At 74.3% G+C, this 83,938-nt stretch carries 63 protein-coding genes and 2 tRNA genes (1 of these 65 running past the window's edge); 52 read left to right on the top strand and 13 right to left on the bottom strand.

Translation table 11 applies throughout. The features are described 5' to 3' along the window. From NX801_RS21070 to NX801_RS21105, 7 genes are all read left to right on the top strand, one after another. Positions 1-906, top strand: partial view of a TIGR03960 family B12-binding radical SAM protein gene (locus tag NX801_RS21070; RefSeq protein WP_258789370.1) — the 3' end only. Its footprint begins 1,020 nt before the window's first position; 906 of the gene's 1,926 nt are visible here — the last part of the coding sequence; its start codon lies off the left edge, out of view; the stop codon is at positions 904-906. 493 nt (positions 907-1,399) lie between these two features. Beyond that, complete coding sequence (locus tag NX801_RS21075; RefSeq protein WP_258789371.1) at positions 1,400-2,167, top strand: TIGR03936 family radical SAM-associated protein; 768 nt, start codon at positions 1,400-1,402, stop codon at positions 2,165-2,167. A gap of 210 nt (positions 2,168-2,377) precedes the next feature. Beyond that, complete coding sequence (locus NX801_RS21080) at positions 2,378-6,712, top strand: Rne/Rng family ribonuclease (RefSeq protein WP_258789372.1); 4,335 nt, start codon at positions 2,378-2,380, stop codon at positions 6,710-6,712. Positions 6,713-7,505: 793 nt separating this feature from the next. Further along, positions 7,506-8,621, top strand: a complete 1,116-nt coding sequence (locus tag NX801_RS21090; RefSeq protein ID WP_258789373.1) for a DegT/DnrJ/EryC1/StrS family aminotransferase — start codon at positions 7,506-7,508, stop codon at positions 8,619-8,621. 224 nt (positions 8,622-8,845) lie between these two features. Then, a complete protein-coding gene (locus tag NX801_RS21095) occupies positions 8,846-9,859 on the top strand; it encodes a Gfo/Idh/MocA family protein (protein ID WP_258789374.1) in 1,014 nt (337 codons plus the stop codon). Continuing rightward, positions 9,856-11,481 carry a glycosyltransferase gene (locus NX801_RS21100; RefSeq protein WP_258789375.1) on the top strand — a complete coding sequence of 542 codons (1,626 nt, stop codon included), beginning with the start codon at positions 9,856-9,858 and terminating at the stop codon, positions 11,479-11,481. Before NX801_RS21095 ends, NX801_RS21100 begins: the two co-directional genes overlap by 4 nt. Beyond that, the gene (locus tag NX801_RS21105; protein ID WP_258789376.1) at positions 11,478-12,761 is read left to right on the top strand and encodes a nucleotide sugar dehydrogenase; all 1,284 of its coding nucleotides are present in this window, start codon (positions 11,478-11,480) and stop codon (positions 12,759-12,761) included. The genes NX801_RS21100 and NX801_RS21105 overlap by 4 nt, the downstream gene beginning before the upstream one ends. 106 nt (positions 12,762-12,867) lie before the next feature. On the opposite strand, the gene NX801_RS21110 is transcribed toward NX801_RS21105, so the two are convergent. After that, positions 12,868-14,088: a PLL family lectin gene (locus NX801_RS21110; protein WP_258789377.1), complete on the bottom strand. Its 1,221-nt coding sequence runs from the start codon at positions 14,086-14,088 to the stop codon at positions 12,868-12,870. Positions 14,089-14,500: 412 nt separating this feature from the next. Between NX801_RS21110 and wecB the strand changes: the two genes are divergently transcribed. From wecB to NX801_RS21130, 4 genes are all read left to right on the top strand, one after another. Beyond that, complete coding sequence (wecB, locus tag NX801_RS21115; RefSeq protein WP_258789378.1) at positions 14,501-15,607, top strand: non-hydrolyzing UDP-N-acetylglucosamine 2-epimerase; 1,107 nt, start codon at positions 14,501-14,503, stop codon at positions 15,605-15,607. 290 nt (positions 15,608-15,897) lie between these two features. Continuing rightward, positions 15,898-17,292 carry a glycosyltransferase family 4 protein gene (locus tag NX801_RS21120; RefSeq protein ID WP_258789379.1) on the top strand — a complete coding sequence of 465 codons (1,395 nt, stop codon included), beginning with the start codon at positions 15,898-15,900 and terminating at the stop codon, positions 17,290-17,292. A gap of 9 nt (positions 17,293-17,301) precedes the next feature. Next, positions 17,302-17,853 (top strand): hypothetical protein, encoded by a 552-nt coding sequence (locus NX801_RS21125; RefSeq protein ID WP_258789380.1) that lies wholly within the window; start codon positions 17,302-17,304, stop codon positions 17,851-17,853. 48 nt (positions 17,854-17,901) lie between these two features. Beyond that, a complete protein-coding gene (locus NX801_RS21130) occupies positions 17,902-19,371 on the top strand; it encodes a glycosyltransferase (protein ID WP_258789382.1) in 1,470 nt (489 codons plus the stop codon). Positions 19,372-19,556: 185 nt separating this feature from the next. On the opposite strand, the gene NX801_RS21135 is transcribed toward NX801_RS21130, so the two are convergent. The 4 genes from NX801_RS21135 to NX801_RS21150 all read right to left on the bottom strand — a co-directional run bounded on the left by NX801_RS21135 (position 19,557) and on the right by NX801_RS21150 (position 25,193). After that, entirely contained in the window at positions 19,557-21,800 is a 2,244-nt protein-coding gene (locus tag NX801_RS21135; protein ID WP_258789383.1) for a glycosyltransferase, read from the bottom strand. Between the two features lie 250 nt (positions 21,801-22,050). Further along, positions 22,051-22,653 (bottom strand): acyltransferase, encoded by a 603-nt coding sequence (locus NX801_RS21140; protein WP_258789384.1) that lies wholly within the window; start codon positions 22,651-22,653, stop codon positions 22,051-22,053. 161 nt (positions 22,654-22,814) lie between these two features. Then, a complete protein-coding gene (locus tag NX801_RS21145; protein ID WP_428986190.1) occupies positions 22,815-24,104 on the bottom strand; it encodes a glycosyltransferase family 39 protein in 1,290 nt (429 codons plus the stop codon). Between the two features lie 324 nt (positions 24,105-24,428). Next, a complete protein-coding gene (locus NX801_RS21150; RefSeq protein ID WP_258789386.1) occupies positions 24,429-25,193 on the bottom strand; it encodes a polyprenol monophosphomannose synthase in 765 nt (254 codons plus the stop codon). 467 nt (positions 25,194-25,660) lie between these two features. Here NX801_RS21150 and rplU point away from each other — a divergent pair, with 467 nt between their 5' ends. From rplU to NX801_RS21210, 12 genes are all read left to right on the top strand, one after another. Next, complete coding sequence (gene rplU / locus NX801_RS21155; RefSeq protein ID WP_258789387.1) at positions 25,661-25,981, top strand: 50S ribosomal protein L21; 321 nt, start codon at positions 25,661-25,663, stop codon at positions 25,979-25,981. 14 nt (positions 25,982-25,995) lie between these two features. Further along, a complete protein-coding gene (gene rpmA / locus NX801_RS21160; protein WP_019063244.1) occupies positions 25,996-26,250 on the top strand; it encodes a 50S ribosomal protein L27 in 255 nt (84 codons plus the stop codon). A gap of 189 nt (positions 26,251-26,439) precedes the next feature. Beyond that, positions 26,440-27,876 carry a GTPase ObgE gene (obgE, locus tag NX801_RS21165; protein ID WP_258789388.1) on the top strand — a complete coding sequence of 479 codons (1,437 nt, stop codon included), beginning with the start codon at positions 26,440-26,442 and terminating at the stop codon, positions 27,874-27,876. Positions 27,877-28,361: 485 nt separating this feature from the next. Then, complete coding sequence (locus NX801_RS21170) at positions 28,362-30,488, top strand: glycosyltransferase (RefSeq protein WP_258789389.1); 2,127 nt, start codon at positions 28,362-28,364, stop codon at positions 30,486-30,488. A 170-nt stretch (positions 30,489-30,658) separates the two neighbouring features. Next, positions 30,659-32,158 carry a bifunctional cytidylyltransferase/SDR family oxidoreductase gene (locus tag NX801_RS21175; RefSeq protein ID WP_258789390.1) on the top strand — a complete coding sequence of 500 codons (1,500 nt, stop codon included), beginning with the start codon at positions 30,659-30,661 and terminating at the stop codon, positions 32,156-32,158. Between the two features lie 318 nt (positions 32,159-32,476). After that, positions 32,477-34,612: a hypothetical protein gene (locus NX801_RS21180; protein ID WP_258789391.1), complete on the top strand. Its 2,136-nt coding sequence runs from the start codon at positions 32,477-32,479 to the stop codon at positions 34,610-34,612. 215 nt (positions 34,613-34,827) lie between these two features. Next, entirely contained in the window at positions 34,828-36,102 is a 1,275-nt protein-coding gene (locus NX801_RS21185; RefSeq protein ID WP_258789392.1) for a glycosyltransferase, read from the top strand. Positions 36,103-36,273: 171 nt separating this feature from the next. Continuing rightward, positions 36,274-37,386, top strand: a complete 1,113-nt coding sequence (gene proB, locus NX801_RS21190; RefSeq protein WP_258789432.1) for a glutamate 5-kinase — start codon at positions 36,274-36,276, stop codon at positions 37,384-37,386. Between the two features lie 156 nt (positions 37,387-37,542). Further along, positions 37,543-38,115: a hypothetical protein gene (locus NX801_RS21195; RefSeq protein WP_258789393.1), complete on the top strand. Its 573-nt coding sequence runs from the start codon at positions 37,543-37,545 to the stop codon at positions 38,113-38,115. A gap of 313 nt (positions 38,116-38,428) precedes the next feature. Further along, positions 38,429-39,730 carry a glutamate-5-semialdehyde dehydrogenase gene (locus NX801_RS21200; RefSeq protein ID WP_258789394.1) on the top strand — a complete coding sequence of 434 codons (1,302 nt, stop codon included), beginning with the start codon at positions 38,429-38,431 and terminating at the stop codon, positions 39,728-39,730. A 567-nt stretch (positions 39,731-40,297) separates the two neighbouring features. Beyond that, the gene (locus NX801_RS21205; protein WP_258789395.1) at positions 40,298-40,864 is read left to right on the top strand and encodes an SCO2584 family spore wall biosynthesis protein; all 567 of its coding nucleotides are present in this window, start codon (positions 40,298-40,300) and stop codon (positions 40,862-40,864) included. Between the two features lie 112 nt (positions 40,865-40,976). Further along, positions 40,977-42,059 carry an SCO2583 family membrane protein gene (locus tag NX801_RS21210; RefSeq protein WP_258789396.1) on the top strand — a complete coding sequence of 361 codons (1,083 nt, stop codon included), beginning with the start codon at positions 40,977-40,979 and terminating at the stop codon, positions 42,057-42,059. 161 nt (positions 42,060-42,220) lie between these two features. On the opposite strand, the gene NX801_RS21215 is transcribed toward NX801_RS21210, so the two are convergent. Then, on the bottom strand, positions 42,221-43,330 hold the full coding sequence (locus NX801_RS21215; RefSeq protein WP_258789397.1) for a M48 family metallopeptidase: 1,110 nt from the start codon (positions 43,328-43,330) through the stop codon (positions 42,221-42,223). 244 nt (positions 43,331-43,574) lie between these two features. Here NX801_RS21215 and NX801_RS21220 point away from each other — a divergent pair, with 244 nt between their 5' ends. The 9 genes from NX801_RS21220 (at position 43,575) to NX801_RS21260 (ending at position 49,105) form a co-directional block, all read left to right on the top strand. Beyond that, positions 43,575-43,712: a hypothetical protein gene (locus NX801_RS21220; RefSeq protein ID WP_258789398.1), complete on the top strand. Its 138-nt coding sequence runs from the start codon at positions 43,575-43,577 to the stop codon at positions 43,710-43,712. A 160-nt stretch (positions 43,713-43,872) separates the two neighbouring features. Continuing rightward, a complete protein-coding gene (locus NX801_RS21225; RefSeq protein WP_258789399.1) occupies positions 43,873-44,037 on the top strand; it encodes a hypothetical protein in 165 nt (54 codons plus the stop codon). A gap of 85 nt (positions 44,038-44,122) precedes the next feature. Continuing rightward, positions 44,123-44,743, top strand: a complete 621-nt coding sequence (gene nadD, locus NX801_RS21230; RefSeq protein WP_258789400.1) for a nicotinate-nucleotide adenylyltransferase — start codon at positions 44,123-44,125, stop codon at positions 44,741-44,743. A 19-nt stretch (positions 44,744-44,762) separates the two neighbouring features. Further along, positions 44,763-46,730 carry an LCP family protein gene (locus NX801_RS21235; RefSeq protein ID WP_258789401.1) on the top strand — a complete coding sequence of 656 codons (1,968 nt, stop codon included), beginning with the start codon at positions 44,763-44,765 and terminating at the stop codon, positions 46,728-46,730. A 145-nt stretch (positions 46,731-46,875) separates the two neighbouring features. Continuing rightward, a complete protein-coding gene (rsfS, locus tag NX801_RS21240; protein WP_258789402.1) occupies positions 46,876-47,358 on the top strand; it encodes a ribosome silencing factor in 483 nt (160 codons plus the stop codon). Beyond that, positions 47,355-48,008, top strand: a complete 654-nt coding sequence (locus tag NX801_RS21245) for a histidine phosphatase family protein (protein ID WP_258789433.1) — start codon at positions 47,355-47,357, stop codon at positions 48,006-48,008. Before rsfS ends, NX801_RS21245 begins: the two co-directional genes overlap by 4 nt. 319 nt (positions 48,009-48,327) lie before the next feature. Next, positions 48,328-48,400 (top strand) — tRNA-Ala (locus NX801_RS21250). A gap of 289 nt (positions 48,401-48,689) precedes the next feature. Continuing rightward, on the top strand, positions 48,690-48,869 hold the full coding sequence (locus NX801_RS21255) for a hypothetical protein (RefSeq protein WP_258789403.1): 180 nt from the start codon (positions 48,690-48,692) through the stop codon (positions 48,867-48,869). A gap of 2 nt (positions 48,870-48,871) precedes the next feature. Beyond that, a complete protein-coding gene (locus tag NX801_RS21260; RefSeq protein WP_258789404.1) occupies positions 48,872-49,105 on the top strand; it encodes a hypothetical protein in 234 nt (77 codons plus the stop codon). On the opposite strand, the gene NX801_RS21265 is transcribed toward NX801_RS21260, so the two are convergent. Further along, positions 49,084-50,472, bottom strand: a complete 1,389-nt coding sequence (locus NX801_RS21265) for a glycosyltransferase 87 family protein (protein ID WP_258789405.1) — start codon at positions 50,470-50,472, stop codon at positions 49,084-49,086. The two genes, NX801_RS21260 and NX801_RS21265, sit on opposite strands and share 22 nt — an antisense overlap. 150 nt (positions 50,473-50,622) lie before the next feature. Here NX801_RS21265 and NX801_RS21270 point away from each other — a divergent pair. Beyond that, a tRNA-Ala gene (locus NX801_RS21270) sits at positions 50,623-50,695 on the top strand. 255 nt (positions 50,696-50,950) lie between these two features. Here the strand turns inward: NX801_RS21270 and NX801_RS21275 are convergent. Beyond that, positions 50,951-52,576: an NADH-quinone oxidoreductase subunit NuoF family protein gene (locus tag NX801_RS21275; protein WP_258789406.1), complete on the bottom strand. Its 1,626-nt coding sequence runs from the start codon at positions 52,574-52,576 to the stop codon at positions 50,951-50,953. Further along, a complete protein-coding gene (locus tag NX801_RS21280; protein ID WP_258789407.1) occupies positions 52,573-54,093 on the bottom strand; it encodes a chromosomal replication initiator protein DnaA in 1,521 nt (506 codons plus the stop codon). The genes NX801_RS21275 and NX801_RS21280 overlap by 4 nt, the downstream gene beginning before the upstream one ends. A gap of 722 nt (positions 54,094-54,815) precedes the next feature. Here NX801_RS21280 and leuS point away from each other — a divergent pair. The 6 genes from leuS (at position 54,816) to NX801_RS21310 (ending at position 63,995) form a co-directional block, all read left to right on the top strand. After that, positions 54,816-57,683 carry a leucine--tRNA ligase gene (gene leuS / locus NX801_RS21285; RefSeq protein WP_258789408.1) on the top strand — a complete coding sequence of 956 codons (2,868 nt, stop codon included), beginning with the start codon at positions 54,816-54,818 and terminating at the stop codon, positions 57,681-57,683. Positions 57,684-57,932: 249 nt separating this feature from the next. Then, positions 57,933-58,667: a hypothetical protein gene (locus NX801_RS21290; RefSeq protein WP_258789409.1), complete on the top strand. Its 735-nt coding sequence runs from the start codon at positions 57,933-57,935 to the stop codon at positions 58,665-58,667. Between the two features lie 203 nt (positions 58,668-58,870). Next, positions 58,871-59,716 (top strand): DegV family protein, encoded by an 846-nt coding sequence (locus NX801_RS21295; RefSeq protein WP_258789410.1) that lies wholly within the window; start codon positions 58,871-58,873, stop codon positions 59,714-59,716. Between the two features lie 246 nt (positions 59,717-59,962). Then, positions 59,963-60,217 (top strand): hypothetical protein, encoded by a 255-nt coding sequence (locus NX801_RS21300; RefSeq protein WP_258789411.1) that lies wholly within the window; start codon positions 59,963-59,965, stop codon positions 60,215-60,217. 620 nt (positions 60,218-60,837) lie between these two features. Continuing rightward, the gene (locus NX801_RS21305; protein ID WP_309505869.1) at positions 60,838-61,476 is read left to right on the top strand and encodes a ComEA family DNA-binding protein; all 639 of its coding nucleotides are present in this window, start codon (positions 60,838-60,840) and stop codon (positions 61,474-61,476) included. Further along, the gene (locus NX801_RS21310; protein ID WP_258789413.1) at positions 61,473-63,995 is read left to right on the top strand and encodes a ComEC/Rec2 family competence protein; all 2,523 of its coding nucleotides are present in this window, start codon (positions 61,473-61,475) and stop codon (positions 63,993-63,995) included. Before NX801_RS21305 ends, NX801_RS21310 begins: the two co-directional genes overlap by 4 nt. 20 nt (positions 63,996-64,015) lie before the next feature. Here NX801_RS21310 and NX801_RS21315 read toward each other — a convergent pair whose 3' ends face one another. Beyond that, a complete protein-coding gene (locus NX801_RS21315) occupies positions 64,016-65,002 on the bottom strand; it encodes an aldo/keto reductase (protein ID WP_258789414.1) in 987 nt (328 codons plus the stop codon). 158 nt (positions 65,003-65,160) lie between these two features. Here NX801_RS21315 and NX801_RS21320 point away from each other — a divergent pair, with 158 nt between their 5' ends. Both NX801_RS21320 and holA read left to right on the top strand, forming a co-directional pair. Next, positions 65,161-65,406: a hypothetical protein gene (locus NX801_RS21320; RefSeq protein WP_258789415.1), complete on the top strand. Its 246-nt coding sequence runs from the start codon at positions 65,161-65,163 to the stop codon at positions 65,404-65,406. Positions 65,407-65,653: 247 nt separating this feature from the next. Then, the gene (gene holA / locus NX801_RS21325) at positions 65,654-66,640 is read left to right on the top strand and encodes a DNA polymerase III subunit delta (RefSeq protein ID WP_258789416.1); all 987 of its coding nucleotides are present in this window, start codon (positions 65,654-65,656) and stop codon (positions 66,638-66,640) included. A gap of 273 nt (positions 66,641-66,913) precedes the next feature. Here the strand turns inward: holA and rpsT are convergent, their stop codons facing one another. Beyond that, positions 66,914-67,180: a 30S ribosomal protein S20 gene (gene rpsT, locus NX801_RS21330; protein WP_258789417.1), complete on the bottom strand. Its 267-nt coding sequence runs from the start codon at positions 67,178-67,180 to the stop codon at positions 66,914-66,916. A gap of 237 nt (positions 67,181-67,417) precedes the next feature. On the opposite strand from rpsT, the gene lepA reads away from it, so the two are divergent. The 5 genes from lepA (at position 67,418) to NX801_RS21355 (ending at position 75,832) form a co-directional block, all read left to right on the top strand. Beyond that, the gene (lepA, locus tag NX801_RS21335; protein WP_258789418.1) at positions 67,418-69,286 is read left to right on the top strand and encodes a translation elongation factor 4; all 1,869 of its coding nucleotides are present in this window, start codon (positions 67,418-67,420) and stop codon (positions 69,284-69,286) included. A gap of 405 nt (positions 69,287-69,691) precedes the next feature. Continuing rightward, positions 69,692-71,581, top strand: coding sequence for an AMP-dependent synthetase/ligase (locus NX801_RS21340; RefSeq protein ID WP_258789419.1), 1,890 nt, complete (start codon positions 69,692-69,694; stop codon positions 71,579-71,581). A 335-nt stretch (positions 71,582-71,916) separates the two neighbouring features. After that, positions 71,917-73,845: a SpoIIE family protein phosphatase gene (locus NX801_RS21345; protein WP_428986191.1), complete on the top strand. Its 1,929-nt coding sequence runs from the start codon at positions 71,917-71,919 to the stop codon at positions 73,843-73,845. Positions 73,846-73,980: 135 nt separating this feature from the next. Then, the gene (hemW, locus tag NX801_RS21350; protein WP_258789420.1) at positions 73,981-75,213 is read left to right on the top strand and encodes a radical SAM family heme chaperone HemW; all 1,233 of its coding nucleotides are present in this window, start codon (positions 73,981-73,983) and stop codon (positions 75,211-75,213) included. Between the two features lie 154 nt (positions 75,214-75,367). Next, a complete protein-coding gene (locus NX801_RS21355; RefSeq protein WP_258789421.1) occupies positions 75,368-75,832 on the top strand; it encodes a hypothetical protein in 465 nt (154 codons plus the stop codon). 20 nt (positions 75,833-75,852) lie between these two features. Here the strand turns inward: NX801_RS21355 and NX801_RS21360 are convergent, their stop codons facing one another. Continuing rightward, the gene (locus NX801_RS21360; protein ID WP_258789422.1) at positions 75,853-76,665 is read right to left on the bottom strand and encodes a DUF3097 domain-containing protein; all 813 of its coding nucleotides are present in this window, start codon (positions 76,663-76,665) and stop codon (positions 75,853-75,855) included. 276 nt (positions 76,666-76,941) lie between these two features. Continuing rightward, positions 76,942-77,685 carry an MBL fold metallo-hydrolase gene (locus NX801_RS21365; protein WP_258789423.1) on the bottom strand — a complete coding sequence of 248 codons (744 nt, stop codon included), beginning with the start codon at positions 77,683-77,685 and terminating at the stop codon, positions 76,942-76,944. Between the two features lie 193 nt (positions 77,686-77,878). On the opposite strand from NX801_RS21365, the gene hrcA reads away from it, so the two are divergent. The 6 genes from hrcA to NX801_RS21395 all read left to right on the top strand — a co-directional run bounded on the left by hrcA (position 77,879) and on the right by NX801_RS21395 (position 83,900). Next, a complete protein-coding gene (gene hrcA / locus NX801_RS21370; RefSeq protein WP_258789424.1) occupies positions 77,879-78,895 on the top strand; it encodes a heat-inducible transcriptional repressor HrcA in 1,017 nt (338 codons plus the stop codon). Next, positions 78,896-80,032, top strand: coding sequence for a molecular chaperone DnaJ (dnaJ, locus tag NX801_RS21375; RefSeq protein ID WP_258789425.1), 1,137 nt, complete (start codon positions 78,896-78,898; stop codon positions 80,030-80,032). Positions 80,033-80,391: 359 nt separating this feature from the next. Beyond that, the gene (locus NX801_RS21380; RefSeq protein ID WP_258789426.1) at positions 80,392-81,489 is read left to right on the top strand and encodes a nitronate monooxygenase; all 1,098 of its coding nucleotides are present in this window, start codon (positions 80,392-80,394) and stop codon (positions 81,487-81,489) included. Continuing rightward, positions 81,486-82,217, top strand: a complete 732-nt coding sequence (locus NX801_RS21385; protein ID WP_258789427.1) for a 16S rRNA (uracil(1498)-N(3))-methyltransferase — start codon at positions 81,486-81,488, stop codon at positions 82,215-82,217. The genes NX801_RS21380 and NX801_RS21385 overlap by 4 nt, the downstream gene beginning before the upstream one ends. Before the next feature lie 414 nt (positions 82,218-82,631). Beyond that, positions 82,632-82,991, top strand: a complete 360-nt coding sequence (locus NX801_RS21390; protein ID WP_258789428.1) for a histidine triad nucleotide-binding protein — start codon at positions 82,632-82,634, stop codon at positions 82,989-82,991. 6 nt (positions 82,992-82,997) lie between these two features. Next, the gene (locus NX801_RS21395) at positions 82,998-83,900 is read left to right on the top strand and encodes a ribonuclease Z (protein ID WP_258789429.1); all 903 of its coding nucleotides are present in this window, start codon (positions 82,998-83,000) and stop codon (positions 83,898-83,900) included. The last annotated feature ends 38 nt before the right edge of the window (positions 83,901-83,938 follow it).

An 83,938-nucleotide genomic window follows, 5' to 3' on the forward strand; every position in this document is an offset into this window, starting at 1 on the left:
GACAAGGTCGGCCTCTCGCTGCCGTCCACCCGGGTGGACGCCTTCAACGTCGACCTCGCCAACGAGCTGACCCGCAACGGCCGCCGCTCCGGGCTCACCTTCGCCCCCGAGGGTGGCTCCGAGCGGATGCGCAAGGTCATCAACAAGATGGTGTCGGAGGAGGACCTGATCCGCACCGTCGCCACCGCCTACGGCAACGGCTGGCGCCAGGTGAAGCTGTACTTCATGTGCGGCCTGCCCACCGAGACCGACGACGACGTGCTCCAGATCGCCGACATGGCGATGAACGTCATCCAGAAGGGCCGGGAGGTCTCCGGCTCCAACGACATCCGCTGCACCGTCTCCATCGGCGGGTTCGTGCCCAAGCCGCACACCCCGTTCCAGTGGGCCCCGCAGCTCGGCGCCGAGGGCACCGACGCCCGGCTCGCCAAGCTCCGCGACAAGATCCGCGGCGACAAGAAGTACGGCCGCTCCATCGGCTTCCGCTACCACGACGGCAAGCCCGGCATCGTGGAGGGCCTGCTCTCCCGCGGCGACCGCCGGGTCGGCTCGGTCATCCGCGCCGTCTGGGAGGACGGCGGCCGGTTCGACGGCTGGCGCGAGCACTTCTCGTACGACCGCTGGATGACCTGCGCCGACAAGACGCTGCCCGAGTTCGGCGTGGACGTCGACTGGTACACCACCCGTGAGCGCTTCTACGAGGAGGTCCTGCCCTGGGACCACCTGGACTCCGGTCTGGACAAGGACTGGCTCTGGGAGGACTGGCAGGACTCCCTGGACGAGACCGAGGTCGAGGACTGCCGCTGGACCCCCTGCTTCGACTGCGGAGTGTGCCCGCAGATGAACACCGAGATCCAGATCGGCCCCACCGGCAAGAAGCTGCTGCCGCTGACCGTCGTCACGTAGCCGCGCTCCCGGCCCGCCGGGCGGTGGCGGGCCCGCGCCGCCCGGCGCCGGGGCCCGCCCCCCGCCGGCCGGACCCGCCCGCACCGCCGGTGACCGGCGAGCCGTGCGGAGGCCGTGCGGAGGCCGTACCGGGCTGGGCGGAAGCCGTACGGCGCCGGGTGGAAGGCCGCGCGGGGGCGGTGCGCCGGTCGTGCGGGGCGGTGAGGGGAGAGGTGCCCGGGGGCAGGCAGGGGGCACGGGCCCGGAGTGCGGGGGAGCGGGCCGCGGAGCCGCCCGGAGCACCGGCGCGTAATCTGGGTAGAAGGCAGAACGACCTGATCGCCTCCGGCGCGGCGCCCGCACCCGAGATCTCCCCGTACGCACGGGGGTGAGCCGGGCGGGACCCCCGGGGCCACCGCACTTCGTGGGCGGCGCGCCACCCGCGCCCGCCCCGCACCGAGGAGAAGAACCACTGGGCAAGCGACAGCCCGAAGGCCCGCCGCCCGCACCGGCGGTGCAGCGCATCCGACTGCGCTACACCAAGCGCGGCCGCCTCCGGTTCACCAGCCACCGCGACTTCCAGCGGGCCTTCGAGCGCGCCCTGCGGCGCGCCGAGGTCCCCATGGCGTACTCGGCGGGCTTCACCCCGCACCCCAAGGTCTCGTACGCCAACGCCGCCCCGACCGGGACGGCATCCGAGGCCGAGTACCTGGAGATCGCGCTCACCGACCACCGCGACCCCGAGCGGCTGCGACTGCTGCTCGACGAGTCGATGCCGGCCGGTCTCGACATCACCGACGCCGTGGAGGCCCGGACCTCCGGTCTCGCCGACCGGCTGACCGCCTCCGTCTGGGAGCTGCGGCTCCAGGGCGTGCACCCGGTGGACGCCGGGCGCGCTGCGGCCGCCTTCCTGGCCGCCGGGGCGGTCGAGGTCAGCCGGAAGACCAAGAACGGCATCCGCAGCTTCGACGCCCGGGGAGCCGTGGCCGGCCTCGAAGCCCGGCCCGCGCCGGCTGATGGGCCCGGCCAGGAGCCCTGTGCGATACTGCGGCTGGTTGTTCGGCACGTGACACCTGCCGTGCGACCCGACGACGTCCTGTCCGGCCTCCACGCCGTGGCCGACCTGGCGCCGCCGGTCCCCGCTGCGGTGACCAGGCTGGCGCAGGGGCTCTTCGACGAGGAGACCGGCACGGTGACCGACCCGCTCGCGCCCGACCGCGAGGCAGTCCTGGCCGCCCCACCCATGGCCGCCGGATCCGCCGCCGCGACGGCTGCTCCCTGACCGGAGGCGGAACGGTCCCCGCGACCGGGACCGGTCGTCGCCACGCGGCCCTCGCAGCGGACAAGCCAGCCCGCCGGGTCGCGTACCCACACAGAAGACTTTCGCCAGGCCGTCCGCAGAAGGCGTACGGAACCGGCGAGCCAGACATCAGCTCCTGTGCGGCGCCGCGCCAGACGCGGCGCCCGGGAGCGTGACGGGAGAACCGCCCGCATGCTTGAGCAGAACGACACCGGCACCGCCGGTTCCAGCACCGAAGAGAACAACTCGCCCAGCGACACGCTGCCGCCGCGCCGCCGTCGCCGCGCCGCCTCCCGCCCCGCCGGTCCGCCGGCCGGGGGCGAGGCACCCGCCGCGGAGGCGACCGTGGTCGCGGAGACCGCCGCCCCCGCCGAGACGGCGACCACGGCCGCCCCGGCCGCCGCCGCTGCCGAGGAGCAGGCCGAGCCGGCGGCATCCGCCCGGCCGCGCCGCCGCGCCACCCGCAGGGCCAGCGCCCCGGCCGGTACGCCCGCCGCCGCGCCGGCGGAGGCACCCGCGCCGGCTGCCGAGAACACCGAGGCCGCCGAAGAGACCGAAGAGACCGAGGACACCGAGGAGCAGGTGGCCGCCGAGGCCCCGGCCGCTCCGGTCGCCGCCGCCGAGGAGCCCGCCGCCCCGGCCCGTACCCGTCGCCGGGCGACCCGCAGGGCCAGCGCCCCGGCCGGTACGCCGGCCGCCGCCGCGTCGGTGGAGGCCCCGGCGCCGGCCGCCGAGGAGCCCGCCGAGCCCGCTGCCCCGGCCGCCGCCGAGGAGCCCGCCGAGCCCGCTGCCCCGGCCGCCGCCGAGGAGCCGGCCGAGCCGGTGGCGCCCGCCCGTGGTCGCCGCCGCGCCACCCGCAGGGCCACCGCCCCGGTGACCGCCCCGGAGGTGGCCGAGGAGTCGGTGGAGGCCCCGGCCACCGCCGAGGAGCCCGCCGTCGCGGAGCCGGCCGTGGCCGCCGCCGCCGAGGAGCCCGCCGCCCCGGCCCGTGCGCGTCGCCGGGCCACCCGTAAGGCCAGCACGCCCAGGGCGCAGGAGGAGGAGACGGCCGCCGGGGGCGAGGAGCTGCCCTCCGGCACGGTCGCCCAGATCGCGTCCGACGAGGCCGAGGTGACCGCCGCCGAGGAGGCGGCGACCCGGGGCCGTACCCGCCGCCGGACCGGTGCGCCGCAGTTCACCGCCGAGCCCGAGCAGCGGACGCCCGAGCAGTCCCGGGGCCGCCGGGCCGCCCGCCCGGCCGTGGCGGTGTTCCAGGCCCCGGTCTTCGCGGAGCCGATGTTCCAGACCCCGGAGACCGCTGCCGCCGCCGCTGCCGCCGAGGCGGCCGGGCGCCGGGGTGCGCCGGCCGTCGAGTCCGGCGCGAAGGAGTCCGCCGAGGAGACCCCCGCCGCCCGTACCGCCGAGCAGCCGGAGACCGGCCGCCGGCGCCGTCGCCGCCGGGGCGAGCCCGCCGAGCAGCCGGCGCCCGCCGCCGAGCAGCCGCAGCCGGAGCGGGCCGAGCGGACGGAGCGGGCCGACGAGGCCGAGGAGCCCGAGGAGACCACCCGGGCCGCCGGGGGCGAGGACGCCGAGGAGTCCGAGGACCGGCCGCGCCGCCGCCGTCGCGGTGGCCGCCGCCGTCGCCGGGGTGAGGGCGCGGACGAGGCCGAGCAGGCCGAGGGCGCCGAGCAGGACGAGCGGTCCGTCGGGGACGAGCGTCCCGCCCGGACCGAGCAGGACGAGCGGGCCGAGGCGCCGGAGGACGAGGAGGAGTCCGAGGAGGCCGAGGAGCACGAGGCCGACACGCCCTCCGCCGCCGGGACCAGCAGCTCGCGCCGCCGCCGTCGCCGCCGCCGCCGCGGCGGGGACAGCGGCCCCGAGGAGACCGCGGGCGACGAGGACGGCGTCCGTACCGTCGTCAAGGTCCGCGAGCCGCGTCCGGCCCGGGAGGCCGCCGACGAGGTGCAGTCCATCAAGGGCTCCACCCGGTTGGAGGCGAAGAAGCAGCGCCGCCGGGAGGGCCGCGAGCAGGGCCGCCGCCGGGTGCCGATCATCACCGAGGCCGAGTTCCTGGCCCGCCGGGAGGCCGTCGAGCGGGTGATGGTCGTGCGCCAGCACGGCGAGCGCACCCAGATCGGTGTCCTCGAGGACGACGTGCTGGTCGAGCACTACGTCAACAAGGAGCAGGCCACCTCCTACGTCGGCAACGTCTACCTGGGCAAGGTGCAGAACGTCCTGCCGTCCATGGAGGCCGCCTTCGTCGACATCGGCAAGGGCCGCAACGCCGTGCTCTACGCCGGTGAGGTCAACTTCGAGGCGCTGGGCATGGGCCACGGGCCGCGCCGGATCGAGACCGCGCTGAAGTCCGGCCAGTCGGTGCTGGTGCAGGTCACCAAGGACCCGATCGGCCACAAGGGCGCCCGGCTGACCAGCCAGGTCTCGCTGCCCGGTCGCTATCTGGTGTACGTGCCCGAGGGTTCGATGACCGGGATCAGCCGCAAGCTCCCCGACACCGAGCGGGCCCGGCTGAAGACCATTCTCAAGAAGATCGTCCCCGAGGACGCGGGCGTGATCGTGCGCACCGCCGCCGAGGGCGCCAGCGAGGACGAGCTCCGCAGGGACGTGGAGCGGCTCCAGGCGCAGTGGGAGGACATCCGGAAGAAGGCCAAGAACGGCAACGCCCCGACCCTGCTCTACGGCGAGCCGGACATGACGGTCCGGGTGGTCCGGGACATCTTCAACGAGGACTTCTCCAAGGTCGTCGTCAGCGGTGACGAGGCGTGGGAGACCATCCACGGCTATGTCTCGCACGTCGCCCCCGACCTGGCGGACCGGCTCCAGCGCTGGACCTCCGAGGTGGACGTCTTCGCCACCTACCGGATCGACGAGCAGCTGATGAAGGCGCTGGACCGCAAGGTCTGGCTGCCGTCCGGCGGTTCGCTGGTGATCGACAAGACCGAGGCGATGGTCGTGGTCGACGTCAACACCGGCAAGTTCACCGGCCAGGGCGGCAACCTGGAGGAGACCGTCACCAGGAACAACCTGGAGGCGGCCGAGGAGATCGTCCGCCAGCTGCGCCTGCGCGACCTGGGCGGCATCGTCGTCATCGACTTCATCGACATGGTGCTGGAGTCCAACCGGGACCTGGTGCTGCGGCGGCTGCTGGAGTGCCTGGGCCGGGACCGGACCAAGCACCAGGTGGCCGAGGTCACCTCGCTGGGCCTGGTCCAGATGACCCGGAAGCGGGTCGGCCAGGGGCTGCTGGAGTCGTTCTCGGAGACCTGCGTCCACTGCAACGGGCGCGGTGTCATCGTGCACATGGAGCAGCCGACCGGTGCCGGTGGCGGCGGCAACGGCAAGCGCGCCAAGAAGCGCGGCCGGGGCGGCGACGGCCAGGGTGCCGACCGTCATGAGCACACCGAGCCCGTCACCACGGGCGCGGAGGCGGCGGCCGAGCCCGAGACGGCGGCCGAGGTCGCGGCGGAGCTGGCCGCGCCGGTGTCGCTGGCCGAGTCCGTACCGGAGACCATGACGCCGGACGAGGAGCTGTACTCCAGCGTGGCGGAGGCCGAGGCGGCCGCGACCCGGGGCCGCCGGCGCCGGGCCACCCGCAAGGCGACCGCCCCGGCGGGCGCGCCGAAGCAGGCCGTCGAGGCGGCCGAGACCGCCCCGGAGGTCCGGGAGGCCGCTCCGGAGACCCCGGAGGCCGCTCCGGCCGCCGAGGCCGCCCCGGAGGCTCCGGCCGCCGAGACCGCCGCTCCGGCGGAGGCCCCGGCCGGGCGTACCCGGCGCCGGGCCACCCGTAAGGCGACCGCCCCGGCGGGCGCGCCGAAGCCCGTGGCGGCGGCGGACAGCGCCGAGGCGGCCACCGTGGTGGTGCGCCCCGAGCAGCCGGCCGCCGAGCCGGTCACCGAGCCGGCCGCGTCCGCCGGGCAGCCGGCCGCCGGCGAGGCGCCGGAGGCCGGGGAGGCCCCGGTGGCCGCCCCGCCGCGCGCCCGTCGCCGGGTGGTGCGCAAGGTCACCGCTCCGGCCGGTTCGCCCTCGGGCACCGGTGAGGCCGCCGTCGTGGTGGTCCCCGCCCCCGCCCGTACCGAGGAGCCGTCGGCCGAGGCGGCGGCCCCGCAGCCGGACGCCGGGGCTCCCGAAGCCGCTGAGGCGGCGCCGGTCAAGAAGACGGCGGCCCGGAAGACGGCCGCCAAGAAGACCGCCGCCAAGAAGGCCACCGCCACCAAGACGGCGGCGGCCAAGAAGACGACGGCCAAGAAGACCGCCGCCAAGAAGACCGCGGCGGCGGAGGAGCCGGCGGCGGCCGAGGAGACGGCGGCGGCCGACGAGACGGCGGCGGAGAAGCCGGCGGCGAAGAAGACCACCGCCGCCAGGAAGACCGCCGCCAAGAAGACGGCCACCGCCAAGAAGGCGCCGGCCGCGAAGAAGGCGACCGCCAAGAAGACGGCTGCCAAGACCGCCACCAAGAAGACGGCGGCCAAGAAGACGGCAGCCGCCGAGCAGTCCCCGGCGCCCTCCGTGACCGCGGTCACGGAGGACTGACCCGGACCGGGCGCCGGCGCCCGGAGGTACACCGGTACCGGAACCGGGGCCCCCGGGTCCCGGCCCCGGAACGGAGCGGCCGCCCGTGACACCCGTCACGGGCGGCCGCTCCGTTTCCCGGCATCCGGCCCGGAGCCCGGCCGCGCCGTCCCCGGCCCGTCCCGGGCGGCCCCGCCGGGAACGGCACCCGCCCGTACGGGAACGACAGGGACCTCCCCCGAGCACGACGGCGCCCCCTCCGAGTACGACGGTGCCTCCGAGAATGGCCGAAAAGTGCCGGTCCATCGCCGCCACCGGCCGGAACCGCCCGGAAAATGACCGGAACCCGGCCGGTGAAGGGGTCGGCCGCCCGGGGAAATGCCCGAGAACCCCGGAGGAACGGCCGGAATTCCGCCGCGAACACCCGGCGAACACCCGGTGACCGCCGTCCGGCCGTCCGCCGGCCGTCCACCGGCAGTCGTCCGGCCGCCGACGGAGACGGGCCCCGCCTCCCCGGCTCCACCCGGCGCCGGGCCCGATATCTCGTTTCCGAATCGATCCCTCCGCCTGTGAACTCGGCTGAAATCGGCTGTCGAATCCCTGCTAACCTGACGCCGGTCGCCGCCGTAGGCAGGTCCTGCCCCGAGGACATCGGGCGGTGACCGACCCGGACCGGGACATACCTGTCCAAGCGGTCCTCGGCAGGGCGTCGGCATCGCGTCGCCGGAGGGGAACACGCGGCCTCGCGAGACGTCCGTGGCACTCCTCGATCTCTGCCACCAAGAGCTCTTGCGGTGTTCATAGGAGGACGTCCATGCCGAGCATCAACGAGCAGCCCATCCCCGCTGCCCGTCCGGTCATCGGTGACGAGGAGATCGAGGCGGCCGTACGCGTCATGCGCAGCGGGCGCGTGGTCCAGGGTCCCGAGGTGGCCGCGTTCGAGGAGGGCTTCTCCGCGCTGGTCGACGGCCGCCACTGCGTCGCCGTCAATTCCGGCACCTCCGCCCTGCACCTGCTGCTGCTGGCGCTGAACATCGGCCCCGGCGACGAGGTGATCGTCCCGTCCTTCTCGTTCGCCGCCTCGGCCAACGCGGTCCGGCTGGTCGGCGCGGACGCGGTCTTCGCGGACATCGAGCGGGACAGCTACAACCTGGACCCGGCCGCCGTCGAGGCCGCCATCACCCCGCGCACCGCCGCGATCATGCCGGTCCACCTCTACGGCAACCCGGCCGCGATGGACAAGATCATGGCCATCGCGGACAAGCACAAGCTGGCCGTGGTCGAGGACGCCTGCCAGGCCCACGCGGCCGCGCTGCACGGCACCCCGGTCGGGGCCTTCGGCGCGGGCGGCACCTTCAGCTTCTACCCGACGAAGAACATGCACAGCCTTGAGGGCGGCATGATCTCCACCGGTGACGCCGCTCTCGCCCGCACCCTGCGGCTGCTGCGCAACCAGGGGATGGAGCAGCGGTACGCCAACGAGATCATCGGCGTCAACATGCGGATGACCGACGTCGCCGCCGCCGTCGGCCGGGTGCAGCTCGCCAAGGTGGGCGCCTGGACCGACCAGCGGATCGCCAACGCCGCGTACCTCACCGAGCACATCTCCGCGCCGAACGTGGTGACCCCGGTGCTCGCCGAGGGCGCGCGACACGTCTACCACCAGTACACGATCCGGGTCACCGACGGGGACCGGGACGCCGCGATGGCCAGGCTCACCGAGGCGGGCGTCGGCAACGCCGTGTACTACCCGACCCCCATCCACCGGCTGAAGCCCTACTGGGAGCCGGACCAGAAGGCGGGCCGGAACTGGGACCTCCCGGAGACCGAGAAGGCCGCGGCCGAGGTCGTCTCGCTGCCGGTGCACCCCTCGCTGACCCAGAGCGACCTGGAGCGCATCGTCGCCGCGGTCAACGCCCTCGGCGCCTGACCCGGACTCCGGACCCCGGGGGCCGGTGCCGTACGGCCCCCGGACTCGTACGGCATCCGCACCCCGCGGGTCCCGGGTCCGCCCGGGTCCGCCCCGGATCCGCAGGACCTCCGGGTCCCCAGGACCTCCGGGTCCGCTGGAACCACTGAGATCGCTGACACCACGGAGGCCGTCGTGATCGCCGAGATCGCCCCGGTCGCCGTGACCGTGCTGGGAGTAAACCTGTGACTGACGCTGGACTACGGGCCGGGCTGATCGGCCTCGGCTCCATGGGACGCCACCACGCCCGTGTGCTCGCGGGCCTCGACGGCGTCCGGCTCGTCGGAGTGGTGGACCCGATGGGCGACAAGAACGGCTGGGCGCAGGGCGCCCCCGTGCTGTCGACCGTCGAGGAGCTGATCGCGCTCGGCGTCGACTACGCCGTCGTGGCCTGCCCGACCGCGCTCCACGAGGAGGTCGGCCTCAAGCTGGCCGAGGCCGGGGTCTGCGCGCTCATCGAGAAGCCGGTCGCGGACAGCGTGGCGGGCGCCCGCCGGCTGGTGGACGCCTTCGAGTCGCGCGGTCTGGTGGCCGGCGTGGGCCACATCGAGCGGTGCAACCCGGCGCTGCGCTCGCTCCGGGCCCGGCTGGAGGCCGGCGAGCTGGGCGACGTGTACCAGGTCGTCACCCGCCGCCAGGGGCCGTTCCCGCACCGGATCGCGGACGTCGGCGTGGTCAAGGACCTGGCCACCCACGACATCGACCTGACCGGCTGGGTGACCGGCCGGCAGTACGTCTCGATCGCCGCGCACACCGTCTCCAAGTCGGGCCGCCCGCACGAGGACATGGTCTCCGCCGTCGGCCAGCTCTCCGACGGCACCATGGTCAACCACCTGGTCAACTGGCTGAGCCCGCTCAAGGAGCGGTTCACCTCGGTCACCGGCGAGCGGGGCTGCTTCGTCGCGGACACCCTCACCGCCGACCTGACCTTCTACTCCAACGCCGCCGTGGCCACCGAGTGGGAGGCGCTGCGTGCCTTCCGCGGGGTCGCCGAGGGCGACATGATCCGGTACGCCATCCCCAAGCGCGAGCCGCTGCTCGTGGAGCACGAGCTGTTCCGGGACGCGGTGCTCGGCAAGTCGCAGGACATCTGCACGCTGCGCCAGGGTCTGCGTACGGTGGAGGTGGCCGCGGCCGTCCTCGACTCCGCGGGCCGCGGTGTCACCGTGCGGTTCACCCCGGAGGACGTGGCCAGTTGACCACACCCGATGTCACCGTCGTCGTGGCGGTCTACAACACGATGCCGTACCTCACCGAGTGCCTGAACTCGCTGGTGAGGCAGAGCATCGGACGGGACCGGCTGGAGGTCGTGGCCGTCGACGACGGCTCGACCGACGACAGCGGACGGGAGCTGGACCGCTTCGCGGCGAAGTACCCGGACACGGTGAAGGTGATCCATCAGGCCAACTCCGGCGGCCCGGCGGCTCCCAGCAACCGGGCCCTGGAGCTGGCCACCGGCCGGTACGTCTACTTCATCGGCTCCGACGACCATCTGGGCCGGGAGGCCCTGGAGCGGCTGGTGGCCTGTGCCGACGAGCACGGCTCGGACGTGGTCGTCGGCAAGATGGTGGGCACCAACGGCCGGTACGTCCACCAGGCGCTCTACCGCAAGAGCGACCCGGACGTCAGCCTCTACGAATCGGCGCTGCCCTTCACGCTCGCCAACACCAAGCTGTTCCGCCGGGAACTGGTCGAGAAGCACCACCTGCGCTTCCCCGAGGACCTGCCGGTCGGCTCGGACATGCCGTTCACCATCGAGGCGTGCGTACGGGCCCGCAGGATCTCGGTCCTCGCGGACTACACGTTCTACTACGCGGTGAAGCGCGGCGACTCCAGCAACATCACCTACCGCGCCGACCACCTCTCCCGGCTGCGCTGCACCGAGCGGATCATGCGGCACGCCGCCGGGCTCGTCCCGGCCGGACCGGAGCGCGACGCGCTCTTCAAGCGCCACTTCACCTGGGAGCTGGCCAAGCTGGTCCAGGACGACTTCCCGGACCTGCCCCCGGAGATCCAGACCCAGCTGTGCTCGGGGATCGCCGCGCTGGCCGACGACTACCTCACCGACGGGCTGCGCGACTCCCTGGACGTCCGGCGCCGGGTGCGGATCTGCCTCGCCCAGCGGGGCGCGATCGGTGAACTGGTGCGGGCCATCCGGGACGAGGCGGAGCAGGGCGCCCCGCCGTTCCTGCTGGAGGACGGCCGGGCGTACGCCCGCTACCCCGGCTTCCGGGACGGCCTCGGCCTGCCGGACCGGGTGTTCGAGGTCACCGCCGCCGGGGTGCCCGCCGCGCTCGCCTCCGGCACCTCGCTGGTCTCGGCCGGCTGGGAGCAGGACGGCGACGCCATGGCCGTGGCGGTGGAGGTCCGCCTCCCGGTGGGCGGCGAGACCGACTCGGCGGTGGTGCGGCTGGCGGACCGGGCGATGCCGCGCAGCGCCGACAAGCCGGGTGCCCGCCGGCTGCCCGCCGGACAGGAACTCCCGCCGCCGGTCGGGGAGTTCACCCGGAAGCCGACCGAGGACGGCACGGCGACCCTGCTCTCCGCCCGCATTCCGGTCGAGGCGCGCGGCGTCCGGCGCGGGGTGCGGGTGTACGTGGACGTGGCCGGCGCCGTCTACGAGATCCCGGTGCCGGTGCGCGGCCGGCCGCTGCCGCTCGCCCGGCGCTGGCGCGAGCGGGTGCCGTACCGGATCTCCGCCAACACCAACGCCAAGGGCCGGCTCGTGATCACCACGGCCCCGCTCTGGGCCCCCGCCACCGGCCTGGGCGGCCGACTGCGGGAAACGATGTCCCGTGTGAAGAGGAAGCTGTTCCGATGAATATCTGTGTAGTCGCGCTGGGCAAGATCGGCCTGCCGCTCGCCGTCCAGTTCGCCGCCAAGGGCCACCAGGTCATCGGCGCCGACGTCAACGAGAAGGTCGTGGAGCTGGTCAACGCCGGCACCGAGCCCTTCCCCGGCGAGCACGACCTGGACCGGCTGCTGAAGCAGACCGTCGACGCCGGGCTGCTCTCCGCGACCACCGACACCGCCGCCGCCGTGGCGAAGTCCGAGGCCGTCGTGGTCGTCGTCCCGCTCTTCGTGGACGCCGAGGGCACCCCGGACTTCGGCTGGATGGACGCCGCCACCAAGGCGATCGCCAAGGGCCTCAAGCCGGGCACCCTGGTCTCGTACGAGACCACCCTGCCGGTCGGCACCACCCGCACCCGCTGGGCGCCGATGCTCGCGGAGGGCTCCGGCCTCACCCCGGGCGAGGACTTCCACCTGGTCTTCTCGCCGGAGCGGGTGCTCACCGGCCGGGTCTTCGCCGACCTGCGCCGCTACCCCAAGCTGGTCGGCGGCATCGACGAGGCGTCCACCGCGCGCGGCGTGGCCTTCTACGAGCAGACGCTCGACTTCGACGCCCGGGACGACCTGCCGCGGCCGAACGGCGTCTGGGACCTGGGCACCGCCGAGGCGTCCGAGCTGGCCAAGCTGGCGGAGACCACCTACCGGGACGTCAACATCGGTCTCGCCAACCAGTTCGCCCGGTTCGCGGACAAGAACGGCATCGACGTCAAGAAGGTCATCGAGGCCTGCAACTCGCAGCCGTACAGCCACATCCACCAGCCCGGCATCGCCGTCGGCGGCCACTGCATCCCGATCTACCCGCGGATGTACCTGTGGAACGACCCGGAGGCGACCGTGGTGCGCTCGGCCCGCGAGGCCAACGCCGCCATGCCGGAGTACGCCGTGGACCTGCTGGCCGCCGCCTACGGCGACCTCACCGGCGTCAGCGTCCTGGTGCTGGGCGCCGCCTACCGGGGCGGGGTCAAGGAGACCGCGTTCTCCGGTGTCTTCGGCACGGTCGAGGCGCTGAAGGCGCGCGGCGCGGTGCCGTACGTCTCCGACCCGATGTACACCGCCGAGGAGCTGACGGCGCACGGGCTCGTGCCGCACCAGGGCGAGAAGGTCACCGCCGCCGTGCTCCAGGCCGACCACGCCGAGTACCGCGAGCTGGCCGCCTCCGACCTGCCGGACGTGACGGTGCTGGTGGACGGCCGCCGCACCACCGACCCGGCCCGCTGGCAGGGCGTCCGCCGCGTCGTCATCGGCGGCTGACCCGGGAATCTCCCAGGGCACGACAGGCACCGGCCCCGGACCGCTCAGGGTGGTCCGGGGCCGGTGCTGTCCTGTGTTCTGTGAGGTCCCGCGGGGCAGGGCCGGGTCAGCCGGTGGTGGCGCGCTCCCAGGCGCCGAGGGCGAGACCTGCCTCGGCCTTCTGGCGGGCCACCCAGAGCGCCCCGTCCGTGCCGATCACCGCCATGACCACCCGGTTCCGCCCGTCCAGCGCGAGCGCGGGAGCCCCGGCGCAGGGGGAGCCGGTCGGCGTCCACTCGACGCCCGCCGACTCCTGCTCGGTCGGATAGGCGGCCAGCGCGGGGCGGCCGGTGTCCCGGGCCCGGTGGGCCAGGATCGTGCAGTCGTGGCCGTCCACCGGGGCGCGCAGCACGGCCACCGGGCCGGCGCCAGGGGCCGTCCCCAGCGCCGCCGGCTCGGGCGCCTCCTCGGCAGGATCTCCGGCGGTCCCGGCGTCCACGGTGATCCCGGCGTCCCCGGCCGCGGGCTCCGCCGGGGCGGCCGGCCGCCAGGCCCGTACGGTGGCGTCGGCGCCGTCGTGCCAGAAGTGGGTGAGCCGGCCGTCCCCGGTGGGCTCGGTGGCCGGGGCCTCGGCGGCGGCCGCGAACGGCAGGTCCTCGCACCGGCGGAACGGCACCCTGGACTCCGGCCGCTGCCAGCGCAGCAGCCGCTTGGCGGCGGGCGCCAGCACCTCGGTCCGGCCGTCGGGGGCGACGGCGGCCCGGATCCCCCCGGTTATCCCGTTGCCCTTCAGGTCCACCCACTGGTGCCAGGCGCCGGTCTTCGTCTGGCTGCGGGCGCAGACCCCGCCGCCCGCGTTCCGCACGAAGAGGTGCAGCGCGCCCTCCCGGTCCACCACGGCGGCGGGCACCCCGACCTGCGCGGCGAGCTCCTGGTCGTCCGGGTAGGGGGTGGAGAGCGCCCGCCAGTCGCGCAGCGGCCGGCCGGTCTGGAACTGCACCGCGTAGACCACGTCGCTCACCGGCCGCCCCTCGGCGTCCCGGCTGCGGCGCATGCCGGCCAGGTGCACATAGCCGTCCTCGCCCTGGGCGACGGAGAGGTACGGGAGCAGTCCGGGCGCCGGGAGCAGCACCGGGCCGCTCCAGTGCGGGCCGCCGGGCCGGGTCTCGGTCCAGCGGAGCACCCCGTCGGCGGCGGGGGCGTACGCGGTGAGGCGGCCGTCCCGGCCACGGGTCAGCCAGCCGGTGGTGGTGGGGAGCGCGGGGTCGGAGACCGGAAGCGGAGCCGCCTCCCGGGGGGCGGGACCGGCCCCCTGACGTTTGGTCCTCCGAACGAACGAGACCGCCATGGCTGACCGCCGACCTTCCCTCAACCCACTACCTCACGCTCAAGCGTGCGCGACCCTAGCATCCCCCGTCCGGCGGGCCCCCGGCCACCGCCGCCCACCGACTTGAACGTACGCCGTCAACAGGGGCCGCCTCCGGCGCGGTTGGCGCCCGCGCGGGACCGGGGCGCGGGGCCGGGCGCGGGGGCCCTCCTCGCGGTGTCCGGCCACGGAGTCCGAAGGTGTCCGCCCCCGGGCGCGGTGCTCTCGCGGCACCCGTCGGGCCACCCGTCGCGGCACCCGGGAGAGGGACGGTCGCCCGGTGTGAGACGGTGACCCGGCGCACCTGTGCGCGTCCGCGGATGCGTTGAACCACCACGCATCGCCGCTTCCCGCCGCCTCACGCCCTTGGCCTGAACCCAGAAGAAGAGTGCCCGTGAAAGTCATCAGTATCGTCGGCGCCCGTCCGCAGTTGGTGAAGCTCGCGCCCATCGCGGCGGCGTTCGCCGGGACCGAGCACCAGCACGTCATCGTGCACACCGGACAGCACTACGACGCCGATCTCTCCGACGTCTTCTTCGAGGGTCTGGGCATCCCCGACCCGGACGTCCACCTCGGCGTCGGCTCCGGCAGCCACGGTGTCCAGACCGGCGCGGTGCTCACCGCCCTCGACCCGGTCCTGGAGCGCGAGCGGCCGGACTGGGTGCTGGTCTACGGCGACACCAACTCCACCATCGCCGGTGCCCTCTCCGCGGTGAAGATGCATCTGCCGGTCGCCCACCTGGAGGCCGGGCTGCGCTCCTTCAACCGGCGCATGCCCGAGGAGCACAACCGGGTGCTCACCGACCACAGCGCCGATGTGCTGCTGGCCCCGACCGAGGAGGCCATGCGCCACCTCGCCGACGAGGGGCTGAAGGACCGGGCGGTGCTCGCCGGCGATGTGATGGTCGACATCTGCCTGCGCATCCGGGACGCCGTGCTGGCCGGCGAGCACGCCGCGCCCGCGCTGCCCGAGGGCATCGACCCCGAGCAGCCGTTCCTGCTGGCCACCCTGCACCGGCCGGACAACACCGACGACCCGGAGCGGCTGGCCGCGATCGTCGACGCGCTGGCCGGGCTGCCGCTGCCGGTCGCGCTCCTCGCCCACCCGCGCCTGGTCGCCCGGGCCGCCGAGCACGGGATCGAGCTGGCCAAGGGCTCGGTGCGGGTCGGCCGCCCGCTGCCGTACGCCGGTCTGGTCGCCGCCGTGCTCGCCTCCGCCGGTGTGGTAACCGACTCGGGCGGCCTCCAGAAGGAGGCGTTCCTGCTCAGCCGGATCACCACCACCATCCGCCCGGAGACCGAGTGGGTGGAGACCGTGGACTCCGGCTGGAACGTCCTCGTCCCGGACCCGCACACCCTGCCCGCCGAGGAGTGGGCGGCCACCGTCACCCGCGCCGTGCCCACCGCCGACCCCGGCACCCCGTACGGCGACGGCCGGGCGGCGCGGAACGTCGTCCGGATTCTGGAGGAGTGGCAGGGCGGCGCCCCGGCCGCCCGCTGACCCCCGCCGCCCGCTGACCCCCGCCGGCCGCCGGCCCGGCCACCCGCCGGCCTCGCGCCCGGTGGCCGGGTCCGCCGGCCGCCTTCCGGGGGCCCGGGCGAGTCCGGGGACGCTCCGCGCGGCGCGTCCCCGGACTCGCCCCGGCGAGCCCGGCCGGGGCCGCCCGGCCGGGCCCCCCGCAGGGTGCTCGCCGGGTGCTCGCCGGGTCTCCGCGAGGGGGCCCGGCCCCCGGGCCGGGCCCGCTCCGGTGATAAAATGCCCCGTCCCCCGAACTCTCCGAAGGAAGTCGCATGAAGCAGGCAGCATCCAGGGATGCGGCCGTGGTCACGCCGTGGTATCCGACGCGGGAGCTGCCTTTCCGGGGGTCCTTCGTGCAGGCCATGGTCGACGCCACCGCGCCTGGCTGTGACAGCCTCGTCGTCTACCACTGCGACCCCTGGGTCGCCGCCATGGACGCCGCGACCACCGAGGCCGTCGAGGCCGCCAACGCCCGGCTGATGCCCGGCACGGCCCACCGGGTGCCCACCGTCGGCGGCGCCGAGCTGGTGCACTTCCCGGTGACCACGCCGCGCGGCCAGGACTACGGCGCGCAGGCCCGCAACCACGAGCGCCAGCTCCGCAATCTGCTCGGCGGCAAGCCGATCGACGCCCCCGTGGTGCACGCCCATGTCGGGCTGCCCAGCGGCTGGGCGGCGCTGCGCAACGCCCGTCCGGACGCCCGGGTCTTCGTCACCGAGCACGCCTCCTTCCTGGAGCGGGTCTTCCAGGACCCCGAGGCGCGCGAGCTCTACGACGAACTGCTGGGCGGCGTCACCGGCTTCTTCGCCGTCGGGGACAAGGTCACCGAGGTGCTGGGCCGGACCTTCCCGCACCACGCGGACAAGATCCTCCGCATCCCCAACCCGATCTCCTTCGACCAGCCCCGCCCCGAGCCGGTCACCGCGCTGAACAAGTGGCTGTACCTGGGCGGCATGGTGGAGCTCAAGGGCGTGAACTGGCTGGTCGAGGCGTTCGCCCAGTGCCACGCCGAGGACCCGTCGCTCACCCTCACCATGGTCGGCGAGGGTCCGCTGCGGCGGCCGCTGACCGAGCGGGTCGCGGAGCTGGGCCTGAGCGACGCGGTGAAGCTCCCGGGCTCCATCCCGCACGAGGAGGCGCTCGGCCTGATGCGCGAGCACGACCTCCTCGTCCACCCGAGCCGGTACGAGACCTTCGGCATGACCATCGTCGAGGGCATCGCGGCCGGCATGCCGGTCCTGGTCACCCGCTGCGGCGGCCCCGAGCGGACGCTCGCCGGCATCGAGGACGCGGCCGGTGAGCTGATCGACGTCGAGGAGAACGCCGAGTCGATCAGCGACGGCTTCCGGCGGCTGCGGGACCGGTTCGCCGGCGGCGGGCTCGACCTGGAGCGGGCCCGGGCGAGGCTCTCCGAGCAGTACGGCTACGAGGCCGTCGCCCGGGCGCACTACCGCCTCTGGTTCCCGGACGCCGAGGACACCGAGAACGCCGAGGACACCGGGGACGCTGCCGCCGAGGCCGGTCCCGGTGACACCGCCGCGCCCGGTCCCGGAGGCGCCGCGGCCGGTTCCGGTGGCGCCGCCGCTGCCGGATCCGCGGGCACCGGCACCGCCTCCGCGGGCACCGACGCCTCCGCAGGCTCCCCCGACTCTCCCGACTCCCCGTGATGGAGTGACATGCAGGTCCTGTTCCTGGCCCTTGGCGCCGCGCGCAAGCGGGCCGTGGTCGAAGAGTCCGCGGCGGTCGTCGCGGCCGGCGGCCGGGCGGTCGTCCTGGTCGGCCAGCGGAAGTCCTGGAGCGCCGAGACCTTCGCGCCCGGCGTGGAGCTGGTCACCCTCGCCGAGCTGGAGGACCGGCACCTGCCGCGCCGGGTCGAGCGGGCCGTGCTCTACCGCGCCCCGCGCCGGGTCGCCGGTGCCGTCGGGCGGGGCCGGGTCGCCCCGAAGGCCAAGCGCGCCCTGAAGGCGTACGAGAAGCGGGTCGCCGGCCGGGTCCACCGCCGGGTCTTCCTGCCGCTGCACCGCACGGTGTGGCCGACCGCCGCCGCCCGGATGGTCCGGCGCCACTTCGGCACCGCCGGGCCGGAGCTGATGGTGGTGGCCGACGCCATCTCCACCCAGCAGGCGGTGGCGCTGCTGAGCGCCTGGCGGGCCCGGGGCGCGGCCGCCCCCCGCGTCGCCTACAGCGTCGACTCGATCGTGACCCCGCAGCCCGCGGCCGCTCGCTGACCCCCGGGTCGCTGACGAACCCCCGAGGAAAGTTCCCGAGGAAGACTGATGAAGAACCGTAGCGACCGGCGTCCCCGGGTCCTCTATCTGGCGTTCTACTTTCCGCCGTCCCGCGCCAGCGGCGTCTACCGCGCCCGCGCCACCGCCAACCACCTGGTGGCGAAGGGCTGGGACGTCACCGTGTGCGCGGCACCGCTCGACTTCCTCCACAATGTGATCGGCTCGGTCGACGAGGGCCTCTCCGCCACCGTGGACCCGCGCATCCGGGTGGAGCGCCCCTCGCTCAACCAGTACACCTGGCAGCAGGACCTGCGGGAGTTCAGCTGGCTGCGGCGGAGCTTCCCGCTGATGGCCAAGCGCGCCTACATGTTCAGCCAGACCAAGCTGTTCCCCGAGCGCTACTCCTCCTGGGCCTGGGCCTCGGTGGTCCGCGCGCTGAAGCTGCACGCCACCAAGCGCTTCGACGTGGTCGTCGCCACCGGCAACCCGTTCGCCTCGTTCGCCGGGGCGTGGCTGTTCAACCGGCTGACCGGGGTGCCGTATGTGATGGACTACCGCGACTCCTGGACGCTGGAGATCTTCCACGACGTCCCCGCCTTCCCCGAGGACCACATCGCCTGGGGCTGGGAGAAGCGGATGCTGGACAAGGCCGCCACCTCGGTCTTCGTCAACGAGGCGCTGCGCACCTGGCACGCCGAGCGGTACCCGGAGGCGGCCGACCGGATGATGGTCGTCCCCAACGGCTGGGACGCCGACGTGATGCCGCAGACGACGGCCGACGACGAGCCCGGACAGTCCGGCCAGCCCGAGCAGTCCGCCGAGGCGCCGGTCGTGGCCCCGGAGGCCGTCACGGAGGAGACGTCCGGGGAGGCGGAAGGGGAGCCGGCCGCCGAGGACGGCGCCGGAGCGGACCGGCGGCGCCCGCTGAAGTTCGCGTATCTGGGCACCCTCACCGCCAAGCAGCCGGTGGAGGAGATGGCCGAGGCGTTCAAGATCGCCCGCCGTCACCCCGAGCTGGCCGGCGCGGAGCTCCAGATCCATGGTCACCTGGGCTTCTTCAAGAACAGCCCCGGCCACCTCAAGGCCCGGCTCGGCCTCCAGGACGGCCCGCTCCCGGAGGGCGCCGAGGACACCGGCCTGCGCTACTGCGGCCCGGTCTCCAAGACCGAGGTGGGCACGGTGTACGAGGAGGCCGACGTCCTGGTCTTCCTGGCGGGCGGCGGCAAGTACGTCACCTCCGGCAAGATCTTCGAGTACATGGCCTTCGGGCGCCCCATCGTCTCGGTGCACGCGCCGGGCATCGCCGCCCAGGACGTGCTGGACGGCTATCCGCTCTGGTTCAACGCCGACAGCCTGGACGTGGACGAGCTGGCCGCCTCCATGGTGGCGGCGGGCAAGGCCGCCCGGGACCTCACCCCGGAGCAGCGGAACACCGCCCGCAAGCACGCCGACGCCTACTCCCGGGACGCGGTGCTGGAGCCGTTCGAGCAGCGGCTCCGCGAGATCGTCCAGGGCTGAGCCCCTCTCGCGGGCCCTTCCGTACGGGCCCGGTGCTTCCTCCGGAGCGCCGGGCCCGTACGCGTACGCCCCGCGAGTCCCGCGCCCACGGCGTGCGTACGGCGTGCGTACGGCCGAGGCCCCGGCCGGTGTGATCCGGTCGGGGCCTCGGCCTCGTTGTACGGGGATACGGGTACGCGGGCCGCTCACTCGGCCGCGTAGGTCTCCCGGTCCAGGTGGGTGGTGACCTTCAGGTGCGGGTGGGCCTTGGCCCACTTCCAGCCAGTCACCGTGGAGTTGACGTCGCTGACGAAGACATGGTCCACCCGGTCGAGATTCAGCTCGGGCAGCGCCTGGCGGTTCACCAGCCGGGACAGCAGCTGCGGCCGGACCTCCGTGTACGTGCGGCTCCAGACCTTCTTGTGGAAGGCGTTCGCCACCCGGGTGTGCGCCCGCTGCACCGAGGCCACCGCCAGCTCGGGGCCGATGGCGTCGCGGTTGCGGGCGGCCAGCCGGCGGGCCCGGCGCAGCGCGGCGCGGGGGGCGCGGTAGACGAGGAAGCGCTCGCCGCGCGGGATCTTCAGCTTCTTCTCGGCCATCTCGATGCTGTACACCGGCACGCTCGGCGAGACACCGAGGTTCTCCCACTGGGTGGTGGAGCGCGCGGTGACCAGGATGACCTCGACGCCCTGGCCGACCAGGTGATTGACGAAGTCCACGATGCGGCGCGGCTTGGCGGGCGTCAGGGCGAGCACCACGGCCCGGCCGAGCGGCTCGCCCCGTCGCACCGGCACCACCGGCGCCTCCTCGGCCCCGGTCTCGCCGGACTCCGCGATGCCGGCGTCCGCCGACTCCGCGTCCGCCTCCGCGTCCGGAACCGGCGCGGGCGGGACGGCGCCCTCGTACACCTCGATCAGCCGGCGGGCCACCGCCTCGGAGCCGTACCGCTCCGCCAGCACCTCGCGGGCCCCGGCCGGGTCCAGCGCGCCGGCGGCGTCCCGCAGCTCCCAGTAGGCGTCCGCGATGACCGCCGGGTCGTCGCTGATGTCCATCAGCGCACCGGCCCGGGACTCGATGCCGGCGAGGCTCTCCTCCGGGCCGCCGCTGCGGGTGACCAGCACCGGCAGTCCGGTGGCGACGGCCTCCACGACCGTCATGCCGAAGGTCTCGGCCTTGCTGGCGTGCACCAGCAGATCGTGCTCGCGCATGATCCCGCCGACCTCGTCGGGGGCGACCGGCGGCAGGATCCGTACGCGGTCCTTGAGGCCCAGCTCCCCGGCGCGCGACCGCAGCTGGGACTCGACCGGGCCGTGGCCGACCAGGGTCAGGGACGCCTCCGGCTCCTTCGCCGCCACCAGGGCGAAGGCCTCCAGCAGCTCGGTGACGCCCTTGGGGGCGGCCAGCCGGCCGACGTAGAGCCAGCGCAGCAGCCGGGGCGAGCGCTCGGGGCCGGGGGCGAAGCGCTCGAAGCCGATCACATTGGGGACGACGCCGAGCTTGTGCGCGTACTCGGGGAAGCGCGCCGCCACCTGGTCGCGCAGCCGGGCGCTGACGCAGAGGAAGGCGTCGGCCCGCTCCAGCACCTCGCGGTAGAGCCGGCGGGCGGGCGCCTGGGCGAAGACCTTGTCCAGGAACGACGCGTGCTCGGTGACGATCACCCGGGCGTCCGGACGGGCCAGCCGGGAGGCCAGCACTCCGCCGTAGATGCCGGTGTGCGCGTGCACCACCGGGGCGTCGATCTCACCGCCGGGCAGCGTCCGGCGCAGCGCCTCGGCCTGGGCGGAGACCCAGGGGGCGTAGTTCTTGCGGTGCACCAGCGGCACCGGGACGCGGACCAGGCTGCCCTCGGGTGTGTCGAGCACCGGGGCCAGGCCGCCGCGCTCCTGGAGGCGGCTGCTGGTGACCTTGATGGCGTCGTTGAGCGCGGCCGAGGCGGAGCCGGACCAGTCCTCGGTGTGGAAGACGGTGACCCGCTCGAAGTGCCCGGCCACGGCGGCGGTCGCGGCGCGCACGAACGACCCGGCGTACGGGTTGTTGGGCGACGGGTACCAGGGGGTGATGACGGCCAGGTCCGAGGCGGGGACCGGGGCGCCGGTGGCGGACGGCTCCAGCCGCAGCTCGGTCGCCGGATAGCGGCGCTGGGCGATCCAGGCGATGGGCAGCGCCTGGGCGTCACCGGCGATCAGCAGACCGGCCCCGGCGAACGGCCCGGACTTGTCGGCCACCAGGCGCTTGGCCGCCTGCCAGGGCGAACCGCCCTTGCCGGGGGCGACCCGGGTGACCTCCACGCCGGCCAGCCCGGACAGCTCCGCCAGGGCCTCGGACCACTCGGGGGCGTCCACCACGACCAGGGCGACCCGGGAGCCGGCGCCGGCCAGCTCCCGCACATGCTCGCGTGCCGCCCGCACCCGGTATGTGCCGAGAGCGAGATAGAGCACGTGGCTATTCATCTGGATCCCTTCGCGCATTCACCTGCGAGCCGCGCTCCCCGCGGTGCCCCCGTGGGCACGCCGTACGCGGGCGGGCGCGGCGGTAGTCAGAGTATCGAAGCGACGCCGCCCGCTCCGCACGCGGGGGCGCGGTCTCCCAAGGCCCGTACGGCCCCCGCACGGCCCGGGGACGGCCGGAACCGGCCGTCTCCGCCGGGTCCTGGAACCGGTCGGGCCGGCCCCCGGAACCTGTGCTCCGGACGGGCCCGCCTCAGGCGGCGCGCTCGGTGAGGACGCCGTCCTTCTCGTCGTACCGGGCGCCGCTGCGCGGGCACTCCCAGACGCCCGGCTCGTCCGCCGCCGCCACCAGCCGCTCGCCGGCCCGGCCGACCCAGCCGACCTGCCGCGCGGGCACGCCCACCACGAGGGCGAAGTCCGGTACGTCCCGAGTGACCACGGCGCCCGCCGCCACCATGGCCCAGCGGCCGACCCGGACCGGCGCCACGCAGACCGACCGCGCGCCCAGCGAGGCGCCCTCGGCGACCTTGACGCCCACGGCCTCCCAGTCGCCGCCGCGCTTCTGGTTGCCCTCGGGGTCCACCGAGCGCGGGTTGTGGTCGTTGGTCAGCACCACGGCCGGGCCCACGAACACCCCGTCGCCCAGCTCGGCGGGCTCGTAGACCAGGGCGTAGTTCTGCAGCTTGACGTTGTTCCCGACGCGCACCCCGGTCCCGACATAGGCGCCGCGTCCCACCACGCACCCCTCGCCCAGCGTGGCCCCCTCCCGGATCTGCGCGAGCTCCCACACGCTGCTCCCGGCCCCGATGGTGGCGCTGTCGTCGACCTGGGCGGTGGGCTGGACCCTGTAGTTCACGGTGCTGTCTCTTTTCGGAGTTCGGGAATGCGGGAGTTCGGCTTCGGGACGGCGGGAGTCCGGAGGTTCCCCGGGCGGTGGGGGAGGAGAGCCCGGCCCGCCCGGCGAGCCGCCCTACGCCGGGCGAGCATACGCGGCCGCGGTCCCCGGTCCATGGACGGTCAGGGGGAGTGCGGCCACACCAGCATCAGATAGCCGCCGTACGCGCCGGACACCACCACGGCCGTGCCGAGCAGCGGGTACAAGGTGCTCGGCCGGGCGGCCGCCAGGGCCCGGGCCGCCGGTATCAGCAGCGGAAAGGCGGGCAGCAGAAAACGCGCCTTGGAGTGGAAGTACCCCTCGCCGCCGACCGCGATGAGCAGCAGCACCCCGGCGTAGACGAGCAGCACCGCCGGCTGCCGGTCGCGGCAGCAGAGCGCGAAGAGCAGCAGAGCCGCCACCACCGTGCCCGCGCCGACCAGGGTGTTCAGATTGGTCGGGAGCGTGCGGAAGATGTCCGCGATCCGGTGGAAGGTGAAACTCCCGCCGTCGAAGGTGCTGCCCCACTTCTCCTGCACCTGGAAGTAGCCGCGCCAGTCGCCCGCCCGGTGGCCGACCCAGCCGAACCAGGCGAACCAGCCCAGCGGGGCCACCACCACCGCGACCAGCAGCGGTCCGGTGCGATCGGCCCGCCCGGCCGCCGGGCGACCGCGCCGGCGACCACCACCGCCACCGCCGGGACCAGTGCCGGTGCCGGCGCGCCCCGCCCGGGCCCGGGTGAACAGCGTCCACAGCGCGGCGAGCACCACCGCCGCCACGACGGCGGAGCCGGACGGCCGGGTGAGCCCGGCGAGCGAGGCCAGCACCCCGGCGACGGCCCAGCGGCGGGTGACGGCGGCGTACAGCGCCCAGGCGCAGAGCGCGGTGAACAGCGGCTCGGTGTAGGCCATCGACTCGACCATGGCGTGCGGGGCGATGCCCCACAGCACGGCGGCGATCACTCCCGCGCGCTGCCCGGCGAGCTCCCGTGCCACCGCGTATATCCCCCAGGCGGCGGCGAGCGAGGCGACCACCGCTATCCCCCAGGCGACCGGCCCGGCCGGCAGCGGCAGTACGGCGGAGACCCCGCGTATCAGGGCCGGGTAGAGCGGGAAGAACGCGTATTTGCAGAGCGGCCCCTGCACCGCGCAGGCGTCCGTCATGGGCGCCGCGTAGCCGTACTGCGCGATGTGGACGTAGTAGACGGTGTCGTACTTGGCCGCGAGCAGGGTGCCGAGCCCGGGCCCCCGGTCGGGCAGCCGCAGCGCCACGAAGGCGATCCCCACCAGGCGCACCAGCGCGTACCCGGCCAGCGCCGGCCAGGCCCGGACCACCGGGGCGGTCCACCGGCCGGGCGGGGGCGGCGGGGGCGCCGCGCGCCGGGGCCGTGCGGCGGTGTGCGCGCCGGTCGCCGGGGCCGTCGGGGTGTGCACTCCCGGCATCTCGACTCTCTCTGCTGTTGGGGCGCCCACCGGGCGCGACGCTGCTCACGCGTCACTTCGTCAACCGCAGGAATGGTACAGAAGTGCGAGATGGGAAAGGCGGGGCGAATATGTGCGGTGTTTCTGCTGTGCCTGCCGTGCCTTCTGCGCCTGCCGTGTCTCTTGTTCCTGTCGTTCCGACACGGAGGTTCGGTCACGGACCGACCGGCCGACCGACGGACGGGCCGGGCAGGGCCCCCGTCGGTCCGGGCCATGAGCCGGTCCGGCCCCCGGTGACTCGGGTGGCGGGTGGCGGGCGGGAGGGCAGAGGCGGGCTCAGCGGCGACCGCGCCGCAGCCTCCGGAGCCGTGCGCCGACGCCCCAGGCGGTGACCCGCCAGAGCGCCTCGGCCACGATGGCGCGGCTCATCTTGCTGTCGCCGTGCTCCCGCTCCACGAAGGTGATGGGAACCTCGGCCACCCGGAAGCCCGCCCGCACGGTCCGCCACGCCAGGTCGACCTGGAAGCAGTATCCCTGGGAGGCGACCCGGTCCAGGCCGATGCCCTCCAGGGTCGTCCGCCGGAACGCCCGGTAGCCGCCGGTGACATCGCGGATGGGCACCCCGAGCAGCAGGCGCGAGTAGAGGCTGCCGCCCCGGGACAGCGCCTCACGGGACCTGGGCCAGTTGACGACCCGGCCGCCGGGCACCCAGCGGGACCCCAGCACCAGATCGGCGCCGTCCAGCGCGCCGAGCAGCCGGGGCAGCTCCTCGGGCCGGTGCGAGCCGTCCGCGTCCATCTCGACCAGGACCTCGTAGCCGCGCTCGATCCCCCAGCGGAAGCCCGCCAGATAGGCGGCGCCCAGCCCCTCCTTGCCCTTCCGGTGCAGGACGTGGACGTGATCGTCGGCCGCCGCCAGCTCGTCCGCGATCCGGCCGGTGCCGTCCGGGCTGTTGTCGTCCGCCACCAGGAGGTGGGCCCGGGGCACCGAGGCGCGCACCCGCGACACGACGGCGCCGATGTTCCCGGCCTCGTTGTAGGTGGGCACGATCACCAGCACCGGGCCGGGGCTGCCGGAGTCCGGCCGGTCGTCGTCTGTCACGCTGTCTCGTCCTCGCCGTCGTACCGGCACGCTCGTCGTATCCGGCGCACTCGTCTCGCTCGTCGCACTCGTCGGCGTATCGACACACTCGCACCGTCACGCCGGCACCCGGCCGGTCCGGGGTCACCAGAGCATAAGGGCGGGCCGGAGCGCCCGGGCGGGGGCGTCCTGGGGCCCGGCGCCCCGGGCGCGTACCGGACACCCCCGCGAGGCACCCCCGCGGGGCACGGCCCCCGCCGGCCCCGGAGCCCCGGCCCGCGTCCCGGCCCCGAGTCCCGGTTTGACCGGCCCGGGAGGGGGCCCGTAACCTTGGCCGTCGGCGTGTTTTCGTACGCGCCAGCTCCTGAGCACCTCCCTCCGGGTACGGCCCGGAGAGGCCGCTCGTCCCTTCCGGATCGCCGCGGGCCCCTGGCCCGTGCGGGCGGCTGGCATCAGGGGTTTCCGTTCCGAGCGAGAGAGAGATCCGCGTGTACGCCATCGTGCGCAGCGGTGGTCGCCAGCACAAGGTTGCTGTCGGCGACATCGTTGAGGTTGACAAGCTTTCCACTGCCAAGGTTGGCGACACGGTCGAGCTCTCGACCCTGCTCGTTGTCGACGGCGACTCCGTGACCAGCGACCCGTGGGTGCTGGACGGCATCAAGGTCCAGGCCGAGGTTGTGGACCACCACAAGGGCGCCAAGATCGACATCCTGCGCTACAAGAACAAGACCGGTTACCGCCGCCGTCAGGGTCACCGCCAGCAGTACACGGCGATCAAGGTGACCGAGATCCCCGCGGCTGCGAAGTAAGGGACTGAGGAGACATGGCACACAAGAAGGGCGCATCGTCCACCCGGAACGGTCGCGACTCCAACGCTCAGCGGCTCGGCGTGAAGCGCTTCGGCGGTCAGGTCGTCAACGCCGGTGAGATCCTGGTCCGCCAGCGCGGTACCCACTTCCACCCCGGTTCGGGCGTCGGTCGCGGTGGCGACGACACCCTGTTCGCGCTGAACGCCGGTGCCGTGGAGTTCGGCACCCACCGCGGCCGCAAGGTCGTGAACATCGTCCCGGTCGCCTGACCTCAGGCACCGAGCGGTTTCTTTCGCGGAGGCGGACCTCTCTTCCCGCACGCCGGTGACGGCGGGCGGGAGGCGGGTCCGCCTTTCGCGTGTCAGGCTCAGAGCGCGCGCCGCGGCTCCGGCACCCCGGACCCCGCGCGCCGCGTGGACCACACGCATGATGTACGTACGCACCTGGAGGCACCAGACATGACCACCTTCGTGGACCGCGTCGAGCTGCATGTCGCCGCGGGTAGCGGAGGCCACGGCTGTGCCTCCGTGCACCGGGAGAAGTTCAAGCCGCTCGGCGGCCCGGACGGCGGCAACGGCGGGCGCGGCGGGGACGTGATCCTCGTCGTCGACCAGTCCGTGACGACCCTGCTCGACTACCACCACTCGCCGCACCGCAAGGCGACCAACGGCAAGCCCGGCGAGGGCGGCAACCGCTTCGGCAAGGACGGCCAGGACCTGCTGCTGCCGGTGCCGGACGGCACGGTGGTGCTGGACAAGCGCGGCGAGGTGCTCGCCGACCTGGTCGGCCACGGCACCCGGTACGTCGCCGCCCAGGGCGGGCGTGGCGGCCTCGGCAACGCGGCCCTCGCCTCGGCGCGCCGCAAGGCCCCGGGCTTCGCGCTGCTCGGCGAGCCGGGCGACCTGGATGACATCGTCCTGGAGCTCAAGACCGTCGCGGACGTGGCGCTGGTCGGCTACCCGAGCGCCGGCAAGTCCTCGCTGATCTCCGTGCTCTCGGCCGCCAAGCCCAAGATCGCGGACTATCCCTTCACCACCCTGGTGCCCAACCTGGGCGTGGTCACCGCCGGTTCCACCGTCTACACCGTCGCGGACGTGCCCGGACTGATCCCGGGCGCCAGCCAGGGCCGGGGCCTGGGCCTGGAGTTCCTGCGGCACGTCGAGCGCTGCTCGGTGCTGGTGCACGTGCTGGACACGGCGACCCTGGAGTCCGACCGCGACCCGGTCTCCGACCTCGATGTCATCGAGGAGGAGCTGCGGCAGTACGGCGGCCTGGAGAATCGGCCCCGGATCGTCGTCCTCAACAAGGTGGACATCCCGGACGGCAAGGACCTGGCCGAGATGATCCGCCCGGACCTGGAGGCGCGCGGCTACCGGGTCTTCGAGGTGTCCGCCGTCGCCCACCTGGGCCTCAAGGAATTCTCGTACGCGCTGGCCGACATGGTGGCGAAGGCCCGCGCGGCCCGGCCGGTGGCGGAGGCCACCCGGGTCGTCATCCGCCCCAAGGCGGTGGACGACACCGGCTTCACCGTGGTCCGCGAGGACGACGGCCTCTTCCGGGTGCGCGGCGAGAAGCCCGAGCGCTGGGTGCAGCAGACCGACTTCAACAACGACGAGGCCGTCGGCTACCTGGCCGACCGCCTCAACCGCCTCGGGGTCGAGGACGAGCTGATGAAGGCCGGGGCCCGGGCGGGCGACGGCGTGGCCATCGGCTCCGAGGAGAACGCGGTCGTCTTCGACTGGGAGCCCACCATGGCGGCGGGCGCCGAGATGCTGGGCCGGCGTGGCGAGGACCACCGCCTGGAGGCCCCGCGCCCGGCCGCCCAGCGCCGCCGCGACCGCGACGCCGAGCGGGACGAGGCGCAGCGGGAGTACGACGACTTCGAACCCTTCTAGGGGACCCGCGCCGCCGAAGAGCCGGGGCGCCCTGTCGGATCCGGGCGCCCTGCCGGGGGGCCCGGGTGTGCTGCCGGGCCAGGGTGCCCTCCCGCGTGGCCCGGGTGCCCTGCCGGGCCCGGGTGCCGTTCGCCCGGCGCCCGGGCCCGGCTCCGGGTGGCGGCTCCGGCTCCGGCCCCTGCCGCCGGTGGCCCGGCCCGTCGGCGGGACCCGCCCGGGCGGCCCGTGGCCGTGACCGGGCCGTAGGCTGGCCGCCGGGAGCCGGTGGGGTGCCCGGCCGGAGGCCCGGGGCGTACGCATGCCCCGGGAGGCTCCGGCTCCGGGGGCCTCCGGGCCGCCGTACGGCCGTACCCCGCCCGCCTCCGCAAGCAAGAGCCCGCAGGCAAAAGAACCCGCCGTGCGCACAACCGATCGGACGGGTGCGCCGTCTGACCAGGCGGGGACGGGTCACGAAACGGCCCCGGTACACGCGAAACGGAGCGTTGGTGAAGGTCTCCTTCCTCATCCACACCATCTACGGCATCGGCGGCACCATCCGCACCACGCTGAACCTGGCGGAGGAGCTGGCCGACCGGCACGAGGTGGAGATCGTCTCCGTCTTCCGCCACCGCGACAAGCCGCTCTTCGCCATCGACCCGCGGATCAGTGTCGTCCCGCTGGTGGACACCCGGCCCAAGTCGGCCACCAACGAGAAGAAGCACCCGGACCATCTGCGCGCCGCCGAGTCCTTCCCCCGGCACGAGGCCCGGTACCAGGAGTACAGCGCGCTCACCGACGAGCGGGTGCGCGACCACTACGCGGGCTCCGACGCCGACGTGGTCATCGGCACCCGCCCCGGGCTGACCGCCTATGCGGCGCGGTTCGCCCCGGAGGGAGCCGTGCTCATCGGCCAGGAGCACATGACGCACAACCACCACAAGGAGGAGCTGCGCGCCGAGATGCGCGAGCACCTCGCCCGGCTCGACGCCTTCGTCACCGTCTCCGAGGGGGACGCCGCCGTCTGGCGTGAGCGGTTCCCGCTGCCGGACACCCGGATCCTGGCCGTTCCCAACAGCGTGCCGGAACCGCCGGTCGCGCCCTCCGACGGCAGCGCCAGGCTGGTGGTCGCGGCCGGCCGGCTCTCCGGCGAGAAGCGGTACGACGTGCTGCTCGACGCCTGGGCCAAGGTGGCCGCCGAGCGCCCCGACTGGGAGCTGCGGATCTACGGCTGGGGCACCCAGGGCGACAAGCTCCGCAAGAAGGCGGACCGGCTCGGCCTCTACAACAGCGTCCACTTCATGGGCCCGCACTCGCCCATCGAACCGGAGTGGGCCAAGGGCTCCGTCGCGGTGTCCACCTCCCGCCACGAATCCTTCGGGATGACCCTGGTGGAGGCGATGCGCTGCGGGCTGCCCGTGGTGAGCACCGACTGCGACTACGGGCCCCGGGAGATCCTCAAGGACGGCGAGGACGGGCTGCTGGTGCCGGTGGGCGACGCCGACGCGGTCGCCGGCGCGCTGCTGCGGCTGATCGGTGACGAGGAGCTGCGCCGGGAGATGGCCGCCGCCGCCGTCCGCAACGGCCGCCGGTTCGACCCGGAGACGGTGGCCGCGCGGTACGAGGAGCTGTTCCGCGAGCTGGTCGTGGCCCGGGGGCTGCCGGCCCTCTCCGCGACCGGGGCGAAGCCCGCGCCGGACGCCGGGCCGGCCGGCCGGGAGCGCCCGGTGGCGGACTGCGAGGTCGCCGCCGACGGCGCGCTGACCTTCCGTCTTGTCACCCCGGCGGAGCCGGGCGACGAGCTGCTGTGCGTCCAGGGCGAGGAGGTCCGGGCCTGGCCGTTCGGTCCGGACGGCGCGGTCACGGTCGGCGCGGCGGAGACCTTCGCCGAAGGACTGTGGGAGTGCTTCGTCCGGCCCGCGGCCCCGGACACGACCGGCGCCGATGCCCCGGCCACCGGCGAGCGGCTCCCGGCCACCGGCGAGCGGCTGCGGCTGCGGGCCCGGGTGATCGACGGGCGCGGCGCGCTGCGGGCCCGGGAGCGGGTGGCGCCCGGCCGGGCGGTGCGGCACCCGCTGCCGTACGCCACCCACACCGAGAAGCTGCTCGGCCTGCGGGCCTGGGACCGGCCGGTGCACGCCGAGTGCCGTACCGCCACCGTCGCCGGGCCCCGGCTGACCCTCACCGGTGAACTGCTGGGCGCCGCCCCGGCGACCGCCTCCGGTGACCGGGCCGCCGGTGACCGCCCGGTGCTGCTGGCCCGGCGCCGGGGGGACGGGGACGAGGCGGCCCACCCGGGGGAGTGGACCGGGGACGGCGGCTTCCGCTGCGTCCTCCCGCTCACCGGACTGGTCGGCCGCCGCGGCTCCGACAGCGAGGTCTGGGACCTGCTGCTGCGGTACGCGCCGGACGCCGAGCCGGTCGCGATCGGCAAGCTGCTGGACGACGTGGTGGCGAAGGCCAAGACCCACACGTACCCGGAGCGGCTGCTGCCGCTGGGCCGCTCCTGGGGGCTCGCGGGCCGGGTGGTGCGCAGGGCGCTCGGCCGCGACCGCGCCCGGGCGAAGGTCCGTACCTACTACGTCGCCACCAATGACCTGGTGATCCACGTGGCCACCGAACCCCGCCGGGAGTGAGTGGTTTCCGTCACCCCCCGCCCCGCTCACCATGGCGCCGAGAGCCCTGGCCGCAAGGTGAACACCGGGTGTCCAGCACCCCCGTGGCAGCCGTCACCCGCCTTGCGGGACGGTCACGGAGAGTGCGACCATCAGCCCCGTCCCCCGTCCTCGCAAGGTAGGTCGAACCTGTGTCAGTGCCGCACGAAGCCAAGACCCGTACCACCGCAGTCGTGCTCGCCGGCGGCACCGGACAGCGGGTGGGGCTCGCGATCCCCAAGCAGCTGCTGAAGATCGCGGGCAAGGCCGTCATCGAGCACACGCTGGCCATCTTCGAGCAGGCGGAGTGCGTCGACGACATCATCGTGCTGATGGCGCCGGGGTTCGTGCCCGAGGTGGAGAAGATCGTCACGCGGGCCGGACTGACCAAGGTCACCCGGATCATCGAGGGCGGGGCCACCCGGAACGAGACCACCGAGCGGGCCATCCGCGCGCTGGGCGAGGGGCTCGCGGAGGGCGAGGACCGCAATGTCCTCTTCCATGACGCGGTGCGCCCCCTGCTGTCACAGCGTGTGATCAAGGACTGTGTCGACGCCCTCGACCGCTACCAGGCGGTGGACGTCGCCATCCCCTCCGCCGACACCATCATCGTGACCCGCACCCACGGCGAGGACGGCGAGTTCATCACCGACGTCCCGGACCGCTCCCGGCTGCGCCGCGGCCAGACCCCGCAGGCGTTCAAGCTGTCCACCGTCCGGCGGGCCTACGAGATCGCCGCCGGCGACCCCAACTTCCAGGCGACCGACGACTGTTCGGTGGTGCTCAAGTACCTGCCGGACGTGCCGATCCATGTGGTGCCGGGCGACGAGTACAACATGAAGGTCACCCAGCCGGTGGACGTCTTCATCGCGGACAAGCTCTTCCAGCTCGCCTCCACCACCGCCCCCCGCCAGGCCGACGAGGCCGTCTACCGCGAGCTGCTCGCCGGCCGCACCCTGGTGGTCTTCGGCGGCTCGTACGGCATCGGCGCCGACATCGCGACCCTGGCCGAGCGGTACGGGGCGAAGGTGTACGCGCTGGGCCGCTCCACCACCGGCACCCATGTGGAGAACCCGCAGCACGTGGAGGACGCCCTCGCCACGGCGTACACCGAGACCGGCCGGATCGACTACGTCATCAACACCGCCGGCGTGCTCCGCATCGGAAAGCTCGCGGAGACCGACACCGCGACCATTCAGGAAGCGCTGAACGTCAATTACCTGGCCCCGGTGCAGATCGCGCGTGCCGCCTACAAGTACCTGGTCGAGACCAAGGGGCAGCTGCTCCTCTACACCTCCTCCAGCTACACCCGGGGCCGTGCCGAGTACAGCCTTTACTCGTCCACCAAGGCGGCCATGGTGAATCTCACCCAGGCGCTGGCCGACGAATGGGCCGCCGACGACATCCGGGTCAATTGCGTGAACCCCGAGCGCACCGCGACCCCCATGCGCACCAAGGCGTTCGGCGAGGAGCCGGCCGGCTCGCTGCTCTCCTCCGAGGCCGTCGCCCGGTCCTCGCTGGACGTGCTGCTCTCCGAACTCACCGGCCATGTCGTGGACGTACGGCAGCAGGACCCCACCCGCGCGGCGGGCGAGGCGTCCGGGTTCGAGCAGGCGCTCGCCGCCGTGCTGGACCGCCAGGAAGATGTGTAATACTCACCCAATGTGACTTATTCGGGCCTCTGTTTCGCGTAGCCGCGTATGCAGGGGCCCGAGTTCGTCTCGGATTTCGCGTCCGTCTTTGTCTTTGTTGTCGTATCAGCCCTCGTTCCAGTCTCCGTCCCGGCCGTCTCGGTCCTCTTCTTCGTCTTCGCCTTCGTGAAGGAATCCCCAAGGAATCCTCAAGAAACCCCAAGAAACCCAAGGAGTCTCCGGAAGTCTTCAGGGGCCTTCGGGGAGTCCGGGGAACCTCCCTCACGAGAATGTCGTCCTAGTGCACAACCGGCACCTCCCTTCTGAAGCAGGTTCTACGTGATTTCGACCGCCATCCGTCTGGCCCGTGTGGGCAGCCGGTCGGAGCTGGCCGCGGCAGTCCTCATGGGACTGGGCTATCCGTGCGTCATGCTCGCCGCGCTGATCCCGAACCTCTGGTTCTTCGTGGCCGCCGGTGCCGTGACGTACGCCGCCGACTGGTACCTGCACCAGAAGAAGAGCTACCTGGTCAACCGCCTGAACAAGGTGCGCGTCGGGCTGTCCGTCCGCTTCCTGCTGCGCCAGCTGCTGCTGATCCTGCTGCTCGCCCGGGAGAACCTCGCGGAGGGCCCGGTCTTCTACGCCGCGGTCGCCTGCTTCCTGCTCTTCTACGGCCTCCAGGCCCCGCAGGGCGCGCTGGCCACCCTGATCCGGCTGCGCCGCACCATGCCGGTGATCACCCGCAACGTCGACCTCAACGCCGTACGCATCCCGGACGCGCCGCCGCAGGCGCTGCTGAACCGGTCGGCCGAGAAGATGCTGCACCTGGACCTGCCGGCCGTCGTCGGCGTGGTGATCGCCGCGGGCACCGGACGGGACCTCGCCGCCTTCGTGGGCGTGGGCCTCACCATCGGGCTCGGCCTGCTCTACACCGCCCTGCTGGTGCCGTATCTGCGCCGCAAGCGCCGGGTGCCGGGCGCGTCCGCCGTGCTCAAGGCCGTCGGCACCTGGCTGGGCGAGTACCAGCCGACCACCGCGCTCTACTTCTCCGGCTCCAACGACTCCGCGTACCAGGTCACCATGTGGCTGGAGACGATGGAGCGGGTCGAGGGCCGGCCCGTCATCATCATGCGCGAGCGCTCCCTGGTGAAGAGCCTCCCGCCGACCGCCGTGCCGGTGCTCTGCGTCCCCGGCGGCCAGCACCTGATGGCGATGGACTGGTCCTCGCTCCGGGTGGTGCTCTACGCCGCCAACGTCGGCAAGAACATCCACATGCTGCGGGTGCCCACCGCCAAGCACGTCTTCATCGGCCACGGCGACAGCGACAAGCTGGCCAGCGTCAACCCGTTCTCCAAGGTGTACGACGAGGTCTGGACCGCCGGCCGGGCCGGCCGGGACCGGTACGCGCTGGCCGACGTGGGCGTCCGGGACGAGGACATCGTGGAGGTCGGCCGCCCCCAGCTGTCCCCCATCACCGCCGCCACCGGCACCCCGGGGAACCCGGTGCCCACGGTCCTCTACGCCCCCACGTGGGAGGGCTGGGACAACAACCCGGGCAACACCTCGCTGCTGGCGGCCGGCGAGAACATCGTCAAGCGCCTGCTGACCGCCGAGCCCCCGGTCCGCCTCATCTACAAGCCGCACCCCTTCACCGGCCTGGTCAACAAGAAGGCCAAGGCGGTGGACGAGCGGATCCGCAAGCTGATCGCGGACGCGGCCGCCGCCCGCGCCACCGACCCGCGCTGGGCGAAGGAGGCCGCCGCGGCCCGCGAGGAGCAGGCCGCCGCCGGTGCCACGCTCGCCCGGATCGACGCCCGGCTGGCCGAGCTGGCCTCCCCGGGCCGCAGGGGCGGCGACGAGGCCGAGGAGTCCCGGGTCTCGCTCGCCGACCCGCAGCGCCTCGACGAGATCCAGCGGCTGCACGCCGAGTGGAACGACGCCTACTGGCGCTCCACCGGCTGGTGGCAGCACCAGGTGGTCACCGGCTCGGCGCCCCGGCTCTACGACTGCTTCAACGAGTCCGACGCCATGGTCTCGGACATCTCCAGCGTGGTCTCCGACTTCATCGCCAGCGGCAAGCCGTACGCCGTCACCGACGCGGCCGGCCTGGGCGCCGACGAGTTCCGGCGGCAGAACACCGCCGTCCGCGCGGCCGTCGTCCTCACCAACAGCGCCGCCGAGCTGGACCAGCTGCTCGCCGCCGTCACCGACCCGGCCGCCGACACCCTGGCCACCGAGCGGAAGGCGCTCAAGGAGTATCTGCTCGGTCCCGACCAGCCGACCTCACTGGAGCGGTTCAACGCCGCCGTACGGGACCTCGCCGCCCGTGCCGAGACCCGCAACCAGGGCGTCGCGCAGCGGCTCGCCGGCCAGACCATCGGTGAGCTGGACCAGGAGGACGAGGTGTCCCTGGGCACCGAGCCCGCCAACGGGGCGGTCGCCGAGGCGGAGGCCGGGGCCCAGGCGGTCGGCTGACCCGCACCGGGCGGCCGGTCGGCCCGGCGGTCGGGTGACCCGGGTCCGGGCGGTCGGACGCCGTGGGCCCCGGCGGGCCTGGCAGTAGCCGGGCGGTCACCGGCCGGTCCCGGGCACCCGCGCCGGGCGCGTCCTGCGCTCCACGGCCCCACCGCGGCGGCACCATGGCGGACGAACCCCGTCCGCTTCCGCCGCAGTGGGGCCGTACCGTGCCGATGACCGAGAACCAGCCCGCAGCAGTCCCCGGGACGGCCGACGACTCCGTGGCCCCCGGTCGTCCCGTCCCCGACGTCTCCGTGATCGTCGGCGCCTATGACGCCATGCCGTACCTGGTCAGATGCCTGGAATCGGTGGCGGCGCAGACCATCGGCCCGGACCGGATGGAGCTCATCGCGGTGGACGACGGCTCCACCGACGGCACCGGCGAGCGGCTGGCGGAGTTCGCCGCCCGGGGGGCCGTACCGACCCGGGTGGTACGGCAGGCCAACTCCGGCTCCCCGGGCGGCCCCCGCAACACCGGCCTCGGGCTGGCACGCGGGCGGTACGTCTTCTTCCTGGACGCCGACGACTACCTCGGGGACGAGGCGCTGGAGCGGCTGGTCGCGATGGCGGACCGGGCGGGCACCGACGTGGTGCTCGGCCGCACCGTGGGCGTCAACCGGGGCGCCGCCCGGTCGATGTGGCGGAAGACCACCGAGCGGGCCGACATCTACACCTCGAACGTCAAGTTCACCCTGAGCGCCCAGAAGCTGTTCCGGCGCGAACTGCTGGTCCGGCACCGGATGCGGTTCGACCCGTCGCTGCGGATCGGGGAGGACGCGCTCTTCACCATGGAGGCATATCTGCGGGCCGCCGGGGTCTCGGTCGTGGCCGACTACACCTGCTACTACCTGGTGGGCCGCGCGGACGGCAAGCATGTGACCAGGACCGTCGGCCACCCGGAGCGGATCGCCGCCGCCGGGGCGCTGATGGAGCTGATCGCCGCGCATCTGCCGCCGGGGGAGCGGCGGGACCGGCTGATGGTCCGCCCGTTCACGGTCAACCTGCTGCCGCAGTTCGGCCCGATCGTGCTGCGCCGGCCGGTGGCCGAGCTGCGCCGCAAACTGGAGCTGGCCGCCCCGCTGATGGCCGCCCACTGGACGCCGGGGGTGGCCGCGCTGCTGCGGGTGCCGGAGCGGCTGCCGCTGACCTGCGTGGCGCTGGACCGGCCGGCCGCGCTGCTGGACGTGGTCGCCGCCGGGCGCTCCGCCGAACCACCGCCCCGGGTGCGCAGGGGTGGCCGGGAGTATCTGGCGTACCCGCACTTCGGGGACCCGGCGGCGGGCATCCCGGACGAGGCGTACGAGGTGCTGGACGCGCCCGGCCGGCTGGGGCGGCTCCGCCGCCGGGCCCGCCGCGCAGCGGTCCGGCTGGTCGGGCAGTCCCGGCTGTCCCGGCTGGTCCGGCTGGTCGGGCAGTCCCGGCTGGTCCGGCTGGTCCGGCAGTCCTGACCGACCCGGCTTTCCGGCTGTCCGGTGGGTCCGGCCGGGTGCCCGGAAGGGTCCGCCGACGGGAATCGGCGCGCGCCGGGTCACCCGTTTGACATAGATTCGCCGGGTGACACCGGCCAGCGAACAGGGGTGCGAGGAACAGTGACCGGAGAGACGGCGGCCCGGCAGTACGTGACGGACGCCCGCAGAATCGTCGTCAAGGTCGGCTCGTCGTCCCTGACCACCGCCGCCGGCGGGCTCGACGCCGACCGGGTGGACGCGCTCGTCGACGTCCTGGCGCGGGCGCGCGGCGGGGAGCGGGAGGTCGTCCTGGTCTCCTCCGGCGCCATCGCCGCCGGACTCGCCCCGCTCGGCCTGGACCGGCGCCCCCGGGACCTCGCCCGCCAGCAGGCGGCCGCCAGCGTCGGCCAGGGCCTGCTGGTGGCCCGCTACACCGCCTCCTTCGCCCGGTACGGCGTACGCGTCGGCCAGGTGCTGCTCACCGCCGACGACACCAGCCGCCGGGCGCACTACCGCAACGCCTACCGGACGCTCGACCAGCTGCTCACCATGGGCGCCCTGCCGGTCGTCAACGAGAACGACACGGTCGCCACCGACGAGATCCGGTTCGGTGACAACGACCGGCTCGCCGCGCTCGTCGCCCATCTGGTCCGCGCCGATCTGCTGGTGCTCCTCTCCGACGTGGACGGCCTCTACGACGGCGACCCCAGCCGGCCCGGCACCACCCGGATCGCGGAGGTCCGGGGCCCCGCCGACCTCCGGGGCGTGGAGATCGGCTCGGCCGGCAAGGCGGGCGTCGGCACCGGCGGCATGGTCACCAAGGTGGAGGCCGCCCGGATCGCGGCCGCCGCCGGCGTCCCGGTCGTCCTCACCTCCGCCAGCCGGGCCGCCGACGCCCTCGCCGGCCGGGACACCGGCACCTGCTTCCACCCCACCGGCCGCCGCTCGGCCGGCCGGCTGCTCTGGCTCGCCCACGCCTCGGCGCCGCAGGGTTCGCTGACCCTGGACGACGGGGCCGTACACGCCGTGGTGACCGGCCGGAAGTCCCTGCTGCCCGCCGGTATCCGGTCCGTCGAGGGCGAGTTCGCCGCCGGGGAACCGGTCGAGCTGCGGGACCCGTCGGGGCGGGCCGTGGCGCGCGGACTGGTCAATTTCGACGCCCGGGAGCTGCCGAAGCTGCTGGGACGTTCCACCCATGAGCTGGCCGAGGAGCTGGGACCGGAGTACGAAAGAGAGGTCGTCCACCGGGACGACCTCGTGATCCTGCCGTCCCAGAACGGCTGAAACACCGGCCATCCGCCCGGGACCTTCCCGAAAAACGCCCCGCATACCGCTCGGGACTGGTCAACTTTGTCTGAAGGCAAGCGGGGTGACGGCACAACACGGCACGGCAAACGCAGCAACGCACACGTACCAACGCGTACCAACAGGAGGCCGCCGGTGAGACGAGCGCGGCCGGGGTCAGCACCCCGGGGGACGACCGAACGCGCCCTGACGAGTGTCGGGGCCGGGACCGACTTCGGCGACGCCGAGTTCGCCGAGGGCGACCAGCGCGGCCGGAGCGGTCACGGCCGGTCCGTGGAGCTGGCGGGGCCGGCCAGATCCGCCGAGCGCCCCGGCTTCGGGGGCCAGACGGGCCGGGAGCCGCAGCGGCACGTCCCGGAACGGCCGGTGTCGAAGCTCTGGCACATCACGCTCAGCGTCTCCGGCGCCCGGGCCCCGCTGGCGGACGTACGGCGGGCGCTCGAACAGCTGGCCCATGACCATCCCTTCCTGCTGACCAGCAGATACGCCGAGGACCACGCCGAGATCCGGTACTGGGAGGAGGCCCGCGACCTCCATGACGCCGCCGCCGTCGCGCTGCGGCTCTGGGGCGAGCACCGGCAGACCGCCCAGCTGCCGCCCTGGGAGATCGTCGGCCTGGAGGTCATCGACCGGGAGACGTACCACCTGCGGATCGCGGAGGGCTACGGCCCGCCGCCCGCCGCCCCGGTCGGCGTCCACCCGTACTGACCCGCCCCGGCCGCCCCGCCGGTACGCCCGGTGGACGGCGGCCGGGTCAGGACCCCAGGCTTCCGGGCCCGTACCGGGGCGTCTGTTTCCGGCCTTTCCGGCCGGAAGAGCCGGAGCGGCCGGACCGGCTGGACCGGCCGGAAGGCTTCGGAGCACTCGGAGGTGCTCGGAAGCGCGCAGAAGCACGCGGAAGGACGAGCGAGGACGGGCGAGCACTCGGAGGACTCGCCTCCGGTGTCCGGCGGGCCGGACGGATGTCTCGGAGTCCGGGACACGGGCGGAGCGCCCGCCGCGCGCGCATTACGCTGCGGACATGACCTCGCATCCCGTCTCCCCGTCCGTCACGCCGTACGACGACATGACCCCGGTGACCCGCGCGGCCTACCGGGCCCGCTCGGCCGCCGCCGAGCTCGCGCCGCTCCCGCGCGCGGCGAAGGACGACGCGCTGCTGGCGATCGCGGACGCGCTGGAGGTCCGCACCCAGGAGATCGTCGCCGCCAACGCCGAGGACGTGGCCCGCGCCCGGGAGGCCGGCACCGCCGAGTCGATCGTGGACCGGCTGACCCTCACCCCCGAGCGGGTCCGGGCCATCGCGGCGGACGTCCGGCACGTGGCGGCGCTGCCCGACCCGGTGGGCGAGGTGGTGCGCGGCTCCACGCTGCCCAACGGCATCGATCTGCGTCAGGTCCGCGTCCCGCTCGGTGTCGTCGGGATCATCTACGAGGCCCGGCCCAATGTGACCGTCGACGCGGCGGCGCTCTGCCTGAAGTCCGGCAACGCCGTGCTGCTGCGCGGCTCCTCCTCCGCCTACGCCTCCAACACCGCCCTGGTCCGGGTGGTCCGGGACGCGGTCGGCGGGTCCGGCCTGCCGGCCGACAGCGTCCAGCTGGTGCCGGGCGAGTCCCGCGACTCGGTACGTGAGCTGATGCGCGCCCGGGGCCTGGTCGACGTGCTGATCCCGCGCGGCGGCGCCTCGCTGATCCGCACCGTGGTGGAGGAGTCCACCGTGCCGGTCATCGAGACCGGCACCGGCAACTGCCATGTCTACGTGGACGCCGAGACCGACATCGACATGGCCGTGGAGATCCTGATCAACTCCAAGGCGCAGCGCCCCAGCGTCTGCAACGCCGCCGAGACCCTGCTCGTCCACCAGGACGTGGCCGCCGCCTTCCTGCCCCGGGCCCTGGACGCGCTGGCCGACGCCGGGGTGACCGTGCACGCCGACGAACGGACGCTGGCCCACGCCGGGGACACCCGCGCCACGGTGGTGCCGGCCACCACCGAGGACTGGGAGACCGAGTACCTCTCCTACGACATCGCCGCCGCCGTGGTCGACTCGCTGGACGCAGCCGTGGCGCACATCCGGCTCTGGTCCTCCGGCCACACCGAGGCCATCGTCACCACCTCCCAGGCCGCCGCCCGCCGCTTCACCCGGTTGGTGGACTCCACGACGGTCGCCGTCAACGCCTCCACCCGCTTCACCGACGGCAGCCAGTTCGGCTTCGGCGCCGAGATCGGCATCTCCACCCAGAAGCTCCACGCCCGTGGCCCCATGGGCCTGCCGGAGCTGACATCGACGAAGTACATCGTCACGGGCGACGGCAATATCCGTTAGTTACCGCCCGTCGGGGTGAGTCACCGCCCGTCGGGGTGAGTCACCGCCCGTCGGGGTGCGGCTGGGCCGGGGGCGTGGGGGTTGCTGTCCGGTGGGTGGTGGGATCGTGGTGGGCCGGGACCAGGCGTCGTGCGTCGTGGGCGACCCCGGAGGGCACTGGCTCCGCAGGGCCGGGATCTGGTGCCGTGCGTCGTGGTGAGTCACTGCCCGTCGAGGCTGAGCTGGGCCGGGGGCGTGGGTGGTTGCTGTCCGGTGGGTGGTGGGATCGTGGTGGGCCGGGACCAGGCGCCGTGCGTCGTGGGTGCCCCATACGGCGCTGGTGCGGCGGGGGCGGGGCCGGGGGTGGGTGTCGTGCGTCGTGGGTACCTCCCGAGGGTGCGGGCACCGCAGGGCCGGGGCCGGGTGTCGTGCGTCGTGGGCATCGCCGGGAGCCAGGCGCCCGGTGCCGGGGATGCCTCGGGGTCGGGGGCAAGTCGGCCTGGGGGTAAGGCGGTACCGGGGTCGGGCGTGACCCGGAAGAAGGATTTCGCCCTGCCATAAACGGGGTTCCGGGGCTACTCTGAACGGGTGCCGGACGACGTGGGGGGCAGGCCGTTCCCGGACGGCTGGGAGCCCGACGACGAGCGCGGAGGCGCGGACGATCCGTTCGCCTCCGTGGTGCTCGACGAGGACTTCGTACGAGCCGCCGAGATCCATGAACCGACCGCCGTGGAGCGGCTGCTCGCGGCCGCCCAGGCCCGGGCGGACGCCGAGGCGGCCAGATCCGGCGGGCTCGGCCCGGCGGGCGACGAGGAGCCGTACGACGACGAGTACGGGCGCGGGGGCCGCCGGGAGTACGACTGGGCGCTCCACGAGGCGGATGACCCCGACGACGAGGACGGTCCGTACGGGCCGCACGGCGGCGCCCTGCGGCCGTACCGTCCCAGCTCCCGCTGGCACCGCCCGGTCGCCTGGATCGTGGCGCTGGTGATGGGCGTCGGCATGGTCGCTCTCGCCTTCGCGGCGGTCTACCGGGGCGGGACGGCCTCCGGCGGGCAGGACGGCCGGACCCCCTCGCCCGCCACCACCAACACCGGCCGCCCCGGCGCCGAAGCCGACACCCCCCGGGTCGCCGCCGTCCCCCACCCCGGCTGACCGGGGCACCGCCCGTCGGGGCGGAGCCGGGCCCCGGGATCACCCGCCCGGGCGAAACCGGCCCTGGGGCGGGTGACGTTTATCCGGCACCGCCCGAACCCACCCTGAAGGTATGGCAGGGAGTGTCGACCCGCCCGAGGGGACGCCCGGGGGCGAGGACGAGTACCGGTCGGTCGTCTTCGACGAGTCCTTCGTCCGCGCTGCCCGCATCGAGGAGTTCTCGGCGCGGCAGCGCATGGAGGAGGCCGCACCGGCCGTCCGGAGCCGCCCGGCCCCCGAGCCCGGGCCGCCCCGGCGCGGGTACGGGGCGCTGCTGCTGGTACCGGCGGTCATGCTGGTATTCGCCGCCGTCGTCTTCGTCGGGGCCCGCCATCCGTACCCGGTGCCGGCCGAGCGGCGGGCCGAACCGCTGCGGACCCTGCTGGTGTCGCTGGCCCCGCGCGGACCGGTGCCGGGCGGCCGGGCCGAGGAGCTGTACGCGCGGAGCCCGGCCGCCCAGTTCCGCACCGGGGCGGCCGGGATTCCGCTGCCGCCGGGACGGCGCACCGCGCATTTCTCGGAGAACCAGGTGATGGCCGCGCTGGCCACCGCCAAGGACTATCTGGTGCGCTCCTCCCTGGACATCGGGGTACTCCGGGGCGAGGCGCTCCGGCCCGTACGGCTGCTGCTCGATCCGGACCAGGCGGCCCAGTTCGACCGGAGCCTGGACGCCCCGGCGGACGACGGGCGGCACGCCCCGGCCGGCTGGCTGGTGCGCTTCGACCCCCGTGCGGTGACCCCGGTCGCCACCGCCCGGGTCCGGGGCACCCTGAGCGTCTCCGAGGTGTCGCCCGACCTGCTGGAGGTCGCGTCGGACCACACCTTCGCCTACGCCCTGCGCCCGGCCCGGAGCGCCCCCGGCCGGCCTGCGGCGGCGACCGCCTCGCTGTTCACCGTCCGGCGCGAGCTGCGCTTCCGCTTCGACCGGGAGGACCTCCGGATGCACCGGACGGAGCTCCTGGAGAGCCGGGCCCTGGCCGGCCCGCAGGACTGCGCGGCCGGGGCCGGCACCGGCGAGCTGCGCCCGCTGACGGCCGGCCGGACGGCCACCCGGCCGGACCCGGCGGCCGTCGCCACCGACCCGTACGAGATCGGCCGCCCGGTCACCCCGCTCTGCGGCACCCTCTCCCCGGCGGGAGAGCCGGAAGAGCGCTGAGGCGGGAGTGCGGGGGTGCCGAGAAACGCCGGGGAACGCCGGGGAACACCGAGAAGGAGCTCCAGGGAGCCCAGGGGCGCCGAGAAGGAGCCCCAAGGGCCCAGGGGGGCGCCGGAGAGGGCCGCGGGCCCCGGGCCCGCTCAGCCTCGTCCCGGGCCCGCTCAGGCCTCGCCCCGGTCCTCCGTCCCGCCGGTGCCACCGCGCTCGCCGCCGCCGTTACCACCGCTGCCGCCGGTGCCGCCGCTCCCGCCGTTGCCCGTGAAGCGGTCGCGCAGCTTGCCGCCCAGGTCGCCCGCGCCGCCCGCCAGGTCCCCGACCAGCTTCATCAGCGGGTCCTTGCTGGTGCGCACCGAGTCGGCGTAGTGCGCGGCCGACTCGCGGAAGGAGTCGCTGACGGAGGTGTCCTTGTCCTCCGAGCGGCGCGGATAGTGGCCGTCCATGATCCGCTGGTGGTCGCGGCTCTCCGCCCACTTCTTCAGCTCGGCCGCCCGGACGGTGGTGAACGGGTGCGAACGCGGCAGCACGTTCAAGATCTTCAGCACCGAGTCGCGCAGGTCGCCGCCCGACTCGTACTCCTCGGCCTGGGCCAGGAAGGCGTCCACGTTCATCTCGTGCAGGTGGTTGCCGCCCGCGATCTTCATCAGCCCTCGCATGGAGGCGCGGAGATCCTGCCCCACCAGCAGCCCCGCCCGGTCCGCCGACAGCTCGGACTTGCGGAACCACTCGCGCAGCGCCGTGACGATCGCCATGATCGCGACATTGCCCAGCGGTATCCAGGCCACCTTGACCGCGAGGCCGGTGAGGAAGAGCAGCACCGTGCGGTAGACGGAGTGACCCGAGAGGGCGTGGCCCACCTCGTGGCCCACCACCGCCCGCATCTCCTCCTCGTCCAGCAGCTCCACCAGACCGGTGGTGACCACGATGATCGGCTCGTCGAGCCCGATGCACATGGCGTTGGGCTTCGGGTCCTGGGTGACGTACATCGCCGGGACCCGCTCCAGGTCGAGGATGTAGCAGGCGTCCCGGAGCATGGCGTGGAGGTGGGCGAACTGGGCGTCGCTCACCCGCACGGAGTCGGAGAGGAAGAGCAGCCGGAGACTGCGCTCGGGCAGCAGCCCGCTCAGCGCCTTGAAGACGGTGTCGAAACCGCTCAGCCGGCGCAGGGCGACCAGCGCCGAGCGGTCGGCGGGATGCTCGTACGCCCGTGAGGAGATGCCGGGAAAGCGCCTGCGCTGCCTGCCCGGCACGCTCTCCTTGCTGATGTCGGTCATGGATGCCCCCTGTTTCTACGAGACTGTTTCTACGAGACGTTGTGCGAGACGTGCTGCGAGATGGGTCTCGTCCCCCTGCCGGATCACAGAGTATGCGGTCGGGCTACGGTGGACGGGGCCTGTGGACAACCAGCTGTGGAAAACCACGCGGGCCGCGCGGGAGACGGAGCACTCGCCCCCCGCCGGGCTCCGCACCACCGCCGTCCCGCCGCCCCGCCCCGCCGTACCGAGGAGTGCAAACGCCATGCCCGACACCGCCATGCTGCTCGCCGCCGCCTCCGGGCAGCAGGGGCCCGGCAACGTCCTCCGGATCGTCCTGGTCGTCTCGGTCGTCGGAGCCGCCCTGCTCGCCTGGTTCCTGCTGCGCGGCTACCGGAACTGACCCCCGGCCGCCGGCGGTCCGGGGCCGGCGGGCAGAGCCCCGGATCGCCCGGTGGCACGGACGCCCGAGTCGGCGTGAGCGGGTGCGGACCGCCCGCATACGATGTTCGCGCAGTCTCCGAAGTCTCCGCTCCCACTCCGATGGATAGGTCCTGCTGAAGATGAGCATCCCCGCCAGCGCCGCCGCCGGTCTCGTCACGCTCGCCGAGGGCGCCGAGCACGGTGGCAACCACGCCAGCCTCAACCCGTACTTCGTCGGCGGTGGCGCCTTCGTCGTGCTGCTTCTGCTGCTCCTGGTCACCACCCGCTTCAACCGCGACCGCTGAGCCACCGGACCCGCCGGGGCCCGGAGCCGTCCGGCCGGCCACCGGCGGGACGCGGCGGCCCGGTGTGCCATTAGGCTCTGCACGCATGGGAGAGCAGGCAGTGCCCACCGGATCCGGCAAGCGCCGGCTCGGGGTGATGGGCGGGACGTTCGATCCGATCCACCATGGACACCTGGTGGCCGCCAGTGAGGTGGCCGCCTTGTTCCATCTGGACGAGGTGGTGTTCGTACCGACCGGGCAGCCGTGGCAGAAGAGCCACAAGCAGGTCACCCCGGCCGAGGACCGCTATCTGATGACGGTCATCGCGACCGCGTCCAACCCGCAGTTCTCGGTCAGCCGGATCGACATCGACCGGCAGGGGCCGACGTACACCATCGACACCCTCCGGGAACTGGCCGCCCTCAACAAGGACACGGACCTCTTCTTCATCACCGGGGCGGACGCGCTCTCCCAGATCATGCCGGGCTGGCGGAACGCCGAGGAGCTGTTCTCGCTGGCCCACTTCATCGGTGTCACCCGCCCCGGCCACGACCTGTCGGACGACGGACTGCCCAAGGGCGGGGTCTCCCTGGTCGAGGTCCCGGCGCTGGCCATCTCGTCCACGGACTGCCGGGCCCGGGTGGCCCAGGGCGACCCGGTCTGGTACCTGGTCCCCGACGGCGTGGTCCGCTACATCGACAAGCGCCAGTTGTACCGGGGCGAGTGAGCCACGGAGAGGGGCACCGGTGAACGACCAGCAGAATCCGTACGGTTCCTATGACCCGTACGACCCGTACCAGCAGCAGCCGGTGATCGTCGGCTACGACGCGTACGGCCGACCGGTGTACCAGCACCCCCAGCAGCCGCAGCAGACCCAGGCGCCCCAGCAGGCCCAGCAGGCCCAGCACCCCCAGCAGGCCCAGCAGCCGACGGAGTACGACTCCTACCCGGCCCAGCCGCAGGTCCCGCGCCGGCACGGGCACACCGGGCAGCACACCGGCTACCCGGGCTACCAGGAGGAGTACCCGTACGACCCCTACGGCGGGGCGGAGGCCCAGCGGCAGGGCGGCGCCCAGGAGCAGGGCGGCCGGCAGCAGGGATACGCGGACCACGAGCCGTATCAGGCGCAGCGGGCCGCCCACCGGGCGTACGGAACCGGGGAGGCCCAGCGCCGGCAGGTCGGCGGCTACGGCCAGGACCCCGGCCACGACCACGGCCAGGGGTACGAGCACGGGTACCAGGACCCCGGCGACCGTCCCGGCGCCCAGGGACACCGGCGGGAGCCGGAGCAGGAGTGGGAGCACGAGCAGAGGCAGGAACGGCCGGAGGGGCAGGGACGGCGCGGGCGGCGGGGCCGTCCGGCCGCCGTGCCCCGGCCCCGGTCCGGGGACGAGAGGCCGGGCGGCCCGGGGGCCGGCGAGCCCGGCGAGACCCGTGAGGCCCAGGGGGAGGACCCGGAGTACCGGACCGAGCAGTTCTCCTTCATCGAGGAGCCGGACGACGGCTCCGAGGACGTCATCGACTGGCTCAAGTTCACCGAGAGCCGCTCCGAGCGCCGCGAGGAGGCCAAGCGGCGCGGCCGGAACCGGGTCGTGGTGCTCGCCGTCGCCCTGGCGCTGGCCCTGATCGGCGGCGCCGGCTGGCTCTGGGCGGCCGGTCTGCTGCCCGGCTCCGACTCCGGTACGGGGAGCGGCGCGGCCACCGCGACCGGGCCCCAGCAGCGCAGCGTGATCGTGCTGCACCTGCACAACACCAAGGGCGACGCCACCTCCACGGCGCTGCTGGTCGACAACGCCACCACCAAGCGGGGCACCACCCTGCTGCTGCCCAACGCGCTGGCGGTCGCGGACGACGACGGCAGCACCACCACGCTCGGCAAGTCGGTGGACGACGACGGCTCCTCGGGCACCCGGGAGGCGATCGGCGATCTGCTCGGCACCCGGATCTCCGGCACCTGGCGGCTGGACACGCCCTACCTGGAGAACCTGGTCGAGCTGGTCGGCGGCATCGAGCTCACCACCGACACCGAGGTGCCCGGCGCCAAGAAGGGCGAGGCCCCGCTGGTGCCCCGGGGCGAGGACCAGACGCTCTCCGGGCGGATGGCCGTCGCGTACGCCACCTACCGGGCGCCCGGCGAGGGCGAGGACAAGCAGCTCCAGCGGTTCGGCCAGGTGATGTACGGGGTGCTGCGCAAGGTCTCGGACGACCCGAAGAACGCCACGGTCACCGTCGAGTCGCTGGCCCAGATCCTGGACCCCTCGCTGCCCGAGAAGGACCTCGGCGCCTCGCTCGCCAAGCTGGCCGCCCACGCCAAGCTCGGGGACTACAAGACCGATGTGCTGCCCGTCCGGGCGGACGGCTCGCTCTCCGACGAGGCCGGCCGGAGCGTGGTCAAGGACGTCCTGGGCGGCTCGGTCAGCGCGCCCGAGCAGGGCTCCGCCGTCCGGGTCGGGGTCAAGAACGCCACCGGGACCAAGGACGCCACCCAGGACGCCCGGGTCGTGCTGGTCAACGGCGGTTACGCGTTCGTGGACGGCGGAACCGCCGATCCGGCCTCCACCTCCCGGGTGGTCTACGGCGACGCGGCGCAGAAGGCGCGGGCCGAGGAGGTGGCCAAGACCCTGGGGCTGCCGGCGGAGACGGTGACCAAGGGCACGGCGGCGGCCAACGCGGACGTCACGGTCATCCTGGGCAAGGACTTCAGGAAGGGATGAGAGACAAGGCCCAAGATTCTCCGGAAACGGGGCCCGGTCCGGCGCGGTGTGCGCGGGGCCGGGCCCGGCCCGTATTCGTTTGCGGGGCTGTCGGCGGCACGTGAGACCCTTGGAGGGTTCCCCGACAGCCGACGAAAGCCTGCTTGTGACCGCCACAGACCGTTCCATCGAGCTCGTGACCGCCGCCGCCCAGGCGGCCGCCGACCGGCTCGCGCACGACATCATCGCCTACGACGTCAGCGATGTGCTCTCCATCACGGACGCCTTCCTGCTCGCCTCCGCCCCCAACGACCGCCAGGTCAAGTCGATCGTCGACGAGATCGAGGAGCGGCTCAACAAGGAGCTGGGCGCCAAGCCGGTCCGCCGCGAGGGCGACCGGGACGCCCGCTGGGTCCTGCTGGACTACGTGGACATCGTCATCCATGTCCAGCACAGCGAGGAGCGGGTCTTCTACGCCCTGGAGCGGCTCTGGAAGGACTGCCCGGAGCTGCCGCTGCCCGAGGACGCGCGGCTGACCCGGGGCAAGGCCGAGGAGCACGCCCGTCTCGTGGGCCTGGACGGCACCGACGGCCCCACCGACCCCACGGGACCGACCGCCCCCGCCGGCCCGGACGGTGATCTCCGCTGAACGGTTCGAAGAGTGGCAGGGGCCGCCGGATCGTGCTCTGGCGGCACGGCCAGACCTCCTGGAACCTGGAGCGCCGCTTCCAGGGCACCACGGACATCGACCTCACCGAGACGGGGGTCGCCCAGGCCCGCCGGGCCGCCCGGCTGCTCGCCGCGCTGAAGCCGGACGCGATCATCGCCTCCGACCTCCGGCGGGCCGCCGACACCGCCGGTGAGCTGGCCGCCCTCACCGGGCTCGTGGTGGGTCAGGACGCCGCGCTGCGGGAGACGTACGCGGGGAACTGGCAGGGGCTGACCCACGAGGAGATCGTGGAGCGGCACGGCGAGCAGTACGCCGCCTGGAAGCGCGGCGAGCCGGTCCGGCGCGGCGGTGGCGAGCTGGAGACCGAGGTGGCCGACCGGGCCGCCCCGGTGGTGCTGGCTCAGGCCGACAAGCTGCCCGACGGCGGTGTCCTCGTCGTCGTCAGCCACGGCGGCACCATCCGCACCACCATCGGCCGGCTGCTCGGCCTGGAGGCGCGCCACTGGGAGGGCCTGGGCGGCCTCACCAACTGCTGCTGGTCGGTCCTGGGCGAGGGCGCCCGCGGCTGGCGGCTGCTGGAGCACAACGCCGGCACCCTCCCCGAGCCGGTCCTCGGCGACGACGACTGAGCCGGCCGGCGGACCGCGACCGGCCGGCGGTCCGGGGCCGAACGACGCAACGGGACCGAACGACGAAACGGTGCCGATCCGGTGCCGATCCGGTGCCGACCCGGGGCCGGACCGAGGCCGATCCGGGGCCGGACCAGTACCGGACCAGGGCCTGGGCCGGGGACTGAACGCCGCCGGGCCCGCGTGCGTACTCCCCGGCGTACCTCCGACCTCGGGGGCGGGCCTCCCGTCCACGGGCCGGTGGGGACCGGATTTCACTTTCCGGCAGGTCACAGGCTAAGGTTCTTCTTGTTCGCAGCGCGGAGCGCGAAGAACGCGAGGGGCTATAGCTCAGTTGGTAGAGCGCCTGCATGGCATGCAGGAGGTCAGGAGTTCAATTCTCCTTAGCTCCACAGTCAAGAATCCCGTCCCCACAGGGGGCGGGATTCTGTGTTTCCGGCGTTTCCGGCGGTTTCGACGGTCCCGGCGTTCCGGCATCCCGCCTGCCGGTGTCCCGGCGTGTCCGGCCGTCCCCGGCAGGGGTCGGGAGACGCCCGAGTGGGGAAGTCACGAGGGGGAGGGGCGACCGAGGGGCGCGCGGAAGTGGAGGGACGGGTTCTCCGACCCGGTGCCCGCCCCACCGGGCCATGGCAGAATCGGACGGCCGGAGCTGGATGACGTCCGGACGGGAGGGAGTACGCGTTGACCGGGTGCAGTTCCGGGCAGACCACCGACGGGCGGACCGCCGATCGGTACACCGGGCCCGAGGCGCACACCGCCCTCAGCTGCCCTTCGTGCGGCTCGTCCCACGTCGCCCAGGTGCTCGGTGACAACGGCGGGGTGTCGTACGTGTGCACGTCCTGCGGCCACAGCTGGAGCTGATCATGGGTGCACACAGGCGGAAGTGCGACTGGTGCGGCAGCGGCACGCCCATCGTCCGCGACATGGAGCCGGTCAACCCCGAGTACCAGTACTGGTGCGAGGAGTGCGCACGGGCGCTGATCATAAAAGGCGACCCCATCGAGACCTACCGTGAGCTGGAGGGGGAGCCCATCTACGGGCGGCTGCTCGACGAGCACTGCGCCCTGAAGCGGTTCTACTCCTTCGCCACCGCCTGAGCCGCTCCGGTCTCCACCGCCCCGGTCCCCGAGCCCCCGGCTTCCACCGCCGGTCCGGGCGCGACCGTTTCCCGCCGGGCCCCCGGGACGGCCCCGGTCCGGGCGTCCACGGTCCCGGCCCCTGCCTCCACGTTCCCGGTCCCGGCCGTCCCGGCCCCCGCTCCGTACCCCCGGTCGCCGGCCCGGAGCCGTACGGCGAAGTCGCCGAGCACCGCGAGACCCAGCAGCGTGTAGAGCGCCGAGAGCAGCATCTGGCCCGGGTTCTGGTGCAGTTCGAGCCGGACCGGCGCCGGGGCGTGCGGCACCCACCAGAGCGCGAACGAGGCGAAGACCAGCGCCGTCCCGGCCGTCCACCCCCAGTGCCGGCCGGGCCGGGCCGCCAGCAGCACCAGCAGCGGTACGCACCACACCCAGTGGTGGGACCAGGAGATCGGGCTCACCAGCAGCGCGGTGAGCCCGCAGGCCACCGCCGCCACCGCCCGGTCGCCGCGCAGCGCGGCCCGTACCGCCACCGTCAGCCCGCCGGCCCCCACCAGCAGGGCGGCGACCAGCCACCAGTGCCCCGGGTCCGTGGTGTGCAGCAGCCGGGCCAGCACCCCGCTCAGCGACTGGTTGGCGGTCTCCTCGGTACGTCCCACCCGGCCGGTCTCGTAGATCATCTCGGTCCAGAAGCGGCGCGAGTCGTACGGCAGGGCCACCGCCGAGCCGACCGTCACCGCCACGAACACCCCGGTCGCCGTGGCCGCCCGTCGCAGCCACGGGTTCCAGCCGTGCTCCCGGGCGCGTATCAGCCCGACCGCCAGCAGCAGGACGACGAAGAGCCCGGGGGTGAGCTTCACCGCGGTGGCGAGGCCGATGCCGACCCCCGCCCAGCGGTTCCGCTCCCGGCGGGTCAGGTCCCACAGCACCGCCACCGCGATCAGCAGATTGATCTGCCCGTACCGCAGGGTCGTCCACACCGGCTCGCACCAGACCAGCGCGGCGGCGGCGAGCAGGGCCGTCACCCACCGGTCCCGGCCCACCAGCCGGAGCGAGAGGCGCACCAGGGCGAGCAGCAGCAGCAGGTTCCCGGCCGTGGCGACGGTCCGCATCTCCGGCACACCCAGCAGCGTCAGCGGCGTGAACAGCAGCGCGGCGAACGGCGGATAGGTCGTCGGCAGGTTGGCGGTGGTGGCCCGCATCGCGTAGAGGTCGCCGCCGGACAGCACGGTCTCGCCCTCGGCCCGGTAGACCGACAGGTCGAGCATGGTCACATGCGCGGCTCGCTGGGCCGCCCAGAAGGCCGCGAAGGACAGCAGGCAGACGGCAGCGGCGGCGGGCAGGGGCAGGTCGCGCAGGCGGTTCCGGGCGTTCACGATGACGGTCACAAGGGGCGACGGTACCGGGCGCCGGCCGGGCCTCCGGCAATGGATTTGGTGAACCACCCGGGTGACCGTGTAATGTTCTCTGTGTCGCCGCGAGGGAAACCGGCAAGGAAGACCGCAAGGAAATCCGGGCAGGGCAGCGGTGGACAGCGAGGGGCTATAGCTCAGTTGGTAGAGCGCCTGCATGGCATGCAGGAGGTCAGGAGTTCAATTCTCCTTAGCTCCACAGGAAGTGGGAAGCGGGTCATCCGGATCGGATGGCCCGCTTTCGCGTTGTGGGGCGTTGTGGCGTGTAGGGGGGCGGGTGCTGTCCCCCCCCCCGGTGTGGCCGGGCGGTGTGTGGGCCGTCTCACAGGGCCTCAGGCACCGCCCGGCTGTTCATGTCGTCATCCCGGTCCCGGGAGCCGGCCGCCCTCTCGGGTCCCTGCCCCGGCCCCGGCCGGGTGGGCCGGGGCAGGGACGGGGGCGCGGCGCGGGGTGGTCAGCCGCGTCCGCTGCCGAGGGCCTTGCGGACGGCGCCCGGCAGGGCGGGGCGGTCGGCCCGGTCGCCGCGCCCCCGGTCGGGCCGGGCCGGTCGCGCGGGCCGCTCGGGGGGCGCTCCCTCCAGCCGCAGTGCCAGCTCCGGGCAGCGGCGCACCGCCAGCTGGGCGCGCTGCCGCAGATGCAGGGGTACGGAGGCGTCCGCCAGGGCCGGGAAGCCGTCGGCGCTCATCCGGATCAGCTCCGGCACGATGTCCGCGCAGAGCCCGTGGCCCTTGCAGAGCGTCCAGTCGACGGCCAGCTTCTCGCCGCTCGGGATCGACTCCACGGCGTTCTGGTAGCCGGGTTCGGGCAGCGGCAGCACCCCGGTGGTGGGCCGGCCGCAGCCGCCGTGCAGCACATGCGCGGCCAGGTCGTCGGTGAACGCCGAGAGCGTGGAGGAGAAGAACCGCGCCGAACCGTCCGGGTGCTTGCAGGCGCCCCGGCCCTTCACCGCCCCGGTCACCTCCCGCAGCGCCTCCAGCGCGGCCGGGCCGCCGCCGTTCAGCACGTCGAAGAGACCGCCGGCGGCGGCCGGCAGGCCCAGCCGGCAGGGGCCGCACTGGCCGGCGGTCTCGGCGGCCAGCCAGTTGGCGACCCGCTGCGCCTCGCCCAGCGGACAGGTCTCCGGACCGATCGGCAGGATCGCGCCCGCGCCCAGGGAGCCCCCCACGGCCGCCAGGGACTCACGGGAGACGACCGCGTTGTGCACGGCCGTCGCGTCGATCCAGTTGCCGTGGTAGCCGCCGGTCAGCACGCCCTGCGGCAGCGGTGGCGCCCCGGCCAGCTGGAGGACGTACCGCAGCGGGACGCCGGTCGGGACCTCCACCACCATGGGCCGGGCCACCGCGCCGGAGACGGTGAGCAGGACCGTCCCCGGCTCCGACTCCAGGCCCGTGTTCCCGTACCGCCGGGCGCCGATCCGGGCGGCCACGGCGAGCTGGGCGAAGGTCTCGGCGTTGGAGAGCAGCGTCGGGGCGCCGCCGACCCCGGACTCCGAGGCCCGTTCCCGGCGGCCCGGCGGAATGGCGGGCCCGCCGCCCGCCGCCCGGATGACCGCCGACGCCTCGCCGGACACCATCCGCTCCGGGGTCCGGACCACCCGGGCGCGCAGGGTCTGGCCGCGCCGGTCGGAGAGCCCGCGCTCGGCGAGGGCGGCGCGCACGGAGATCTCGGTGGAGTTGCGGGTCACCGCCACGATCAGGGTGCGGGCCCCGAGCGCCTCGGCTGCCAGCAGGGCGCCGTCCAGGATGAGATGGGGGGCGCGGTTGAGCAGGACGGTGTCCTTGCGGCAGGCGGGCTCGCCCTCGCTGCCGTTGACCACCACCACCGGCCGCACCCCCCGGCGTATCGCGGACTTGGCGACCGCCCGCAGCTTCCGGCCGAACGGGAAGCCCGCCCCGCCGCGCCCGCACAGGGCGATGTCGTCGGCCAGCTGGGCCAGCCGCTCGCCGGGCACGGGCTCCAGCGGGCCATGCACCTTGAGGTGCAGTTGCAGATCCAGCCGCTCCACCAGGTCGAAGCCCTGGGTGAGTACGGGGAGGCCGACGACACGGACTTCGGGGACGTCGGGGAGCGGGGCGTTCACGGGCGGTCTCCTGCGGGTGCGGTCCACGGCTCACCGGCCGGGGGCTGCTGGAAGGGGCCGGGGGCGGGGACCCCGGAAGGCGCGGGGGAGGGGGACGGAGGCACGGAGGGCCCGGGACCGAACCCGGGGCCGAACCCGGGGCCGGGTCCGCCGGGGGAGGAGAAGGGGGCGTACGAGGGCGGGGCCGGGGACCGCGCGGGTGGCGGCGGTGAGGGGGTGGGCCAGCGGCCGGGCGGGGTGGCGGGTTCCTCGGTGAACACCGGGAGCTCCTCCGTCATGGGCACCCGCCGGGCGAACGGGACCTCGGTGCTCCCGGCGCCCGGGCCGGTCGCCGGGCCCGGGCCGGTCGCGCCGCTCGCGGACCGGGGCCGGCCGGCGCCGGCGGGAAGCGGTTCGGTCCGGTCGCCGGTTCCGGTCCGCCGCCCGGACATCGCCCGGTAGCCGGCGAAGATCCCGGACCGCCGCCCGGCGGAACCTCCACGGGCAGGCGGCGCGGCGGGCTCGGCCGGCCCGGCGGCGGAGCCGTACCCGACGGGCTCGGGCTCGTACCCGGCGGGCTCGGGTCCGTACCCGGCGGGCTCGGGTGCGTATCCGGGCGGCGCGGAGAGGGGCGCCCGGGGCTGCTCCCGGCCGAGCGGCCGGTCCCGGGCCGGGGAGCCGGTGGCGCCGAGCCCGTCGTACCCGGGCCCGTACCCGGGCGGCGTGGCGTCCTCCCGGCGGAGCCCCTCGAAGGCGAACCCGCCGGCGCCGGCTGCCAAGGACTCCGGGGCACCCGGCGGCGGGGCGGTGTCCTCCCGGTCCGGGGCGGTGGGCCCGGCGCCCGGGCCGAACAGGGCCAGCAGCCGCCCGGCCAGGCGCCGCTGGACCGGCGGCGGGAGCAGCCGCAGCGAGACGGCCCCGGCGACCGCCGCCAGGGCCAGGCAGTACAGGGTGGTCACCCAGGTCGCCGCCGGGCGGCCGGTGAACAGCCCGTGCATCAGGGCGAAGCACCACGCCGGGTAGGCGAGCATGTGCAGCGGGCGCCAGCGGGCCGCGATCGCGGAGCGCCCGGCGAGCGCGCTGCGGGCGGCTCCGGTGGCGGCGGCGATCACCATCAGCAGCCCGGCCAGCGAACCGAGGCCGATCAGTCCGGAGGTGCCGGCCACCCCGAGCCCGAACGGCACCAGGGCGCCGAGCAGCGCCACATGCCCGAGCGAGACCTTGACGGTGGCGTGCAGCAGCAGAAAGCCGAGCGAGGCGACGGCGGTGGTGCGGTGGACCGCCTGCGCCACGAGGCGGTGGCGGGTGGAGAGCAGCAGCCGGTCCTTGGCCAGCAGCCCCCAGGCGACGGAGGCGGTGAGCGACAGCAGGGACAGCACCCCGGTGGTGAAGTCCAGGGCGGCGCGGAAGCTGTCGCTCCCGCCGATCGCGAGAAGGGGGAGGAGGATCAGCGCGGCTGCGGACAGCCCGCCCTGAACCTGTCGGCTCGTCCCGCCCCGGGCGGCGGACGACGAGCGGCTGGTGCGATGAGTGTTCATGGAAGTCATGGAGGGCGACTCCGGTGGTGCGGAAGAGTGGTCCCGTTGCCGCATGCTAAGTCGACGCATACCAACCGGTACGAGGTTTGCGCGTTTCCTGCTCGGTATATCGCCAACTGACTTTGTCGTTGCCCCGGATGGGCGGGAAGGCCGTGATGAGCAGGGATGAGCAGGGATCGAGCCGATACGCGGGGTAACCCGGCCGCGTCCGGTACGGCCCCGTGCGGGTACGGCTGCCGTATGCGTGCGTTCCCCTCGGGCGCCGCCCCGCGCCGCGTACGGGCCCCCCTGGGGCGCCGCCCCGCAGAGGTACGGCGGCCCCGTGTCCGTACGGCCGCCGCCCCGCGTGGTGCGCGGGCGCGGGGCCGGACCCGAGGCGGGAGCGGGGTCCCGGGCCCCCGGGCCCGTACCGTCGCGGCCGGGGTGGCCCCGGGGCCCGTACCGATGGCTCGTACGTGCCCGGATGGAGCCCCTGCGGTACCCTGACGCCATGCGTGCCGTACGCCTTCTGCTTAGCGAGCCGCGCTGATCAGTGCCCGAGGGCCGGCCTGAGGCCCCGGGAATCGGCGCGGCGTCCCCTCCTGTGCGAGGGGCCGTTTTGTTTGTGGGCAGGGTTCCGCGGACCCGCGAGACCTCGGGGACCCGCGAGGGTGGGGTTTCCCCGCAGCGCCCACCAAAGCGGCCGGCAGCCGGCAGAGACGATCGATGGAGCCTGAAGGACCATGAGCGAGACGAATTCCGCTGCCGAGGCGGCAGCCCCGCATCGGTACACGGCGGCGATGGCCGCCGACATCGAGGCGCGCTGGCAGGACTTCTGGGACGCCGAGGGGACGTACGAGGCGCCCAACCCGTCCGGTGACCTGGCCGGCGACCCGGCGCTCGTCGCCCGGCCCAAGAAGTTCGTCATGGACATGTTCCCGTACCCCTCGGGCGCGGGACTGCACGTCGGCCACCCGCTGGGCTACATCGCCACCGATGTCTTCGCCCGTCACCAGCGGATGTCCGGCTTCAACGTGCTGCACACGCTGGGCTTCGACGCCTTCGGCCTGCCCGCCGAGCAGTACGCGGTGCAGACCGGCACCCACCCCCGGGTGTCCACCGAGGCCAACATGGAGAACATGAAGCTCCAGCTCCGCCGGCTGGGCCTGGGTCACGACAAGCGCCGCTCGTTCGCCACGATCGACCCGGCGTACTACAAGTGGACCCAGTGGATCTTCCTCCAGATCTTCGGCTCCTGGTACGACGAGGAGGCCCGCCGTGCCCGCCCGATCTCCGAGCTGGTCGCCCAGTTCGCGAGCGGCGAGCGCCCGGTGCCCGGCACCACTCGCGCCTGGTCCGCGCTGACCGCCGCCGAACGCGCCGACGTGCTGGGCGAGTACCGGCTGGCGTACGCCTCGGACGCGCCGGTCAACTGGTGCCCCGGGCTCGGCACCGTACTGGCCAACGAGGAGGTCACCGCCGACGGACGCTCCGAGCGCGGCAACTTCCCGGTCTTCAAGGCGAAGCTGCGCCAGTGGAACATGCGCATCACCGCCTACGCCGACCGGCTGCTGGCGGACCTGGACGCGCTGGACTGGCCCGAGGCCATCAAGCTCCAGCAGCGGAACTGGATCGGCCGCTCGGAGGGCGCCCGGGTCGACTTCCCGGTCGGCGACGCGGCGATCACCGTCTTCACCACCCGTCAGGACACCCTGTTCGGCGCCACCTACATGGTGCTGGCCCCCGAGCACGAGCTGGTCGGCTCGATCGTCCCGGCCGCCTGGCCGGAGGGCACCCACGAGGTCTGGACCGGCGGCCACGCCACCCCGGCCGAGGCCGTCGACGCCTACCGCAAGCAGGCCGCCGCCAAGTCGGACGTGGAGCGCCAGGCCGAGGCGAAGGACAAGACCGGTGTCTTCACCGGCGCGTACGCGACCAACCCGGTCAGCGGCGAGCGCGTCCCCGTCTTCATCGCGGACTACGTGCTGATGGGGTACGGCACCGGCGCCATCATGGCCGTACCGGCGCACGACAGCCGTGACTTCGCCTTCGCGCGCGCCTTCGAGCTGCCGATGCGCTGTGTGGTGGAGCCCTCGGACGGCCGGTCCACCGACCCCGCCGACTGGGACGACGCCTTCGACTCGTACGACGCCGAGCTGGTCAACTCCGCGAGCGACGACATCTCGCTGGACGGCCTGGGCGTGGTCGAGGCCAAGGCCCGGGTCACCGAGTGGCTGGCCGCGCGCGGCATCGGTGAGGCCACCGTCAACTACCGGCTGCGCGACTGGCTGTTCAGCCGCCAGCGGTACTGGGGCGAGCCCTTCCCGATCGTCTACGACGAGGACGGCGTCGCCCACCCGCTGCCCGAGTCCATGCTTCCGCTGGAGCTGCCCGAGGTCGACGACTACGCCCCGCGCACCTTCGACCCGGACGACGCGGACACCCAGCCGGAGACGCCGCTCTCCCGCGACCAGGAGTGGGTCGACGTCACCCTGGACCTGGGCGACGGGCCGAAGAAGTACCGCCGCGAGACCAACACCATGCCCAACTGGGCCGGTTCCTGCTGGTACGAGCTGCGCTACCTGGACCCGCACAACGACACCGCGCTGGTCGACCCGGAGATCGAGCGGTACTGGATGGGACCGCGCGAGGGGCAGCCGCACGGCGGTGTCGACCTGTACGTGGGCGGCGCCGAGCACGCCGTGCTGCACCTGCTGTACGCGCGCTTCTGGTCCAAGGTGCTGTTCGACCTGGGACACGTCTCCTCGGCCGAGCCGTTCCACAAGCTCTACAACCAGGGCATGATCCAGGCGTTCGTCTACCGGGACGCGCGCGGGATCGCCGTACCGGCGGCCGAGGTCGAGGAGCGGGACGGGAAGTTCTTCTACCAGGGCGAGAAGGTCGGCCGGGTCCTGGGCAAGATGGGCAAGTCCCTGAAGAACGCCGTCACCCCGGACGAGATCTGCGCCGAGTACGGTGCCGACACACTGCGGCTGTACGAGATGGCCATGGGCCCGCTGGACGTGTCCCGCCCCTGGGACACCCGGGCCGTGGTCGGCCAGTACCGGCTGCTCCAGCGGCTGTGGCGGAACGTCGTGGACGAGGCCACCGGCGAGGCCACCGTCACCGACGGCGAGCCCGGCGAGGACACCCTGCGCGCGCTGCACAAGGCGATCGACGGGGTGACCCAGGACATGGCCGCGATGCGGTTCAACACGGCGATCGCCAAGATCACCGAGCTGAACAACCACCTGACCAAGGCGGGCGGTCCGCTGCCCCGGCCGGTCGCGGAGAGCCTGGTGCTGCTGATCGCCCCGCTGGCCCCGCACATCGCGGAGGAGCTGTGGCGGCGGCTGGGCCACACCGACTCGGTGGTCCACCGGTCCTTCCCGGTCGCCGACCCGGCGTATGTGGTGGACGAGGCGGTGACCTGCGTGGTGCAGATCAAGGGCAAGGTCAAGGCCCGCCTGGAGGTCTCCCCGTCGATCACCGACGCCGAGCTGGAGGCGCTCGCCCTGGCCGACCCGGCGGTCGTCGCGGCCCTGGGCGGCGCGGGCATCCGCAAGGTGATCGCGCGGGCGCCCAAGCTGGTCAACATCGTGCCGGCCTAGCGGTCCCGGGGGCCGCCCCCGCGGGTGGCCCCCTTCCGGGGGTTCCTGGGCCCTCCTGGGGGTTTCCCCTACGGGTGGGCCGGGGGTTCCGAGGGGAACCCCCGGCCCACCCGTTCCGTTTACCGTGGAAGGACGGCGGTCGGCCGGCACCACGGCCCACGGTCGTACAGTCGGCTGTACGGCCACGGCCACGGCCACGGTCGCGGTCGTCCGCAGCCGTGGACGCGGCTCCGAATACGAGGGGACCCCATGGAAACCGTGCTCGTGATCCTGGCACTGCTCTTCGTCGCCCTCGTCGCGCTGGGCGTGTACGCGAGTGTCAAGGCGGTCCAGGCCGCGAAGCGCGGGGTCGACCGCACGCTCGTCCAGGCCCGCCGCACCGTCGAGGACACCACCCTCCGGGCCAAGAGCTTCGGCCAGGGCGGCGTCGCCGGTGAGCTGGCCCAGCTGCGGCTCTCGCTGTGCACCTCCATGCGGGCGACCCAGGACACTCTGGAGGCGGGCGTGGCGGAGGACGCCTCGCTGCGGGAGTCGCTGGACCTGTTCCGCCGGCTGAGCGCGCACGGGCACGAGCTGGACGAGGAGCTGCGCCGGCTGGAGCGGGACCCGGACCGGGCCAGGGTCGCCACGCACCTGTCCGGGCTGCGGGAGCGGACCCGGCGGATCACGGACTCGGCCGACTCGCTGCGCTGGGCGGCCCGCGACCGGGCGCGGCACTTCGCCGACGACGACTTCGCGGCGCTGCACGCCCAGATCGACGTGGAGGCGGGCGCACTGCGCCACTGGTCGGGCCCGGAGCAGCCGGAGGCCGGTCCGGAGGCGGCTGCCGACCGGCGGCGGGACCGGGACGACCAGCCCGGTGCGACGAGCGGCACCGGTGGTGCGTCCCGGGCCGCCGAGCCCCGGTCGATCACCGCCCGGGACCCCCGGCGGGAGACCCCGTACTCCTGGCAGAAGGCGCCCCGCCCCGAGACGACCAACTGAGACCCGCGCCCGCCGGACCGCGGGCCGGGCGGTCGGCGGCCCCCGCGTCCGCCCGGGCTCCCCGCTGGGCGGACAGGCAGGGGACGGGCGGACTGCCGAGGGGCGGTCGGGCGGGCAATGAACGGGCCACGGGGGCGCAATCTTTTTGATCTTGCGCGGGGGCGGTCTGCCCCCGCCGGTCCCCTGGGGGTAACCTCCCGGTCATGTCCCGGCATGTCGCGATCGTCACCGATTCAACGGCCTACCTGCCGCCGCAGCCGGTGGAGCGGCACGGCATCACCACGGTGCCGCTCACCGTCGTCATCGGTGACCAGGCGCTGGAGGAGGGGACCGAGATCTCGGCCAGATCGCTCGCCGGGGCCCTCCAGAAGCGGCGCTCGGTGACCACCTCCCGGCCCTCCCCGGCGGTGTTCGCGGCGGCCTACCGGGCGGCGGCCGAGGCGGGCGCGACCGGCATCGTCTCGCTGCACCTCTCGGCCGAGCTCTCCGGAACCCATGACGCCGCCGTGCTGGCCGCCGCCGAGGCACCGGTGCCGGTACGGGTGGTCGACACCGGCATGGTCGCCATGGCGCTCGGCTTCTGCGCGCTGGCCGCCGCCGAGTTGGCGGAGGCGGGCGGTTCCCTGGACGAGGCGGTGGCGGCGGCCGAGAAGCGGGCCGCCGGGACCTCCGCCTTCTTCTATGTCGACACCCTGGAGTTCCTGCGCCGGGGCGGCCGGATCGGGGCCGCCCGGGCGCTGCTGGGCTCGGCGCTGGCGGTGAAGCCGCTGCTGGAGCTGGAGGGCGGCCGGATCGAGCCGCGCGAGAAGGTCCGTACGGCCTCCCGGGCCATCGCCCGGCTGGAGGAACTGGCCGCCGAGCGGGCGGGCGCGGGCCCCGTGGACATGGCGGTGCACCACTTGGCGGCCCCGGAGCGGGCGGCCGCCCTGGCGGACCGGCTGCGCGAACGGGTCCCGGGCCTGCTGGACCTGCACGTCAGCGAGGTCGGCGCCGTGATCGGCGCCCACACGGGCCCGGGCCTGCTCGCGGCGGTGGTCTCCCCCCGATAGGCCGGCGGCGGGTCGGCGCCTCCACCGGACCGGACACCGGACTCGACCACTTGTCGGCGTACGTGTGACTGTGCTCAACGGGGTACGGACAAATGTGCCCAAGTGAAATCGGCAGTCCGGCCGCGTCTCGGCTTCCGGGAGGGGGAGACCGCCACCTGGGCCACCCCCGGGCGAGGACGCGTCCGCCGATATTGCCTGCGGGGGATTTCGCCGGTTCCATAGAATCTGGCCCCGATGAAGAGATCCGTGCAGTTCACTGAGCAGGTTGCCCGGTTCCGCGACTACCTGCCGACCGAGGACCGGAGGAAGTTCCTGCGTCTTGTCGGCAGGATCGCAGCTGAGCCTGAAGGCGCCGGCAGCCATCTTGCTTACACGAGCGACACGGTGACGCGCTCCATGTGGGAAGACGGCGTAACGGTCCACTACGTCGTCACCACCTTCTTCGTGATCGTCATCGAGGCCGAGATCTACGACGCGTCTCGCGGTTTCAACGAGGTGTGACAGACACGAGCGGGCGCGAGCGGGTCCGAGCACGAAAGGGACACACTCCCCCCCCGGTGCATGGGCTGAGCACATTCACGGGCACGCCGACGCCACTCTCCGGAGTGAGCGACTTTTCCACAACGGGCCACTTTTCCACCGGAATCCAGGCCCCTCGGCGGGGACTGTCCTCCCGCCCTAGCGTGCCTCCCATGACTCTCCGTGCCCCCCACCCGCTCCCTGCCTCCACCACCGACCACTCTTCGGTTTCCTCCCGGCCCTCGGCCGCTGACCGGCCTTCCGGGGTGCCCCGTGCCCGTCCGCGCCCGGCCACCAGCGGGCCGGGCCGACCGCCCGGCTCCGACGGGCGGTCCCGGGGGCGGCACCGGGCGGCTCCCCGGCCCCGCGCGGAAGCGGGCGGGCGCCCGGGCGCGCCACCGGACCCGGCCGCGCTGTCGCGGCGGCGCGCCGACGCCCTGCTGCCGGGCCCCGGAGGACCCGACCTCCCTCCTCCACTCGCGCCTCCCCGGGACCCGCTTCCGCCCGCCCGGACTGTTCCCCTCACTCCGCTCGGCCCGTGGTGGGGGCGGCGGCTCGCCCCGGTCCGGCTGCTGCCGGTGTGGGTGCGGTTGCGGTGCGGGGTGGAGCCCCGGCCGCTCGCCGCGCTCGCGGTCGTCCTGGCGCTGGCGGTCGCGGGCGCCGGCTGGTGGTTCTGGTCCGGCCGCCCGGAGCCCGTGCGGCCACCCGAACTGGTGCGGGCGGCCGTGCCCCTGGCGCCGGGCGGACCGGCCGCCGCGCCTCAACCCCCCTCGCCTTCCTCGCCTCCCGTCCTGGTCGACGTGGCCGGGAAGGTACGGCGGCCGGGCGTCGTGCGGTTGCCGGCCGGGTCCCGGGTGGCGGACGCCCTGCGCGCGGCCGGCGGGGTGCGCCCCGGCACCGGGCTCGCCGGGCTGAACCAGGCGCGGCTGCTCAGCGACGGTGAGCAGATCGTGGCGGGTGCCTCACCGCCGCCCGCAGGGCCGGTCGGCGCCGCGGGCCCGGCGGCCTCCGGCGGCGGGGGCACGGCCGGGGCGGCGCTCGCCCCCACCGGGCCGCTGAGCCTCAGCACCGCGTCGGTGGGCGAACTGGACACGCTCCCCGGCGTCGGCCCGGTGCTCGCCCAGCACATCGTGGACTACCGCACCGCGCACGGGAGTTTCCGTTCGGTGGACGAGCTGCGGGAGGTCGACGGCATCGGCGCCCGCCGGTTCGAGGATCTCCGGCCCCGGGTGCGCCCGTGACCACCACCCCGGCGACCGGTCCCCGCCGGCCGGGCCCGGCCGATGCGCACCGGTCGGGCCCGTCCGATCCGCGCCGGTCCGGCCCGGCCGATCTGCGCCTGGTGGGTCCCGCGCTGGCCGCCTGGGGAGGCGCCGCCCTCGCCCTGGGCGGTACGGGAGCCGGGACGGCCGTCGCGGTGGTGCTCTGCGTCGTGCTCGCCGCCGGGCTGCTGTTCCGCCCGGCAGCCGGCGGCGCGGGGCCCGGGCTCCCGGGCCGCCGAAAGCCGGGAGCCCGGCGGCGGAACGGGACGGCCCGCGCGGCGGTGCTGCTCTGCGCCGCCGCCGGGGCCGCCACGGCCGGGCTGCACACCGCCGAGCTGCGCCGGGGCCCGTTACCCGGGCTCGCCGGTGAGTTCGCGCGGGTGACCGTGGAGCTGACGCTCGCCTCCGACCCCCGGCTGCTCCGGCCCAGGGTGCGCGGCGCCCGACTGGGCCCGGGCTCGGTCGTCATGAACGCCGAGGCGGACCGGGTCATGGCGCGCGACGGGGCGGTGACCCGGGTGCGGTCGCCCGTGCTGGTGATGGTGCCGGCCGGGCCGGGCGCCCGGGACTGGCTGCGGCTGCTGCCCACCACCCGGCTGCGGCTGTCCGGACGGCTGGCCCCGCCCCGGGACCGGGCCGACCCGTTCGCCGCCGTCCTGCGGGCGGACGAGGCCGCGCCCCGGGTGCTGGCGCGGCCGACCGCCGTTCAGCGAGCGGCGGGCGCCCTCCGGGCCGGGCTGCGCACCGCCACCGACCGGCTCGCCCCGGACGCCCGTGCCCTGCTCCCCGGCCTGGTGGTGGGCGACACCTCCCGAGTGCCGCCCGACCTCCAGCAGGCCTTCGAAGCCACCGACCTCACCCACCTGCTCGCCGTCTCCGGCAGCAACCTCACCATCGTCCTCATCCTCCTCATCGGCCCACCCGGCAGGGCCTCGCTGGCCGAACGCGGCGGTCTGGCGCCCCGGCTGGGCATCCCGCTGCGGGCGACGGCGCTGCTCGGCGGGGTGCTCACCCTCGCCTTCGTCCTGGTCTGCCGGCCCGAGCCGAGCGTGCTGCGGGCGGCGGCCTGCGGGCTGATCACTCTGCTGGCGATCGGCACCGGTCGGCGCCGATCGCTGCTGCCCGCACTGGCCGGTGCGGTGCTGCTGCTGGTGCTCTACGATCCCTGGCTGGCCAGGAGTTACGGCTTTCTGCTCTCCGTGCTGGCGACCGGCGCCCTGCTGACCCTGGCCCCGGTGTGGGCTGCCGCGCTGCGCCGGCGCGGTGTGCCGGGCCGGCTCGCCGAGGCGCTGGCCGCCGCTGCCGCCGCCCAGGCGGTGTGCGCCCCGGTGGTGGCCGTCTTCGCCGCCCGGGTCAGCCTGGTCGCCATCCCCTGCAACCTGGTGGCGGAGCTGGCGGTGGCCCCGGCGACGGTGCTCGGGTTCGCCGTGCTCGCCCTGGCGCCCGTGGCGATACCGGCGGCCCGGCTGCTGGCCGAGTGCGCGGGCCTGCCGGCCGGCTGGATCGCCGCCGTCGCCCGGACCGGAGCCGCGCTGCCGGGCGCGGAGCTGGACTGGCCGGGCGGCTGGGGCGGCGGACTGCTGCTGGCCGTCCTCACCGGGGCCGCCGTGCTGCTGGTCCGGCTGCTCCGGCACCAGCCCTGGGCGGCCGGCCTCGGCGCGGCGCTCCTGCTGCTCGCGGTGGCGCGCCCCGCTCCGCTCACCCGGCTCGTCACCGGATGGCCGCCGCCCGGCTGGGTGTTCGCCATGTGCGACGTCGGGCAGGGGGATGCCACGGTGCTGGCGGCGGGTGCCGGGACCGGCGTCGTGGTGGACGCGGGCCCGGAGCCGCAGGCGGTCGACCGCTGCCTGCGCGACCTGGGCGTCAGCCGCGTACCGCTCCTGCTGCTCACCCACTTCCACGCCGACCATGTGGCCGGGCTGCCCGGGGTGCTGCGCGGCCGGTCGGTGGGCGCGATCCAGACGACCGGGCTCCAGGACCCGCCTGGCCAGGCCGGTTTCGTACGCCGGACGGCCGCCGGGGCCGGAATCCCGCTGCTCCCGGCCGTCCCGGGCGAGCGGCGCCGGCTGGGCCCGCTGCACTGGCGGGTCCTCTGGCCCGGACCACCGACCGGCCTGCCCCCGGAGGGCCCCAACGACGCCAGCGTCACCCTCCTCGTCCGCACCGGCGGCGGTCTCACCCTCCTCCTCCCCGGCGACCTCGAACCCCCCGCCCAGCGAGCGCTGCTGCGCGCCCACCCCGAGCTGCCCCCGGTGGATGTGCTCAAGGTCGCCCACCACGGCTCGGCCTACCAGGACCCCGCCCTGCTCGACCGGCTCCGCCCCCGTCTGGCCCTGGTCTCGGCCGGCCGGGACAACCCCTACGGTCACCCCTCGCCGCGCACCCTCACCACCCTCCGCGCCACCGGAGCCGCCGTCCTCCGCACCGACCGGAACGGCCCCATCGCCGTCACCGGCCCACCCACCCGCCTCCGCGCCCACCCGAGGACGGCCGGGTGAGCGGGCTCGGCAGGGAGGGGTCAGTTGTCGACGTGGGAGAGATGGGTGGCGTCGTAGCGGGGGCCGGCGATCTGCTCGGGTGGGGCGGCGGCCTCGATGGCGGTGAGGTCCTCGGGGGTCAGCTCGACGGTCAGGGCCACGAGGTTCTCCTCCAGGTTGCGCTGCCGCCGGGTGCCGGGGATGGGCACCACGTCGTCGCCCCGGTGCTGCACCCAGGCCAGGGCGAGTTGGCCGGTGGTGACGCCCTTGGCGGCGGCCGGCTCGGTCAGCCTGGCCACGATCGCCAGGTTCCGTTCGAGGTTGCCGTCGGCGAAGCGCGGCTGATTGCGCCGGATGTCGTTCTCGGCCAGCTTCTCGACCGAGCCGTACTGGCCGGTCAGGAAGCCGCGGCCGAGCGGGGAGAACGGCACCAGGCCGATGCCGAGCTCGCGGCAGACCGGGGCGATCTCCGCCTCCAGGTCGCGGGTCCAGAGCGACCACTCGCTCTGGAGCGCGGTGATCGGGTGCACCGCGTGGGCCCGCCGGATGGTGGGCGCACCGGCCTCGGAGAGTCCCAGGTGGCGGACCTTGCCGGCCCGCACCAGCTCGGCCATGGCGCCGACGGTCTCCTCGATCGGCACCCCAGGGTCCACCCGGTGCAGGTAGTAGAGGTCGATGTGGTCCACCCCGAGCCGGCGCAGCGACGCCTCGCACGCCTGGCGCACATAGGCGGCGTCGCCCCGGATGCGGGTGGGTTCGCCCAGCCGGTTGGCGAAGCCGAACTTCGTGGCCGGCACCACCTCGTCGCGCCGCCCCGCGACGGCCCGGCCGACCAGCTCCTCGTTGTGCCCCGCGCCGTAGAAGTCGGCGGTGTCCAGCAGGGTCACCCCGAGATCGAGGGCGCGGTGCAGGGTCGCGATCGACTGGGCGTCGTCGGCGGCGCCGTAGGCGTGGCTCATGCCCATGCATCCGAGACCCTGTGCCGAGACGGCCAGCTCGCCCAGGTGCCGGGTGGGAACGTCGCTCATCGTGCTGCCTCCTGACACTGGATCACGTGATCGGGACGCTAGGGGTTGGAGTGCGCTCCAAGTCAACCCCCGGCCCCCGGTGAGCCGAGGGCGGAGGCCCGGTGCGCTCCCGGCCGCCCGGGGCGGGGCGGTGAACCGGGGTTGGGGAGAATGGGGCGGTGAGCGATGTGAGACATGTACTCGTGCTGCCCGACCGCGATGCCGCCGAGGAGGCCGCGGAGGCGCTGGGGGACCGCTTCGGGATCGCCGAGGAGCCCCAGCTCGTGCGGGACGCGCTGGCCGGGGAGGACGACGCCGAGGACGCCCAGTGGCTGGTGGTCGTGGAGGACCCGCGGGGCACGCTGGCCGCCGCCGAGCTGGACGCGTTCGCGGCCGAGTGGGACGGCTGGCGCGAGGAGCAGTAGGCCGGGGGCGAATCGGTACGAACCCGAGGCCGGGCCGTACCGGTGCCCCACCTCCGGGCCGTACGGCTCCGGGCCCGTACCCCGCCGACCCGGGTGGCCGGGCCCGTACCCCCGCCGGCTCCGGTGTCCGGGCCCGTACGGACCTCGCCCGGCTCGTACGGCTCGGCCCGCCCGGGCCGTACCGGTGCCGCGCCTCCGGGCCGTACGGCGGCCGGGGTGTCGGTGGCGCGTGGGATGCTGGTGGGCGATGGCCAGCAACAAGAAATCGACCGACGACCCCCTCTCCGCCGTCACCCTCGCGGTCGGCCAGGAGGACCTGCTCCTCGACCGCGCGGTGCGGGAGGTGGTGGTGGCCGCCCGGGCGGCCGACGCCGACACCGATGTCCGCGACCTCACCGCCGACCAGCTCCAGCCCGGCGGCCTGGCGGAGCTGACCAGCCCCTCGCTCTTCGCCGAGCGCAAGGTGCTGGTCGTGCGGAACGCCCAGGACCTCTCCGCCGAGACGGTCAAGGAGATCAAGGCGTACCTCGCCGCCCCGGTCGAGGAGATCAGCCTGGTCCTGCTCCACCCGGGCGGCGCCAAGGGCAAGGGGCTGCTCGACGCGGCCCGCAAGGCGGGGGCCCGGGAGGTGGCCTGCCCCAAGGCCACCAAGCCGGCCGAGCGGCTCACCTTCGTACGCGGCGAGTTCCGCGCCCTGGGCCGGTCCGCCACCCCCGAGGCCTGCCAGGCGCTGGTCGACGCGATCGGCAGCGATCTGCGGGAGCTGGCGAGCGCGGTCTCGCAGCTCACCGCCGATGTGGAGGGCACCATCGACGAGGAGGTCGTGGGCCGCTACTACACCGGCCGCGCCGAGGCGTCGAGCTTCAATGTCGCGGACCGGGCGGTGGAGGGCCGGGCCGCCGAGGCCCTGGAGGCGCTCCGCTGGTCGCTCTCCACGGGCGTGGCCCCCGTCATGATCACCAGCGCCCTGGCGCAGGGCGTCCGGGCGATCGGCAAGCTCTCCTCGGCGCGCGGCGGCCGGCCCGCCGACCTCGCCCGTGAACTGGGCATGCCGCCCTGGAAGATCGACCGGGTGCGTCAGCAGATGCGCGGCTGGACCCCGGACGGGGTGGCCCTGGCCCTGCGGGCGGTCGCGGAGGCCGACGCCGGGGTCAAGGGCGGCGGGGACGACCCCGAGTACGCCCTGGAGAAGGCCGTCGTCACCATCGCCCGCGCGGCCCGCCTCCGCCGCTGAAGCCCGCCACTCCGGGAAGCTTCCGATCCCGGCCATTCCGGGAGCCCCCCGGACCCGCCACCGGAAGCCCCCGCAGGCCCACGGGAAGCCCCGGGCCCCCGGGCACGCCGGAGGCCCCGGGCTCGTCCTGGGGAAGGACGGGCCCGGGGCCTCCGGGTCACGAAGTGGTGCGCCGCACCCGCGTGGCGAACGCAGGCCGCGTGCGGCGCGGGAGTGCCGGCCGGGAGCGGATGAGAGGGCCCGCTTGATCCCTTCCGGCGATCACATCAGAGCTCAGCCCTGGAGGGAGGCAACCTTGGAGGCCAGCGCCGACTTCTTGTTGGCGGCGGCGTTCTTGTGGATGACACCCTTCGAGACGGCCTTGTCGAGCTTGCGGGACGCCTCGCGAGCGGCCACGGTGGCCTTCTCGGCGTCACCGGCGGCGACAGCCTCACGGGCCTTGCGGATCGCGGTCTTGAGCGACGACTTGACGGCCTTGTTGCGCAGGCGCGCCTTCTCGTTGGTCTTGTTCCGCTTGATCTGGGACTTGATGTTCGCCACGAAAGAGCCTTTTCAGGTTCGTAAGGATTTTCTCGGTGCGTGCCCCGCCGCTGAGAGGGCCACGAGACACAGCCGTCCACGGTAGCAGCCGTTCTCCCGGCGGCCCAAACCGATCGCAGGTCGCCGTCCGTGGGACCATGGAGGCTGCGTACCCCTGTCGCCCCTGTCGCCGTATTCCCATCGCTGTCCGACCGACCCGAGCAGAGACGCCCGGCGCCTCAAGAATCAGGACCCCGCGTGCCCGCGATCCCTACCCACGTGCCCGAGCCGAGCCGTACCGACCCGGCGCTGATCCGCAACTTCTGCATCATCGCGCACATCGACCACGGCAAGTCGACGCTTGCCGACCGGATGCTCCAGCTGACCGGTGTGGTCGAGCAGCGGCAGATGCGCGCGCAGTACCTCGACCGCATGGACATCGAGCGCGAACGCGGCATCACGATCAAGTCGCAGGCGGTGCGGCTGCCGTGGGCCCCCACCGCGGGGCCGGCCCAGGGCAGCACGCACATCCTGAACATGATCGACACCCCCGGGCACGTCGACTTCACCTACGAGGTCTCCCGGTCCCTGGCCGCGTGTGAGGGCACCGTCCTGCTGGTGGACGCCGCCCAGGGCATCGAGGCGCAGACCCTCGCCAACCTCTACCTGGCGATGGAGAACGACCTCACCATCGTCCCGGTGCTCAACAAGATCGACCTGCCCGCCGCCCAGCCGGAGAAGTTCTCCGAGGAGCTCGCCAACCTCATCGGCTGCCAGCCGGAGGACGTGCTGAAGGTCTCCGCCAAGACCGGCATGGGCGTGGAGGCGCTGCTCGACCGGGTGGTCCGGGACGTTCCGGCGCCGGTCGGTGTCGCCGACGCCCCGGCCCGCGCGATGATCTTCGACTCGGTGTACGACTCCTACCGCGGCGTGGTCACCTACGTCCGGGTGGTCGACGGCAAGCTCAACAAGCGCGAGCGCATCCGGATGATGTCCACCGGCGCCACCCACGAGCTGCTGGAGATCGGCACCAACTCGCCCGAGATGCTGGCCGCCGACGGGCTGGGCGTCGGTGAGGTCGGTTATCTGATCACCGGGGTGAAGGACGTCCGCCAGTCCAAGGTCGGTGACACCATCACCGTCCAGACCAAGGGCGCCACCGAGCCGCTCGGCGGCTACAAGGACCCCAAGCCCATGGTGTTCTCCGGGCTCTATCCGCTGGACGGCTCGGACTACCCCGAGCTGCGGGAGGCGCTGGACAAGCTCCAGCTCAACGACGCCGCCCTGGTCTACGAGCCGGAGACCTCCGCCGCCCTCGGCTTCGGCTTCCGCGTCGGCTTCCTGGGGCTGCTGCACCTGGACGTGATCCGGGAGCGGCTGGAGCGCGAGTTCGGGCTCGACCTGATCGCCACCGCGCCCAACGTGGTCTACCGGGTGACCATGGAGGACGGCGCCGAGCACACCGTCACCAACCCGAGCGAGTTCCCCGAGGGCAAGATCGAGGCCGTCCACGAGCCCGTGGTGCGCGCCACGATCCTGGCGCCCAGCGAGTTCATCGGCTCGATCATGGAGCTGTGCCAGACCCGGCGCGGCACCCTGCTCGGCATGGACTACCTCTCCGAGGACCGGGTGGAGATCCGCTACACCCTGCCGCTCGCGGAGATCGTCTTCGACTTCTTCGACCAGCTGAAGTCCAAGACCCGCGGGTACGCCTCGCTGGACTACGAGCCCACCGGCGAGCAGGCGTCCAGCCTGGTCAAGGTGGACATCCTGCTGCACGGCGACAAGGTGGACGCGTTCTCCGCGATCACCCACAAGGATCAGGCGTACGCCTACGGGGTCCGGCTCGTCGCCAAGCTGAGGGAGCTGATCCCCCGGCAGGCGTTCGAGGTGCCGGTGCAGGCCGCCATCGGCTCCCGGGTGATCGCCCGCGAGACCATCCGCGCCATCCGCAAGGACGTGCTCGCCAAGTGCTACGGCGGCGACATCTCCCGTAAGCGGAAGCTGCTGGAGAAGCAGAAGGAAGGCAAGAAGCGGATGAAGATGGTCGGCTCGGTGGAGGTGCCCCAGGAGGCCTTCATCGCGGTGCTGTCCAGCGACGACTCCGCCACGGGGAAGAAGAAGTAGGAAGCGGTACGACTCCGCTCCGCGTCCCGAGCGCCCGCCCCCTGGTTTCCGGGGGCGGGCGCTTCCGCGTTCCGGTGCGGGCGGGCCGCCGCGATGCCCCGGGCCCCGGGCCGCCGCCCTGACCCGGGCCCCGCCCTGCCCCGGGCCGCCGCCGGGAGAGCGGGGCCGCCGTCGTGCAGGCGGGCGGCCGGGCACGCCACCGACCGCCGCCCGGCCGCCACCCCGCCCCGGGCGACCGCCGTTATGAAGCGGGTATGAAGCGCCGGGCGGCAGACCCTTACGTGACGGACGCGGGCGCCTTAATCTGAAGCCGCTCGATGGTTACTCGCCAGTTAAGCAATCCAGGCATCAGGCACTCGTACAGCCCTAGCCCTGTCCAGCCGCAGGCCGGGCCCGGAGGACGTCGTGAGCGACACCCAGACCATGATCGAGAACCGGCCGCCGTCCGTGGCGGCCCTCTTCCTTGAGCGCGTGGCGAAGACTCCCGACGCGGAGGCGTACCGCAGCCCGGTGCCGCCTCCCTCCGGCCAGGGCCCCGACGAGTGGCGGTCGCTCAGCTGGCGGCAGGCCGCCGAGCGGGTGGACGCCATCGCCGCCGGGCTCATCGACCTCGGCGTGCGGCCGGAGGAGCGGGTGGCGCTCGCCTCGGGCACCCGGGTGGAGTGGATTCTCGCGGACCTCGGGGTGATGTGCGCGGGCGCCGCCACCACGACGGTCTACCCGCAGACCAACGCCGAGGAGTCCGCGTACATCCTGGCCGACTCGGAGAGCCGGGTCCTGATCGCGGAGGACGCCGTCCAGCTCGCCAAGGCCCGGGAGCGGCGGGCGGAGCTGCCCCGGCTCGCCCATGTCGTGGTCGTCGACCCCGACGGGGCCGCGCCCGCCCCCGGCGACCCGGAGGGCTGGGTGCTCTCCCTCGCGGACCTGGAGAAGCGCGGCCGGGCGCGTCTGGAGCAGCACCCGGAGAGCGTGCGCGAGCGGGTGGCCGCGATCACCGGCGACCAGCTGGCGACCCTGATCTACACCTCCGGCACCACCGGCCGCCCCAAGGGGGTACGGCTGCCGCACGACTGCTGGTCGTACATGGCCAAGGCCATCGCCGCCACCGAGCTGGTCACGCCGGAGGACGTGCAGTACCTCTGGCTGCCGCTCGCCCATGTCTTCGGCAAGGTGCTCATCTCCGGGCAGATCGAGGTCGGCCATGTCACCGCCGTGGACGGCCGGGTGGACAGGATCATCGAGAATCTGCCGGTGGTCCGGCCGACCTACATGGCCGCCGTGCCCCGGATCTTCGAGAAGGTCTACAACGGGGTCGCCGCCAAGGCCCGGGCCGGCGGCGCGGCCAAGTACAAGATCTTCCAGTGGGCGGCCGGTGTCGCCCGCGAGTACGCCAAGGTCACCCAGGACAACTTCCGCCGCACCGGCCGGGCCACCGCCCCCTTCGGCCTCACCGCCCGGCACAAGGCCGCCGACGCCCTGGTCTACGCGAAGCTGCGTGAGGCGTTCGGCGGCCGGCTGCGGGCCGCCGTCTCCGGCTCGGCCGCGCTCGCCCCGGAGATCGGCTACTTCTTCTCCGGCGCCGGTATCCACATCCTGGAGGGATACGGCCTCACCGAGTCCAGTGCTGCCTCCTTCGTCAACCCCGGCGAGGCGTACCGCACCGGCACCGTCGGCAAGCCGCTGCCCGGCACCGAGGTGCGGATCGCGGACGACGGCGAGGTCCTGCTGCGCGGCCCCGGCATCATGGCGGGTTACCACGGGTTGCCCGAGCAGACCGCCGCGGTGCTGGAGCCGGACGGCTGGCTGCACACCGGCGACATCGGGGAGCTGTCGGTCGACGGCTACCTCCGGATCACCGACCGCAAGAAGGACCTGATCAAGACCTCCGGCGGCAAGTACATCGCGCCCGCCGAGGTGGAGGGGCAGTTCAAGGCGGTCTGCCCGTTCGTCTCCAACATCCTGGTCCACGGCGCCGACCGGAACTTCTGTACGGCGCTGATCGCGCTCGACGAGCCCGCCCTGCTCGACTGGGCCGCCGAGCACGGCCTCGGCGGCCGCCCGTACGCCGAGCTGGTCTCCACGCCCGAGGTGACCGAGCTGGTGCAGGGGTACGTGGACCGGCTCAACCAGGGCCTCCAGCGGTGGCAGACCATCAAGAAGTTCCGGCTGCTCCCGCGCGACCTGGACATCGAGCACGGTGAGCTGACGCCGAGCCTCAAGCTGAAGCGGCCGGTGGTGGAGCGGACATACCAGGACCTCATCGAGGACATGTACGCGGGCAGCCGGGAGAGCTGAGGCCCCGGCCGCCGGGACCCCGGGCGGTACGGGACCCCCGGAGGCCCCGGGCGCTCGTACGGGCCGCCCCGGCCGGTGCGGAGGCGCCGGTTCCGCCCGGAAGCGTCGATTCCGGCTCGGCCGCCCCGCAGCGCCCCCACCCCACCGGAACGACCGGTTCCGGACGGCCGTACCGGGCATCCCGGGCGCCGGGGTGCCCGGTTCGGGTGGTGGGGGCGCACCACGGCTCGGACCGGGCGCCATTTTGTGCCACACTTCGGTGACTCGACGCTTATGCGCGGGCTCGGTCTGTCACTCTGATCGGTGTTCAGACCGGAGCCGACGAGGAGCCATACGTGGGGCCCTTTCCGACCCAGCGGGAGACCAGCGGCCTTCCGCCCCAGCTCCCGCCGCCGGGCCACGCAGTGACGCGGACCAGCCTGGCCGGCAATCCGCTGGCGCCCGCCGCCGGGCGGCGGTTCGTCCGCACCGCGCTCGCGGACTGGTCCGGCGCCGGGCTGCCCGCCGCCGCGCTGCTCGGGCAGCGGGTCGCGGACGATCTGATCCTGGTCGTGGACGAGCTGGTCACCAACGCCGTGGTGCACGCCGGGACCACCGTCGAACTGCTGCTGCGCCTGGAGGAGCCGGCCGAGGACCGGCCCGCCGCCGTGGTCCTGGAGGTCTCCGACCACCACCCGACCCGGCCGCTCCAGTCCACCCGGCCCGGTTCGGGCGCCGGCGAGGACGGCATGGAGGAATACGGTCGCGGGCTCCAGCTCGTCGCCGCCCTCGCCGAGTGCTGGGGGATCACCTACCGCTCCGGCCTCAAGACCGTCTGGGCCCGGCTGCCGCTGGACGACTGGGAGACCGGCACCCTGGTCACCGGCTCGGGACCGGGCGCCGGGGAGCCCGCCGCCGAACCGGCCGTACGGCGCGGACTGCGGGCGGCCGGCATCCTCGCCCCGGTGCCCCGCCCGGCCGCCCGCGACGAGCGGGAGTGGATCGACCGGGGCGCCCCGTCGTTCCTGGCCGAGGCGTCCGACCTGCTCGCCGGGCAGCTGGACGAGGACATGGTCGCCGCCCTGGCCGGTCAGCTCCTGGTGCCCCGGCTCGGTGACTGGTGCGCCTTCTGGCTGGAGGGCTGCGACGGCGGCGAACCGCGCCTCGCCCGGGTCTGGCACGCCGACGAATCGGCGCTGGAGCGGCTCCGCGCCGTACTGGAGAAGGAGCCGCCCCGGCTCACCGAGGCGGCCGGCACCGCGCCCGTGCGGCTGGCCTGGCCCGAGGCGGCGGGGGAGGGCAGCGCGCTGGCCTACCGGCTGGTCGCGGGCGGCCAGGCGTACGGCACCCTGCTGCTCGGCCACCGGACGCCCTGCCGCGTCCCGGAGCGGGTCACCGCCCTGGTCGAGGACTTCGCCCGCCGGGTGGCGCTGGCCATCGGAGCGGCCCGCCGCTACACCCGCCAGGCCACCATCAGCCGGGTGCTCCAGCGGGGCCTGCTCCCCAGCCGGGTGGCCCGCATCCCGGGCGTGGAGAGCTGCGTGGTCTACGAGCCCAGCGACGAGGGGCTGGCCGGCGGCGACTTCTACGACGTCTTCCAGTCCGGCGCGGGCGCCCCCGGGGCCCCGGCCCGCTGGTGCTTCATGCTCGGGGACGTCCAGGGCAGCGGCCCCGAGGCGGCCGTGGTCACCGGGCTTGCCCGGCCCTGGCTGCGGCTGCTCGCCCGCGAGGGCCACCCGGTCGGCCATGTCCTGGAGCGGCTCAACCGGCTGCTCCTGGACGAGTCCATGGAGGCGGCCGAGGCGGCGGCCCTGGTGGTCGCGGCGGCGGGCGGCCAGGAACCGCTGGCGCCGGTCCAGCCCCGGTTCCTCTCGCTGCTGTACGGCGAGCTCCAGCCGCTCGGCCCGGAGGAGGGCGGCGGCGCCCGCTGCACCCTCGCCTGCGCCGGCCACCCGCTGCCGCTGCTGCTCCGCCCGGACGGCACGGTCACCCAGGCCGCCTCGCCGCAGCTGCTGCTGGGCGTGGTGGACGACGTCCGCTTCCAGAGCCAGAGCTTCCGGCTCGCCCCCGGCGACACGCTGCTCTGCGTCACCGACGGGGTGACCGAGCGCCGCGCGCCGTCCGGCCGGATGTTCGACGACGGCGACGGCCTGGCCCGCGCCCTGGCGGAGTGCGCCGGACTGCCCGCCCGGGACGTGGGCGACCGGCTCCGCCAGGCCGTGCACTCCTTCGGCGAGACCCCGGTCCGTGACGACCTGGCCCTCCTGGTCCTCCAGGCCCGCTGACCGCCGCGCCAGGGGGGCGTACGCGGCGGTGGTCACCCCGGTACGGCCCCGGCCCGTCCCAGCTTCCGGCCCGCCCGGCCCCGGCCCGTCCCGGGGCCGGAGAAGCTTCCGCGCCGGTGCCGGACAATGGACGGTATGCCTTCCGTACTGCCCGACGGCGAACCCATGCCCGAGGACGGCGCGCTCCCCGCGTCCGCCCTGCTCGGGGCCGGGGACCGGCCGCTCGGGTTCTATCTGCACGTCCCGTACTGCGCGTCCCGCTGCGGCTACTGCGACTTCAACACCTACACCGCCACCGAGCTGCGCGGTTCCGGCGGCGTGCTCGCCTCCCGGGACAACTACGCGGACACCCTGGCCGAGGAGGTCCGGCTCGCCCGCAAGGTGCTGGGCGACGACCCCCGGCCGGTGCGGACCCTCTTCGTCGGCGGCGGTACGCCCACCCTGCTGGCCGCCGCCGATCTCGTACGGATGCTGGACGCCGTACGCCAGGAGTTCGGGTTCGCCCCGGACGCCGAGATCACCACCGAGGCCAACCCCGAGTCGGTGGACCCGGCCTATCTGGCCGAGCTGCGGGCGGGCGGCTTCAACCGGATCTCCTTCGGGATGCAGAGCGCCCGGCAGCACGTGCTGAAGGTGCTCGACCGGACCCATACCCCCGGCCGGCCCGAGGCGTGCGTGGCCGAGGCCCGGGCGGCCGGCTTCGACCATGTGAACCTGGACCTGATCTACGGCACCCCCGGTGAGAGCGACGACGACTGGCGGGCCTCGCTGGCGGCGGCGATCGGCGCGGGCCCGGACCACGTCTCGGCGTACGCCCTGATCGTGGAGGACGGCACCGGCCTGGCCCGCCGCATCCGGCGCGGCGAGGTGCCGATGACCGACGACGATGTGCACGCCGACCGCTATCTGATCGCGGACGAGACCCTGGCCGCGGCCGGTTTCGACTGGTACGAGGTCTCCAACTGGGCCACCACCGAGGCCGGCCGCTGCCTCCACAACGAGCTGTACTGGCGCGGCGCCGACTGGTGGGGCGCCGGGCCCGGCGCGCACAGCCATGTCGGCGGGGTCCGCTGGTGGAACGTGAAGCACCCGGGCGCCTACGCCGCCGCGCTGGCCCAGGGCCGTTCACCGGGCGCCGGGCGCGAGTTGCTGGCCGACGAGGACCGGCGCGTCGAGCGGATCCTGCTGGAGCTGCGGCTCCGCGACGGCTGCCCGCTGTCGCTGCTGCGCGAGACCGGCCGCGCGGCGGCCGACCGGGCGGTCCGGGACGGCCTGCTGGACCCCGCCCCGTACGCCGCAGGCCGCGCCGTCCTCACCCTGCGCGGCCGACTGCTCGCCGACGCGGTCGTCCGGGACCTGGTCGACTAGGACCGGTCCGGCCGGGCGGGTCCTGATCGACCGGGGCGGGGCCCGGCGATCGGGAGCCCCGGTGCCCGCGCTCCGGGGAGGCGAGGAGGAGACTGGCCGCGCAAGTGGACCGCCGCACCCGGTGGCCCGTCGGCCCGCCACGGAAGAGCGTGACATGACCGTCACCTGGCGTAGCGCGGTCTCCTACGCGCTGATCGTCGTCATCGGATCCTGGATGACCGGAGCCGTGGTCGATCTCGCCTGGTCGGCGGCTGCGGGCGACCTCGGATCCTGGGTGTCGCTCCGGGTCGCCAACCCTCTGGCCCACGTGTTCCTGGCCGCGGCGACGCTCACCCTCATCCTGACGCGCCGGTGCGCCGCTCCTCTGCCGGTGTGGCGTATCCGGTTGATCGACGGAGGCGCCTACCTGCTGGTTCTGCTGCTGTGGGCCGGCCTCGCCGCCTGGTGGGAGGGAGCCGCCGTGCCGGTCGACGACGCGTTCGTCACGGCGGGATTCGCCCTGCTCACCCTCCAGTTGCCGGCCGCGTGGCTGCTGAGCTTCTGGCGTTCCCGGCACCTCCGCGTGGTCCTGGCCCGGGACGGCGGCGACCCGACGGGAGCCCGGCCGGCCGACCGGTGACCGGGCCCCCGGGGCTGCTGTCAGGAAGCCTCCGGTGCCGTCACATGGTCGATCAGCTCCTCGACCCGGCCCAGCAGTGCCGGTTCCAGGTCCTTGTAGGAGTGGACCTTCGAGAGGATGTGCTGCCAGGCGGCGCCGGTGTTCTCGGGCCAGCCGAGGGCGCGGCAGACGCCGGTCTTCCAGTCCTGGCCGCGCGGCACCGACGGCCAGGCCGGGATGCCGACCGAGGCGGGCTTCACGGCCTCCCAGATGTCGATGTACGGGTGGCCCACCACCAGGGTGTGCGCGTCGGTGACCCGGGCGGCGATCCGGGACTCCTTGGAGCCGGGCACCAGATGGTCCACCAGCACCCCGAGCCGGGCGTCCGGGCCCGGGCCGAACTCCCGCACGATGGCCGGGAGGTCGTCCACGCCCTCCAGGTACTCCACCACCACGCCCTCGACGCGCAGGTCGTCGCCCCAGACCCGCTCCACCAGCTCGGCGTCGTGGCGGCCCTCCACATAGATGCGCCCGGCCCGGGCCACCCGCGCCCGGGCTCCCGGGACGGCCACCGAGCCGGAGGCGGTCCGGGTGGGGCGTACCGGAGCGGCGGCGGCCGGGCGGACCAGGGTCACCGGCCGGCCCTCCAGCAGGAAGCCGCGCGGGGTCAGCGGGAACACCCGGTGCTTGCCGAACCGGTCCTCCAGGGTCACCGTGCCCGCCTCGCAGCCGACCACCGCCCCGCAGAAGCCGGTGCCGGCCTCCTCGACCACCAGGTCCGGGTCGGCGGGCACCTCGGGCACCGGGGCCGGACGCTTCCAGGAGGGGGTGAGATCAGGGTCGTAAGCGCGCATTCGCCAGACGCTACGGCATGGCCACCGGCCCGCCCCGCCCCGAACCGCCGGACCCGCGCCCGGTGTTGCCGCCCCCACACCGGCGCTCCCGCACCGGCCGGACACCCGCACCGGCCGGGCCCGCGCCGACCGGGCCCCCACACCGGCGCCCCCGCGCCGGCCGGACACCCGCGCCGGCTGGGCCCCCGCGCCGGCTGGGCTCCCGCACCGGCCGGCGTCCGCGCACCGGCGACGTCCGCGCACCGGCCGGACCCGCGGCGACTGGCCCCCGGCCGCTCACCCCGTCCCGAACCGCCGGGCCAGCGCGTCCCGCTGGGCCCGGACGAAGGCGGCGTCCACCACCGCCCCGTGGCCCGGGACGTACCGTGCCTCCGGGCCGCCCAGGGTGAGCAGCCGGTCCAGCGCCGCCGGCCAGCGCGCCGGGACCGCGTCCGGGCCCGCCTGCGGATCGCCCGACTCCTCCACCAGGTCCCCGCAGAACACCACGGCCGGCGCCCCGGCCGCTCCCGGCACCAGGACCGCCAGGTCGTGCCCGGTGTGCCCGGCGCCCAGCGCGACCAGCACCACCCGCCGGCCGCCCAGGTCGAGCGCCAGCTCGTCCCGTACCGGCCGGTCGGGCACCACCAGCGCGGCCACCGCCGCCTCCGCCTCCGCCGGGTGCACGCCGTGCCGTACCGCGTCCGCCCGCAGCTCCGCCCGGCCCCCGTCCAGCACCCGGCCGGCGCCCTCGGCGGCGTACACCCCGACCGCGCCCCCGCCGAGGAACGCGGACGTGCCCAGCACATGGTCGAAGTGCGGATGACTCAGTGCGACATGCGTCACGCTCCGGCCGCCGCCCAGCAGCCGCCGGGTCTGCTCCGCCACCTCCGCGCCCTGTGCCGGGGTGGCCCCGGTGTCCAGCAGCAGCGCCCCCGCCGACCCCGCCACCAGCCCTGTCGTGGCGTCCCAGCCGGGCAGCCGGCGCCGGCCCACCCCCTCGGCCAGCCGCTCCCAGCCGGCCTTCTCCCAGTCCACAGCCATGCGCCCGACGGTAGCCGCCGGGCCCGCGACCGGGGACGACCGGCACCGCCGCGCGGTACCGTGGTCGGCCGCCCTTGCCCACCGCGCACCCCGGCGCCGTACACTTACCGGGATTGCCTGGCACTCCGACACCGTGAGTGCCAGCGACGGCAGGGAAGACGGCCGGGAACCGGAGCCAGCTGGAGGTGCGCGCGTGCTCAGTGAACGCAGACTCGAAGTCCTGCGCGCGATCGTCCAGGACTATGTCGGCACCGAGGAGCCGGTCGGCTCCAAGGCGCTCACCGAGCGCCACCGCCTCGGCGTCTCGCCGGCCACGGTGCGCAACGACATGGCGGTGCTGGAGGAGGAGGGGTACATCGCCCAGCCCCACACCAGCGCCGGCCGCATCCCCACCGACAAGGGCTACCGGCTCTTCGTCGACAAGCTCGCCGGGGTCAAGCCGCTCTCCTCGCCGGAGCGCCGCGCCATCCAGAACTTCCTGGTCGGCGCGGTCGATCTGGACGACGTGGTGGGGCGGACGGTCCGGCTGCTGGCGCAGCTGACCCGGCAGGTGGCGGTGGTGCAGTACCCGTCGCTGACCCGGTCGACCGTGCGCCATGTGGAGCTGCTGTCGCTGGCCCCGGCCCGGCTGATGCTGGTGCTGATCACCGACACCGGCCGGGTCGAGCAGCGGATGGTCGACTGCCCGGCCCCGATCGGCGAGACGGCCGTGGCCGACCTCCGGGCGCGGCTCAACAGCCGGGTCGCCGGGCGCCGGTTCGCGGACGTCCCGCCGCTGGTGCAGGATCTCCCCGACTCCTTCGACGCGGAGGACCGGGGTACGGTCTCCATGGTGCTGGCGACGCTGCTCGAAACCCTGGTCGAGGAGACCGAGGAGCGGCTGATGATCGGCGGCACCGCCAACCTCACCCGCTTCGGGCACGACTTCCCCCTCACCATCCGGCCCGTGCTGGAGGCGCTGGAGGAGCAGGTCGTGCTGCTGAAGCTGCTGGGCGAGGCCACGGACTCGGCCATGACCGTGCGCATCGGGCACGAGAACGCCCACGAGGGACTCAACTCCACGTCCGTCGTCGCGGTCGGTTACGGTTCGGGCGAAGAGGCGGTCGCCAAACTCGGCGTGGTCGGACCGACCCGCATGGACTACCCCGGAACGATGGGAGCGGTACGCGCAGTGGCACGTTACGTCGGACAGATCCTGGCGGAGTCGTAAGTGGCCACGGACTACTACGCCGTACTCGGCGTGCGCCGCGACGCGTCCCAGGACGAGATCAAGAAGGCCTTCCGCCGGCTGGCGCGTGAGCTCCACCCGGACGTGAACCCGGATCCGAAGACGCAGGAGCGCTTCAAGGAGATCAACGCCGCCTACGAGGTGCTGTCGGACCCGCAGAAGAAGCAGGTCTACGACCTCGGCGGCGACCCGCTCTCCAGCGCGGGCGGCGGTGGCGCGGGCGGCTTCGGCGCCGGCGGCTTCGGGAACTTCAGCGACATCATGGACGCCTTCTTCGGTACGGCGTCCCAGCGCGGCCCCCGGTCCCGCACCCGGCGCGGCCAGGACGCGATGATCCGGCTGGAGATCACGCTCGACGAGGCGGCCTTCGGCACCACCAAGGACATCCAGGTCGACACCGCCGTCGTCTGCACCACCTGCTCCGGCGAGGGCGCCGCCCCCGGCACCTCCGCGCAGACCTGTGACATGTGCCGGGGCCGCGGCGAGGTCTCGCAGGTCACCCGGTCCTTCCTGGGCCAGGTCATGACCTCGCGCCCCTGCCCGCAGTGCCAGGGCTTCGGCACCATCGTGCCGACCCCCTGCCCCGAGTGCGCGGGCGACGGCCGGGTGCGCTCCCGCCGCACCCTCACGGTCAAGATCCCGGCCGGTGTGGACAACGGCACCCGCATCCAGCTCGCCGGCGAGGGCGAGGTCGGCCCCGGCGGCGGTCCGGCCGGCGACCTCTATGTGGAGATCCACGAGCTGCCCCACTCGGTCTTCCAGCGGCGCGGCGACGATCTGCACTGCACGGTGACCATCCCCATGACGGCGGGCGCGCTCGGCACCAAGGTGCCGCTGGAGACGCTCGACGGCGTGGAGGAGGTGGACATCCGCCCCGGCACCCAGTCCGGCCAGTCGATCCCGCTGCACGGGCGCGGTGTCACCCACCTGCGCGGCGGCGGGCGCGGCGACCTGATCGTGCATGTCGAGGTGCTCACGCCGGCCAAGCTCGACGCCGAGCAGGAGCGGCTGCTGCGCGAACTGGCCAAGCTGCGCGGCGAGGAGCGGCCGACCGGCCAGTTCCAGCCGGGCCAGCAGGGACTGTTCTCCCGGCTGAAGGACGCCTTCAACGGCCGCTGAGCGCCGCCCGGTTCGTCCTGCTCCCAACACGCTGACGGCCGTCGCCCCTCCCGGGCGGCGGCCGTCGCCGTGCCGCCCGGCCCGCCACGGGCACACCGCCGCGCGTACGGCGCCGCTCCCGCGACTCCCGTACGCGTACGGCTCCGGCTCCGTGACTCCCGTACGCGTACGGCTCCGCTCCCGTACGCGTACGGCCCCTCCCTCGGGTGCGTACGGCCCTGCTCCCGTACGCGTACGGCCCTCCCTCGGGTGCGTACGGCTCCGGGTGCGTACGTCCCGGCTCAGGCGCGTACGTCCCCGGCCTCCGGGTATCCGGACGCGGGTAGGGGCGCGGCCCCGGAGCGTGACACCATGCGTGCATGTCATCCGCCCCGTCGCCCACCTCGCTGACCGATCTCTGGCGCCATCCGATCGTCCAGGCCCCGATGGCGGGCGGTGCCTCCTGCCCGGGGCTCGCCGCCGCCGTCTCCGAGGCCGGCGGGCTCGGCTTCCTGGCCGCCGGTTACAAGACGGCCGACAGCATGTACGAGGAGATCAAGCAGGTCCGCGCCCTCACCTCCCGGCCGTTCGGCGTCAACCTGTTCATGCCGGGGTCCGGGCCCGCCGACCCGGCCGCCGTCGCGGTCTACCGGGACCAGCTCGCGGGCGAGGCCACCTGGTACGACACCCCGCTCGGCGACCCCGAGTCGGGCCGGGACGACGGCTATGAGGCCAAGCTCGCCATCCTGCTGGACGACCCGGTCCCGGTGGTCTCCTTCACCTTCGGCTGCCCCGACCGGGACACCCTGGACGCCTTCGCCCGGGCCGGCACCTGCACCGTCGTCACCGTCACCTCGGCGGACGAGGCGCGGGACGCCCAGTGGGCGGGCGCCGACGCGGTCTGTGTGCAGGGCACCGAGGCCGGCGGCCACCAGGGCACCCACCGGGACGACCCGGAGGCCGACGGCGCGTGCGGCGGCACCGGACTGCTCGCGCTGGTCACCCTGGTCCGGGAGACCGTGCCGCTGCCGATCGTGGCGGCCGGCGGGCTGATGCGCGGCAGCCAGATCGCCGCCGTCCTCGCGGCGGGGGCCGACGCCGCCCAGCTCGGCACCGCGTTCCTGGTCTGTCCCGAGTCCGGCGCCCACGCGCTGCACAAGCAGGCCATGACCAGCCCGATGTTCGTCCGCACCGAGCTGACCCGGGCCTTCTCCGGCCGCCCCGCCCGGGGGCTGGTCAACCGGTTCATCCGCGAGCACGGCCCGTACGCCCCCGCCGCCTATCCCGAGGTGCACCATCTGACTTCCGGGCTCCGCAAGGCCGCCGCGGCGGCGGGCGACCCGCAGGCGATGGCGCTCTGGGCCGGCCAGGGCCACCGGCTCGCCCGGGAACTGCCCGCCGCCCGGCTGGTGTCGGTGCTGGCCGGGGAACTCGACGCCGTCGCCGGTGCGTCCGGCGCCCGGGGAGCCGCCTCGTGACCGCGCCCGTCTTCGTCGTGGACCGGGTGACCCCCGGCACCCTCACCCTGGACGGCCCCGAGGGACGGCACGCCGTCTCGGTGAAGCGGCTCCGGGTCGGCGAGGAGATCGTCCTCACCGACGGCGCCGGCACCGGGGCGTACGGCACGGTCGCCGCCGTCGAGGGCAAGGACCGGCTGGAGGTCACGGTGGCCGAGGTCCGGGAGGAGCCCGCGCCCGAGCCCCGGATCACCGTCGTCCAGGCCCTGCCCAAGGGCGACCGGGGCGAACTGGCCGTCGAGACCATGACCGAGACCGGGGTGGACGCCGTCGTGCCCTGGACCGCCGCCCGCTGCATCACCCAGTGGAAGGGCGACCGGGGCCTCAAGGCGCTCGCCAAGTGGCGGGCCACCGCCCGGGAGGCGGGCAAGCAGTCCCGCCGGCTGCGCTTCCCCGAGGTGGCCGACCCGGCCTCCACCCGGCAGGTCGCGGAGCTGCTGGCCGGGGCCGACTTCGCCGCCGTCCTCCACGAGGAGGGCGCCGAACCGCTCGCCACCGCCGCCCTCCCGGCCACCGGCCACCTGGTCCTGGTGGTGGGGCCCGAGGGGGGCGTCTCGCCCGAGGAGCTGGCCGTCTTCGCGGCGGCGGGCGCGGGCCCGTACCGGCTGGGCCGCAGCGTGCTGCGCACCTCCACCGCCGGTACCGCCGCCACCGCCCTGCTGCTGGGCCGCACCGGCCGCTGGTCCTGAAGCCGGGGGCGCGGTCCGAGGGCGGTGGCCGGGGGCCCGGTCCGGAGCCCGGGACCTGGTTCGGATTCCGGGGCCCGGTCCGGATTCCGGGCCCGGGGCCCCGAGGGCAGGTCCGGAGCCCGGGGCCCGGTCCGGATTCCTGGTCCGGAGCTCGGGGGCAGGTGTGGGGCCCGAGCCCCGGCTCAGGCCCGGGCCCGGGGGAGCCGGGGCCCGGGATGGCTGTCGGCGTCCGTCGATAGAGTGCCTCCGTACGGATCTTCACACGCGTGTCTCCACCACCGGGCACCCCCGCACCACGCCCACCGCGCACCGCACCACGCGCACGGCGTACCGCGCACCGTCGTCGCGGGTGCCCGGCCCGGAGGCGCGGAGAGCCGGATACCCGGACAGGAGACCTGGAGAAAGGACCCGAGCATGGCCGGAGAGCCGCAGAGCGACTGCCTGTTCTGCAAAATCGTGGCGGGGGACATCCCGGCCACGATCGTCCGCGAGAGCGCGACCACCGTCGCCTTCCGCGACATCAATCCGCAGGCCCCCACCCATGTCCTGGTGATCCCGCGCGCCCACCACGCCGACGCGGTCAGCCTGGCGACCGAGGCGCCGGAGCTCACCGCCGACCTGCTCCGCGAGGCCGGCGAGGTCGCCGCCCAGGAGCACGTCGCCGCCGGTGGGTACCGCATCGTCCTCAACACCGGTGCGGGCGCCGGGCAGACCGTCTTTCATGTGCACGCCCATGTGCTGGGCGGCCGTGACCTGACCTGGCCCCCCGGGTAGTCCGGCGTGTCGGTTCGCGAACTCGTCGTGCTGGGCACCGCCAGCCAGGTGCCCACCCGCCACCGCAATCACAACGGCTATCTGCTCCGCTGGGACGGCGAGGGCATCCTCTTCGACCCCGGCGAGGGCACCCAGCGGCAGATGCTGCGCGCGGGCGTGGCGGCGCACGACATCAACCGGATCTGCGTCACCCACTTCCACGGCGACCACTCCCTGGGCCTCCCCGGGGTGATCCAGCGCATCAACCTGGATCAGGTGCCCCACCCGGTCAGCGCCCACTACCCGGCGAGCGGGCAGCGGTTCTTCGACCGGCTGCGGTATGCCACGGCCTATCGCGAGACGGTCCGGCTGGCCGAGGAACCGGTCGCCGCCGACGGCGTGTTCGCCACCACCCCGGCGTACACGCTGGAGGCGCGCCGGCTCTCCCACCCGGTCGAGTCCTTCGGCTACCGGCTGATCGAGCCGGACGGCCACCGGATGCTGCCCGAGCGGCTGGCCGCCGCCGGGATCAGCGGCCCGGACGTGGGCCGCATCCAGCGGGAGGGCGAGCTGCGCGGGGTCCGGCTGGCGGAGGTCAGCGAGGTCCGGCGCGGCCAGCGGTTCGCCTTCGTCATGGACACCCGGCTCTGCGCGGGCGTCCATGCCCTGGCCGAGGGATGCGACCTGCTGGTCATCGAGTCCACCTTCACCGACGAGGACGCCCGGCTCGCCGCCGACCACGGCCATCTGACGGCGGGGCAGGCGGCGGCCGTGGCCCGGGACGCCGGGGTGCGGCGGCTGGTGCTCACCCACTTCTCCCAGCGGTACGGCGATCCCTCGGTCTTCGAGCGGCAGGCCCGCGCCGCCGGGTTCGAGGGCGAGCTGACCATCGCCCAGGACCTGATCCGCGTCCCGGTCCCCAAACGCTGAGGCCCCCACCGGACCCCGGACACCCGAACGCCGAGGCT

The organism is Streptomyces pyxinae (genome assembly GCF_024756275.1).
In the GTDB taxonomy this organism is placed as follows: Bacteria; Actinomycetota; Actinomycetes; order Streptomycetales; family Streptomycetaceae; genus Streptomyces; species Streptomyces pyxinae.

What these genes read in the sequence shown, in the direction of transcription:
- NX801_RS21080 (WP_258789372.1), top strand. Translation starts at nt 2,378, where the DNA reads ATGCTTGAGCAGAACGACACCGGCACCGCCGGTTCCAGCACCGAAGAG.
- NX801_RS21090 (WP_258789373.1), top strand. Translation starts at nt 7,506, where the DNA reads ATGCCGAGCATCAACGAGCAGCCCATCCCCGCTGCCCGTCCGGTCATC.
- NX801_RS21105 (WP_258789376.1), top strand. Translation starts at nt 11,478, where the DNA reads ATGAATATCTGTGTAGTCGCGCTGGGCAAGATCGGCCTGCCGCTCGCC.
- NX801_RS21110 (WP_258789377.1), bottom strand. Translation starts at nt 14,088, where the DNA reads ATGGCGGTCTCGTTCGTTCGGAGGACCAAACGTCAGGGGGCCGGTCCC.
- NX801_RS21120 (WP_258789379.1), top strand. Translation starts at nt 15,898, where the DNA reads ATGAAGCAGGCAGCATCCAGGGATGCGGCCGTGGTCACGCCGTGGTAT.
- NX801_RS21125 (WP_258789380.1), top strand. Translation starts at nt 17,302, where the DNA reads ATGCAGGTCCTGTTCCTGGCCCTTGGCGCCGCGCGCAAGCGGGCCGTG.
- NX801_RS21130 (WP_258789382.1), top strand. Translation starts at nt 17,902, where the DNA reads ATGAAGAACCGTAGCGACCGGCGTCCCCGGGTCCTCTATCTGGCGTTC.
- NX801_RS21135 (WP_258789383.1), bottom strand. Translation starts at nt 21,800, where the DNA reads ATGAATAGCCACGTGCTCTATCTCGCTCTCGGCACATACCGGGTGCGG.
- rpmA (WP_019063244.1), top strand. Translation starts at nt 25,996, where the DNA reads ATGGCACACAAGAAGGGCGCATCGTCCACCCGGAACGGTCGCGACTCC.
- obgE (WP_258789388.1), top strand. Translation starts at nt 26,440, where the DNA reads ATGACCACCTTCGTGGACCGCGTCGAGCTGCATGTCGCCGCGGGTAGC.
- NX801_RS21185 (WP_258789392.1), top strand. Translation starts at nt 34,828, where the DNA reads ATGACCGAGAACCAGCCCGCAGCAGTCCCCGGGACGGCCGACGACTCC.
- NX801_RS21200 (WP_258789394.1), top strand. Translation starts at nt 38,429, where the DNA reads ATGACCTCGCATCCCGTCTCCCCGTCCGTCACGCCGTACGACGACATG.
- NX801_RS21210 (WP_258789396.1), top strand. Translation starts at nt 40,977, where the DNA reads ATGGCAGGGAGTGTCGACCCGCCCGAGGGGACGCCCGGGGGCGAGGAC.
- NX801_RS21215 (WP_258789397.1), bottom strand. Translation starts at nt 43,330, where the DNA reads ATGACCGACATCAGCAAGGAGAGCGTGCCGGGCAGGCAGCGCAGGCGC.
- NX801_RS21220 (WP_258789398.1), top strand. Translation starts at nt 43,575, where the DNA reads ATGCCCGACACCGCCATGCTGCTCGCCGCCGCCTCCGGGCAGCAGGGG.
- NX801_RS21225 (WP_258789399.1), top strand. Translation starts at nt 43,873, where the DNA reads ATGAGCATCCCCGCCAGCGCCGCCGCCGGTCTCGTCACGCTCGCCGAG.
- nadD (WP_258789400.1), top strand. Translation starts at nt 44,123, where the DNA reads ATGGGAGAGCAGGCAGTGCCCACCGGATCCGGCAAGCGCCGGCTCGGG.
- NX801_RS21260 (WP_258789404.1), top strand. Translation starts at nt 48,872, where the DNA reads ATGGGTGCACACAGGCGGAAGTGCGACTGGTGCGGCAGCGGCACGCCC.
- NX801_RS21280 (WP_258789407.1), bottom strand. Translation starts at nt 54,093, where the DNA reads ATGAACACTCATCGCACCAGCCGCTCGTCGTCCGCCGCCCGGGGCGGG.
- leuS (WP_258789408.1), top strand. Translation starts at nt 54,816, where the DNA reads ATGAGCGAGACGAATTCCGCTGCCGAGGCGGCAGCCCCGCATCGGTAC.
- NX801_RS21290 (WP_258789409.1), top strand. Translation starts at nt 57,933, where the DNA reads ATGGAAACCGTGCTCGTGATCCTGGCACTGCTCTTCGTCGCCCTCGTC.
- NX801_RS21295 (WP_258789410.1), top strand. Translation starts at nt 58,871, where the DNA reads ATGTCCCGGCATGTCGCGATCGTCACCGATTCAACGGCCTACCTGCCG.
- NX801_RS21315 (WP_258789414.1), bottom strand. Translation starts at nt 65,002, where the DNA reads ATGAGCGACGTTCCCACCCGGCACCTGGGCGAGCTGGCCGTCTCGGCA.
- holA (WP_258789416.1), top strand. Translation starts at nt 65,654, where the DNA reads ATGGCCAGCAACAAGAAATCGACCGACGACCCCCTCTCCGCCGTCACC.
- hemW (WP_258789420.1), top strand. Translation starts at nt 73,981, where the DNA reads ATGCCTTCCGTACTGCCCGACGGCGAACCCATGCCCGAGGACGGCGCG.
- NX801_RS21355 (WP_258789421.1), top strand. Translation starts at nt 75,368, where the DNA reads ATGACCGTCACCTGGCGTAGCGCGGTCTCCTACGCGCTGATCGTCGTC.
- NX801_RS21360 (WP_258789422.1), bottom strand. Translation starts at nt 76,665, where the DNA reads ATGCGCGCTTACGACCCTGATCTCACCCCCTCCTGGAAGCGTCCGGCC.
- NX801_RS21365 (WP_258789423.1), bottom strand. Translation starts at nt 77,685, where the DNA reads ATGGCTGTGGACTGGGAGAAGGCCGGCTGGGAGCGGCTGGCCGAGGGG.
- NX801_RS21380 (WP_258789426.1), top strand. Translation starts at nt 80,392, where the DNA reads ATGTCATCCGCCCCGTCGCCCACCTCGCTGACCGATCTCTGGCGCCAT.
- NX801_RS21390 (WP_258789428.1), top strand. Translation starts at nt 82,632, where the DNA reads ATGGCCGGAGAGCCGCAGAGCGACTGCCTGTTCTGCAAAATCGTGGCG.